103 protein-coding genes and 1 pseudogene (1 of these 104 running past the window's edge) are annotated in these 113,222 nt (G+C 68.7%); 46 read left to right on the top strand and 58 right to left on the bottom strand.

The features are described 5' to 3' along the window. On the bottom strand, positions 1–558 hold the 5' portion of the coding sequence (locus tag NR810_RS39075) for a HAMP domain-containing protein (protein ID WP_257460076.1). 4,722 nt of this gene lie to the left of the window's left edge; the window shows 558 of its 5,280 coding nt (coding positions 1–558); it begins with the start codon at positions 556–558; the stop codon falls past the left edge of the window. 232 nt (positions 559–790) lie between these two features. Here NR810_RS39075 and NR810_RS39070 point away from each other — a divergent pair, with 232 nt between their 5' ends. Then, positions 791–1,525: a polysaccharide lyase gene (locus NR810_RS39070; RefSeq protein WP_257460075.1), complete on the top strand. Its 735-nt coding sequence runs from the start codon at positions 791–793 to the stop codon at positions 1,523–1,525. 18 nt (positions 1,526–1,543) lie between these two features. Here NR810_RS39070 and NR810_RS39065 read toward each other — a convergent pair whose 3' ends face one another. Continuing rightward, positions 1,544–2,305: a zf-HC2 domain-containing protein gene (locus NR810_RS39065; protein WP_257460074.1), complete on the bottom strand. Its 762-nt coding sequence runs from the start codon at positions 2,303–2,305 to the stop codon at positions 1,544–1,546. After that, entirely contained in the window at positions 2,302–2,868 is a 567-nt protein-coding gene (locus tag NR810_RS39060; protein ID WP_257460072.1) for an RNA polymerase sigma factor, read from the bottom strand. The genes NR810_RS39065 and NR810_RS39060 overlap by 4 nt, the downstream gene beginning before the upstream one ends. A 264-nt stretch (positions 2,869–3,132) precedes the next feature. On the opposite strand from NR810_RS39060, the gene NR810_RS39055 reads away from it, so the two are divergent. The 6 genes from NR810_RS39055 to NR810_RS39030 all read left to right on the top strand — a co-directional run bounded on the left by NR810_RS39055 (position 3,133) and on the right by NR810_RS39030 (position 9,630). Continuing rightward, entirely contained in the window at positions 3,133–4,395 is a 1,263-nt protein-coding gene (locus NR810_RS39055) for a hypothetical protein (protein ID WP_257460069.1), read from the top strand. Continuing rightward, complete coding sequence (locus NR810_RS39050) at positions 4,392–5,144, top strand: hypothetical protein (protein WP_257460067.1); 753 nt, start codon at positions 4,392–4,394, stop codon at positions 5,142–5,144. Before NR810_RS39055 ends, NR810_RS39050 begins: the two co-directional genes overlap by 4 nt. Next, positions 5,141–6,220: an Ig domain-containing protein gene (locus NR810_RS39045; RefSeq protein ID WP_257460066.1), complete on the top strand. Its 1,080-nt coding sequence runs from the start codon at positions 5,141–5,143 to the stop codon at positions 6,218–6,220. The genes NR810_RS39050 and NR810_RS39045 overlap by 4 nt, the downstream gene beginning before the upstream one ends. A gap of 71 nt (positions 6,221–6,291) precedes the next feature. Continuing rightward, positions 6,292–6,837, top strand: a complete 546-nt coding sequence (locus NR810_RS39040) for a hypothetical protein (RefSeq protein ID WP_257460065.1) — start codon at positions 6,292–6,294, stop codon at positions 6,835–6,837. Between the two features lie 137 nt (positions 6,838–6,974). Continuing rightward, entirely contained in the window at positions 6,975–7,613 is a 639-nt protein-coding gene (locus tag NR810_RS39035) for a hypothetical protein (RefSeq protein WP_257460064.1), read from the top strand. Positions 7,614–7,716: 103 nt separating this feature from the next. Continuing rightward, on the top strand, positions 7,717–9,630 hold the full coding sequence (locus NR810_RS39030; protein ID WP_257460062.1) for a S8 family serine peptidase: 1,914 nt from the start codon (positions 7,717–7,719) through the stop codon (positions 9,628–9,630). A 75-nt stretch (positions 9,631–9,705) separates the two neighbouring features. Here NR810_RS39030 and NR810_RS39025 read toward each other — a convergent pair whose 3' ends face one another. Together NR810_RS39025 and NR810_RS39020 are read right to left on the bottom strand one after the other, a co-directional pair. After that, positions 9,706–9,984 carry a hypothetical protein gene (locus NR810_RS39025; RefSeq protein WP_257460061.1) on the bottom strand — a complete coding sequence of 93 codons (279 nt, stop codon included), beginning with the start codon at positions 9,982–9,984 and terminating at the stop codon, positions 9,706–9,708. A gap of 86 nt (positions 9,985–10,070) precedes the next feature. Then, positions 10,071–10,619, bottom strand: a complete 549-nt coding sequence (locus tag NR810_RS39020) for an SLOG cluster 4 domain-containing protein (protein WP_257460060.1) — start codon at positions 10,617–10,619, stop codon at positions 10,071–10,073. 112 nt (positions 10,620–10,731) lie between these two features. Here NR810_RS39020 and NR810_RS39015 point away from each other — a divergent pair, with 112 nt between their 5' ends. Next, positions 10,732–12,105: a cytochrome P450 gene (locus NR810_RS39015; RefSeq protein WP_257460059.1), complete on the top strand. Its 1,374-nt coding sequence runs from the start codon at positions 10,732–10,734 to the stop codon at positions 12,103–12,105. A gap of 9 nt (positions 12,106–12,114) precedes the next feature. Here the strand turns inward: NR810_RS39015 and NR810_RS39010 are convergent, their stop codons facing one another. The 3 genes from NR810_RS39010 to NR810_RS39000 form a co-directional block, all read right to left on the bottom strand. Further along, entirely contained in the window at positions 12,115–13,092 is a 978-nt protein-coding gene (locus tag NR810_RS39010) for a hypothetical protein (RefSeq protein WP_257460057.1), read from the bottom strand. 261 nt (positions 13,093–13,353) lie between these two features. After that, the gene (locus tag NR810_RS52345) at positions 13,354–15,003 is read right to left on the bottom strand and encodes a M55 family metallopeptidase (RefSeq protein ID WP_306818888.1); all 1,650 of its coding nucleotides are present in this window, start codon (positions 15,001–15,003) and stop codon (positions 13,354–13,356) included. A 12-nt stretch (positions 15,004–15,015) separates the two neighbouring features. Then, positions 15,016–15,465 carry a c-type cytochrome gene (locus tag NR810_RS39000; protein WP_257460056.1) on the bottom strand — a complete coding sequence of 150 codons (450 nt, stop codon included), beginning with the start codon at positions 15,463–15,465 and terminating at the stop codon, positions 15,016–15,018. A gap of 280 nt (positions 15,466–15,745) precedes the next feature. Here NR810_RS39000 and NR810_RS38995 point away from each other — a divergent pair, with 280 nt between their 5' ends. After that, positions 15,746–16,411 carry a sterol desaturase family protein gene (locus NR810_RS38995; protein ID WP_257460055.1) on the top strand — a complete coding sequence of 222 codons (666 nt, stop codon included), beginning with the start codon at positions 15,746–15,748 and terminating at the stop codon, positions 16,409–16,411. A gap of 31 nt (positions 16,412–16,442) precedes the next feature. Here NR810_RS38995 and srmL read toward each other — a convergent pair whose 3' ends face one another. The 7 genes and pseudogenes from srmL to mmsA all read right to left on the bottom strand — a co-directional run bounded on the left by srmL (position 16,443) and on the right by mmsA (position 23,848). After that, complete coding sequence (srmL, locus tag NR810_RS38990) at positions 16,443–17,585, bottom strand: PheS-related mystery ligase SrmL (RefSeq protein ID WP_257460054.1); 1,143 nt, start codon at positions 17,583–17,585, stop codon at positions 16,443–16,445. 286 nt (positions 17,586–17,871) lie between these two features. Further along, positions 17,872–18,435 carry an imm11 family protein gene (locus NR810_RS38985; RefSeq protein WP_257460053.1) on the bottom strand — a complete coding sequence of 188 codons (564 nt, stop codon included), beginning with the start codon at positions 18,433–18,435 and terminating at the stop codon, positions 17,872–17,874. A gap of 16 nt (positions 18,436–18,451) precedes the next feature. Next, positions 18,452–18,886: pseudogene (locus NR810_RS38980) on the bottom strand (AHH domain-containing protein); the annotation flags it as partial. Positions 18,887–19,160: 274 nt separating this feature from the next. After that, entirely contained in the window at positions 19,161–19,799 is a 639-nt protein-coding gene (gene upp / locus NR810_RS38975) for a uracil phosphoribosyltransferase (RefSeq protein ID WP_257460050.1), read from the bottom strand. Between the two features lie 73 nt (positions 19,800–19,872). Continuing rightward, complete coding sequence (locus NR810_RS38970) at positions 19,873–21,060, bottom strand: URC4/urg3 family protein (RefSeq protein ID WP_257460048.1); 1,188 nt, start codon at positions 21,058–21,060, stop codon at positions 19,873–19,875. After that, complete coding sequence (locus tag NR810_RS38965; RefSeq protein ID WP_257460047.1) at positions 21,053–22,306, bottom strand: GTP cyclohydrolase II; 1,254 nt, start codon at positions 22,304–22,306, stop codon at positions 21,053–21,055. The genes NR810_RS38970 and NR810_RS38965 overlap by 8 nt, the downstream gene beginning before the upstream one ends. 57 nt (positions 22,307–22,363) lie before the next feature. Then, positions 22,364–23,848 (bottom strand): CoA-acylating methylmalonate-semialdehyde dehydrogenase, encoded by a 1,485-nt coding sequence (gene mmsA, locus NR810_RS38960; RefSeq protein ID WP_257460046.1) that lies wholly within the window; start codon positions 23,846–23,848, stop codon positions 22,364–22,366. A gap of 297 nt (positions 23,849–24,145) precedes the next feature. On the opposite strand from mmsA, the gene NR810_RS38955 reads away from it, so the two are divergent. Then, positions 24,146–26,374: a hypothetical protein gene (locus tag NR810_RS38955; protein ID WP_257460045.1), complete on the top strand. Its 2,229-nt coding sequence runs from the start codon at positions 24,146–24,148 to the stop codon at positions 26,372–26,374. A 26-nt stretch (positions 26,375–26,400) separates the two neighbouring features. Continuing rightward, a complete protein-coding gene (locus NR810_RS38950; RefSeq protein ID WP_257460043.1) occupies positions 26,401–26,976 on the top strand; it encodes a hypothetical protein in 576 nt (191 codons plus the stop codon). A gap of 33 nt (positions 26,977–27,009) precedes the next feature. On the opposite strand, the gene NR810_RS38945 is transcribed toward NR810_RS38950, so the two are convergent. Beyond that, positions 27,010–27,261: a hypothetical protein gene (locus NR810_RS38945; RefSeq protein WP_257460041.1), complete on the bottom strand. Its 252-nt coding sequence runs from the start codon at positions 27,259–27,261 to the stop codon at positions 27,010–27,012. On the opposite strand from NR810_RS38945, the gene NR810_RS38940 reads away from it, so the two are divergent. Then, positions 27,260–27,592 carry a hypothetical protein gene (locus tag NR810_RS38940; RefSeq protein WP_257460040.1) on the top strand — a complete coding sequence of 111 codons (333 nt, stop codon included), beginning with the start codon at positions 27,260–27,262 and terminating at the stop codon, positions 27,590–27,592. The genes NR810_RS38945 and NR810_RS38940 overlap by 2 nt on opposite strands. A gap of 22 nt (positions 27,593–27,614) precedes the next feature. On the opposite strand, the gene NR810_RS38935 is transcribed toward NR810_RS38940, so the two are convergent. Continuing rightward, the gene (locus tag NR810_RS38935; protein ID WP_257460039.1) at positions 27,615–29,891 is read right to left on the bottom strand and encodes a CHASE domain-containing protein; all 2,277 of its coding nucleotides are present in this window, start codon (positions 29,889–29,891) and stop codon (positions 27,615–27,617) included. Between the two features lie 192 nt (positions 29,892–30,083). Here NR810_RS38935 and NR810_RS38930 point away from each other — a divergent pair, with 192 nt between their 5' ends. Beyond that, a complete protein-coding gene (locus NR810_RS38930) occupies positions 30,084–34,061 on the top strand; it encodes a protein kinase domain-containing protein (RefSeq protein ID WP_257460037.1) in 3,978 nt (1,325 codons plus the stop codon). On the opposite strand, the gene NR810_RS38925 is transcribed toward NR810_RS38930, so the two are convergent. From NR810_RS38925 to NR810_RS38910, 4 genes are all read right to left on the bottom strand, one after another. Beyond that, on the bottom strand, positions 34,058–34,897 hold the full coding sequence (locus NR810_RS38925) for a DUF5995 family protein (RefSeq protein ID WP_257460035.1): 840 nt from the start codon (positions 34,895–34,897) through the stop codon (positions 34,058–34,060). The genes NR810_RS38930 and NR810_RS38925 overlap by 4 nt on opposite strands. A 226-nt stretch (positions 34,898–35,123) precedes the next feature. Continuing rightward, positions 35,124–36,950, bottom strand: coding sequence for a DUF885 domain-containing protein (locus NR810_RS38920; protein WP_257460034.1), 1,827 nt, complete (start codon positions 36,948–36,950; stop codon positions 35,124–35,126). 84 nt (positions 36,951–37,034) lie between these two features. Next, positions 37,035–37,589, bottom strand: coding sequence for a DUF2062 domain-containing protein (locus NR810_RS38915; protein WP_257460033.1), 555 nt, complete (start codon positions 37,587–37,589; stop codon positions 37,035–37,037). 115 nt (positions 37,590–37,704) lie between these two features. Beyond that, positions 37,705–38,082, bottom strand: coding sequence for a hypothetical protein (locus NR810_RS38910; protein ID WP_257460031.1), 378 nt, complete (start codon positions 38,080–38,082; stop codon positions 37,705–37,707). A 307-nt stretch (positions 38,083–38,389) separates the two neighbouring features. Here NR810_RS38910 and NR810_RS38905 point away from each other — a divergent pair, with 307 nt between their 5' ends. Then, on the top strand, positions 38,390–38,941 hold the full coding sequence (locus NR810_RS38905) for a hypothetical protein (RefSeq protein WP_257460030.1): 552 nt from the start codon (positions 38,390–38,392) through the stop codon (positions 38,939–38,941). Here NR810_RS38905 and NR810_RS38900 read toward each other — a convergent pair. Further along, positions 38,938–39,558 carry a TetR/AcrR family transcriptional regulator gene (locus NR810_RS38900; RefSeq protein ID WP_257460028.1) on the bottom strand — a complete coding sequence of 207 codons (621 nt, stop codon included), beginning with the start codon at positions 39,556–39,558 and terminating at the stop codon, positions 38,938–38,940. The genes NR810_RS38905 and NR810_RS38900 overlap by 4 nt on opposite strands. A 138-nt stretch (positions 39,559–39,696) precedes the next feature. Between NR810_RS38900 and NR810_RS38895 the strand changes: the two genes are divergently transcribed. Further along, positions 39,697–40,701 carry an aromatic ring-hydroxylating oxygenase subunit alpha gene (locus tag NR810_RS38895; protein ID WP_257460027.1) on the top strand — a complete coding sequence of 335 codons (1,005 nt, stop codon included), beginning with the start codon at positions 39,697–39,699 and terminating at the stop codon, positions 40,699–40,701. A 48-nt stretch (positions 40,702–40,749) separates the two neighbouring features. On the opposite strand, the gene NR810_RS38890 is transcribed toward NR810_RS38895, so the two are convergent. Continuing rightward, positions 40,750–41,253, bottom strand: a complete 504-nt coding sequence (locus NR810_RS38890; protein WP_257460025.1) for a hypothetical protein — start codon at positions 41,251–41,253, stop codon at positions 40,750–40,752. Positions 41,254–41,501: 248 nt separating this feature from the next. Here NR810_RS38890 and NR810_RS38885 point away from each other — a divergent pair, with 248 nt between their 5' ends. Next, positions 41,502–42,815 (top strand): citrate/2-methylcitrate synthase, encoded by a 1,314-nt coding sequence (locus NR810_RS38885; RefSeq protein WP_257460022.1) that lies wholly within the window; start codon positions 41,502–41,504, stop codon positions 42,813–42,815. Positions 42,816–42,877: 62 nt separating this feature from the next. Here NR810_RS38885 and NR810_RS38880 read toward each other — a convergent pair whose 3' ends face one another. Next, complete coding sequence (locus NR810_RS38880) at positions 42,878–43,639, bottom strand: hypothetical protein (RefSeq protein WP_257460020.1); 762 nt, start codon at positions 43,637–43,639, stop codon at positions 42,878–42,880. An 83-nt stretch (positions 43,640–43,722) separates the two neighbouring features. Beyond that, positions 43,723–44,277 carry a hypothetical protein gene (locus tag NR810_RS38875; RefSeq protein ID WP_257460019.1) on the bottom strand — a complete coding sequence of 185 codons (555 nt, stop codon included), beginning with the start codon at positions 44,275–44,277 and terminating at the stop codon, positions 43,723–43,725. 290 nt (positions 44,278–44,567) lie between these two features. Between NR810_RS38875 and NR810_RS38870 the strand changes: the two genes are divergently transcribed. Then, entirely contained in the window at positions 44,568–44,846 is a 279-nt protein-coding gene (locus NR810_RS38870; RefSeq protein ID WP_257460017.1) for a hypothetical protein, read from the top strand. A gap of 165 nt (positions 44,847–45,011) precedes the next feature. Here NR810_RS38870 and ychF read toward each other — a convergent pair whose 3' ends face one another. The 8 genes from ychF to NR810_RS38830 form a co-directional block, all read right to left on the bottom strand. Beyond that, entirely contained in the window at positions 45,012–46,121 is a 1,110-nt protein-coding gene (ychF, locus tag NR810_RS38865; protein ID WP_257460015.1) for a redox-regulated ATPase YchF, read from the bottom strand. 45 nt (positions 46,122–46,166) lie between these two features. Beyond that, the gene (gene atpF, locus NR810_RS38860) at positions 46,167–46,703 is read right to left on the bottom strand and encodes a F0F1 ATP synthase subunit B (protein WP_257460014.1); all 537 of its coding nucleotides are present in this window, start codon (positions 46,701–46,703) and stop codon (positions 46,167–46,169) included. Between the two features lie 142 nt (positions 46,704–46,845). Next, positions 46,846–47,076, bottom strand: a complete 231-nt coding sequence (locus NR810_RS38855; RefSeq protein WP_047854685.1) for an ATP synthase F0 subunit C — start codon at positions 47,074–47,076, stop codon at positions 46,846–46,848. Between the two features lie 143 nt (positions 47,077–47,219). Beyond that, entirely contained in the window at positions 47,220–48,281 is a 1,062-nt protein-coding gene (gene atpB, locus NR810_RS38850; protein WP_257460013.1) for a F0F1 ATP synthase subunit A, read from the bottom strand. Further along, a complete protein-coding gene (locus tag NR810_RS38845; protein WP_257460145.1) occupies positions 48,281–48,622 on the bottom strand; it encodes a hypothetical protein in 342 nt (113 codons plus the stop codon). The genes atpB and NR810_RS38845 overlap by 1 nt, the downstream gene beginning before the upstream one ends. Positions 48,623–48,675: 53 nt before the next feature. Beyond that, positions 48,676–48,939, bottom strand: a complete 264-nt coding sequence (locus tag NR810_RS38840; RefSeq protein WP_257460012.1) for an AtpZ/AtpI family protein — start codon at positions 48,937–48,939, stop codon at positions 48,676–48,678. 144 nt (positions 48,940–49,083) lie between these two features. Continuing rightward, positions 49,084–50,511, bottom strand: a complete 1,428-nt coding sequence (locus NR810_RS38835; protein WP_257460010.1) for a putative metal-binding motif-containing protein — start codon at positions 50,509–50,511, stop codon at positions 49,084–49,086. Positions 50,512–50,516: 5 nt separating this feature from the next. Next, positions 50,517–51,470 carry a hypothetical protein gene (locus NR810_RS38830; protein ID WP_257460009.1) on the bottom strand — a complete coding sequence of 318 codons (954 nt, stop codon included), beginning with the start codon at positions 51,468–51,470 and terminating at the stop codon, positions 50,517–50,519. Positions 51,471–51,672: 202 nt separating this feature from the next. Between NR810_RS38830 and NR810_RS38825 the strand changes: the two genes are divergently transcribed. The 6 genes from NR810_RS38825 to NR810_RS38800 all read left to right on the top strand — a co-directional run bounded on the left by NR810_RS38825 (position 51,673) and on the right by NR810_RS38800 (position 58,538). Further along, on the top strand, positions 51,673–52,155 hold the full coding sequence (locus tag NR810_RS38825; RefSeq protein WP_257460007.1) for a YbhB/YbcL family Raf kinase inhibitor-like protein: 483 nt from the start codon (positions 51,673–51,675) through the stop codon (positions 52,153–52,155). Between the two features lie 87 nt (positions 52,156–52,242). Then, positions 52,243–54,375 (top strand): ATP-binding protein, encoded by a 2,133-nt coding sequence (locus tag NR810_RS38820; RefSeq protein WP_257460143.1) that lies wholly within the window; start codon positions 52,243–52,245, stop codon positions 54,373–54,375. A gap of 290 nt (positions 54,376–54,665) precedes the next feature. Then, positions 54,666–55,694: a hypothetical protein gene (locus tag NR810_RS38815; protein WP_257460006.1), complete on the top strand. Its 1,029-nt coding sequence runs from the start codon at positions 54,666–54,668 to the stop codon at positions 55,692–55,694. Between the two features lie 41 nt (positions 55,695–55,735). Then, a complete protein-coding gene (locus NR810_RS38810; RefSeq protein WP_257460005.1) occupies positions 55,736–57,163 on the top strand; it encodes a hypothetical protein in 1,428 nt (475 codons plus the stop codon). Between the two features lie 138 nt (positions 57,164–57,301). Continuing rightward, positions 57,302–57,775, top strand: coding sequence for an ankyrin repeat domain-containing protein (locus NR810_RS38805; protein ID WP_257460002.1), 474 nt, complete (start codon positions 57,302–57,304; stop codon positions 57,773–57,775). Positions 57,776–57,983: 208 nt separating this feature from the next. Beyond that, the gene (locus NR810_RS38800; protein ID WP_257460001.1) at positions 57,984–58,538 is read left to right on the top strand and encodes a DUF2378 family protein; all 555 of its coding nucleotides are present in this window, start codon (positions 57,984–57,986) and stop codon (positions 58,536–58,538) included. Positions 58,539–58,610: 72 nt separating this feature from the next. On the opposite strand, the gene NR810_RS38795 is transcribed toward NR810_RS38800, so the two are convergent. The 3 genes from NR810_RS38795 to NR810_RS38785 all read right to left on the bottom strand — a co-directional run bounded on the left by NR810_RS38795 (position 58,611) and on the right by NR810_RS38785 (position 60,885). Further along, the gene (locus tag NR810_RS38795) at positions 58,611–59,258 is read right to left on the bottom strand and encodes a cupin domain-containing protein (protein WP_257459999.1); all 648 of its coding nucleotides are present in this window, start codon (positions 59,256–59,258) and stop codon (positions 58,611–58,613) included. A 4-nt stretch (positions 59,259–59,262) separates the two neighbouring features. Then, positions 59,263–59,784 carry an RNA polymerase sigma factor gene (locus tag NR810_RS38790; RefSeq protein WP_257459998.1) on the bottom strand — a complete coding sequence of 174 codons (522 nt, stop codon included), beginning with the start codon at positions 59,782–59,784 and terminating at the stop codon, positions 59,263–59,265. 141 nt (positions 59,785–59,925) lie between these two features. Continuing rightward, the gene (locus NR810_RS38785) at positions 59,926–60,885 is read right to left on the bottom strand and encodes a hypothetical protein (protein ID WP_257459997.1); all 960 of its coding nucleotides are present in this window, start codon (positions 60,883–60,885) and stop codon (positions 59,926–59,928) included. 625 nt (positions 60,886–61,510) lie between these two features. Here NR810_RS38785 and NR810_RS38780 point away from each other — a divergent pair. The 4 genes from NR810_RS38780 (at position 61,511) to NR810_RS38765 (ending at position 65,469) form a co-directional block, all read left to right on the top strand. Continuing rightward, positions 61,511–63,118 (top strand): ATP-binding cassette domain-containing protein, encoded by a 1,608-nt coding sequence (locus NR810_RS38780; RefSeq protein ID WP_257459995.1) that lies wholly within the window; start codon positions 61,511–61,513, stop codon positions 63,116–63,118. Further along, positions 63,024–63,758 (top strand): ABC transporter permease, encoded by a 735-nt coding sequence (locus NR810_RS38775; protein ID WP_257460142.1) that lies wholly within the window; start codon positions 63,024–63,026, stop codon positions 63,756–63,758. Before NR810_RS38780 ends, NR810_RS38775 begins: the two co-directional genes overlap by 95 nt. 61 nt (positions 63,759–63,819) lie before the next feature. Next, on the top strand, positions 63,820–64,824 hold the full coding sequence (locus NR810_RS38770) for an ABC transporter substrate-binding protein (RefSeq protein ID WP_257459994.1): 1,005 nt from the start codon (positions 63,820–63,822) through the stop codon (positions 64,822–64,824). 177 nt (positions 64,825–65,001) lie between these two features. Continuing rightward, positions 65,002–65,469 carry a hypothetical protein gene (locus NR810_RS38765; RefSeq protein ID WP_257459992.1) on the top strand — a complete coding sequence of 156 codons (468 nt, stop codon included), beginning with the start codon at positions 65,002–65,004 and terminating at the stop codon, positions 65,467–65,469. Positions 65,470–65,493: 24 nt separating this feature from the next. On the opposite strand, the gene NR810_RS38760 is transcribed toward NR810_RS38765, so the two are convergent. Both NR810_RS38760 and NR810_RS38755 read right to left on the bottom strand, forming a co-directional pair. Further along, positions 65,494–65,802 carry a hypothetical protein gene (locus NR810_RS38760; protein ID WP_257459991.1) on the bottom strand — a complete coding sequence of 103 codons (309 nt, stop codon included), beginning with the start codon at positions 65,800–65,802 and terminating at the stop codon, positions 65,494–65,496. A 119-nt stretch (positions 65,803–65,921) separates the two neighbouring features. Then, positions 65,922–67,169, bottom strand: a complete 1,248-nt coding sequence (locus NR810_RS38755) for a cytochrome P450 (protein WP_257459990.1) — start codon at positions 67,167–67,169, stop codon at positions 65,922–65,924. 330 nt (positions 67,170–67,499) lie between these two features. Here NR810_RS38755 and NR810_RS38750 point away from each other — a divergent pair, with 330 nt between their 5' ends. The 3 genes from NR810_RS38750 (at position 67,500) to NR810_RS38740 (ending at position 72,165) form a co-directional block, all read left to right on the top strand. Further along, positions 67,500–67,652, top strand: a complete 153-nt coding sequence (locus NR810_RS38750; protein WP_257459989.1) for a hypothetical protein — start codon at positions 67,500–67,502, stop codon at positions 67,650–67,652. 85 nt (positions 67,653–67,737) lie between these two features. Then, positions 67,738–68,937, top strand: coding sequence for a lanthionine synthetase LanC family protein (locus NR810_RS38745; protein WP_257459988.1), 1,200 nt, complete (start codon positions 67,738–67,740; stop codon positions 68,935–68,937). A gap of 9 nt (positions 68,938–68,946) precedes the next feature. Next, complete coding sequence (locus tag NR810_RS38740) at positions 68,947–72,165, top strand: lantibiotic dehydratase (RefSeq protein WP_257459986.1); 3,219 nt, start codon at positions 68,947–68,949, stop codon at positions 72,163–72,165. A 68-nt stretch (positions 72,166–72,233) separates the two neighbouring features. Here the strand turns inward: NR810_RS38740 and NR810_RS38735 are convergent, their stop codons facing one another. Further along, positions 72,234–72,905: a hypothetical protein gene (locus tag NR810_RS38735; RefSeq protein ID WP_257459985.1), complete on the bottom strand. Its 672-nt coding sequence runs from the start codon at positions 72,903–72,905 to the stop codon at positions 72,234–72,236. Between the two features lie 377 nt (positions 72,906–73,282). Between NR810_RS38735 and NR810_RS38730 the strand changes: the two genes are divergently transcribed. The 3 genes from NR810_RS38730 to NR810_RS38720 all read left to right on the top strand — a co-directional run bounded on the left by NR810_RS38730 (position 73,283) and on the right by NR810_RS38720 (position 80,007). Further along, positions 73,283–78,562, top strand: a complete 5,280-nt coding sequence (locus NR810_RS38730) for a CARDB domain-containing protein (protein WP_257459984.1) — start codon at positions 73,283–73,285, stop codon at positions 78,560–78,562. A gap of 103 nt (positions 78,563–78,665) precedes the next feature. Then, positions 78,666–79,274 carry an HD domain-containing protein gene (locus NR810_RS38725; RefSeq protein WP_257459983.1) on the top strand — a complete coding sequence of 203 codons (609 nt, stop codon included), beginning with the start codon at positions 78,666–78,668 and terminating at the stop codon, positions 79,272–79,274. Positions 79,275–79,608: 334 nt separating this feature from the next. After that, complete coding sequence (locus NR810_RS38720) at positions 79,609–80,007, top strand: VOC family protein (protein ID WP_257459982.1); 399 nt, start codon at positions 79,609–79,611, stop codon at positions 80,005–80,007. Here NR810_RS38720 and NR810_RS52910 read toward each other — a convergent pair. The 5 genes from NR810_RS52910 to NR810_RS38695 all read right to left on the bottom strand — a co-directional run bounded on the left by NR810_RS52910 (position 79,934) and on the right by NR810_RS38695 (position 84,536). Then, positions 79,934–80,254, bottom strand: coding sequence for a GNAT family N-acetyltransferase (locus tag NR810_RS52910; RefSeq protein ID WP_257459981.1), 321 nt, complete (start codon positions 80,252–80,254; stop codon positions 79,934–79,936). The two genes, NR810_RS38720 and NR810_RS52910, sit on opposite strands and share 74 nt — an antisense overlap. 223 nt (positions 80,255–80,477) lie before the next feature. Then, positions 80,478–81,092, bottom strand: coding sequence for a hypothetical protein (locus NR810_RS38710; protein ID WP_257459980.1), 615 nt, complete (start codon positions 81,090–81,092; stop codon positions 80,478–80,480). 179 nt (positions 81,093–81,271) lie between these two features. Then, positions 81,272–83,341: a Calx-beta domain-containing protein gene (locus NR810_RS38705; RefSeq protein ID WP_257459979.1), complete on the bottom strand. Its 2,070-nt coding sequence runs from the start codon at positions 83,339–83,341 to the stop codon at positions 81,272–81,274. Between the two features lie 302 nt (positions 83,342–83,643). Then, on the bottom strand, positions 83,644–83,988 hold the full coding sequence (locus tag NR810_RS38700) for an antibiotic biosynthesis monooxygenase family protein (protein WP_257459978.1): 345 nt from the start codon (positions 83,986–83,988) through the stop codon (positions 83,644–83,646). Between the two features lie 38 nt (positions 83,989–84,026). Next, on the bottom strand, positions 84,027–84,536 hold the full coding sequence (locus tag NR810_RS38695; RefSeq protein WP_257459976.1) for a MarR family winged helix-turn-helix transcriptional regulator: 510 nt from the start codon (positions 84,534–84,536) through the stop codon (positions 84,027–84,029). A 115-nt stretch (positions 84,537–84,651) separates the two neighbouring features. On the opposite strand from NR810_RS38695, the gene NR810_RS38690 reads away from it, so the two are divergent. After that, complete coding sequence (locus NR810_RS38690) at positions 84,652–85,161, top strand: HD domain-containing protein (RefSeq protein WP_257459975.1); 510 nt, start codon at positions 84,652–84,654, stop codon at positions 85,159–85,161. A 101-nt stretch (positions 85,162–85,262) separates the two neighbouring features. After that, positions 85,263–85,661: a hypothetical protein gene (locus NR810_RS38685; protein ID WP_257459974.1), complete on the top strand. Its 399-nt coding sequence runs from the start codon at positions 85,263–85,265 to the stop codon at positions 85,659–85,661. 478 nt (positions 85,662–86,139) lie between these two features. On the opposite strand, the gene NR810_RS38680 is transcribed toward NR810_RS38685, so the two are convergent. Together NR810_RS38680 and NR810_RS38675 are read right to left on the bottom strand one after the other, a co-directional pair. Then, positions 86,140–87,081 (bottom strand): alpha/beta fold hydrolase, encoded by a 942-nt coding sequence (locus NR810_RS38680; protein WP_257459973.1) that lies wholly within the window; start codon positions 87,079–87,081, stop codon positions 86,140–86,142. Further along, positions 87,075–87,800 carry a MerR family transcriptional regulator gene (locus tag NR810_RS38675; RefSeq protein ID WP_257459972.1) on the bottom strand — a complete coding sequence of 242 codons (726 nt, stop codon included), beginning with the start codon at positions 87,798–87,800 and terminating at the stop codon, positions 87,075–87,077. Before NR810_RS38675 ends, NR810_RS38680 begins: the two co-directional genes overlap by 7 nt. 109 nt (positions 87,801–87,909) lie before the next feature. Here NR810_RS38675 and NR810_RS38670 point away from each other — a divergent pair, with 109 nt between their 5' ends. Together NR810_RS38670 and NR810_RS38665 are read left to right on the top strand one after the other, a co-directional pair. After that, complete coding sequence (locus NR810_RS38670; protein WP_257459971.1) at positions 87,910–88,368, top strand: GNAT family N-acetyltransferase; 459 nt, start codon at positions 87,910–87,912, stop codon at positions 88,366–88,368. A 56-nt stretch (positions 88,369–88,424) separates the two neighbouring features. Further along, on the top strand, positions 88,425–88,745 hold the full coding sequence (locus NR810_RS38665) for a P1 family peptidase (RefSeq protein WP_257459970.1): 321 nt from the start codon (positions 88,425–88,427) through the stop codon (positions 88,743–88,745). A gap of 61 nt (positions 88,746–88,806) precedes the next feature. Here NR810_RS38665 and NR810_RS38660 read toward each other — a convergent pair whose 3' ends face one another. Continuing rightward, positions 88,807–89,169 carry a hypothetical protein gene (locus NR810_RS38660; protein WP_257459968.1) on the bottom strand — a complete coding sequence of 121 codons (363 nt, stop codon included), beginning with the start codon at positions 89,167–89,169 and terminating at the stop codon, positions 88,807–88,809. Positions 89,170–90,046: 877 nt separating this feature from the next. Between NR810_RS38660 and NR810_RS38655 the strand changes: the two genes are divergently transcribed. Further along, a complete protein-coding gene (locus NR810_RS38655) occupies positions 90,047–91,363 on the top strand; it encodes a hypothetical protein (protein WP_257459967.1) in 1,317 nt (438 codons plus the stop codon). Positions 91,364–91,399: 36 nt separating this feature from the next. After that, on the top strand, positions 91,400–91,939 hold the full coding sequence (locus NR810_RS38650; RefSeq protein WP_257459966.1) for a hypothetical protein: 540 nt from the start codon (positions 91,400–91,402) through the stop codon (positions 91,937–91,939). Positions 91,940–91,972: 33 nt separating this feature from the next. Here NR810_RS38650 and NR810_RS38645 read toward each other — a convergent pair whose 3' ends face one another. Genes NR810_RS38645 through NR810_RS38635 form a run of 3 tightly spaced genes read right to left on the bottom strand, consistent with a single transcriptional unit; the run spans position 91,973 to position 94,326 of the window. Further along, positions 91,973–93,028, bottom strand: a complete 1,056-nt coding sequence (locus tag NR810_RS38645) for a hypothetical protein (protein ID WP_257459965.1) — start codon at positions 93,026–93,028, stop codon at positions 91,973–91,975. 24 nt (positions 93,029–93,052) lie between these two features. Beyond that, positions 93,053–93,547: a hypothetical protein gene (locus tag NR810_RS38640; RefSeq protein WP_257459964.1), complete on the bottom strand. Its 495-nt coding sequence runs from the start codon at positions 93,545–93,547 to the stop codon at positions 93,053–93,055. Between the two features lie 35 nt (positions 93,548–93,582). Next, entirely contained in the window at positions 93,583–94,326 is a 744-nt protein-coding gene (locus NR810_RS38635) for an AraC family transcriptional regulator (protein WP_257459963.1), read from the bottom strand. A gap of 210 nt (positions 94,327–94,536) precedes the next feature. On the opposite strand from NR810_RS38635, the gene NR810_RS38630 reads away from it, so the two are divergent. Then, positions 94,537–95,550 (top strand): pyridoxamine 5'-phosphate oxidase family protein, encoded by a 1,014-nt coding sequence (locus NR810_RS38630; protein ID WP_257459962.1) that lies wholly within the window; start codon positions 94,537–94,539, stop codon positions 95,548–95,550. Positions 95,551–95,566: 16 nt separating this feature from the next. Here NR810_RS38630 and hflX read toward each other — a convergent pair whose 3' ends face one another. Continuing rightward, positions 95,567–96,991, bottom strand: coding sequence for a GTPase HflX (hflX, locus tag NR810_RS38625; protein WP_257459961.1), 1,425 nt, complete (start codon positions 96,989–96,991; stop codon positions 95,567–95,569). Between the two features lie 660 nt (positions 96,992–97,651). Here hflX and NR810_RS38620 point away from each other — a divergent pair. Both NR810_RS38620 and NR810_RS38615 read left to right on the top strand, forming a co-directional pair. Next, the gene (locus NR810_RS38620; RefSeq protein ID WP_257459960.1) at positions 97,652–98,188 is read left to right on the top strand and encodes a hypothetical protein; all 537 of its coding nucleotides are present in this window, start codon (positions 97,652–97,654) and stop codon (positions 98,186–98,188) included. 156 nt (positions 98,189–98,344) lie between these two features. Then, positions 98,345–99,301 (top strand): class I SAM-dependent methyltransferase, encoded by a 957-nt coding sequence (locus NR810_RS38615; protein WP_257459959.1) that lies wholly within the window; start codon positions 98,345–98,347, stop codon positions 99,299–99,301. A gap of 28 nt (positions 99,302–99,329) precedes the next feature. Here NR810_RS38615 and NR810_RS38610 read toward each other — a convergent pair whose 3' ends face one another. From NR810_RS38610 to NR810_RS38600, 3 genes are read right to left on the bottom strand one after another with little or no spacing between them, the layout of a single operon-like run. Continuing rightward, positions 99,330–99,767 carry a hypothetical protein gene (locus NR810_RS38610; protein WP_257459957.1) on the bottom strand — a complete coding sequence of 146 codons (438 nt, stop codon included), beginning with the start codon at positions 99,765–99,767 and terminating at the stop codon, positions 99,330–99,332. A gap of 2 nt (positions 99,768–99,769) precedes the next feature. Beyond that, entirely contained in the window at positions 99,770–100,588 is an 819-nt protein-coding gene (locus NR810_RS38605) for a formylglycine-generating enzyme family protein (protein ID WP_257459956.1), read from the bottom strand. A gap of 20 nt (positions 100,589–100,608) precedes the next feature. Beyond that, on the bottom strand, positions 100,609–102,048 hold the full coding sequence (locus NR810_RS38600; RefSeq protein WP_257459955.1) for a hypothetical protein: 1,440 nt from the start codon (positions 102,046–102,048) through the stop codon (positions 100,609–100,611). 234 nt (positions 102,049–102,282) lie between these two features. Here NR810_RS38600 and NR810_RS38595 point away from each other — a divergent pair, with 234 nt between their 5' ends. Both NR810_RS38595 and NR810_RS38590 read left to right on the top strand, forming a co-directional pair. After that, positions 102,283–104,445 carry an apiosidase-like domain-containing protein gene (locus tag NR810_RS38595; RefSeq protein WP_257459954.1) on the top strand — a complete coding sequence of 721 codons (2,163 nt, stop codon included), beginning with the start codon at positions 102,283–102,285 and terminating at the stop codon, positions 104,443–104,445. A 95-nt stretch (positions 104,446–104,540) separates the two neighbouring features. After that, entirely contained in the window at positions 104,541–106,952 is a 2,412-nt protein-coding gene (locus tag NR810_RS38590) for a PQQ-dependent sugar dehydrogenase (RefSeq protein WP_257459953.1), read from the top strand. A gap of 33 nt (positions 106,953–106,985) precedes the next feature. Here the strand turns inward: NR810_RS38590 and NR810_RS38585 are convergent, their stop codons facing one another. Further along, complete coding sequence (locus tag NR810_RS38585; RefSeq protein WP_257459952.1) at positions 106,986–107,354, bottom strand: hypothetical protein; 369 nt, start codon at positions 107,352–107,354, stop codon at positions 106,986–106,988. Between the two features lie 215 nt (positions 107,355–107,569). Continuing rightward, positions 107,570–108,862, bottom strand: a complete 1,293-nt coding sequence (locus NR810_RS38580) for an ankyrin repeat domain-containing protein (protein WP_257459951.1) — start codon at positions 108,860–108,862, stop codon at positions 107,570–107,572. 365 nt (positions 108,863–109,227) lie between these two features. Between NR810_RS38580 and NR810_RS38575 the strand changes: the two genes are divergently transcribed. Then, complete coding sequence (locus tag NR810_RS38575; protein WP_257459950.1) at positions 109,228–109,467, top strand: hypothetical protein; 240 nt, start codon at positions 109,228–109,230, stop codon at positions 109,465–109,467. Positions 109,468–109,836: 369 nt separating this feature from the next. Continuing rightward, entirely contained in the window at positions 109,837–110,259 is a 423-nt protein-coding gene (locus tag NR810_RS38570) for a DUF6010 family protein (RefSeq protein ID WP_257459949.1), read from the top strand. Positions 110,260–110,337: 78 nt separating this feature from the next. On the opposite strand, the gene NR810_RS38565 is transcribed toward NR810_RS38570, so the two are convergent. After that, positions 110,338–111,081 carry a hypothetical protein gene (locus NR810_RS38565; RefSeq protein ID WP_257459948.1) on the bottom strand — a complete coding sequence of 248 codons (744 nt, stop codon included), beginning with the start codon at positions 111,079–111,081 and terminating at the stop codon, positions 110,338–110,340. A gap of 414 nt (positions 111,082–111,495) precedes the next feature. Then, a complete protein-coding gene (locus NR810_RS38560) occupies positions 111,496–113,085 on the bottom strand; it encodes an ATP-dependent nuclease (protein ID WP_257459947.1) in 1,590 nt (529 codons plus the stop codon). Positions 113,086–113,222 lie beyond the last annotated feature (137 nt).

The raw sequence follows: 113,222 nt of genomic DNA, 5'->3' as shown, positions 1-113,222 counted from the left end.
CACTTCGGCGGCGAAGGAGCTCAGCTGGTCCACCATCGCGTTCACCGTGGTGCCGATGCGGAGGAACTCGCCCTTCACCGGCTGCCCGGGCAGGTCCAACGCCATCTTCTGGGTGAGGTCACCTCGGGCCACCGCGCCCAGCACGCGCGCCACCTCGGTGGTGGGCTGCACCAGGTCCGCGATGAGCGAGTTGATGGAGCCGATGCTCGAGGCCCAGCCTCCGCTCACCGGGCCCAGCGAGGCGCGCTCCGCCATCTGTCCCTCGCGGCCCACCACGCGCTCCACGCGCACCAGCTCGTCCTGCATCCGCTGGTTCATCGCCACCATGGCGTTGAAGGTGAGGGCGATCTCCTCCATCGCCGCCGGCTGCGCTTCCGGTGGCAGCCGGACGGAGAAGTCTCCGTAGGTCACGGCACGCATCGACTCCAGCAGCGTCTCGAGTGCCGCCGCCGTCGCGCTCCTTCGTGGACGGGGGTGCGAATGGCGCGCCAGGGTGGTGGTCTTGCGGATCTTCTTCCCGGTCTGGGTACGGGTGGGGTGACGGTTGCGGCTCTTCACGCGTCTGCTCCAGTGCGGGTGGATGGGCGTAGACCCAACCGGAGGACTTCTTCCATTCGTTCCTGCTGGTGAAATGCCCCTCACGGGAGCAGGCGGCCGGACGAGCGCACACGCCCCCCGGAATGCCCCGCACCGGCGCCCGGGCATGCCAGGGAGGGGAATGAAGGGCTCGCGGTGGGTTGTCCCCTCCGTCCAGCCCGAACGAAAGGAATGCCGTTTGAAGAAGTCCTGGATGCTTTCCGGTCTCCTGCTGCTCCCCACCGTGGCGAGCGCGAGCGTTCTGTGGAAGGGCGATTTCGAGACTGGGAACATGTCCCAGTGGAACAAGGTGGAGATGGTCAACAGCAACCGTCTCCTCGTGGAGGCCGACCGGGTGCGCGAGGGCAGCTATGCCATGCGCGTGCAGGTGGATCAGGGCGACAAGCCCATCCAGGCCAGCGGCAACCGCAACGAGCTGGTCTACGTGGATGCCTCCCTCATGAATGGAGGGGGCGAAGGGGCGGAGCGGTACTACTCCTGGAGCACGCTCTTCGACGAGAGCTACCCCAGCGCGAGCACCTGGCAGGTCTTCACCCAGTGGCACCACACGGGCCTGACGGGCTCACCTCCCATGGAGTTCTACGTCTTCGGCGAGGAGCTGCGGATGCGCGTGGGCGGGGAACGGGCGCAGGACGTCTGGAAGGCGCCCCTGCAGCGCGGCGTCTGGAACGACTTCGTGGTGCACGTGAAGTGGAGCGCCGACCCGGGCGTGGGCTTCGTGGAGATGTTCCACAATGGACAGCAGGTCGTTCCGCTCACGCCCATGGCCACGCTGTACCCGGGCCAGGGCGTCTACGTGAAGCAGGGCCTCTACCGGAACGAGACCATCGCGCCCCAGGGCGTGGTGTTCCACGACGGCTTCACCGTGGCCACCGACCTGGCGGACGTGCTCTCGCCCGCCCAGCCCGCCGCCACCGCCGCGTACTGAACCGGACAGCCGAGGGCTCTACCTCGGGGAGAGGGTGAGGCGCGTCGTCGACAGCGGGCGGCCCTGGGCATCCGTGAAGCTCGCCTGGACCTCCAGCGGCCCGGCGAGCCAGCCGCCCTCCACCGGCGTGCTGTAGGGCAACAGCTGGTCCACCCCCGCCGGGATGGCCGCCGCCTCGCCCTCTCGCGGGAAGAACTGGAGCGGCTCCCCGCCGGGCGGCGTCCCCACCACCGAGAGCCGTGCCCCCTCCGGCGCCGTGTAGCTGAACTGCACCGCGCCTCCCTCCGCGCAGACCAGCGTCCCGCCCGGCCGCGCCTCACCTTTCACCGCTCCGTCCGCCCCCACGCAGAAGGCCCGCAGGCCCCAGGCCTTCGTGCCCGTCTCCGCTCCGCGAGACCGCCACTCCTCGGGCCCGGCCGGCTGCGTCTCCAGGCGCGGCACCACCACCAGCACCAGCACGGTGCAGACCGCCAGCCCCAGCGCCGCGGGCACGAAGAATCCCTCGAAGAAGCGCTTGCGCTCGGGAACGGGGGCCCGGGCCGGCTTCGCGGCCGCCGCCACGCGCGCCAGCAGCTCCTTCTCCAGCAGCGCCTCCCGGCCCGCCGGCAGCGCGCGCTTCTCCAGCGCCGACTCCACCCGGCCCAGCTTGTCGTAGGCCTCGCGGCACTCCTCGCACCCCGCCGCGTGCGCGCGCAGCCGCGTGTAGCCCTCTCCGTCCAGCTCCCCCTGGAAGAGCGCCGCCAGCGCCTGCTTCGCCTGTCTGTCCGCGCACCTCGTCATGACTGGCCTCGCCGCTTGAAGAAGCTCCACCCCTTCACTTCCATCCCTTCCAGGTAGCCGCGGGCTTGAAGGAACTCGAGCAGCCGCGTCTTCAACCCCAGCTCCCGGCGCCTCACCTGGATGCGTGTCAGCCCCAGCCGCTCCGCCGCTCCCTCCTGCGCCAGCTCCTCCTCGCCGAAGCGCAGCTCGAACAGCCGCCGCTCCTCCTCCGTCAGCCCCTCCTTGAAGCTCGCCAGCAGCGCCTCCACCTCCCGGTCCTCCAGCGTCTGCGCCAGCCCCGCGCCCTCTTCCGGCACCTCGCCCTTGCCCTCGAAGGGCTCCAACCCCACCGCCACCTCGCGCTGCCTGGACTGCTCCAGCAACACGTTGCGCGCGATGCCCACCAGGAAGTGCCCGTAAGGTCTCACCCCGTCGTACGCCGCCCGCGTCCTCGGCTCGAAGGCACGGGCGAACGTCTCCAGCACCGTGTTCTCCAGCTCCAGCGCGCCCCTGGCATGCCCGACCCTCCGCCACGCCATGGCCCTCAGCCCCCGTGCCAGCGCCTCGGCATGTGCCCGGTACACACGTCCCAGGGTCTCTGGTTCACCCTCCCGGAAGCGCTGCAATGTCCGCTCATCCCACTCCATCCCTCGGCGACTTACCGTGCCCCGCCGCCCGCGTCATCCACCTGTCAGGTTGAAATTGTCCGTTGTCGGTTGGGTTGGATCGTCCAGGCTCGAAAATCCTCCCGTCCAATGATCGACACAGTGCGTCCTCCCTCTGTGCCACCCTCGCGTACCCGTAGCACCTTGCGGCCCTCTCACCCTCCCGGAGACACTCTGCCGTGCATGCGACTCCTCCGATGCGCTCCGCTGGCCCTGTCGTGGGCCCTGCTCCTCGTCGGCGCCGCCGCGAGCGCCGCACCCGAGCAGGTGAGCTACGCCCTCATCGTCGCCAACAACACCGGGCTCGAGCCCAAGCAGGCGCCCCTGCGCTACGCCGACGATGACGGGGCGCGCTATTACGAGCTCTTCGCCCCCCGCACCCGGGAGGCGGTGCTCCTCTCGGTGATGGACTCGGAGACCCAGGCGCTCCACCCGGGGCTCGCCGCCCGGACGCGCCCGCCCACCCGCGCCGCGCTCAAGGAGGCCCTCGGCCGTCTGAATGCCCGCATGTCCGAGGACAGGGCACGCGGCGCCATCCCGGTGCTGTATTTCGTCTTCACCGGCCATGGAAAGCGCGGGGCCGCTGGCGAGGGCACGGTGAGCCTCCTGGATGGGCCCTTCACCCGCACGGAGCTGTTCTCGCAGGTCATCGCACCCAGCACCGCCAGCTTCATCCACCTCATCGTGGATGCGTGTGATTCGTACTTCTTCGTCAACTCGCGCGGCGCGCTGCCGGTGGCTCCCGCCCAGGTGCAGGCGGTGCAGGGCCTGCTGGCCACGCGCGAGCTGGCGCGCTACCCGCATGTGGGCGCCGTGCTGTCCACCTCCCGCGAGCAGGAGAGCCACGAGTGGAGCGCCATCCGCTCGGGCGTCTTCAGCCACCAGGTGCGCTCGGCGCTCGCCGGTGCCGCGGACGTCAACGCGGACGGGCGCATCGAGTACTCGGAGCTGAGCGCCTTCGTCGCCGCCGCCAACCAGGGCGTGGCGGACGTGCGCGGCCGGCTCGACGTGTCCATCCAACCGCCCGCGCTCGACCGCTCCGCGCCCCTGGTGAACCTGGGGGACAAGGCGCGCCTGGGCTTCCTCCTGCTCCCCGCGGGACTGGAGGGCCGGCTCTGGGTGGAGGATGCACGCGGCCTGCGCGTGGCGGAGTTCAACAAGGAGCGTGAGCGCTCACTCGTGCTGGGGCTGCCGCTCGCGTCCAGCTACTTCCTGCACGCGCCAGGACGCGAGGCCCCCTTCCCGCTCACCCGGGCGGGCGCGGTGGTGGACGCCGCGAGCCTCACCTGGCGCGAGAACACCTTCGCCTCGCGTGGCGCCGTGCAGGACGCCTTCGAGGAGAAGCTCTTCTCCGTGCCCTTCGGCCCCCGCTTCTACACCGGCTACATGGCCAGCCTCGGGCAGACGCCCGTGGCGCCCGAGCAACAGGCAGACCTGTCTCCATGAGTCTCCCCTCCTTCGCGCTGATGCTGTCGCTGGCGGGGGCACCTGCCCCGTGTGGAGGCGAGCGGGTGGTGCTCGTCCCCTTCCAACCCGTGGCGCTCCCGAGCGCCGAGGCGCGCCAGTTGGAGGACGCCGTGCGCCGAGCGGTGGAGAGCACCTCCGGCCTCTGTCTGGAGTCTCGCGCGAGCACAGTGGCCAAGGTGCGCGACCAGGGAGGCCGGCTCCCCGGCTGCGTGAACGCGGCGTGCCGGGGCTCGCAGACACAGGCGCTCGGCGCGGAGCGGCTGGTGCGCGGCGTGGCGCTCGGCGTGGGCGGAGGGCGCTCCGTGGCGCTCACGCTGGTGGACCGCGAGGGCCAGGAGTCCCATACCTTCGTCCAGCTCTCCGGAGAGGGACTTCCTCCCGGAATGGAGGAGGCTCGGGCTCGCGAGGCCTTCGGTGAGCTCTGGGCGGCGCGGCCCTCGCCCCGGAAGGAGAAGGGCGTGAGGAAGGCGTGGCCCACCGTGATGCTGGCGGCCGGAGGTGTCGCGCTCGCGGCCGGAGTGGGCTTCGGACTGGCCGCGCGCCGCTCGCAGGCGGGCCTCTCCACGGGCAACGCGGGCTGCACCGGCGAGGGCGAGGCCTTCCGCTCGTGCTTCGCCGGACGCCTGCGGCAGGGGCAACAACAGACCCGCACGGCCAACCTGCTGATGGGAGCCGGCGCGCTGCTGGGCGCGGGCGGGGCCGTCTTCTTCGTCTGGGAGACACCGTGAAGCACTGGCCGACGGTGTGGGGACTGGCCGCGCTGCTCGGGCTCGCGGCCTGCGTGTTCCAACCGGACCTCTCCCGCTTCCCCGTGTGCGATGCCCAGGGCGCGTGCGCCTCGGGCTGGACGTGTCTGGCCTCCGAGGGCGTCTGTCTCCCGGACTGCGGTGAACGAGGCCCCTGCCCCACCGGGTTGGACTCGGATGGGGGCACGCCGGAGCCGGGCGCGGACGCTGGCACCACGGACTCGGGCGTCCCGGACTCGGGGCCGGAGCCGCTCCTGCTCCTCCCGGATGGCCCCGGGCCGGGGTTGGAGTTGGCGAGCTTCCTCTACCGGTTCCAGGCGAGCGGCGGGACTCCGCCCTACACCTTCTCCTCCCCCGGGCAGCTTCCGCCGGGCCTGGAGCTCAACGCGAAGGGCGAGCTGTCCGGCAAGCCCACCGCGGCCGGAGACTTCCGCTTCACCCTTGAAGTGGTGGACCAGGACACGACGCCCCAGCGCGCCAGCCAGGAGTTCTCCCTGAGCATCCGGCCCCTACTGCGCATGGCCGGGCCGGGCTTCCTGGCGGATGTGCCGAGCGGCAAACCCTATACGGAACAGCTCTCGGCCACCGGGGGCAAGCTGCCCTACAAGTTCGAGCTCGTCGCGGGCAGCACCCTGCCCGGCAACATCATCCTGCTCCCCAATGGGAGGCTCGAGGGGAACCCGGACAATGGGGGCGTCACTCGCGCCTTCGAGGTGCGGGTGACGGACTCCGACGAGCCTCCGCAGGTCGTCACCCGGACGCTTCAAATCACCACCGGCTCCTGCCAGACCCTGTACATGTGCGTGCTGACCCGCGCCGTCCCCGATGGGCGCCAGGGCTCGGCCTACACCTATACCCTCCAGACTTCCGGCAGCACGGGCACCGTCACCTGGAAGGTGGCGGCTGGCAGCACCCTTCCCCCGGGTCTCATGCTGTCGAGTACGGGCATCCTCTCCGGCACGCCCACGCAGGCGGCGGTGGAACCGTACGGCTTCACCCTCACCGTATCGGACGCGTTCGACACGAAGCAGTTGAAGCTGTCGCTGAAGGTCGACTGAGTGCCTCGGCCGGCGCGGAGATCCACTCCCTCGCGCCTCCTTCAATACCCCTCGTGAGCCAGTCGCGAGGGATGCATCATCCGTCTGAGCAGCCGAGGGGGAGTCTCCATCGCTGGAGTTCCCTCCTCGCGGGTCTGGGATTGGCGGGGCTGGTCGTGGCGCCCCTGCGCTCGACCGAGCCCCCTTGCGCCTACGTGCTGCGCCGGGCCGATCCCACCCCCGTGGTGATGCCAGCCATTCCCCTCGTCCACCTCGACGAGCCCGGCCACGGCCGAGCCCTGTCACCGCGCACGTGCACCCGTGAGGGCGAGAGCACTCCCGCCCTCGTCGTCCCCGTCCACGCCTCGCTGTTCGAGAGCCCGGAAACACTCATGGAGGTGGGGTCCATCGTGCTCGACTTCGGGGCGCACCCGGTAACCCGGCCCGGGCACGTCCTCACCCTCGAGGGCGGCGACCTCCTCGTCCTCCCCTCGCCCGGCGACGCCACTCCCACCACCTCGTGGGACATGCCCGAGCCCTCCATCACCTTCCGGTTGGGCGGCATCCCGACGACGGCCCGCTACCTCCCACCCACCCGCGACCTGGCCGTGGAGAGCACCGCGAAAAGGGTGCCCTGAAACCGCCCGGAAAATAATTTTTAAATCCAGGCGATCCAATGACAGGGGCTTTTCCCAAGAAATGAAGGAAGGCGCGATGCAGGCGGGGCACGAGCTCCGACCGAAGAACCCTCCTCGCGCCTCTTGAGGAGCACCCCATGAGCACCCGTCACCTGAAGCGTTTCCTCGTTGGCGCCGCGTTCGCTGGCATGGCCGTGCCGGGCCTGGCCATGGCCGAGCCCACCTGCGTCTACGTCATCGGCCACGTCGACTCGTACACGGTGGCCACGCCGGCCGTCACCGTCGTCGTCCCGGACAGCGATGCCGCCATCCAGCCCATCCAGGTCCACCTGGATGAGACGGGGCAGACCATCCTCGGCTACTCGGTGAGCCTGCCCGGCCCGGTGCTGGGCACGGATGGCTCGCCGGTGTTCGTCCCGGGCCTCACCCAGAACATCCCCTCCCTCTCCGTCACCATCCCGGAGCTCAACCTCACGCCCAACCGCTGCATCAACCTCGATGGCGTGAGCACCCCGGCGGTCCCCGTCTACATCCCCGCCTCGGCCATCACCCTGCCGGGGGGCACCGCGGACGTGGGCGGCATCGTGCTCAACATCGTGGGACAGCCGCTGACGGCGCCCGGCAAGGTCATCACCTTCGACGGCAAGACGATCGTCATCCCCGAGCGCGACGCCGGCATCCCAAGCATCCCGGTGGGCACGCCCGACCAGAGCATCACCGTCGACATCAACGGCACCGTGCAGACCGCCCACTACCTGACGCCGCCGTCGAACTGACCGGACGGCGGATCCAAGGCGGAAAGCCCGCCGCAATGAAGACGGGGGGCGCCCGCGGTCACACACCGCGGGCCCTCCATCACAGCTCGGGGAAACACATCGCATGAACGCCATCAAGACGCTGGGCCTCACCCTCACCACCACCGCCCTCCTCTCCGGCTGCGGCGCCTCCAGCTCGGACGCGGAGACGGCCCGGATCCGCTCGACCAGCGCCGCGCTCAAGGGGAAGAAGCCCGTCGTGGAGCCGGAGCAGCCCTCCGCCACGCCCCCGAGCGCCTGCACCGCCCTCTACTCCAACCCCCAGGCGCAGGCGGCTCTCACCCAGGCAGTGGTGGAGCCGGGACTCGCCGCCGACGGAATGGTGAAGACGCTCATCCTCTCCTTCAACACGCAGGAGGCGGTGGCGCCCGCGGTGGACCTGCTGAAGAGCACGCTCGGCCTGTCGCTGGGTGACAAGCTCGGAGCCTTCCAGGCGCTGCCCATGGTGGCGATCAAGGTCCCCGTCACCCCGGTGCTGCTGGGCACGCTGCGCACGGTGCTGCAGCCGCTCGGCCTCATCTCCATCTACCAGGACCGGCCGCTGCACTACTTCCTGGACGAGAGCGTCCACTACATCGGCGCGGACACGGCGCGCACGGCCTACGGTGCCACCGGCGCGGGCGTGGGCGTGGGCGTCATCGACTCGGGCGTGGACGGCACGCACGGGGACTTCCCCAACCTGGTGAAGAACGTGAAGGTGGTGGCCCCCATCGTGGAAGTGGGCGTGGGCGGCGCGCTCTACGTGGACGTGCCCAACAGCGATCTCACTAGCGGCCACGGCACGCACGTGGCGAGCACCATCGGCGGCTCGGGGGCGCGCTCCGGCGGTAAGTACAAGGGCGTGGCCCCGGGCGCGAAGCTGCTCGCGGTGGGCGCGGGCGAGGCCATCAGCATCCTCTACTCGCTGCAGGGCTTCGACTACCTGATGAGCCCGGACATCCGAGAGACGTACAACGTCCGCGTCATCTCCAACTCGTGGGGCTCCAGCGGCAGCCACTTCGCGCCGTTCGATCCCATCAGCATCGCCTCCAAGCGCGCCTACGACGAGGGCGTGGTGGTGGCCTTCGCGGCGGGCAACGACGGCCCGGACGCGGACACGCTCAACCCGTACAGCGCCTCGCCGTGCGTCATCTCGGTGGCGGCGGGCGCGGCCAAGGACACCAGCGCGGCCACCAACCCGCTCGTCAGCAAGGGCGTGCCGGGCCAGCTCGCCAGCTTCTCCAGCCGCGGCATCCCGGGTGACGCCAACCACCACCCGGACATCACCCTGCCCGGCGTGGCCATCGTCGCGGCGCGCGCCATCACGGCCACCGTGGCGCAGCCCTACCTGGGCCTGGACGGCCTGCACCCGGAGCCCTTCTACGCGGCGCTGGATGGCACCTCCATGGCCACCCCGCACCTGAGCGGCGTCGTCGCGCTGATGCTGGAGGTCAACCCGGCGCTCAACATGGATGGCGTGCTGGCGGCGCTGACGTCCACCGCGAAGCCCATCTACGCGCAGGACGCCACCACGGGCGCCACGCGCAAGCTCGAGGAGTGGGAGGCGGGCGCGGGCTACGCGGATGCCTACGCCGCCGTGCGCGCGGCCTCCGAGTCCGCTGGCACCCGCACCACCACCGTCACCACGGCCCTGCCCGGCTGGAGCGGCAACGTGGGCCTGACGGTGAAGCTGCCGGTGGTGGACATCAGCCTCGTCGAGGCGAAGCACGAGCACACCCTCACGGTGCCCGCGGGCGCGAACGCCCTGCGCGTCACCACCAGCTGGGGCAACCCGGCGCTCGATCTGGATCTCTACGTGTATGACCCGAGCGGCAACCTGGTGGCCAACGGCGCCACTGGCACCTCCTCCGCGGAGTCGGTGTCCATTCCGCGCCCGGTGGCGGGGACCTGGCGCGTGGTGCTGAAGGGCTACCTCAACACGCCCACCAGCTACACGGGCACCGCCGAGGTGGACACGCTCGTCCCTGTCACGCCGTAGCGCGAACCTCCACTCGCGCGACACGCCCACGGCACCGGGTCATTCCCCCGTCCGGTGCCGTGGGCATTTTTCTTCTCAGTCGTCGATGACGGGGAGGCACTCGTCCCAGCAACGGCTGTTGGCCTCCGAGCAGGTCTTGTCCTCGACGCACTTCGCGCAGTCCTCCGCCCGGGTCGCGAAATTCTTGTCGTCCTCCGACCTCGAGTTGCACTGGTCCGTACACCGGTCCACGTTGAGGTTGGCCGAGACACACTCCTGGTACCGCTCGCAGGAGACACTGCAGTCGCTCTTGCAGCCGCTCAGGGTCATCGCGAGTCCCAGGGCCGCCACCAACGTCACGATTCGGTTCTTCATAGGAGCCTCCTTCTTGGCGCGGCGCATCATGCATGCGGGCAGGCGCCCAGCAACCGCGGAACGAGCGCGTCGGGTTCCCGCTGACCTCAACCCGATGACGGAGTGTTCTCACGCGGTGCGGAAATGAGAAAATCCAACACCCGCGTCAGGGACTCCGTGCGCTCCACCTCCGGGGGAAAGTCGCGGAAGGCCTCGCGCGGGCCGAAGAGGATGAGCGGCTTGCCGTAGCGCAGCGCGAGCACCACCTCGGACACCGTGCCCGCGCCGCCCGGCAGCACCACCAGCGCGTGCGCGGTGAGCACGTTGAGGTGGTTGCGGCTCATCGGCTCCGTCCCCCGCTCGCCGCTCAGCGGCAGGTGCGTGAGGATGGGCAGCTCCACCGCCGGGTTGGGGTAGCCCGGCTTCGGCCTCCAGGCGCCGTCCTCTACCGAGCCCGGGACGATGCCCAGGGAGAGACCCTCGCGCCCCTCCACCGCGACGAAGGCCTCCGCCGCCGCGCGCATCACCCCGCCTCCCGCTCCGGTCAGCAGGTGGAAGCCCCGCTCGGCGATCCACCGCGCCAGCGGCTCCACCCAGGCCCGGTGCTCCTCCGTCCCCGAACCCAGGACTCCGATGATTTCACGTCGCGTCACCATGGTTTCGCTCCGGGCATGCATGAACGTATGGCGTCAGTGGAATTCTGTAATCTGGCCCCGCGACGCGACGCGGCGTACACACAGCTCGCCTCTTTCGACCCGACCGAAGACCATGACGACCTCCGCACCGCTGCCTCCCATGCCCCCGGGCCATTGGCTCTGGGGTCACCTGCTCGAGCGCGCGAACAACCCCCTCGGCCTGTTCCTGAACACCCGCAACCGTCTCGGGGATGTGGTGCGCTACCGCATGGGCCACATGTTCGTGGAGCAGCTCACCCACCCGGACCACGTCAAGCACGTGCTCGCCGACGCGAGCGCCCGCTACACGAAGGGCACCGTCTTCGACAAGACGCGCCCCCTGGTGGGCAACGGCCTGCTCACCGCCGAGGGCGACTTCTGGAAGCGCCAGCGCCGGCTCTCCCAGCCCGCCTTCCACAAGGAGCGGCTGACAGCGCTCGGCGAGATGATGACGCGCACCACCGCCGAGATGCTCCAGACCTGGGAGCCCCCGGTGGACGCGGGCCAGCCGCTGCCCGTCTTCCAGGAGATGATGCGGCTCACCCTCACCGTGGTGGTGCGCGCCCTCTTCAGCACGGACGTGAGCGAGCAGACGCGCGAGGTGGGCGAGGCCTTCACCACGGCGCTCTCCGTCACCAACGAGCGCATCATCTCCCCCCTGCCCTACCTGCCCCAGCTCTACCGGCTGCCCACGCGCGCCAACCGCGCCTTCCGCCAGGCCGCGGACACGCTGGACCGCATCGTCAACGGCATCATCTCCCAGCGCCGCGCCGCGGGAGCCGCCGCGAACACGGAGGATCTGCTCGGCATGCTGATGGTGGCGTGCGACGCGGACACCGGCGACGCCTTCGACGACCTGCAACTGCGCGACGAGGTGATGACGCTGCTGCTGGCCGGGCACGAGACGACGGCCACCGCGCTCGCGTGGACCTTCCACCTGCTGGAGCAGCACCCCGAGGTGGAGGCCCGCCTGCACGAGGAGGTGGACACGGCGCTCGGCGGGCGCGTGCCCACGGTGGAGGACCTGCCGAAGTTGCGCTACGTGTGCTGCGTCTTCGAGGAGGCCATGCGCCTCTACCCGCCCATCTGGGCCATCCCCCGGGTGGCCCAGGAGGAGGACGTGGTGGACGGCTATCGGATTCCCAAGGGGGACATGGTCATCCTCGTCCCCTACGTCACCCACCGGCACCCGGACTTCTGGACAGAGCCGGAGCGCTTCGAGCCCACACGCTTCCTCCCGGAGAACGGCAAGGACCGGCCCCGCTGGGCCTACCTGCCCTTCGGCGGTGGGCAGCGCCAGTGCATCGGCAGCAACTTCGCGATGATGGAGGCGCAGCTCATCCTCGCCATGGTGGTGCAGCGCTTCCGCCTGCGCGGGGTGCCCGGGGTGGCCGTGGAGCCCGAGCCCCACGTCTCACTGCGTCCCCGCGGCCCCATGCCCATGCGCGTGGAGCGCCGCCAGCGGTGAGGCCCGCCCTCACTGGGCGCAGGTGCCACAGTCGAGCAGGCAGCTGTCGGCGGTGACGCCCCAGCCGCAGCTCTCGCCCTGCTGGCAGACGCCATCGCCGCAGCGGTGGACGTCCTGCGAGCGGATGCGGGTGGTGAGCGGCTTGTACTGCACGCCGTTGACGGAGCAGTGCGTGTAGAAGGTGCCGCTCGGGTCCAGCGTGCAGTACTGCTCGCACTGGCCGATCCGCTTCAGCTGCGCGCAGGCCGCGTTGCTCGTCGCCCCGTAACCCTTCAGTCCGCACGGGCGCGGGGTGCTCTCGTCCTCGGCCAGGGCGCTGCGGTCGTTGCCGGCGAAGAGCCCCTCGTTGTTGAAGACGTTGCCGAAGAAGCACGACTCGCGCCGGGAGAAGAGCGCCAGCTCGGCGGAGGTGTAGGGGATGTTCGCCCCGGACGAGTCGCGCCCCAGCACGGAGATGGAGACGTGCAGCCCGTAGTTGTTGGCGTGGGCCCCCAGGCACGCGGAGATGATCTGCTGCTCCGCCACGGTGGCCGGGGCTCCGCTCGACCAGGCCGGCGCCAGACCCAGCCCGCCCGACCACGTGTAGACGACGCCCGTGGAGGGGTTGGTGAAGCTGCGCGTCTGGTTCGCGGGCACCGCGCAGCGGACGATGTAGCGCATCAGCAGCTCATTGCCGGCCGGGTTGCCGTTGAACCAATTGGAGAAATCCGTGGTGGACAGGCCGTTGAGCGACAGGCCGTTGAGCGACAGGCCGTTGAGCGACAGGCCATTGAGCGACAGGCCATTGAGCGACAGGCCATTGTCCTCCTGGATGGCCCGCTCCTGCGTGTGCAGCTCCTGCTCCTCCTCGAAGGTCGACTCCTGCACCCCACAGCCAACGGCACCCACCAGGGACAGCACCGACGTGAGGACCCACGCCGCCACACTCCAACCCGCCCCACGCCCGGCCATCCCGCTCCGCAGACCCTTGATAGACGTGAAACCCATGGCGCACCTCCGACTCCCGGCCGCCTGGGATCACCAGGGGCCGAAAATCAGGGTGGGGATGCACGGCTCTCCCAGCATGGGCCGGAAGTCGCGAAAAGCCCTGGAGGTATGACTCTCGACAGCTGAGAAGTCCTTCGCTCGACGTTGTGCTCGACGGAGCGTGGAACGCTCAACGCTCCGCGGGCCACGCGCACATGTCCCTACAGGGTCATCCTGGAAAAGCTTTTCTCTGCCTTGGGAAGATGGTCGCCACCCGGGCTGTCACCGCGAGGACGGATGGCGCTCCTCGGCTCCAGCGAAAGCAAGGAGCGCGCCCGCGGTGGCATGCGCATCCTCCATCGCGCCGTCGGGCCGTTGGTGCTCGCGGAGCAGCGACAGGAGGAGCGCGTGGGCTCCGCCCCCAGACTCGCCCGCGCATTGCAGACAGAAGGCCACCTCCGCCGCCAGGTCCACGTGGCCCTGCTCCACCACCCAGGGCGTGGCCACCAGCAGCTCCTCCGTCCACGCCGCCGCGCCCGGGTCCTTCAGCGGCAAGCGCAGGTAGCGGGTGTCCAGCAGGTACAGGTGCGTGAGCCAGTAGAGGTCCGCCAGGCGCCACGTGGAGCGCAGGGCCCGTTCGGGAATCGACAGGCGCACGTCCATGCCGCACGTGGCGGCCATCTCGCCCAGCAGCCACGCGTGGAGACCCTCGTCCTGGCCATTGAGGTACTCCAGGTAGGCGCGGAGGGCCTCCGGCTCCAGCGGGGCATGGGGCAGGCCCCGCTCGCGGAGCACGTACCAGGCATCCACCCGGGACATGCCCACCTCGGCGGGCAACCCGAAGGGGAGCGCCAATGGAACCTCCGCCAGCGCGGCCACCGCCGCCGCCAGCGTGGCGCCCAACCCGAGCCGCGCGAAGGCCCCGGGCGCATGGCCCTCCAACATGTGGAGCGTCAACGCGCGCAGCGCCCGTGACTCGTCGTCCCCCTCCTCCGTCAGCGAGAGGAAGGCCCGCAGTGCCCGCTCCGTCGCCTCCGTCGCGGGTGGGGGCGGATGTACGGGAGGCCCCGGCAGGTGGAAGAGGGCCGAGGCATCACGGGTGAAGTCGGGACTGCCGGGCACGTCCGCCACCGCGTCCGCCAACACCGAGCTCGCGGCCGACGCGGCGCGCAGCGCCCGTGTGTAGCGCTCGCGGAAGGAGGGGCCCTCCACCTCCACGCGGTAGCGGTCCAACCGCCGGGCGCCAGTCTCCGCGGCGAGCGCCGCCTGGTGTCCGCTCTTGAAGGTGAGGACGAGCGGCGCGTCCGGGAGGGGCTCCACCGGCCGGGCCGGGAACGCGGCGGCGCGGGTCAGTTCCACCAGCACCTCCTCGGGAGGGCGCGAGGAGGCACGGGTGACGGAGAGGGCCACCTTGGTGCGCACGCAGCCCACGCGGCCAGCCAGCGAGGCCTGGAGCACGTCGTCGCCCGAGACGAACACCGCCGGCACGCCGGCCTCCGCCGCCAGCGCCAGCACGAGGTCCGCCTCCGACAGCGCCCGGCCCGCGCACGTCCATGCGCCGAGCAGATCCACCGTGTGTGCGCCGAAGCCCGCCGAGCCCGCCGCCGCGTGCATGCCCAGGCAGGCCACCGCCTGGACGTCGTCGAAGAAGGAAGCGGCGTACGCATCCTCCTCGAGGAAACACGGCTCGGCCGAGGGGTGCAGCGACTCGGACAGCAGGTTGGACTCGCCGGAGCCGCACAGGTGGCTGTCGCTCACCCGCACCTGATGGAAGCCCGCCGCGAGCAGGCCCTCGATCGCGGCGTTCACCTCCGCCGTGAGGAGGGCCCGGGAGCGCACGTACTCGGGAGTCCCGGAGATGAGCGCGGCGGGGGAGTCCACCCCGGCCACGCCCTCGAGGTCGACGACGAGCAGGGCCCGGCGCGCACGCATACCGCTCCTCCTCTACTTGCCGGGGCCACCCGAGCGGATCCACCGCGCCAGCATGAGCGCCGTGGGCTCGTCGATGAGCGAGGCGTACGTGGGCATGGAGGTGCCGGGGACGAACTGCTCGGGGTTGCGGATCCACTTCGCCAGTTCCTGTTCGGGCTTGCTGGCGGCCTTGACGATGCGGTCGTGGTAGCGCGCGCCCGGGGCGTGGCACAGGGTGCAGCCCAGGCGCGCGAAGAGGGCGGCGGGGTCCGCGTCCTTCTTGGGTGAGGCCTGCGCGAGCACGAGGTGCACGAGCGAGGCGGGCGCCGCGGTGCGCACGGGAGTGCCGGACTCCAGCGCGTCCGTGGACACATCCACCCGGATGGGGGGAGAGGCGGTGTTGGCGACGCTCACCCCCCCGGACAACAGGGCACTCCCTGTCAGCAGGGTGGCATACACGGCGCTCTGGATTCTTCGGCGCATCCGTTCAGGTCCTCCGGAGAAATCCAGGATGCCGCAACTTCCGCTCCAAGGGTAGGCGCCGCCCAGAAGCCTGGAGCCCAGGCGGGCAGGCGGCTTGGGACGGGGTGGGGAGGCCCACTTCATCCACCGGACACGGGCGGGGATTCGCCCCCTTTTTCGTGACGCACCCGGCCGGGGCTGTGGGTATATAAGGAGGCCGGCGGTGTCCGCCAGGCAACACCCCTGTTGCCCTTCCGGGGGCCGGCTCCTACCGACACCCCGCCACGAAGCTGGTACGGCCATGAAGACCGAGTACGAGCGCCACTCCTCCGCGCGGATGTTCGAGAACAACTTCCTCGAAGCCGCCTCGAAGATCCACCCCGTCACCCCGTTCATCTTCTACATCCCGATCATCACGGCCATGCTGGCCTGGGGCCTGTGGAGCGGGACGACCCGCCCGGGCATGGTCGCGCTGTTCGCGCCCCTGGGATACCTCACGTGGTGCTTCATGGAGTACACGCTGCACCGCAACCTCTTCCACTGGGAGGGGAACGGGCCGCTCACCCGGCGCTTCCACGCCATCATCCACGGCTACCACCACACGTACCCGGATGATCCGCAGCGGCTGGTGATGCCGCTGGGCGCGAGCATCCCGCTGGCCATCGTCATCGGCGGGCTGCTGTGGCTGGTGGGCCGGCCGGACGCCACGATTCCCTACTTCGTCGGCATCGTGGTGGGCTACCTCGCCTACGACTACCTGCACTGGGCGGTGCACTACAAGAAGCCGTGGACGAACTGGGGCAAGGCGCTGCGCGCGCACCACATGGCGCACCACTTCGCCTGCCCGGACAAGAACTTCGGCATCAGCCACCGGTGGATCGACCGGATGCTGGGCTCGATGCAGGTGCGCGGGCAGGCGGCTCGCGAGGCGGCGAAGCAGGGCGCCGACGCCAGCGCGGCGGAGTAGTCACCTCCGCCGCGAGCCACCGGGGCGCCCTTCAGGGGTGTGCGGGAGCAGCCGCCGCCCACTGCCAGGCGGTGCCCCGGTGCAGAGCGGCGTAGAGGGTGTCGCGCAGCTCGTTGCACTCGGCGTGGGTCAGCGAGCGGTCGAGCGCGCGCAGCACCACGCGCAGCAGCACGTTCTTCTGCCCGGGTGAGATGCCGAGCCGCTGGATGGCGGCGGGCGGCAGCGCCTCATAGGGCGTCTCCGAGAGCACCTCGACGGTCTCCACCACGTCGGCCCGGGGGCCGAGCACGGCACGTACGACGTCTCCGAGCTCCTCGGAGGTGGTGTCGCCCTCGAGCACCAGGGACAGGTCGCGGCGGACGGCGGGCATGGAGGACACCTCGCGGTAGGGCTCCAGGTCGAGCAACTGCGAGGCGATGCGCGGGTCCTCGGAGCGCAGCAGGCGGATGTCGTCGAGGCCCTTGCGCAGCATGAGGATGCGGTCCATGCCGAGCCCCATGGCGAGCCCGGTGGTGTGCGCCGTGTCGAGCCCGCTCTCGGCGAGCAGCGCCGGGTGGGCGAGGCCGCACTCGCCGATCTCCACCCACTCCGCCCCGTGCCGGACGTCGATCTGCAAGCCATCCGTGGTGTACGGGTGACGGGCGGGAGTGGTGCGCAGTTCGCGTCCGGGCAGCAGGGCGTGCACCACGGTTTCCACCATGAGAAGCAGCTCCTCCGTGCCGAGGGGTGCTCCGCGCCGGACGCGCCAGAGGTCCATCTGGTGGGGCTCGCCGGTGTGCAACCGGTCGATGCAGTCGCGCCGGTAGACGAGCCCGGGGCAGGCGAGCAGCACGTCCTCGGGAGGCTGGGGTGAGGCGGCGAGCTGACGGAGCAGCGGAGGAATCATCGCCGAGGTCTGGGTGCGCAGCAGGGCGGTGTCACAGACGTAGCGGGTGTAGCGGGCGTCGCGCGCGGCGCCCTCGGGTGGGTAGCGCAGCCGGTCGTAGTTGTCGGTGATGGAGACGATGGGGCTGCGCCGGTGCAGGCGGACGTCACACCGCCACGCTTCACGGAGGGCGGCGAGCGCGTCGTCGACGAGACGCTGCATGGCATGGGGGCCGGAGGAAGGGTCGGTCAGGTCACGGATGGACAGGGCACGGCGGACGTCATCGACGCTGAGGATGCAGACGGACATGGAAGGGCTCTCTCGGTGCTGGAGTGGAAGGAAACGGCTCCAGGCGACGCCCGGTCCTCGGAGGGAGGAGTTGGCGACGCCACGCTCGGAACCCCCCGAACCCCTGGTCCGGGCGAGCGTCACGCCGAGAGGCGATCCGCCGAGAGAGAGCGCGCTAGCGACGCAGCACGGCCTCCCCGTACCCGGTGGGGCTCGGGGGGCGGCTAAATCGACGCTGGCACGTCAGGAGAATCATCGCGGTCAGTAAGGTAACCGCGGTGCGAGCCGGATGCAATCCGGGGCCTCCTCACACCTCGACGAACCGCGTGCCGGTGAGGCCCTCCGCCTCCATGGCCTGTTTGAGGTCCTCGGAGACGATGAGGGCCAGCGACCAGCCCCAGGTGCGGAAGATACGGCTGTCCCCGGCCTTCGCCGGGTCGATGCGCATGCCTTTTACGTATTTGTACTCGCCCACCCTCTCCGGTTCGCCGTCCTCGGGTTTGAAGTACCGCACCTCCTCGCACCGAACGTCGTCAATGCACCGGAGAGTGCGAAGGGCATTGAGGATGAAGTAGGGCCCGACGTGGCCCTCTACCTGAACGGGAAGGAACTGCACTTCCTGGATGCCCAGGCGCTCGAAGAGTTGGACGACACGACCGTGGACCACGGGGGTCGAGAAAGCGTCCAGGGTGAAGTCCATCGTCACCCCATCGGGCTTCACGGGAAACCGGATGATGCCCTGAGGCTCGAACCGGCGGCCTTCGGTGAACTGCCAGGGATTGAGCTTCTGCCCATGCTCGTCAATGGGACGCCTCAAGTGCCAACGGTTCGGAATGCGCATGTCATCGTCCAATTCGTAGTACTTGGGCATGTCTTCCGTTCCGGCATCAGTCCTGGGATTTCGTTACCAGCAGGTGGAGGGATGAGCCAGGGGTGCAGACCTCCTCCGCGATTTCCCTGAGCGCATTCACCAGCTTGATTCCGCATCGAGAGACAGTTGCGCAGCCTTGAAGCGCCTGGCCGAGTCTCCTGTGCACCTCGCGGTGGTACTCCTCCGGATGCGGACCTTTATGGCCCTCGAGGTAGACGAGGTTCTCCGCTGCATCCAGGCTCATGTCCGCCAGTTCGAAGAATTCCTCGAACCTGGGCGTCCAGGGTCCACCCGATGCCGTCGAGAGGTCGTTCTTGTTCGTGGCGAGGTGATGCCAATGGTAGCCGTCCTTCTTCTCGGCGCCATCGGTGCAGGCACTACCTACCGCGGACGCCGCCGTGCCCGCGGCAACTCCCGTGACGATGACGGTACCGTCCGCCACCATCTGTACAGGAAAGCCGCAGTGCACCACCGGGAAGCACGCGCGTCCGCACCACTTTCGGCTCCGTCAAAGGCCGTTCGCCCAGAGGAGCGCTCTCCGGAGACGTGGCGCAGGAGATGGGCAGGACGAGCCACAGGGCCACGGCTACGTGCCGCCAGGACGGGGGGTTCATGCGCCGGCAGCATGCCTCGCCACCGGGTACCGCGCCACGCAAGCTCTCCGCTCACCGCAGGCGCTGGCCCAAGAGGAAGATCGCTCTCGGGCCAGGTGCGGCAACCCGCGACTACCGCGTCCCGAAGAGCCGGTCGCCCGCGTCCCCCAGACCCGGCAGGATGTAGCCGTGCTCGTCGAGCTTCTCGTCCACCGCCGCCGTGAAGACGTGCACGTCCGGGTGGTGCTCGCGCAGGTTCGCCAGGCCCTCGGGGCACGCCAGCAGGCAGACGAAACGCAGGCTCCCCGGCTTGCTCCGCTTGATGCGGTTGAGCGCCGCCACCGCCGAATTCCCCGTCGCCAGCATCGGATCGCACACGATGACGTCACGGTCCGCCAGCTGGTTCGGCACCTTGTAGTAGTACTCCACCGCCGCCAGCGTCTTCGGATCCCTGTACAGGCCGATGTGTCCCACCCGGGCGCTCGGCACCAGTTGCAGCATCCCGTCCAGGATGCCCTGCCCCGCCCGGAGGATGGCGATCAGCACCAGCTTCTTGCCCTCCAGCACCGGCGCCACCGTCTGCATCATCGGCGTCTCGATGGTCTCATCGCGCAGCTTCAGGTCCCTCATCGCCTCGTAGGCGAGCAGCAGGGAGATCTCCTGCAACAGCGCTCGGAACGAGGCCGTGCTCGTGTCCTTGCGCCGCATCAGCGTCAGCTTGTGCTTCACCAACGGGTGGTCCACCACGGTGCAATTGTCCGAGTACGTCACGGCTCCCTCCTCGCTGCTCGAGTAAAAAGAAGACCCTCACCCCAGCCCTCTCCCAGAGGGAGAGGGGGCATTCTCAGAACACCGTCCCGTCACTCTCGATACGGATGGGCGGCGTGCCCCCAGGACGCTTCTCCGCGGCGATCCGTCTCCCCGCGCTCCACGTCCCCCCCTGCAGCACCTTCGCCAACGGCAGTTGCTCCGCCGTCAGCCCCAGCCGCTCGCGCACCCGCTTCGCCACCTCGTCCAGCAGCGCCACCGTCAGCGCCCTCCACTCCACGATGGGCTCCGCTCCCGGCGCGTACGCATCCGAGAGCAGCCGCGCGTCCCTCGGCACCAGCGCGCCCAGGTCCACCAGCAGCCCACCGTTGCGGTACTCCGGCAGACCCGTCAGTGCGTCCAGGTCCGTCACCTGGATGCCGCCTTCCTCCAGCGGCTCCAGCAGCGAGTACGTCAGCCACTGCGACAGCTTGTGGAAGGGCACCAGCGACTCCGGGCTGCCCTCGGCCCCCAGCGCCGAGTGCGGCCACACATCCCCCAGGTTCACGCCCTCCAGGGTGATGCGCCCCGGCCAGATGGGCCCCAGCGACTCCAGCACCTGCCCCAGCACCTCCGCCGCGGGCACCTTCGCGCCCTTCGCCGCCAGCATGTCGTAGAGCGCTCCGGGTCTCGGCAGCGCCCGGCCCAGCCCCTGCAACAGCGCGAGCCGCCCCTCCAGCCCCGCGAGTGGATTGGCCTCCGTCACCTGGAAGCCTTTCGCCAGGGACTCCAGGCTCAACCGCTGCAACCCCTCCGCGTCCGCGCGCAACGGCTGGCGCGCATCCGAGGAGAACGCTCCCGCGAGGAACATGCGGAAGCTGGCCACGGCCAGGCCCTCGGAGCGCACATACGTGCCACCACCGGACTCCACGTACTTCCACGTGGGACCACTGCCCGCGTCCAACAGCACGCTGGTGATGACCAGGTCCAGCTTCGCCCGGGCCCGCTCGGCGGGCGGCAGCGAGGCCAGACGCGCATCCAGTTCCGCATTGCGCCGCACGCCGCCCACGTCGAAGTGTCCCCAGCGGCTGTGCACCGGAATCTCCAGCGTGGGGTACGCCGCGCGCGTCACCTCCAGCACGTAGTCCGCCACGGCGGGCACGCGCTCCATGTCCACGCGGAAGTGCTTCAGCTTCCCGGCGAGCCCCAGCTCCAACAGGGCCCGGCAGCGCTCACGGATGGCGCGAGGGCTCCTCAGATACGCGACGGTGGATGCCTCACGCATCGAGCGCCCTGCCCTTCACCTCCACGAGCTCCTCCTTCGAGGCCACCTTGCCCGTGGTGAAGTAGCCGGCGGCCTTCTTCGCCTCCATCTCCACCTTGGCGTCGGCGGGAACCAGCTCCTCCGGAATCGGCACGCGCTCGAGAATCTCGATTCCCGACCGGACGATGGCGTCGTGCTTCATGTCGCTCATGGACACGAAGCGGTGGATGCGGGTGATGCCCAGCCAGTGCAGCGCATCCGGCATCAGCTCCTGGAAGCGCATGTCCTGCACGCCGGCCACGCACTCGGTGCGGTGGAAGTAGGTCGCCGCCGAGTCCCCGCCCTCCTGACGCTTGCGCGCGTTGTAGACGAGGAACTTCGTCACCTCGCCCAGCGCGCGGCCCTCCTTGCGCGAGTAGACGATGACGCCCGCTCCGCCCTCCTGCGCCGTCTGGATGCACACCTCGATGCCGTGCGTGAGGTACGGCCGGCACGTGCAGATGTCGCTGCCGAACACGTCCGAGCCGTTGCACTCGTCGTGCACGCGCACCGCCAGCGGCACGTCGGGGTTGGAGATGGTGTCCATGTCCCCGAAGAAGTAGAGCGTCAGCCCTCCGATCGGCGGCAGGAACACCTCCAGGTCCGAGCGGGTGATGAGCTCGGGGAACATGCCGCCGGTCTGCTCGAAGAGGCCGCGGCGCAGCGCCGCCTCGCTGAGGCCGAAGCGCTTCGCGATGCCCGGCAGGTACCACACCGGCTCCACCGCGGCCTTCACCACGCTGACATCCCCGTTCGCACAGAGAATCCTGCCATCCGGCTTGAGGCGGCCGGCGGTGATGGCATCACGCAGCTCGGGCATGTTGATGTGCGCGCGAGTGATGGCGATGGTGGGCCGGATGTCCATGCCCTGGTCCAGGTAGCCCCGGAAGGCCTGCGGAGCCACCGCGCCCCACGGGTCCATCGAGACGATGCGCTCGGGGTCGAACCAGGCCTTGTGAGGGCCGATCTGCACCGCGGGCGCGGTGTTGGTGAGGTCCGCCCGATGGTCCGCCGTCAGCTGTCCAGCCGCCACGGCGACGGCCCGGTAGATGGCGTACGAGCCCGAGTGGGTCCCAATGACGTTGCGATGCGCGGGCTCCGTCAGCGTGGCGATGACGGGTCCCCGGCGCAGGGGCTCGGATTCTCCCCAGCGGATGGGAGTGACCTGGCCATCGCTGTCCGGGTGAGAGGTGAGACGGATGTGATTGACGGGCTTCTTGTCGGCCATGAGGCGCCCTCCTCGGAGTGCGCGCAGCGGTGAAGGGAAACAGCGGGGGAAGACGCGTCAGCTCATCCAGCTGCCGTCGGTACGAGAGGTCCACTTGCGGGTGACCTTCTTCAGGTCCGTCCAGAAACCCAGGCTGGACACACCGGTGATGTCACCGTGGCCGAACTTCGACTCACCGGTGCCACCGAAGGAGAAGGGCTCACGAGGCACGGGCACGCCCACGTTGACGCCCACCATGCCCACGCGCGCTCCCTCCACCACCGCCTGCGCCACCGCGCCATTGGTGGTGAAGATGGAGGCCGCGTTGCCATACGGCGAGGCGTTCTCCACCTCCAACGCCGCCGACAGCGTGGGCACTCGAACGATGGACAGCACCGGGCCGAACAGCTCCCGCTGCGCCGCCTCCATGTCCGGGCGCACGCCATCGAGAATCGTCGGCCCCAGCCAGTGGCCACCCGACCACGGCTCGCCCGCGGGCTTCTTCCCGCGCCCATCCAGCAACACCCGCGCACCCGCCCGCTCCGCCGTGGCGATGGCCGCCTCCAGCCGCGACAGGCTCGCCCGGTCGATGATGGCGCCCATGCCGCCCCCCACCTCCAGCCGGGAGGCGCGCTCCACCACTCGGCCGAGGATGCGCTCCACGTCCCCCACCGCGAGCAGCACGCTGGCCGCCATGCAGCGCTGGCCGGCGCATCCGGTGAAGGAGTCCACCACGGACTGCGCGGTGAGGGCCTCGTCCGCGTCGGGCACGACGATGAGGTGGTTCTTCGCCCCGCCGAGCGCCAGCACGCGCTTGCCCTGCGCGCTGCCCTCCGCGTACACGCGCCGCGCCACGGGCGAGGAGCCCACGAAGGCCAGCGCGCGCACGTCCGGGTGCGCCACCAGCGCCTCCACCGTCTCGCGCCCGCCGTGCACCACGGAGAAGACACCGCGGGGAATCCCCGCCTCCACCATGAGCTCGCCCAGCGCGCACGCCGTCAGGGGCACCTTCTCCGAGGGCTTGAGGATGAACGCGTTGCCCACCGTCACCGCGATGGGGAACATCCACAGCGGCACCATCGCCGGGAAGTTGAAGGGAGTAATCCCCGCCACCACTCCGAGCGGCTCGCGCCGGAACTCGCACGTGACGCCGCGGCTCACCTCCAGCGCGCCGCCCGTGTCGAGGTTCTGCAGCGACAGCGCGAAGTCACACACCTCCAGGCCCTTGAGGATTCCCGCGCGGGCCTCGGCCACCGTCTTGCCGGCCTCGCTGGCGGCGAGGTGGGCCAGGCGCTCCAGGTTGCTCTCGAGCAGCGTGCGGAAGCGGCCCATGAGCGTGGTGCGCTCGCGCAGGGGCGTGGCGCGCCAGGCGGGCGCCGCGGAGCGTGCGGCATCCACCGCCTGCGCCACCCCATCGGCGGGTGTCAGCGGCACCCGTCCGATGACTCCACCCGTATACGGGCTGTGCACGTCGAGCAGCGAGGCATCTCGCGGAACGAGCCACTCCCCTCCCACGAGATTGCGGCAGGTGGTAACGCTCTCGGGCAACTGGACGAAGGACACTCGCGCTCCCCCACTTTTGACGCTCGCGTCACGTGAACCGTAACGACCACGTCACGCGCGAGCATATCAGGGGGCTCCGATAACCCGGTAATCCGGGGGGGATACGAAGGAATGGAAACTCCGTTCGTCATCCGACACTCGCACCGACAACGCACTGCGCAGTGACAGAAACGGAACCACGGCCCTCGGTGAAGACGTCCCCCCGCCAGCCCGGCGAACGGGCCGGAACGTGGTGGATGAGGTGGGCCCCGGTTGGAGTCAGGGGAGCGGCTCCGCTACCCTCGGGGTCCAGCCCCTATGACCTCCGACCGACTCCTCGGCGAGCCCCGTGCCGCCCGCCTCGTGGCCTTCGTGTTGCTCAACAGCCTCCTCGCCGCGGGCTGCGGCCTGGTGGCCCAACCCGTGGGAGGCTCGGTGCAGGGCCTGCGCGGCTCCCTGGTCCTCCAGCTCAACGGCGGCGAGCAGCTGACGGTGAGCAACAACGGCCCCTTCCTCTTCCCCAAGCTGCTCGAGCCTGGCACGGCCTATCAGGTCGCGATCCTCACCCAGCCCCGCGGACAGACCTGTGAGGTGACGCAGGGCAGTGGCGACATCGGTGACGAGCCCGCCACCAACGTCAAGGTGGCCTGCCAGGACCTGCGCTACGGCATCGGCGTGACGGTGTCGCAGCTCACGGGAACGCTGGTGCTACAGAACAACGGCACCGACCCGATCACCATCACGGCCAACGGCGCCCATACCTTCCCCAGCCGCCTGAGCTCGGGCGAGGCCTACAAGGTCACCGTCCGCACCCATCCCGAGGGCAGCGCCTGCGTAGTGGAGGGTGGCAGGGGAACCCTGGACGCCGCCGACGTGACGAACATCCTCGTCATCTGCGGCCCGGGCCTCCGGCTGGGCGGCACCCTCACCTACGACCATGTGCCCACTCGCCATGGGCCGACCGGCTCGGGGCTCGACTACGCGAACAAGAAGTCCCGTCCGGTGCGCCGGGCGCTGGTGCAGGCCGTGGAGCAGCCCTCGGGCACCGTGCTCGCCAGCACCCTGACGCGCGATGACGGGACGTACTCCATGAGCCTGCCGGGCGCGCAGCCCTACGTGGTGCGCGTCTACGCCGGCTCGGCCGTGACGGACTACCAGCCGGACGGCATCGGCCAGGACGACTGCCGGGGCGCCTCGTGGGAGGTCCACCTCGTGGACAACACCCGGGAGCAGGCCCGCTACGCCATGCAGTCCGACACCTTCACGGGCTCCAACCTCGATGCGGACATGCACGCCGGAATCGCTCACGACACGTCCGGCTACACCGACCGTACCGGCGCGCCCTTCGCCCTCCTGGACACCCTGGTGAGCGCCATGGAGCGCGTGTGCACCGCGGACCCGAAGATGGCCCTCCCGCTGCTGCGGGCCAACTGGAGCCCCAACAACACCGACGAGTCGGGCAAGTGGCAGACCGGCGCCATCGGCACCTCGCACTACACGCGCGTGGACGACGTCTCCAACCTCTTCATCCTCGGCCAGGAGGGCGTGGACACCGACGAGTACGACGACCACGTCATCGCGCACGAGTTCGGCCACTTCCTGGAGGACCGGCTCTACCGCTCGGACAGCATCGGCGGCTCGCATTCGTCCGCGCAGTCCCTGGTGCCCACGGTCGCCTTCGGTGAAGGGTATGGCAACGCCTTCTCCGGCATGACCTTCAATGACCCGGTGTACGTGGACACCTCCGGCCGCAAGCAGGGCTCCGGCTTCACCATCCCGGTGGCCGTGACGCCCCAGGGGGATGACCGCGGTGTGTACAGCGAGACGAGCGTCCAGTACCTCCTCTGGAGCCTGTACGAGAACCGGGATGCCACGGCAAGCAGCGGCAACTACGACCGCATCCACGACGTGCTGCGCAACGCCCACCGGACGCAGCCGGCCTTCACCACCGTGCACACCTTCGCGGCCGCGTACAACCAGCGCTACGGCGCCTCGGCGGAAACCCTGCGCGACCTGTGGGAGCGGGTCCTCGACACGCCCTACGACGCGCTGTGCGCCGGCCGGTGCAAGGGCAGCGGGGACACGGCCGACCTCTTCGACGTCGACAACGACATCGGCGCGCACTACGCGCAGGGCGCCGTGGGAGCGCGCGGCTACCCCGCGGATACCTTCAACTACCAGCCGGCGGACTTCTGGCGCCTGTACCGGGTGCTGGCTTCTGGAGCCAACGAGCCCACCGCCCACGACCGGACGAACTCCGGTGGCTACAACTACGCCTACAACAAGTTCGGCTACAACCGCTGGTACCGCTTCACCGCCACGGGCACGCGTACCACGGTGAGCCTCTCCAACCTCCAGGGCGCCACGTGCGCACAGGACGTGCTCGACTTCTACGTCTACGGCGGCGGCGAGCTCGTCGCCCGTGCGGCGACCGAGAATGGCTGTGAGCAGACGACGTTCGACTCCGTGCCCGGCACCGAGTACGTGCTCGACATCGAGGGCTACGAGTCCGAGGTGACCGGCTGGACCGTGACCATCACCCCGTGAGCGACACCCGGAAGGAACTCCACGACATGCGAACCCCCGTGCTCATCGCGACATTGGCCCTCGGCTGTGCGGCCGCCACGCCCGCCGAGGCCCACAAGCCCCCCGCCCCGGAGGCACCCGCTCCCGTGGCGCGCCCCTCCACTCCCGCGCCCAAGACGGACCGGAAGGCGGAGCCCTGGAACGGCGGCAAGGCCCGGCCGCCCTTCACCCTGCGAGCCACGCCTCGGGGCAGTGTGAAGGCGGAGTCGCCGCTCACCCTCGTGGCCACTGTCGTCCCGGAGCAGACCTGCACCTCGCTGAGCACGCGCGTGCGCGGCACGGAGGGAGTCGTGGTGCAGGGTGCCGAGAAGCAGCACCCCACCTGCGAGCCGGGTCAGCCCGCCGTCCACGAGGTCACCGTGACGGTGCCCCCGGGCGTCTCCGGCCATGCCGTCGTGGACGTGCGGATGGAGGTGCAGGGCCGCATCTACGAGTCCTCGCAGTCCATTCCCCTGAGCGCCGAGGGCGCGACCCCGGCGAGCAAGCCGCAGCCGGGCACGGTGGAGCGGGACGAGAACGGAGGAAAGGTCATCATCCTGCGCCCCTCGAAGAAGGAGCAGTAGCGGCCCGTCGCTCCACGGCGAGGGAAAGGGCACTCACACCGGAGTGCCCATCACCTTCGCGGCCCAGCGGCGAGTCTCGTCTTCCACATACTTCATCAACGAGTCGAAGCTCCCCGCGCGCATCAACTCCACCAGCCGCTCGTCCCGTGCGATGAGCTCGATCGCATCGTAGGGAAAGCCGATATCCACATCACCCGACTCCTGGCAGCTCGGGTCCGCGGCCTTGAGCTCCAGGTAGCGCGAGAGGGTGTCGAAGAACCGGTCCACGTTGGAGGCCACGGGCATGACCCTCGAAATGCCTATCAATGATTTCGGCGGCGCGTCTCACTTCATCCGCTGTCGGGTTGGAACGAGCCTGTCGAAACCTCCCCCACAAGAAGTTGATCTCCCTGTGAACGTGCCTTTGCAACATCGCCAGGTTTTCTCCCGCGTTGATGTCTTCATCGGGGAAGAGGTGCGCGTGTTCGAGCTGGCGCCGATGGTGGATGGGAAGAGTACGCCCCTGATCGGACAGGACCTCCGCGAACCGCGGGTACAACTCCGCGTAGTGCTTGCGAGCCGCCGCGCGAAGCACATTTTTAGGAGAATGCGTCAAGCCGCTGACCAGCGGCGGTGAAAACACCCACCTCGGGTAGCGACTACCCGCGGAAGGAACCCTCGGAGCACCAGTCCGCGGCGCGCTCCGGTCGCGTCCTCGCGGGCCTCTCCGCGTCCGCCACCAGCTCGCGCAGCGTGTCGAGATCCACCGGCTTGACGAGGTGGGTATCGAAGCCCGCCTCGCGCGAGCGCTGACGGTCCGAGGCCTGCCCGTAGCCGGTGAGCGCCACCAGCCGCAGGTCCGCGCCACCCGGCCGCTGCCTCATCCGGCGCGCCACCTCGTACCCGTCCATTCCCGGCAGGCCGATGTCGAGGAAGACCACGTCGGGGTCCACTCGGTCCACGTGCTCCAGTGCCGTCAGGCCATCGTGCACCACCGTCACCTGGTGCCCATCCAGCTCCAGCACCTCGCCGAGCAGCTCCGCGGCATCCACGTTGTCGTCCACCACGAGCACGCGGCGGCCCACGGAGGGCGTCTCCCGCTCGGGCCGCGTGGCCTCGGACACCACCGGCACCCGCGCCTCGGGCAGCACCGGCAGCCGCACCGTGAAGACACTGCCCCGGCCGACTCCCTCGCTCGCCACCTCCACGCGCCCGCCGTGCATCTCCACCAGCCGCTTCACCAGCGTCAGCCCCAGGCCCAGTCCGCCCTGCGCCCGGTCCAGCGTGCGCGCCACCTGCATGAAGGGCTCGAAGAGGTGCGGCAGCGCCTCGGCGGGAATCCCCATCCCCGTGTCCGCTACCCGCATCACCGCCTCGCCCCCCTCTTGCTCCAGCGTCAGGGTGATGCGGCCACCGCGCTCCGAGTACTTGGCCGCGTTGTGCAGCAGGTTGGTGAGCACCTGCTCCATGCGCACCGGGTCCGCCTCCGTCCACACCGGCCCCACCGGCAGCTCCGCGCGCAGGGTGTGCCCCCGTGACTCGGAGAAGGGCCGCGCCGCATCCAGCGCACGCCCCACCGCGGCCACCAACTCCAACGGCCGCTTCTGGAGCTGGATCTTCCCCCGCGTCACCCGCGACACGTCGAGCAGGTCATCCACCAGCCGCCGCATGTGGTGCACCTGGCGCTCCACCACCTCACGTTCCCGGTCGAGGTGCTGCCCCTCCCGTTGCTTGCGCTCCATGAGTTGCACGGCGGTGAGCACCGGGGCCAGGGGATTGCGCAGCTCATGGGCGAGCATGGCGAGGAAGTCGTCCTTGCGCTGGTCCGCCTCGCGCAACTGCGCCTCCACGCGGGCCCGCTCCCTCAGGGCCACGCGCAACCCATCCGCGCTCCGCTCCGCCTCCGTGCGCGCCCGCACCTGGGCAAGCGTCATGAGGAAGAAGGCCAGGCTCACCAGCACTCCCGCCACCGAGAAGGGCAGCACCAGCCGCGCCGAGGCCAACTCGTCGAAGACGGGCAGCGAGGCGAAAGAGAGCGTCCACGGCCGCCCGGCCACGGTGATCGTCGCGGTGGTGGTGAACATGGGCGCACCCGGCATGGCCCCGGCGCCGTGCGAGCTGTGCAGCAGGTTCTCGGGGTCCACCACCGGGCCGTCGTAGAGCTCGAAGGCCACGCGCGGCTGCCGCTCGGTGCCGAAGATGCCGCGGAGCAGGTCGCCCGCGCGGAAGGGGCTGTAGACGAAGCCGACGAGCGCTTCACGCCGCCCCTCCACCGTGTCCGGCACGCGGCCTCCCCGGTAGACGGGCAGGTACAGCAGGAAGCCCGCCTGCTTCTCCTCGTGAATCTCCTGCTTGAGCGTCACCTTGGCGGTGAGGGCGGGCCGCCCCGTGTCCCGGGCCCGCGCCATGGCCTCCCGGCGGGTGGGCTCGGAGTACATGTTGTAGCCCATGGCCGCCTGGTTCCTCGCGTCGCGCGGCTCCAGGAAGACGACGGAGTGGAGCTCGCTCCCGGTGCTCTCCGGCCAGACGTGGAAGTCTGGCATCCCTCCCGCCGTGCGTGCCCAGTGCTCCAGGGCGGGACGTTCCCCGGGCGAGAAGCGCCGGGAGAAGCCAATTCCCTGGATGCCGGGGTACTGGAGCTGCACCCGCAGCAGCTGGACGAACTCGGAGAACTCGGTTGGCGTCACGTCGTGCTGGGTGGCGAACAGGCCCTCGGTCCCTTCCAGCAGCGCGATATAGGTATCCAGCCGGCGCTCGATGCGGTCGGAGGCGGCCTGCACCCGGTTCTCGAAGCGTGCCTCGTCGATTGCCCGGACGTTGGTCTTCAGCAGCAGGCTCACACAGCACGTGAGCAGCAGCGAGAGAGCGAGCACGCCCCAGGGAACGAGGTTGCGCGGGAGCCGGAGCAGAGAGGGAGGGCGAAGGAGTTTCGTCACGGGTGAGCCGTTGGAGCAGAGCCACAACGCACCAGCGGCGCCCTCTCCATCCACGCCCGGTGATGAACGCCCCACTGCCCTCGCGGGCGGCCTCGTTGCTCGCGCTCCAAGGGGTCCCTAGCTTGTTCGGGTCGGGTCGCTTGGGACGGCACACCGACGTGGGCTGCCCGGTGGGGAGGACTGGGGGATGTCATGCCAGACAACACCGGTCGGAGCGGAGGCGGAGACTCCTCGGACCCAGGATTCGAGGACTCGGACTTCGGCGACGAGCTGGCAAGGGCCGTCGCCGGAGGCCCCTCCCTGCTGCGCCTTCCGACCCAGGGCGAGCAGCTGGGAGGACGCGACGGCCACCGCTTCCAGATTCTCGAGCAGCTGGGCGGCGGCTCCATGGGCCGGGTGTTCCGGGCCTGGGACTCGCGGCTGAGGCGCGAGGTGGCGCTCAAGTTCCTGCTCCCTCGCTCCCCCCTGGCGGATGAGGAGCTCGTCTCGATGCTGCAGCAGGAGGCCCGGGCCATCGCGCAGCTGGCCCATGCCAACATCGTCCGCCTCTTCGACACGTCCGAGTGGTCCGGCGCGCCCTGGGAGCCGCGCATTCCCTTCCTCATCATGGAATGTCTGGAGGGAGAATCGCTCTCGTCGGTGCTGCGGCGGGAGCAGCGGTTGGAGCCCCAGCGCGCCCTGGAGATCATGTCCGGCATCGCCGCGGGGCTGGCCCACGCCCACGAGCACCACGTCATCCACCGGGACATGAAGCCGAGCAATGTCTTCCTCACCCGGCAGGGCGAGGTGAAGCTGCTCGACTTCGGCCTGGCGTGGCTGCTGGAGGAGGGGACGGCACCCGGTTTCCTCGACCTGCCCAGCGCCGGCACGCCAGCCTACATGGCGCCGGAACAGTGGACGGGCCGGCGGCAGGATGAGCGGACCGACATCTGGTCCGCGGGAGTCGTGCTGTACGAAATGCTCACCGGCACCCTCCCCTATCCGACCACCACCATTCCCGAGTTGCGCGCGCGGGTGCTCTCCGACGAGCCCATTCCGCCCGTGCGCGAGTACCACCCGGAGCTACCCCGGGAGGTGGAACCCCTGCTGGCCACGCTGCTGGCCAAGGCCCCCGAGCAGCGCTACCAGACGGCGCAGGAGCTCGTGGAGGAGCTGCGCGAGCTGACCGAGCGGCTCGGCTACCACGGGCGGAGCGTGCGCACCGTGGCCGCCGAGCGCCGGCAGGTGACGCTCGTGTCCTGCCAGTTGAGCGGACTGGCCGGGCTGGTGGAACCACTGGACACCGAGGAGCTGGGCGAGTTGGAGGATGCCTTCCAACAGCGCTGCGCGGAGCTCGTCCAGCTGCGGGGCGGCTCCATCGCCCTGTACCTCGGTGACGAGGTGCTGGCCTGCTTCGGCTACCCGGTGGCGCGGGAGGAGGATTCGGAACACGCCGTCCAGGTGGGGTTGGCCCTGGTGCGGGACCTCCCCGCGTTCCTCCAACGGAAGCTGCCGCATCTGCCTCCGGATGCCCTGGCCCTCCGGGTGGGCATCCACACGGACCTGATGACGCTGGGCGAGCACACCCGGGGCCAGGGAGGCCAGGCGCTGCTCCTCCAGGGCGAGGCCCCGAAGGTGGCCACCTGGCTGGCGGAGCAGGCCGAGCCCCACACCGTCGTCCTCAGCGAGTCCACCTGGGCGCTGGTGCGCGCGACGTTCGAGACCGAGGCGCTCGGGTCCCGCCCATACCGGGGCCTCTCGGGGCCGCGGCCCCTCGGCCTCCACCGGGTGCTGCACGAGCGGCCAGCGACGTTCCGCTTCGAGCGGGCACTCGCCGCCGCCGGGGGCCTCACCCCGCTGGTGGGACGCGAGGACGAGCTGCGGCGGCTCCTCGCATGCTGGAACGAGGCGCGGCAGGGCAAGGGGTCCTTCGTCCTCGTCAGTGGAGAGGCGGGCCTCGGCAAGTCCCGCCTCATCCAGGAGCTGCACCAGCGGATGGGCCAGGAGCCGTGTGAGCACTTCCAGGTCCAGTGCTGGCCGCAGTCGAGCACCAGCGCCTTCCAACCCGCCATCGAGGTACTGCGGCGCCTCTTCCCCTCGCGCGCGCTGTTACCGCGAGAGCCGGGCCTATCCCCCGAGCACACCTCGCTCCTCGTCCAGCTCCTCTCGCAGCCCCTGCCCGAGGGACTCCCCTTTCCCCAGCTCTCGCCGGAGTGGCGCAAGGAGCGCACCTTCGAGGCCGTGGCGGAGCTGCTGTCGCGCGTGGCCCGCGAGCGGCCGGTGCTCGGCGTGGTGGAGGATCTGCACTGGGCGGACCCCTCCACGCTGGAGCTGCTCGGCTACCTCCTGGAGCGGGTGGAGAAGGAGCGCGTCCTCTTCGTCCTCAGCGCCCGGCCCGACTTCCACCCCACCTGGCCTCGCCGTCCCTGGATGCACACGCTCACGCTGGAGCGACTGCCACCGGAGCTCACCGCCGCCCTGGTTCGCGAGTCCGCCCACGGCCATGCGCTGCCCCCGGGGCTGATCCAACAGCTCGTGGCCCGGACGGACGGCATCCCCCTCTTCGTGGAGGAGATGACGCACATGGTGCTGGAGCATGGGACACCCGGCTCCATCCCCATCACCCTCAACGAGCTGTTGCTGGCGCGGTTGGATCTACTGCCCGCCCGGCAGAAGGCGCTGGCCCAGTCCTGCGCGGCGCTCGGGCGAGGCTTCTCGCACGCGCTGCTGACGGCGCTGACGCGGCAGAGACCCGCTTCGCTGCGGCGCGACCTGGAGGGCCTGGTTGCCTCCGGGGTGCTGCAACCCCGCGCCGAGGGCACCGGGCCCCCCGGCTACCAGTTCCGCCATGCCCTCCTCCAGGACGCGGCGTGGCGCTCGCTGCCGCTCGGAGCGCGCCGGCGGCTCCACCAGCGCATCACCCAGGCCTTGCTGGAGCAATCCCCCGAGGTGGCGGAGGCACAGCCGGAGTTGCTCGCCCACCACTTCACCGAGGCCGGCGAGTACGCCCGGGCCCTGCCCTACTGGGAGCGGGCGGGACACAACGCGAGCCTGCGCTCGGCCAACCAGGAGGCGGTGAGCCACTTCCGGCAGGCCCTGCGGATGCTGCGCCTGCTGCCCGAGGAGCCGCGGCGGCTGCAGCGGGAGTTGCGGCTGCTCATCGCCCTGGGGACGCCGCTGGCCCAGGTGCAGGGCTACCGCTCGGAGGAGGTGGAGCGGACGTACACCCGGGCGCGCGAGCTCATCCACCAGGTGGGCGAGGCGCTGCCACGGCTGCGGCTGTCCTACTTCGGGCTCTTCGCCTACTTCTTCTCGCGGGCGGAGTACACCCTGGCGCACGAACTCGCCGAGCAGCTCGTGGCCCGGGGCGAGCGCCACCAGGATGGGGAGCTGCTCGCCCTGGGGCACCGGATGATGGCGGTGGACTGCTTCATCTGGGGACACATGCCCGCGGCCCTGAAGCACGTGGAGAAGACCCTGGAGTGCTCGGAGCTGCCGCTCGAGGAGCAGCGGGCCATGGCCGAGACGCAGTGGATCAACCCGCGCGCCACGGCGCTGGCCATCGGGGCGATGGTGCACTCGGTGCTCGGCCGGGAGGAGGAAGCGCTCCAGTACAGCCGGGAGGCGCTAGAGCTGGCGCGGAACATCGGCCACGCGCACACGTCCGCCAGCGTGCTGACATACCTGGCCGTGGCCTGCCAGCTGCGGGGCGAAGCGGAGTGCGCGCTGGAGTGGTCCGAGGAGGCCATCACGCTCTCGAACGAGCACGGGTTCCGCGCCTGGAGGGTCTGGGCCACGCTCATCCGCATCTGGGCCCTGTCGGAAGCGGGGGACCCGAAGGGAAGACTGGCGCTCATGCGCGAGACCATGCGGGGCTGGGAAGAGCCGGGCATCCGCGCCGGCCAGCGGCACCACGACCTCGGCCTGCTGGCGGGCCTGTACCTCAAGCTGGGGCAGCCCCGTGAGGCGCTGGAGCTCACCACCGAGGGGCTGGAGCGGGCCAAGACGTCGGGAGAGCACTTCTACGAGGCCGAGCTGCACCGGCTGCGCGGAGAGGCCCTGCGGGCGCTCGGCCACGAGCCGGAGGCGCGCGAGTGTTTCCAGCGGGCCGTGCGGTTGGCGCGGGAGCAGGGGGCCGCCACCTTCGAGCGGCGGGCCCTGCACGAGCTGGAGGCGCACGCGCTCCTCTAATGAGGCAGCTGAAGACGGTGGTCCATGCGCCCCATGGCGTGGATGGCTCCGGCCTCGTCCGGCTGGAACCTGCCCTGGAAGTTCCGCCGGCACAGGATGCTGTCCATTCCATACACCAGCTTGTTCATCCAGCTGCCGTCGATGATGAACTCGGCCACCTGCTGGGCTTCCCATTCGAGCCGCAGCCGCACCTTGGCGAGCTCCTCCGGGCCCTTCGCCGACAGCAACCCGAGCACGTTGCACCAGACGCGGTCCCGGTAGTACCGCAGCCCCGTGCTGGTGAGCAGCTCGTCGAACTTGCCCAGGACGCCGCTGAACAGCCGCATGCCTCCGCCGAACTCGCGCCCGAGGATGTCCTGGATCTTCGGGTTGCAACGCACGAGGACGTTGTTCATCTGGTCATGGTCGAACTTCCGCCGGGCCATGAGCTCCGCGTCCCGATGCTCTCCGGCTCGTCGAATGAATTCGTGGACGCCATTGGCCAGGTCGAAGTTGATGTGGGCGTTGATGCCGAGCACCATGTTCTGGAGAACGCTCGAGGCATGAGGGCTGGCGGCCCGCTCCATGGCGATCTTCCAGGCCTTGCAGGCCGGCTTCTGGAGGGACTGGAAGTAGAGCTGGGCGAACCGGCCCGCGAGCCGATCGACCCACTCGGGGTCGAAGAAGATGGGCTGATCGAAGTCCTCGTTGCCACCATGGACCGAGGCGTTCACCTGGGTCGTCATGACGTAGTAGGCGCGCAGGAAGATGGCCCGCTTGTCGCCGGAGGCGTAGAACTCCCGGAGTTTCTTGCGCATGCAGACGAGCGCCTCGTCCGTGTTCCGGGGCCTGTGCATGCGAGCGTCACATTCGGCGCCACACATAGGCGACGGGGTATGGATATCCGCCATATCGACTCTCCCTCTCAGTGCGTCACACCCAAGACGGTTGGAGAGGAAGAGAGCCGGATGTGACACAGGAGGGCCTGGCCCGTCCGCCCGCTCCCCCACGAGGACTGACGAGGAAGCGAGGGCAAGATGGCCCACCACCCCTCTCCCTCTGGGAGAGGGACGGGGTGAGGGTCTACCGGGTGACCGCGGCATCTCCGGAGGAGACCTGCGTCTGCCGTGCCACCCACGCCTTCACACGGGCCTCCAGGATGGAGAGCGGCAGCGCCCCCTGACCCAGCACCTCGTCATGAAAGGCACGCACGTCGAAGCGAGGACCCAGTTCCTTCGTGGCATGAGCGCGCAGCTCCTTCAGCTTCAGCTCGCCCAGCTTGTACGCGAGGGCCTGTCCGGGCCAGACGATGTAGCGGTCCACCTCCACGACGATGTCGTGCTCCGCCTTGCTGGCGTTGTCCTTGAAGAACTGGATGGCCTGCTCGCGCGACCACCCCTTGGCGTGCATGCCGGTGTCGACCACGAGCCGGATGGCGCGCCACATCTCGTAGGTGAGCTGGCCGAACTTCGCGTACGGGTCGCGATACATCCCGATCTCCGGCCCGAGCGACTCGGCATACAAGCCCCAGCCCTCGATGAAGGCGGTATAGCCCCCGAAGCGGCGGAACTTCGGCACGTCCGTCAGCTCCTGCGCGAGGGCGAGCTGGAGGTGATGACCGGGCACGGCCTCGTGGAGCGTGAGGGCCTCCATCTCCCACCTGGGGCGGGACTTCAGGTCATACGTGTTGGCGTAGAACCGTCCGGCGCGCCCGGCCTCGATTGAGCCGCGCATGTAGTACGCCGTCGTCTGCGTCCTCTCGGAGTACTCGGGGACGGGGAAGACACCGTACGGCAGCCGGGGCAGGCGGCCGAAGAGGCGCGGCAGCTCGGGGTCCACGCGCTTGGCGATGTCGCGGTAGGCGACGAGCAGCGCGTCCTTGCTGTCGAAGAAGAAGCGCGGATCCGTGCGCAGGAAGGTGAAGAACGCGGGGAGGTCTCCCTTGAAGCCCGCCTGGGCCTTCACCCGCTCCATCTCCGCGCGGATGCGCGCCACCTCCGAGAGCCCCAGTTGATGAATCTGCTCGGGCGACAACTCCGTGGTGGTCATCCGCCGCACGTTCCACGCGTACCAGGCCGCGCCATCGGGCAGGGCGGAGAGGGCGATGGACTCACGGGTGCGCGGCAGGTACTCGTCGACGAAGAAGCGGAGCAGCTCGCGGTAGGCGGGGAACACGGACTCGCGCAGGGCGATGACGGCCTGCTCGCGCAGCCGGGCCTGGGCCTCGGGAGGGATGGAGGCGGGGAAGGAGGAGAAGACGTTGGTGTAGATGGGGCTCTTCGTGGGGTCGTCGACGAGCTGGTTCCGGATGAGGCCGGCCACGTCGCGCAGGGTGACACGGGGCGGAGTGACACCGGTCTCCGCGCCCTTGCGCATCAGCGCGATGGACTGCGCCATGTACACGGGCAGGAGCTTCATGCGCTGGATGAAGTCCTCGTGGTTCTTCACCGTGCCCCGGGGCATGGAGACGGAGAGCTCGGGCAGGAGCGTGTGGGGCCCGTCGAGCTGGGAGAGCTGGATGTACTCGTCGGGGAAGCGCAGGCCCTCGATGGACTCGTCGAGCTCGCACAGGAAGAGCTGGTAGTCGAGCCGGGCGGACTCGGAGAGGCGGGCGGGGTCGATGCCCTCGAGCTGGCGCCGCACGTCGCGCAGGTGCTGCTTGCGCCGGTCGATGGCTTCGAAGGAGAGGTCGGACAACCGGTCGTCGTAGCGCGAGTCCCCGATGGCGGTGGCGAACAGGGGGAACTCGCGCAGGCGCCACTGCCAATCCTCCTCGAGGAGGGCGGCGAAGCGCGCGTCCTCGGTGGACGCGGGAGCGGAGGCCCCGGGGGCACGGGCCACGGTGCTCGCGGTGGGAGTGGCACACGACGAGACGGAGAGCAGGACGAACAGGAGCGAGGCTCGGTTCATGGGTGCCCGGGTTTTCGCACGGAGCGTTGCCCGGGAAAAAATGCTCGCGTGACCTTCGAGGCGCCCTGGGCGGGCGCGTGCCCCCTACACCTCGGGGACCGGACGCAGGAACCGGGCCTGGCGGCGAGCCCGGCGCTCCTCGCGACGCTGGTGCTGGCGGACCACCATGCCGTAGGTGATGCGATAGCCCACCCACGCGGTGGGCACGCCCAACAGCACGCCCCCGATGACGAGGCCGAGCATCACCTCGAGCGCACCGGGACCGGAGAAGGAGAACGCGCTCAGGTCGAAGGCCGCGGCCTCGACGCCGGCCTGCTGCTGCGATGCCGGAAGGAGGCGGTGCGCGATGGGCCGGCCGACGAGATAGCAGAGCCCATACACGGGGGCGGCGGTGACGGGATTGTTGAGCCACACGCCCGCGGCGGCGGCAACGCGCGAGAGCTGGAAGTGCGTCACCCGGCGAAACACCTCGGCGACGAAGAGGGCCAGGGGCAGTTGCAGGCCCATGATGGGCAGCAGGGCGATGAACAGCCCCAGCGCCATGCCGGCGGCGATCTCCTCCGGACCGCCCGCGCCGCGCAGGATGCGCACACGGGCACGCCGGTACTTGCTCTTCACGACCTTCCACCAGGACAACACGGGCCACCACTCTTCTTCTGGCCGAATTCCTTCGGAACCAGCGCCAGGATAATGCGAAGCCGGCGCGTCCGCAGGAGGACGTGGCGCGGCGCGGCCGCCCGCCCGCGCTCGAGAATCATATGGCCTGCAAGGAACTCGGGAAGGGGCGGAACCCGAGCGCGGCCTCCACGAAGACGCGCAGCTCGCCCGCGGCCCAGGGGGTGGCGAGGGCGAAGTGGATGATGCTGGACTGGCTGAGGGTGGAGGCCTCCGCGGGCCGGAACTTCCTGGACAAGAGGATGCGAGGGCCGGGGTAGTCCCGCTCCACGAGGGTGGAGAGGAAGTCCGCCGCCCCCTTCGCGTCGGCGAGCCCCAGGTCGACGATGATGGCGGTGGGAGCCGGCTCGAGGTCGAGCAGGGGCAGGGCCAGGGCGAAGGTGTTCGCGGGGAGCAGCTCGAAGCCCGGGGTGAGCTCCCGGCGGGCGGTCTCGCGCAGGCCGGCGTCGTCGGCCACGAAGAGGATCCGGATGATTCCGGAGGCCCCACGACCCTGGGGGCGTCCATCACCCTGCGTCTTTCGGGAAGGAGGCTCGGGAGGCACGAAACCAGCGTAACGCCGGGAAAGAACGCTGGGCAACGCATTGCGTCTCCCCGCGACGGATAGTGAACCTCGCGAGCACCCGCGCCCCGCGCTCACACCCGGCAACCGGGCAGCCGCCCGCCGCGCCATCCCGCCACGCCTCCCCTCCCCGGAGGCTCCCCCACGAGCGGACGGGCAGGGGCCCGCCACATGGGGGCCCCTCCGTCCTTATCCTCCGGGCATGAAGCACTCATACGCGAAGCGAATCGGTCCACTTCTCGGGATGGCCGCCCTGCTCGCTCTGGGGACGGCGGCCGCGCAGGGCGGCACCCAGTACCTCTATCTACGCACGCCCAACGCGGCCATCAGCGCACGGGTCACCGGGGACCGTGTCACCGGCCCCGACCTGCAGCTGGCCCGCGATGGGAAGACGCTGCGCGGGAGGGCCTTCGGCCGGACGGTGTTCCTCGGCCTCAACGGCCAGGAGCTGGGCGGCACCGTGGGCAGCGAGCTGACCCGGCTGAGCTTCGAGCACAAGGGCAACGAGATAGAGGCGACGGGCAGCTTCCATGGCGGCATCGCGCGGATGAACATCACGCCGGAGCGCTTCACCGCCACGGTGGGCCCGTGCAGCTACGACCTGAAGGCCACCCGGGAGGGAGGCTACATGGGCTCGCGCTCGTGTGGAGGCAGGCCGGAGCGGCCCGTGCTCCTCGCGATTCCTCCCGCGCTCGCGCAACAGGGCCCCGCGATGACGCTGGCCACGCTCGGCCTCATCCTGGGCGTCGACTAGGGAGCGTAGGCCCGGAGGAACGTCTCCAGGTGGTCCTCCAGGAAGCGCTCCACGTCCAGCGGCCGGCAGCGCGCGCCCGAGAGCTGCACCTGGTGCAGCAGGCCGAGCACCACCGGGCACACCAGCTCCAGCGCCGCGTGGCGCACATCGCAGCGCCGCAGCTCTCCGTCCGCGATGTGGCGGGACAGCCGCGCCTCCGCTGACTGGAGCGTGGGCTCCAGCAGCTCCTGCACGTACACCGGCCCCAGCGTCTCGTGTCCCACGCTCGCGGTGAGGCCGAAGGCGTGCACCGCGCCCACGCCCAGGCGCCAGCCCGTGAGGAGCGATTGGAGGAACCACTGGAGCGACTCGCGCACCGGGCCATGGGGCTCGGTGGCCGCGGCGAGCAGGTACGGCAGGCCGCGCCGGTGCATGTCCGCCATGACCTCCGACAGCAGCGCCTCGCGCGAGCCGAAGTAGTGACGCAGCGTGGCCACGCTCACCCCGGCCACCTCCGCGAGCTCCCGGAAGCTCGCCTGGGCACCGTCGGGAGCGAGCAGGCGCACGCGGACCGCCTCCAGCAGGCGCTCCCGCTCCTTCTCGTAGTCCGCGTTGCGGCTCCCCTTCACCCGGGCCATGCGCCTTGAATAGCCCGCATGGAGTAGGAAATCCACCCATGCGAGGGCCGTGCCCCTGCTCCCTTCACACTTCGACTTGAAATTAAATAAACCAACCTGAATATTCTATCCCGAGAGAGGTACAGGCGGGAGGAGCGCATGCTGGACGGTTTCGCCGACGAGGGCTTCGCGGACGTATGGACGCCGGTGGCCATGTCTCGCGAGGTGGGCAGGGAGCCCTACGGGCTGACGGTGGCGTCGGAGCGCGTCGTGCTGTTCCGGGACAACCAGGGCCGGGTGCAGGCGCTGCATGACCGCTGCCCGCACCGGGGAGTGAAGTTGTCGCTGGGGAAGGTGGGGAAGGACGGGTGCCTGGAGTGCCCCTTCCACGGGTGGCGCTTCGGTGCGGGCGGAGCGTGCACGCACATTCCGCTCAACCCCATGCCCGAGGAGAAGCGCCAGCGCTTCGCCGCCACGGTCTTCCCGGTGCGCGAGCGCGGAGGCCTCATCTGGCTCTACACGCGCCCGGGAGCCGAGGCCCCGGACGAGCCGGCGGTGCCCCCGGTGATGGAACAGGAGGGCATCCACGTGTGGCACTACGCGGAGACGTGGAACGCACACTGGACGCGGGCGATGGAGAACATGCTGGACTCGCCGCACCTGCCCTTCGTGCACCGGCGCACCATCGGCGGGCCGCTGTGGCGGAGGATGAAGCCGGACTCGAAGATGGAGATGGAGGTGCACCCCACGCCCACGGGCTTCCGCACCTCGTGGAGCCTGGACGGGGTGACCAGCGCAGCGGGCCTGGAGTGGCTGCGGCCCAATGGAATGGCGATGCACGTCCCCATCCCCAAGCGCATCATGCGGCTGCACATGTACTGCGTGCCGGTGGATGCGACGCACACGCGGATGATGCTGGTGAGCACGCGCGACTTCCTGAAGCTCCAGCCGCTGGCGGCCGTGCTCGACCGCTACAACAAGCGCATCCTGCGCGAGGACCAGGCGGTGGTGGAGTCGAGCGATCCCGTCGAGGCGCCGCCGGTCTCCGAGGAGCGCAGCGTGGCGACGGACCGGGCCACGCTGGCCTTCCGGCGCTGGTACCTGGAGCGCAAGAAGTGGGGCTCGAGAGAGAGCTCCGTCACCGAAGCCCCGCTCGCGAGTTGAGCATGCACCCTCTCCCCCTGGGAGAGGGCGGGGGGTGAGGGTCTTCGCTCAACGACTGTCATCCCCCCTGCGCTCCAGCGCATCCCGGTTGCGAGGCGCGAAGAAGCGCTCGCGCAGGAGCCGGGGCAGGGAGCGCTTGTCCACGCACAGGAGCTGAAGCGCGTCGTTCCACTCCCCGAGCACGGCGACGGCGCGCACATCGGGGGCCTCGCGGTAGAGGCTGTTGAGGTTGTGCACGAGGGCCCAGAGGTCCTCCACCTCCCAGCGTTCGGACACGTCACCGGCGAGGATGTGGAGCTCCAGGACGGGGCGCTCGCGCACGTCGACGACCTTGAAGCGCCGGGCGGCACCGCCCATGGCCAGCGTCAGGGGTCCGACGAGCTCATCGGGCCGGACCCCGAAGGAGACGGTGAGGCCGCCGGCGAGGAGACCCGCGTCACACAGACGCAGGAGGGACACATGGGGAGGCTCCTCGGGGTTGAGCACCTCGCGAGCCGCCTCCCGGTCCTTGAGGAGGCGCGAGCGTTCGAGCGAATCGAGGAGGGAGGCCATGGGGCCTCACTCTACCTCGCCATCCCAGTAGCCCACCTGTGGGGAGTTCCTGCGAGTTGACGACGTGGAGGGTGGGCCGATGCTCCCTCTCCCTCTGGGAGAGGGCTGGGGTGAGGGTCTTCGCGAGGCACCCGGGGCTCAAGAAGGCCGGGTGGCAATGAGGGACCTGCAGGGTGACCCGCTCCTCACGGCCTCATCTCGACGAACCATCGAGTCGAGTCGACAATGGGCCCGGGGAGACACGGCGAATGGTTAAAGCGCGGGAGCCGAAGGCTCAATCTCGATTCGACAGTCGGCATGAGGAGCTGGTGCCGGCGGCGGAGGCGGCGGCGCTGCTGGGCGTGAAGCGGGCGACGCTCTACACGTACGTGAGTCGGGGCCTGGTGCGCTGCGTGCCGGAGCCGGGGACGAAGGAGAACCGGTATGTCCGAGCGGACCTCGAGCGATTGAAGGCACGCCATGACGCGCGGGCGGGACACACGGCGGTGGCGGCGGGAGCGCTGCGTTGGGGCGAGCCCGTCATCGACTCGGCGGTGTCGCGGATAGGGGCGGAGGGGCTGGCCTACCGGGGTCAACCGGCGGTGCGGCTCGCGGTGGAGGGACGGAGCTTCGAGGACGTGGCGGAGCTGCTCTGGACGGGCGAGCTGCCCGCGCAGCCGGCGCGGTGGCCCTCGCCGGAGCTGCCCGTGCAGCCCTCGGCGGTGGCGGAGTTGCTGCCGAAGCGCTCGCCGCCGCTGACGGTGCTGTCGGCGGTGGTGCCACTGCTGGGAGCCTGGGACGAGGTGCGCTTCGCGGCCCCTGTGGAGCAGGAGAAGCTGCGAGGGCGGCGCCTGCTGCGGCACCTCGCGGCGTGGGTGTGCGCGGCGCACGCGCCCTCGCGGGTGACCCGGGCGCTGAAGGAGGAGACGGTGGCGGCCTCGCTGGCGGTGGCGTGGGGGGCGACGGCGAAGCGGGCGCCGGAGGTGCTGGACCGGGCGCTGGTGCTGTGCGCGGACCACGAGCTGAACGTGTCCACCTTCGCGGCGCGGGTGACGGCGTCCTCGGGAGCGGACCTGTACGCGTGCATGAGCGCGGCACTGGCGGCGCTCTCGGGGCCAAAGCACGGGGGCTCGTGTGACCGCATCGAGGCCCTGCTGCAGGAGGTGGGCAGGCCGGAGCGAGCTCGTACGGCGGTGCTCGAGCGGCTGCGGCGGGGCGAAACGGTACCGGGCTTCGGACACCAGCTGTACCCGGAGGGAGATCCGCGCACGCCGCCATTGCTCGAGGCGGCGTATGCGTTCCGCCCGGAGCCGGTGGGCGTGCGGGTGCTGCGCGCGGTGGAGGAGACGATGCGGGAGGCGGGACACCCGGCACCCGCGGTGGACTTCGGGCTGGTGGCGCTGACCTCTGCGCTGGAGTTACCAGCGGGAGCGGCGACGGCGCTGTTCGCGATGGGGCGCACCGCGGGATGGGTCGCGCATGTACTGGAACAACGCGAACAGGGCCACCTGCTGCGACCACGGGCCCGCTATGTGGGCGTTCCCGTCACGGCGTCCGCAACTTCATCACCCGGCCAGCAATAGGAAGCGTGTCCATGGACATCAAACCAGATGCCCCAATGACTCAACGCTCTGAGCAGGCGGGGTTACTCGCCTGTCCCTGAGCCCCCGTACTCCGCATCGAGTTCTCTCTGGCGTTCGGCGGACCTCTTCTTCTCTTCCTCCCATTCCTTCAACGTGGAAGCCACATGATGGAAGGTGTGCCGATTCAGTCTCTTGTGACGTACGGCGAGGTAGTGCTCCCCAGCAATCGAGACGAAGGCAAAGGGAGTGGCCGGGTGGTTCGTCAACCACTCCTCTGCCTGAGGGCGGGTATCGAACGATGGCATCGTTGGAGGCAACCCTCTTGCGGTGAGCGCTTCCAGGTATGGCTCCAGGATGTAGTCACGGGAGATGTCACGAGTGCCGTCTTCGCGAGAACACCAGACCTGGTGGTATTCGTCGCCAATCAGTATTCGGGCCGGGCTGGGGGGATCCTCGAGGCCATCCAGCCATGCCCGCGCCTCGTCACGCGACGTAAAGGAAGCAATGGCGAGTGGGGCGTATTCGAGTCTGTTTGTGAAGTAGTCCTCGAAGTCATCGGCCTGTTCCGTGTCAGCCATGAAATCGAGAAGGCCGATGAGAATGAGCGCGAGTTGCTTCTGTTCAGGTCCAGCCGTCTCGTCCAGGACCTCGAGGAGAAGCTCCATTGCCTTGGCCGAGATCGCGTTCCCGCGCGCACCGAGAGCGGCACTCACGTAGGGACTGGGCGAGTGAGCCATCCCCTCGAGGTAGTCCTCGAATTGGTAGGCCTGGCCCGTTCCGTTGATGAAGGAGATGTGCTCGTCCACGTAATGCCAGAGCCGCATTTCTTCTTCTCTGCCTTCATCCCTGGCTGTTCTCCAGCGAGGTGCAGTGAATTGTGACGCCCGTGCGAGGGCCTCATGGATTCTCACCGCGTGGCCTCCGCAATCCGGGATGCAGGGAACTTCCCAGAAGTGTTTTCCGCCAGGACCAGGAGAGGCACCAGGAAAAGGGCACCACCGCCCGAGGCCATCACGGCCACGAAAGCGACTCCAGCGATGACGACGATGCTGCCCACGAGAATCTCTTCACGATGATTCCTGACCCAATCGACGGCGGGCCCTATCTCCGTGAATTCCGCAACAGACTCCTCTGCCCAATCGCCCATTCCCCTCCTACACATGTCTTCGAGGATTCCGCAGGCCTCCGGACACCACCAGCTCTTGTTGATGCGCCAGGGGCCTCGATGCCTTGGATAGATCAGGTGACCGACTTGGATGGGTCTGCTGCTGGCGAAGCAGTCTTCCTCACATTGTTTACGCCGGCCTCGGCAATACTCCTCTGCGGGTCTCGAGACACGCACGATGCGCGGATCGGCTCCCATCCTGCTCATCTGGTATTGATGGTTTGCCAGATCGAAATCCTTGAGCGGCATCCATGAGTGCGTGACCTGCCCATCATGAGACTCCTCGAGCACGAGCACGTACCTGCTCAGATCCTGCGGCCCGAACGGGCCCGCAGCCACCGGCCGGGCAGCGCTACAGGAAGCAAGAAGAAGGCTGAGACTCACTGCCACGAGCTTCTGAGTAACTGTTCTGGTGTTCATCCAGAAGTACCTGAGGTTCTGTGGTGGGTCCCTCGTTCCCACGATACCCGCTGCTCGGGTTCCCACCGATGTCCATCGCTCGGTTTCCAACGCGCGCCGGTGTCACTTCACGCACGGTGACCGACGAGGCGCTGGACTCCGCCCTCTTCGTGCCTTACCGAAACCCCATGAGCCCCTTCGTCCGTCTCCAGTTGTTGCTCCTGCTCGGCAACGTTGCCTTCATCGCCGCCTGGGCCGTCGCCCTCACCCGGCCCGCCGGCTGGCAGTGGATCGGCGTGCTCCTGCTCGCGTTCTTCGTCGTCGTGCGCGTCGGCGGCATGTGGCTCCGCGCTCGGAAGTATCCGGACGAGGCGGGTCGCTCTCGCAAGGCCGCCATCCTCTCCACAGGCGTCGCCGTGCTCGCCGTCGCCCTGTGGGTCTACACGGCTCTGCGCGGGCCTGCTTGAGGTCCCTGTGGGGATTCCTGGATTCGGGGGTTCTTCCTGGGGAACCCGGGGGGATCCGTAGACCCTCACCCCAGCCCTCTCCCAGAGGGAGAGGGTGATCGGAACCCGTGGTCCTCGATACCCTCACCCCGTCCCTCTCCCGAAGGGAGAGGGGTTGTTGCTTCTCTACACGTTGAAGCGGAAGTGCATGCAGTCGCCGTCCTGCACAACGTACTCCTTGCCTTCCACTCTCAGCAGCCCCTTCTCCTTCACCGCCGACTCGCTGCCGTACTTGATGAGGTCTTCCCACCTCATCACCTCGGCCTTGATGAAGCCTCGCTCGAAGTCCGAGTGGATGACTCCCGCCGCCTGCGGCGCCTTGTCACCCTTGTGGATCGTCCACGCACGGCACTCCTGCTCGCCCACCGTGAAGTACGTCTGCAGGCCCAGCAGCTTGTACCCCTCACGCACCACCTTGTGCAGCCCTGGCTCGCTCAGCCCCGCGCTCTCCAGGAACCCCGGACGCTCCTCCTCCGGCAACTGCTGGATCTCCGCCTCCATCGCCGCCGCCAGCGCCACCACCCCCGCCCCCTCCTTCGCCGCCATCTCCCGCACCCGCTGCACCATCGGGTCCGAGTCTTCCTTGCCGATCTGCTTCTCGCTGATGTTCGCCACGTACAGCACCGGCTTGTCCGTCAGCAGGAACAGATCCTTCAGGACCGCCCGCTCCTCGGCCGTCAGCTTCTGCGCGCGCACCGTGATGGCCGAGTCCAACCCCGCCTTCACCTTGTCCAGCACCGCCAGCTCCGCCTTCGCCTCGTCGCCCGCCTTGCCGCCCATCTTGGCGTTCTTCTGGGTGCGCTCGCGGCGCTTCTCCACCGTCTCCAGGTCCTTCAGGCACAGCTCCGTGTCCACCACGTCCCGGTCCCGCACCGGGTCCACGCCACCCTCCACGTGGGTGACGTTGTCGTCCACGAAGCAGCGCAGCACGTGCAGCACCGCGTCCACCTGCCGGATGTTGCCCAGGAACTGGTTGCCCAGTCCCTCGCCCTTCGACGCGCCTCGCACCAGACCCGCGATGTCCACGAACTCCAGCGACGTGGGGATCTTCTTGAGCGGCTTCACCAGCGCCGTCAGCTTGTCCAGACGATCGTCCGGCACCGGCACCACGCCCACGTTCGGTTCGATGGTGCAGAACGGGTAGTTGGCCGCCTGGGCCCCCGCCGCCGAGAGTGCGTTGAACAGGGTGGACTTGCCCACGTTGGGCAGACCGACGATGCCGATGGAAAGCGCCATATTGGATTCCTGAACAGCGTTGCGCGGACCCGGAAATCCGGGTGATTACGCCCGGGTCGTCGGCGAGCCCTTGGGCAGGCCCTGCACGAACTGCTCGGCCAGCGCGCGGTGCTTGCTGTCGTCCAGGCGCTCGTTGATCAGCTTGCTCGCCACCTCCATCGCCAGGTCCACCGCCATCGCCTTCACCTCGGCGATCGCCTTGGACTTCTGCTCCTGGATCTCACGCTGCGCCGAGGCCTTGAACTCCTCGGCCTCCTTGCGGCTCTTGGCCATCAGCTCCTCGCGGAACTTCTCCACCTCCTGCTGGTTGCGGCGGAGCATCTCCTGCGCGTCACGGCGGGCCTCGGCGATGGCCGTCTTCTGCTCGGCCAGCAGCTTCTCGGCCTCGGCGCGCTCCCGCTTGGCCGCCTCGATGGAGCTGGCGATCTGCTTCTCGCGCTCCTCCACCAGCGACAGGATGGGACCCCAGGCCTTCCAGCGCAGGATGATCGCGACGATGATGAAGGTGACGAGGGTCCAGAAGATGAGGCCCGGGCGGACCTCGACGAAGCTGCTGGCGGCGAGAACGTTGGGCAGGAGCATGGCGGCCTTCGCGGGGGTACGGCGTCAGGAGTACTGCGGGTACGACGGAAACGACTCGACAACCTGGGTGCTACGAGGACCGGCGCCCCCCGCCTGAGCGAGCGAGCGCCGGACCCGGAGTCCTACTCGACCAGAACCTGAATCAGGTCTTGATGGCGAGCAGGATGCAGACGACCAGCGCGAACAGCGTGGCGCCTTCGATGAGCGCCGCGGCGATGATCATGGTGGTGCGGATGTCACCGCCGGCGGCCGGCTGACGGCCCGTGGCGTCCATGGCGGCGGCGGCCAGACGGCCGATGCCCAGGGCGGCGCCGATGATGGCGAGGCCGGCACCGATGCCGGCGGCGAGGAAGGCGAGAGCGACGTTGGTCATGGGAGTGCTTCTTCTTTCTTCGGAGGGGACCCACTTGTGGGGGGGTCGTTGCTGCCCTTTGGGACGACCTCCGGCGACCTTTCGAATCGCCGGGTACTCACCGGGGCCCCATACCTCGAGGCCCCGCTAACTCGATGTAGACCTCAGGAGCCCAGCATGTGGGCCTTGCCATGGTCGTGGCTGTGGCCCGTCTCCTTGTGGTCCGCGTGCTCGTGCTCGCCGTGGCCGTGGTGGCCCATGGCCACGCCCATGCCGATGAAGAGCGCCGAGAGCATCGTGAAGACGTACGCCTGCACGAAGGCCACGAACAGCTCCAGCAGGTAGATGCCCAGCGCGAAGGGCACGCTCACCAGCGCCACCGCCGGGTGGCCGAGCATGAAGATGAGGCCGAGCAGGAAGAAGATGACGATGTGGCCCGCCAGCATGTTGGCGAAGAGACGGATGGTGAGCGCGAAGGGCTTGGTGAACAGGCCCAGGATCTCCACCGGCACCATGATGGGCCACAGCCAGGGGGCCACGCCGCCCGTCAGGTGCGCCAGGTAGCCACCGAGGCCCGCGGCGCGGATGCCCGCCACCTGCGTCAGCACGAAGGTGCACAGCGCCAGGCCGCAGGTCACCGCGATGTTACCCGTGGCCGTCGCCATCCAGGGAAACAGACCCAGCAGGTTCATGAAGAGGATGAAGAAGAACGCCGTCAGCAGGTAGGGCGTGTAGCGCGGGCCCTCCTCCTTGCCGATGTTCTTGATGGCCAGCTCGTCACGCACGAACAGCACGAGCATCTCGAAGAGGTTGGCCCCGGTGCCCCGCGGCACCAGCTTCGTCTTGTCCCGGTTGCTGAAGAGCAGCAGCGAGCCGATGAGCAGCACCGCCGCCAGCCACATCATCACCGTGTGCTTGGTGATGGACAGGTCCAGGCAGCCCGCCCCCAGACCCGGAATCACCGTCCCGTGGTCCGTCTGCTGCGGCGTGCACGCCCCGTCCCGGAAGGGGATGAGGATCTGCGGCAGGTGGATGGCCTTGTGGTCGTGGCTGAGGGGAATCTCGATCTCGTACTCCGGCGAGTCCGAGACGTGGTGGAGGATGTAGCCCGCCACGTCCTCCCCCTCCTTCTCCTGGCCCGTCCCACCGTGCTCGTCCTGAGCGCCCGGCGAGGCGAACGCCACACCGGCCATCAACCCGACGAGAAGAACCATTGCCTTGCGCATCACTCGTCTCCGCCCGCCGCGTCCCGGGACGCGGCCATCACGTAGCTCACTTCAATCCACTGCAGCACGAAGTAGGTGCCGAAGAACCCCGCCACGAACGCCACCGCCCCCAATCCCCTCTGCACCACCCACAGCAGCCCCACCACCACGCCCACTGCCCGCATCCCGAACACCACCCCCACCACCTTCAGCGCGGCATTCAAATCCCTGCGCACCGCCCGCCGCTTGAGCACCAGGCTCACCACCCCCGTCACCGCCGCCAGCGCCACCCCGATGACCGCCGACTGCCGCGCCTCCGCCTCCCTCGGAAGGAAGGCCGCGAGCGCCAACCCCACCCCCATCACCCCCGCCGCCAGTCCGGCATGCGTCCGGAACGTCTCCGCGCCCTGGTGCCTCACCGCTTCCGCTTCCCCAACCGAGCCATCTCGTGGAGGAACCCGTAGAACCCCACGGAGATCCCCACCAGGCTCAACCCCAGCAAGAACCAGGGAGACGTCCCCAGCCACTTGTCCAGGAAGTACCCACCCAGCACCCCCACCACCGCCCCACCCGTCAGCTTCCACACCGCGGCGATGTACGGCTCCGCCGCCCTCATCTGCCGGGCCGTCTCGCCCAGCTCGCTTCCTTCCGTGTCCTTCCCGGGCTCCTTCTCCGCCATGCCTGACAACCCCCGGGAAAACCACGGGTTTCCTCGCCGCCCCACCCCACCCTTCCTACGCGCGGGCGCCGCTTAGCATTGAAAACGAGCGGGACGCAACCGCCTCGCTCCCGGAGTGCTCCGATCTAGAAGGGAGGGGAATGCCTAGGGCAAGCCGAAGTCCGGATGGAAGTCGGCCCTGAAGCCGACGGGCGTCCCCGTGGTGGAGGTGGCCGCCGGCTGGACCAGCACCTCCACCCGCTTCACCTGGCGGAGCACCCCCTGGACGTCCGAGGTGCTGTTGGCGCCGATGACCCAGGCGCCCCCGTCCGGAGGAGGCAGGGGGATGCCCTCGGTGATGTTGACCGTCCCAGCGGAGGTCAGCAGGGAGCCGGGGCGCACCAGCCGGAGGAAGCCCCCCGGCCCACACAGGAGCACGACCGGCTGGTTGTGGGAGGCCCAACGGTTCAGCCCGCCATCCGGGTTGCTGAAGGTGCCCCCGGAGCTGGTGAAGGTGACCCACAGCTTGAGCGTGGTCTGGGGACGCGACAGGTCCCACGTCCCCCCGTCCCGCTCCGCCCAGAAGACATGGCTGTACTGGTCCGACCCGGACCACACATCGCCCGACACGGTGTCCGCCGGGGAGGCGTTCGCGTAGGCGGTGTTGTCCTTCAGGCACCCGCCCACCACGCCATTGAGGGCCGAGTTCAGGTGCCGGGCGCCGACCACCACCGAGGGGTCCGCGAAGAATCTGGTGGGCCCGCCACAGTCGGGCCTTTCGTCCGTGGTGCCGTCGCAGTCGTCGTCCTTCGCATTGCACGTGTCCGACGGCGCGGGGTTGACGAGCTGGCGGCAGGTGTCCTTCCCGCTGACACACGCCCGGCGCCCCTCGGCGCACACTCCGAGGCGGCCGGGAACGGCGCACGGCTGGTTCAGCTCGGGGATGTCGTCCGTCTGCAGGTTGCAGTCGTCGTCCAGGCCGTTGCACACCTCGAGGGCCCCGGGATGGACGGCGCCGTTGTTCGCGAGGCAGTCCTGCGCGTTGTCCGCCCAGCCCACCGGCTTCTGGCAGAACGTTCCCTGCTGCTTGGGGTCGCCGAAGCCGTCGTTGTCCTGGTCGCGGTAGTAGAGGCCACCATCGAGCCCCTCGTCGATGACGCCGTCACAGCTGTTGTCCAGGCCGTCGCACTGCTCGGGGGCGTCCGGGAAGAAGAGCCGGCCTCCGGCAACCGGGTTGTCGTTGCAGTCGTCACTGTTGGTGACCGTCGGCACCGACAGGGGCGGCGAGCAGCGGTAGAGCGGCCGGGTGAGGTTGCCGAAGCCGTCCTCGTCCAGATCCTCGAAGAACGTCGTCGGCGTGCCGCCATCCAGGCAGGTGCCCCCGTCCAGCACCCGGCCAATGCACAGCGGGTCCTCCCGCTCGCGGCAACACACCCCGTCGTCGCAGACGAAGCCCCCATCCCCACACTCCGCGTCCTCCAGGCAGGAGTAGTAGCCGCGGACCTCGGGGACCTCGTAGCAGGCGATGGCCAGTGCGACGCACGCGCCGAGCGCGAGCAGGGAGAGACGGACGAGGCGATCGGTCGAGGGCATGGACACTACTCGGACGGGGTGGAGAGGAGGTCGAAGACGAAGAGGCCGGCGCCCACCGCCGCCAGGCCCGCGCCCGCGCCGAGCAGCACGTTGCCCGTGCGCGCGTAGCGCCCGGCCTGCTCATGCGCGGAGCCCGCCCGGGTGAAGGAGGTGCAGTCGCGCTCGCGGCCCTCGCAGGACTCCACCCCCCGCAGGGAGCCCCGCGACAGCCCGCCGGCCACCAGCGAGCCCGCCACCGCGAGCGCTCCCAGGCTGAAGGTGACATACGAGGCGGCTCGCAGCCCCTTGCCGCGCGGGGCTCGGGACTCCGTGGCGTCCGGCAGGAAGTCCGGCCTCGGCTCCAGGCGCAAGAGCACGCCCTCCTGTATCTGCTCGCGCATGAGGGTTGCCTCGCCCGAGGGCAGCAGCACGTCCACCTCGTGCGGCCCCGCCGTCAACGCCACCACCTCGTCCGGCCCGCCCATCATCCGTCCGTCCACGCGCAGCCGCGCCGCGCCCGGCACCACCACGCCCCCCCACCCCTTGCGCGCGAAGGCCGGCACCAGCGCCGCCACCACCGGCCTCAAGTCCCGCGCGAGCATCGCCGGCGCCATGCCCGTCACCGCGCGCTTCGCCACGTCCCCGCGCACCGTGTCCACCCAGGCCACGTCCACGTCCAGCGTGCCCTGGCGCCTCGGCACCACCCCCAGCACCAGCACGTGCTCCGTCCCCGCCTCGGCCGCCACCGCGCGCAGACACGCGTCCTCCGCGCCGCAGCGGCCCTCGAGCGTCCCCTCCCGCGCACGGGTGACGAGGAGTCCCGTCAAATCGCGCGCCACCCCCTCGGCGGCACCGAGCACGCGCTCCGCCTCGGCCGCGCCGAGCGTGCCCCCGTGCCACAGCCGCACCGTGAGCCGCTCCGCCGCCAAGGCGGGCAGGGACAGACACAGCAAGAGGAACAGGAACGGGAGTCGCTTCACGGCTGCGCACTGTAGCCCAGGAGCACGGCCCCGGTAGCCCGTGCATCCGCGCTCATTCCCGATGCACCCGGGGAAACGGCCAGCCCGGCGCCGGGGGGGATGATTGGCACCGCACCCGTCCGCCGGGCCCACCTCGCCGCGACGTTCCACCGTTCCCAGCTTCCTGAGTGGAACCTCTCTTCACATGCAGGAGGAGCACGCCATGCCACTGCAGATCCGCTCGCCCCGCTTCCAGGATGGAAACCCCATTCCCATCGCCTACACCTGCGAGGGAGATGATCTGCCCCCGCCACTGCACTGGGAGGGCGAGCCCGCGGGGACCAAGAGCTTCGCGCTCGTGGTGGAGGACCCCGACGCGCCAGACCCGCGCCACCCCCAGCGCACCTGGGTGCATTGGGTGCTCTACAACCTGCCCCCCAACCTCCACGACATCCCCGAGTCCCTCCTGCCCGGTGGGCTCCCCCAGGAAGTGCGCCAGGGCCTCAATGACTGGAAGCGGGCAGGCTACGGAGGGCCTTGTCCCCCCATCGGCCGCCATCGCTACTTCTACCGCGTGTTCGCCCTGGACACCGTCCTGCCCGACATGGGGACCATCACCCGCCAACAACTGGAGCGCGCCATGGAAGGCCACATCCTCGCCCAGGCGGAGCTCATCGGCACCTACGAGAAGGTGCACCACCACTGAAGGCTCCCACGTGAAGGCTCTCGAACCCGGAAAACGCCGCGTCCCGCTTCCCCCCGGCGGGCGCGGGTGCCATCCTCCACCGCCGTGATGACGCCTGATGGGCCCGGGGGGGCCCCGTACCAGCATCTCGAGACACTGCCTTTCGCGCTGGGCGTCTTCCGCGACGGTCACATCGTCCATGCCAACACGGCCCTGCTCGGCCTGCTCGGCCTGCCTCGCGAAGAGGTGCTCGGAAGGTCCTTCGAGCTGCTGTCCCCCTCCCAGAGACGGCTCGGCTCCGAGCTGTACGCGCGCGTACAGCGCGGCGAGGCGGGCTTGGCGGACACCTACGAGACGGTGCTCCGCACCGCCACGGGCGAGAGGCGCGTGGAGGTCTCCCTCTCCCAGTACGGGCCGGACACGCTGCTGCTGGTGCGAGATCTCACCCCCCGCCTGACCCACCGCCAGTTGCTCCAACGCGTCGCCTCGCTGGGTGCCGCGCTGCCCGGCATCCACTCCGAGGAGGAGGTGCTCCGCCGCGTCTTCGAGGGCCTCGCCGAGCTGGAGCTGTCCTACGGCTACCTCGTCCCGGATGGGAACCGGGTGTGGCTGGGACATGCCTTCGTGGCCCTCGGGGCCGCCGCGGGCGAACGGCGCCTCACCGGCCAGCACCTGGTGGACGTGCCGGGCTCCTGGACTCCCGTGCTGGAGCGCGCCTGGCACGAGGGGTCCGCCTACGGCGAGGACTTCGCCTGGGAGGCCGCCCGGTTCGTGGGCCCGGACTGGGCCGAGCCGGTGCGCACGCACCTGCTGCGCGTGGGGCCCCTGCGCTCCGTCTGCGTCCGCATCGACATGGAGGGCTCGCCCCGGGCCCTGCTGGTGGTGGCCGCGGACTGGCTGCGCGAGGAGGAATTGCCCTCGCTGCGCCTCTTCGCCGCCCAGGTGTCCGCCGCGCTGGAGGCCGCACGCACCATCTCCCGCCTGTCCACTCGCAACACCGCGCTCGCCGCCCTCAACCGGCTGGCCGAGGTGGCCGCCACCGCTCCGGAGCCCCGCGCCTTCTTCGAACCGGGCGCCGAGGAGATCATCGGGCTGCTGCGCTGCAACGCGGTGCTCCTCTTCCTGACCACCGAGGACGCCCAGTCGCTCGAGCTGGTCTGGCACCACGGCGTCAGCGAGGAGATGGCGCGCATCTACCGGCGGGTGCCCATGCGCGACAGCGCCTCCCAGCGGGTGATGGAGGAGGGCGTCCCCCGGGTGCTGTCCGCCGACGAGTTCCCCGAGTTCATCCGCGAGGGCCTCAAGCGCGCCAGCCGCACCACCCTGGCCGTGGTGCCACTCAAGGCGCGCTCGCGCATGGTGGGCACGCTCGTCGTCACCTTCCAGCAACACCGCATCCTGTCCTCCCTGGAGCTGGAGACCATCCAGGCCATGGGCTCCCACTTCGCCGCCGCCATCGAGTCCCACCGCCTCCTCCAGGAGGTGCGCGGACGCGCCGAGGAGCTCGCCCGCCTCCACACGGAGCTCAAGCACGCCCAGCAGCAACTGGTGGAGCACGAGCGCCTGGCCGCGCTCGGCGCGCTGTCCGCCGTGGTGGCCCACGAGGTGCGCAACCCCCTGGGCGCCATCTTCAACGCCCTGGCCACCCTGCGCCGCTTCGTCGAGCCGTCCGCCGCCGCCGACACCCTGGTGAGCATCCTCGAGGAGGAGGCCAACCGCCTCAACCGCCTGGTGGATGACCTGCTCGACTTCGCCCGCCCCACCTCGCCCCTTCCCCAGCCCGTCCCGCTGCCACACCTGTTGGAGGAGGCCGTGCGCACCGCCACCAGTGGCCAATCCCGCGTGCGCGTGGAGTGGGCCCTCGCGCCCGACGTGCCGCCCGTGCCCGTGGACGAGCGCATGATGCGGCAGGCCTTCCTCAACCTCGCCCTCAACGCCGTGCAGGCCATGCCGCAGGGCGGCACGCTGCGCGTCGCCGCGCGCCGCTCCACCGACCACCCCGGCGCCATCGTCGAGTTCACCGACACCGGCACCGGCATCCCCCAGGAGCTGCGCGCCCGCCTCTTCGAGCCCTTCTTCACCACCAAGGCCACCGGCACCGGCCTGGGCCTCGCCATCGTCAAGCGCACCCTGGATGCTCACGGGGGGCAGATCCGCATCGAATCGCCCCTCGGCGGCGGCACCACCGTCCGGCTGATACTTCCGCTCGCCCACGAGCCCTCCCCCGCGCAGCTGGGGTAGCAGAGGGGGAGGGGAAGAGAAGGCTCGGACTCCTGCTCGCCCACCGGAAGTTTGTCTTTCTTTGTCCGCTAGCGCACTTTTCGCCGCTCCGCTGAAATCACTTTCAATCCTTTATCAAGGAATCCTCTGGCCCCTCCCTGGCCTTCGGGAATCAAGAGGAGTAGAAAGAGCCCCCCCAGGCATCCGTTATGCCGCTCGGCGTGGCCGGCGCCCTGTCGCGGCCTGGGAGCAATTCATCTCCAAGGTGCCGGACCACCGAGACCCGATCCCGTACCCCGGGAGGTATCGTGATGCGTCGTCTGCTCGCAGGTAGTGTCGTGGTGTCTGCACTGGCGCTGGCGGGAACCGCCCAGGCCGAAGGAGAGTGTGGCTGGACGTCCGCGGGTTGGAACGCGCCCAATGGCGCGGTCGTCTTCGACCGGGGCCCCGGCCCCATCCGTGACGTGCTGGACGCGATCGGCGAGTACCGCACCCACTCGATGCTCTCGCATGGTCCGGGCGGCACCGTGTCTCACGCCACCATGCAGACCCCGACCCAGGCCAGCTGGCCCGGCGTGTGTACCAAGCCCATCACCCCCACCGACCTCCAATACGGCTACCCCGGCCTCGAGCAGGTCAACCAGGGCGGCATCTACATGTACATGTATGGGAACAGCTCCGCCAGCAGCCAGTGGACCGGCTGGCAGCAGGGCGACCCCAGCCACGCGGCCATCATCGCGGACTCCCTCTGGTACAACCACCCGTTCGTCAGCGACATCTCCCGCCACGACCCGGGCCAGTACATCGACCGGCCGGTACGCAACAGCTACCGCGTCAACTACTCGCTCTTCCAGTACCGCGACCTGCAGACCGCCCACGAGATTCCGGGCAACGCGGACAACAATGGCATGGTCTGCTCCACCTTCCTGGCCTACGCCCACAACTACGCGGGCCGGGGCCTGGTGACGCCGCACACCTACTCGCACGAGCAGATCGCCAACGCCGCCAACTCGCTCTACACGGGCGTCTACAACCAGTGCAAACAGTCGCTCGGCTGGTTCACCAACGCGCTCCTCACCGTGGCCTGCCCCTTCTACAACGTGTGCGGCAACGCCGGTAACCAGGTGGCCAACTGCATGTCCGCCAACCGCTGCGACACCTCCGACGCCAGGCACTGGAAGGCCGTGCGCGACGACGGCAACACCACCGCCACCTCCATCAGCCCGGATCGCATCGGCGGCTGGGGTGTTCACCCAATGAACAACACCATCTGGGGCCCCGACTACTCACACCAGCTCCAGTGGAACTCGGGCGGTAACGTCTACGGCTGCTGGCAGTAACCCCACCCTTCGTCGTCCCTCCCGGAGAGGAGCCCACCCCGATGACCTCCACCCCCGAGAACCGCTCCCAACGGCCCTGGCGCTGGATGCTGACCCTGGTCCTCCTCCTCGGAGTGGCCGCGGGCTGGCTCCTCTCCCGGCAACAACCCGCGCCGGAGGCCTCCTCGCCCCAGGCGAGGACGCGCCCCCAGGCTCCCGGCGAGGACGCTCCCCCAGCGCTGGCCGCCGCGCCCACGCCCCCGGCCGCCCAGCCCGCCGGGGGCTCCGAGCCCGCTCCGCCCATCATCGATGAGATCCTCGTGGAGAAGCCGGAGGTGTGCTCGGGCGAGGACAACCTCATCACCATCCGCGCCCATACGCCGGATGGCAACGACGCCCATCTGCACTACACCGTGGGCGATGGCACCGGACAGCGCATCCCCCTGCGAGTCTGGCGCAACGACGCGGACGGCTCGTACGAGCTTCCCAAGGTGACCGTGTTCACCAAGAACAACGTCTCCGTCACCGTGCCCGTCCCTCCGTACAAGGTGAAGGACTGCGAGCCCGAGCGCCTCGTCCACGTCCTGTCGCGCCGCATGCCCAACGCCGAGGACGACTTCGAGTTCTTCGCCAGGCTCCTCGACCGGCCCGTCAAACCCGGCCAGCCCGCCCCCAAGCCCTTCGTCCCCGTGCGCTACGTGTGGTCCTTCGACGACTCGGCCACCGAGACGACCACCAGTCCTGTCGTCGCCCATACCCTGCTGGGCAGCAACGGCGCCGATTCCATGTACACGCAGCACCTCATCCGCGTGGACGTCTTCGACGCCTCCGGCCACAAGGTGACCGGCCGCTCCTCCCTCCAGCTGCTCAACACCTCCTTCGAGAACTTCGACAAGAAGGGCATCGTCACCCTGCTCGCCGCCGGCACCCCGCGCTTCCCCGTGCTCGACCCGGACGGCGTCGTCCGCCAGACCTTCCGCCTCTACCACCGCTTCCGCGGCCCCGTCCGCCTCACCAAGGTCACCACCATCCGCGCCTTCCGCGGCACCGACGAGGGCCCCCCTCCCCCGGAACAGGTGGATGTCGCCTCCCTCCCCATCTCCGAGGTTCCCGAAGGCCAGGGCTCCGAGGTGAAGGTCTCCTTCGACACCAACGCCGAGCCCGAGGTCTTCGCCATCACCTACTCGCTGGAAGGTCTCAGCGCCGATGGCCACCCCGCTCGCGGCACCTTCTCCGTCATGCGGCCCCCTCCCAAGCCCACCAAGGAGAACAGCACCCGCATCTCCGACCCCGCCCTCCTCGCCAAGGTCAAACGCGCTCGCGAGCTCCTCAAGCAGGAGTACGTCACCGACGAGGACATCCTCCGCCTCGACCGCGAGGGGAAGTTCGCCGATTTGAAGATCGACTCTTCCCAGAACCCCTCCAGTACCGTCGCTCCCGCCAGTGGCACTTCCACCGGACGGCTGCGCGGCTCGGGCTCGGGACGGTAGCTCGCGGTACCCGCTCGGAGACGGAGACCCTCACCCCGACCCTCTCCCAGAGGGAGAGGGAGGAGTTGGGGAGGGTGGGGGTGGTGGCGCTCCTCGGGGGAAAACGACATGCTCTCCCTCATCCCTAGGAGGTAGAGCATGTCCCTCTTCGATGCCGTCCTGGCCGGTGACCTGGCCCGCGTACAGGTGCTCCTCGATGGTGGCGCCGACCCCAACCCCTTCGACCCCGAAGGCCGTACGCCCCTCATGCTCGCCGCGGAGCACGGCAGCGAGGACCTCGTCCGCACCCTCCTCGCCGGTGGCGCCGACCCCATCCTCACCGACCGCGTCGGCGAGACCGCTCTCGGCAAGGCCGCCGCTCACGGCCACGGCCGCGTCGCCGCCATCCTCTACCCCCTCGCCTCCGAGGACGAACAGCTCATGGCTCGCGCCCTCCTCAAGGTGGGCACCGACTTCTTCAACCTCCCCGCTCAACCCGCTCCGCCCCCCGACGAGTTCCGCCGGAAGCTCGCCTCCGCCAGCGCCTATATCGCCGGCAAGCTCGGCGACGACGCCCCCTCCCAACGCCTCGAGCGCCTGCACCGCGCCGAGAAGAACTCCAAGAAGTCTTGAGAACACCACCACCGGTTTTTCTTGAAATCGGCCCCGTGTGTCCGGTTTCCAGCGGCCCATCCGCTCACCGCTGAACATCTCCCCCCGCCGCTTTCCGGCGTGTCGCTCCACTCCGTGTCACCATCCCGCCACGTTGGTGCGGCCCTGTGGGCCGCATGGTGCCAGTCGCCCCTCCTGTGGGGGGACCTCGTTCACCAGGGGGACATGCATGCTGATGACGGATGAGCGCGTGGTGTTCGGCAACGCCTTCCATGGCGTCTTCCAGATTGCTCTCAACGGAAAGCTCTCCACTGCCGCCAGGAGCGCGCTCGGCCGCATGGGGCTGCACATCGACCGGCAGCCCCTCTCCTTCTACCCCCTGTCCGTCTGGCGCCCCTCGCTCGACATCATCGTCCGCGACCTCTTCCCCAACCTGCCTCTCGAGGAGGCCTACCGCCTGCTCGGCCAGAAGATGGTGCTCGACGTCAGCGAGACCGTGCTCGGCCGCGGTGCGCTCGCGCTCGGCCGCGCCCTCGGGCCCCGCCGCCTCCTGATGCGGATGAACCACAACTTCCGCAACATCGACAACTACGTGCAGATGCAGCTCACCGAGCTGGCTCCCACTCGGTACGAGGTGTTCATCAACGAGACGCTCGGCGTCCCCTCCTACTACCAGGGCCTCCTCGAGGCCGCCCTCGGCTCCTCCGGCGCCCGTGAGCCCCATGTCCAGCGCGTCCGCACCGACGGCACCAGTTGCACGTACCGCGTCGAGTGGCTCTCCTGAGCCACTGAGCCACGGTGTGGAGCCAGGTACCCTCACCCCGACCCTCTCCCGGAGGGAGAGGGAGGTATTGGCTCAGTGGCGCAGGAAGGACATGGCGCTCTGTAGCACCCCCCTCCAACCAGAGAGCCGCATGCCCTCGTGCTCCTGCCGCACCAGCGTCCAGCACCCCTCCTTCGGGTCCGCGATGACCTCGTGCCTCGAGCCCGCCGGCGCGCTGCCCCAGTCTCCTTCCTCCAGGAAGCGCCCCCGGTCCCACGCGCCTCCCGCCACCACCATCCCCTCCTCCTCCTTCTGGTGCTCGTGCCTCGGGAAACGCGCCCCCGGGTTCATGTGCACCAGGAAGAGCCCACTTCTTCCCGGCCCGTCCCTTCGCAGCAGCGCGATCCGGCAGCCACCACCCGGTACCCGGTGCCAATGCCAGCGCTCCGGCGGCGGTAGCTCCGCCAGCAGCACCGGTGGCAGCGGCAGCCCCTCCACGCGCCTCGGCTGCGCGTGTCGGCCCGCCTCCGCCCAGATGCGCTCGAAGAGGTCCGACGGCACGGGCTCCTCCGGCACGGCCCCCAGCAGCGCGCCTCCAGGCTCGCCCAGGCGCCCCACCTCCCGCGCGCACCGGGAGCAGAAGGACATGTGCGTCTCCACCAGCAGGCGCATGGGCACGTCCACGGCCCCCGTGGCGTAGGCCAGGAGCCGCTCGGATGGAGGATGGTTCGCGGGTTTCATCGCTTCACTCCGTCAGCAGGGCGCGCAGGTGCCGCAGGGCCATCCGGACGCGGGACTTGAATGTACCCAGCGGCACCGCGAGCGCCACCGCCGCCTCCTCGTGCGTGTAGCCGCCCAGGACCGCCAGCTCGACCGCCTGGCGCTGCTCCGGCCCGAGCCCCTCCAGCGCCTGCTCCAGGCTCATCGCCAGCACCGGGTCCACCTGCACGAGCGCCCGCAGTGGGTTCTCCGCCTCCAGCGGGATGGACGCCTCGCCCGGCGCACTCCGGCGCCACCGGTCCACCAGCTTGTTGCGCGCGATCATGTACATCCACGCCAGGGGCGTTCCCTGCTCGGACCGGTAGCTGGAGGCCTTCAGCCAGATGGCGGTGAAGACCTCCTGCACCACGTCCTCGGCCAGCGCCCGGTCCCTCGTCACGCGCAGCACGTAACCCAGCAACCGGCCCACGTGCCGCTCGTAATAGGACTGGAAGGCCGCCTTGCTGCCTCGGGCGATGGCACCGAGCAACGCCCCGTCCTCCTCCATGGCTCCCACTCCTCCGGACGCACGCGCGGCGCGCGCCATCCGGGTTCATCCAGAGGCCATACGGAGAACACGGTGGGGTTGGATGAGTCGGGCCCGCACGGGGAGGCCGCCTGCACGGGCCTCCCTCGGGGAGCGGACGGCCTAGTCGTTGAAGCGGCCGGCGCGCGCCTCCTCGAAGGGTACCCGGTGCTTCATGTACGTGCCCTGGAAGTTGTGGTTGGCCGCGAGGTTGAGGCCGCCGTCGCCGAAGCGGTGCACCACCGCGCCCTTGCCCGCGTCCTTCAGGAAGCCCACCGGATCGAAGCTGCCGCCCAGGCCCGTGAGCGTGGGCACCACGTCCCGGTTGTTCACGTAGTGCACGTAGTTGGGCCCGTCCGGGTACTTCGTCGAGGCCGCCCCGAACGTCTCCACGTTCAGCTTGCTCATCAGCTTCTGCGTGTCCGCCTTGGACAACCCATCTTCGATGCGCAGCCTGCGCTCCACGTCGAAGAGCGCCCGCGCCGTGATGAGGCCTCCCTGGCTGTAGCCCATCAGGTGCACGTCACGGCCCGCCTTCAGCTCCGAGTAGACGGCGTCCGCCAGCGTGTCCACCGCCGGGTTGCGGCCCTTGTCCAGCTTGTCCTTCACGCACTGGGCCAGGTCCGAGATGACCCCCTCGGTGGAGTTGTGGATGCCGATGGCCTTGGCGTTCGCCTTGTCGGCGATGGCCTGGAGGTCGCTGGACTGCGACTCCTTCGGCGTCAGGATGCCGTTGACGTAGATGATGCTCTTCGACGGGTTGGGGTTGTTGCGCGGCGTGACGCCCGGAATCTGGCTCAGCGGCGTGCCCGGCGGGAACGTCTGCCCGTTGGCCCCCACGAACTGGCCGTCATGCACCTTGTCCGACGGCTTGCTCCCACCGCCCAGCAGGTTCGCCGTCTGGCGCGCCGGAGCGGACTCGAAGGCATCCGCCCCCTGCTTCGCCACCTTGGCGTTCGGAACCACCGTGTTCTTCACGGTGTTGGCCGCCGTGCCAACGGGCTGCTGCGTCTTGTCGAGGCTCGGGCGCGTGCCCTGCGTCGCCTGGGGCAGGGTCTTGCGGTTGCGGTCGATGGTGCTCATGGGGGGCTCCTGCTTTTCAGAGAAAGTACCGTTGGTTCATTTTCTCATGGAGCAGTGCGGAAGTTGCGTACCCCCCCGCACTTTTTCGGGCACCCACTCGACCCGGTGCGTTCCCCACCGCCTCCAAAGGGATGCCGGAAGTCACCCAGGTCGACTCATGGACCCCATGGGTCCATTCACACACCCCAGGAAGGTATCCATGAGCGCCAAGCGTCTGCTGTCGTCGGCGGTGCGGCGCCACCGAGACCTGTACCGGCGTCAGCGGCAGCAACCAGAAGTCCTGCCACAGGAAGGAGAGACCCTCACCCCAGCCCTCTCCCAGGGGGAGAGGGAGCACCCCCGGGCTCGCGGATGTTGACCCGATACCATCACGCGAGAGGTTTCAGCGGCCGGGCGAGCAATCGCCCCTCCCCCAGGTAGGGGACGGCCCCTCCTCTGGCTGCCTGTCGCACCTTGGCTGTTGCGGGTGGCATCCCCACCTTCATCGAGCCTCACCCGTCCCTCGGTCCACTTCACGGACGGAAGGAGAGCGACAATGGAACGCAGCCCACCGACCAGCTTGCAGGCGATGGACGCTGCTCTCTCAGCCGAGCCAGACGCATCCGTCCCTCCTCGTTCCCTCTCCTTGAAACAGTTCATCCTCCGACTCAGGGAGGCCTCCCGCCGCGGTGGCCCCGAGGCCATCGAGCAGCTGCTCCGGGATGGAAGCCTGCACCGGCGCGCCGTCGAACCCTTCGCCCTGCTGCGCGACGGGAAGTACACGCGCACGCTCGTCTACCGGGATGAAGACCTCGAGGTGCTGGTGCTGGGTTGGGGCCGCAATGCGCGAGCACCCATCCACGGGCATGACGGCCAGGAGTGTTTCCTGATGACCGTTGCCGGAGAGCTGGAGGTGGCCGACTACCGGCTGGTGGCTGGCGGCCAGGAGCCCGGCTACGCGCTCGTCGAACGCATCGGCCCGCGCCGCACGCTGCTGCCCGGCGCCATGGACCACCGCAGTCCCGAGGAGGAGCTGCATTCCGTGCGCACGGGTGCTCGCAGCGGCTTCGCCATCTCCCTGCACATCTACTCGCGCCCCATCGACTCCTGCCTCATCTATGACCCGCGCCGTTCCAGTTGCGAGCTGCGCCAACTCCATTACGACCGTGTGATGCGCCTCGCCGACCCGCCCACCCCGCCCCCCTCTCCGCGCGCATCGTCCAGGCCCCGGCCCGGGCGCCTGGCGCGCGTCTGGCGTGCCCTCTTCCGTCGCGTGCAGGAAGTGAAGGAGACGGTCAGGGAGACCCTCGTCCCCGCCCGCGTGACCGAGCACTCGGCGAAGATCGCCATCAAGCGCGTGGAGCACCGCTACGCCAACAAGGTGGTGGCGCTCCGGGACGTCAACCTCAACATCCGCTCCGGTGAGTTCGTCTGTCTCCTGGGGCCCTCCGGCTGCGGCAAGTCCACCCTGCTCTACGCCCTGGCGGGCCACCTCGCCCCCACCGGCGGGCAGGTCCGCATCGACGGCAGGCCCATCAACGGCCCCGGGCCGGAGCGGCTCCTCATGTTCCAGGAGGCGGCCCTCTTCCCCTGGCTCACCGTGCGGCAGAACATCGAGTTCGTGCTCGCCGCCCGCGGCCTCTCCAAGAAGGAGCGCGCCGAGCGCGCCAACCGCTACATCCAGTACGTCCAGCTCTCCGGCTTCGAGAACTCGCTGCCCCATGAGCTGTCGGGTGGAATGAAGATGCGCACCGCGCTCGCCCGCGCGCTGGCGGTGGACTCGCCCGTGCTGCTCATGGACGAGCCCTTCGGCTCGCTGGACGCGCAGACGCGCCTGCACATGCACGAGCTGCTGCAGCGCGTGTGGATGGAGACGCACAAGACGATCGTCTTCGTCACCCATGACGTCACCGAGGCGCTGATGCTGGCCAACCGCGTGGTGGTGATGGCGCCCCGGCCCGGCCGCATCGTGAGGGACCTCGAGGTGCGGATGCCCATGCCGCGAGGCCCCGATGACGTGGAGCTGGTGGGAATGGCGCGGCAGATCCGCGCGATGCTCCACGAGAGCGAATCCATGGGCGAGGCCGGGCCGGGTGCCCGGAAGGAACGAGGGACGCACGATGAAGGCCGTGAAGGCGTGGCACCTGGGCCAGAAGCTGCTGTTCTTCGCCGGGCTCCTGGGAGTGTGGGAACTGCTGGCCCGGTTCGGCCCGTGGCCACACCACCTCTTCCCGGGCCCGAGGGCAGTCACTGAGAGCCTCGTCGCCATGGCGCTCGACGGCCGGTTGTGGGACGGCATCTCGCGCTCCATGGCCCGGCTCGCGCAGGGCTACGCCATCTCGGTGCTCATCGGCGTGCCGCTCGGCATCCTCCTGGGACGCGTGCGCACCCTGAGGCGGGCACTGCGGCCGCTGGTGGTGGGCCTTCAGGCACTGCCGTCCATCTGCTGGCTGCCCCTGGCCCTGCTGTGGTTCGGCCTCACCGAGACGTCCATCATCTTCGTGGTGGTGATGGGCTCGGTGCTGGCCATCGCCATCGCCGTGGAGGACGGCGTGATGAACGTGGACCCGCTGCTCCTGCGCGTGTCCTCCACGTACGGCGTCCGCGGGGCACGCTTCTATGGAGGCGTGCTGCTGCCCGCGGCGCTGCCGGGCATCGTCACCGGGCTCAAGCTGGGCTGGAGCTTCGCCTGGAGGGCCCTCATGGCCGGCGAGCTGCTGTATGTGTCCGGTGGCCTCGGCCAGCTGCTCACCATGGGCCGCGAGCTGATGGAGATTCCCCAGGTGATGGCGGTGATGGTATGCATCATCCTCGTGGGCACCCTCATCGACCGCGTCCTCTTCCAATCGGTGGAGACGCGCGTGCGGCGCCGTTGGGGACTGGCCGCCAGCTGACAGAGCACTCGTACCCAGGTCCATGTGCGGCGGGTCCCGACCCGCCCCACCCTCGGCACATATGCGTATTGGATTCCTCGTCGCGAGTCTCGCCGCTCTCTGTGTATCGGTCGCCGGCTGCAAGAAGGAGCTGTCGAAGGAAGAGGCGGCGAAGCGGGCCGCCGAGCAGCCGCTCCGGGTCGGCTTCTTCCCCAACATCACCCACGCCCAGGCGTTGGTGGGCAACGGCTCGGGCGCGTTCAAGCAGGCCGTGCCCAACATCGAGCTGAAGATGTTCAACGCGGGACCCGCCGCCATGGAGGCGCTCTCCTCCGGCTCGCTCGATGCCTCGTACGTGGGCACGGGGCCGGCCATCAACACCTTCCTCAAGGCAGGGCGCGAGCTGCGCATCATCGCGGTGGCCGTGGATGGCGGCGCGGTGCTGGTGACGAAGACGGCGCGCACTCCCGCGGAGCTCAAGGGCAAGACGCTGGCCAGCCCGCAGCTGGGCAACACCCAGGACATCGCCCTGCGGCACTGGCTGGGCCAGCAGGGACTCAAGGTGGGGCAGGACGTCACCGTCACCCCCCTGTCCAACCCGGACATCCTCGGCCTCTTCCTCAACGGTAAAATCGAAGGAGCCTGGGTGCCCGAGCCCTGGGGCGCGCGCATGGTGGCCGAGGGCGGTGGCCACATCCTCGTGAACGAGCGCGACCTGTGGCCCAACAAGCGCTTCCACACCACCGTGCTCGTCACCACGCGCAAGGTGCTGGAGGAGCGGCGCGAGCAGCTCAAACAACTGCTGCGCGCCCACGCGGCCCTCACCCAGCAGTGGCAGCAACAGCCCGAGGCCTTCGTCTCGCGCGTCAACGAGGCCTTCGGCAAGGTGACCGGACATCCCATCTCCGAGCCCATCCTGAAGGACTCCTTCAGCCGCCTGGAGCCCGCGCAGGACGCGATGCCCGAGCAGCTCGAGCAGGTAGCCAGGCACGCGCAACAGCTCGGCTTCATCCCCAGCTCGGACCTGTCGGGCCTGGTGGACACCTCCCTCCTGCGCGAGGTCATGCAGCAGGACGCGAAGCCCTAGTCAGCGACAAGGAAGGCACTTGCCCGACGGGTAGGTGGGCATCCGAGCGTCGCCCCGGGTGAGACGGCACCTCATGGCGTCCGATGACCCGGGAGCCGCACGGGCGGCGCCTCGGCATGGGTGTGATCGCGACATGGCCTCGGGCTTGCTCCTCGTCCACCCGAGGAGTCCCGATCCATGCCGCCTGGCACCTACATCCACTTCGATGACTCGCTGTGGCCCCTGCTCATCGTCCAGTACGCGGGCACCCCGACGAACGAGCAGTTCGCGGAGTCACTCGTGCGAAGGACGCGCTACCTGGACCGGGGGCCGCATGTCACCGTCCTCGACTTGAGCGGGTCGCCCAACCCCGGTCCGCCCGAGCAGCGCCACATGCAGGTGGAATGGTTGAGGTGCAACGAGGCACGGCTGAGGGAGCTGTCGCTGGGCGTGGCCTTCGTCACCGACTCCGCCGTGATGAAGCTGCTGCTGAGCGTCATCCAGCACCTCAAGCCCCTCCCCACGCCCTACGTCACCTTCAAGCACCTCGCCGAGGCGGTGACGTGGGGCGCGGAGCGCCTGGAGCGCTCCGGGCTCGCCACCGAGGCCCGGCACGCCCGCGAACATGCCGGCCCGCTCGCGCCCGCGGGCAGACGCTCCGCCTAGTTCGGCTCCTCGGAGGGTGGAGGCTCAGCGCAGCTTCGGCGGGACGCCGTAGATCTCCTCCACGTCCTCGTGGTTGAAGAGCCCCATCGCCTCACGCTGCACGATCAACGTCCACTTCCGATACTCGGCATCCCGCCGCTTCTCCTCGTACTCCGCGAGCCGCTTGTCTCGCACCTCGCCAGGCGCCAGCGCCATCACCTGCTCCCCCAGTTGTCTCAGCTCGGTGAGCTGGCGATCCAACCGGTGTCCCAGCGCCTTGAGGCTGTTCGCAGCCTCGGCCTTCAGTGCGACTTCAATGGCGAGCGCTCCACCTATGGGTGCTTTGCCCGGCATATGTCTCCACCTCGGTGCGTGACTTCCGCGGGGAAGATACGAGCCCTTCCCCCCGCAGGCTTGAACGGACGCGACACGCGATGCATCGCCCTGATGGGAACGAGGAGCGCGGGCCTCCGCTACGCCGTGGCGCGTACAGGCCCCGTGGACTCCACCCGCATCCGTAGCGACCTGGGGCCTCGGATGGAGAAGTGGTCCGTGAGCTCCACCTGCTCGCGCTGGCCCGGAGCGAAGGAGAACCGGCGCCCCGGTGTGAGCAGTTCCTCCAGCGCCACCTTCGCCTCCAGCCGCGCCAGCGGCGCTCCCAGGCAGAAGTGGATGCCGTGGCCGAAGGAGACCATCCCCTGCGCGTTGCGCGTCACGTCGAAGCGCTCCGGGTCCGTGTACCTCCGTGGATCGCGGTTGGCGGAACCGAGCAGCGCCATGACGTTCGAGCCCGCGGGGATGCGCGTGCCGGCGATCTCCACGTCCTGGGTGACGAACCGGGTGATGGACTGCACGGGCGAGTCGTACCGGAGCATCTCCTCCACCGCGTTCGGAATCAGCGCCGGCTCCGCCGCGAGCCGCTCCAGCTGCTCCGGGTGCGACAGCAGCGCGCGCATGCCGTTGCCGAGCAGGTTGGTGGTGGTCTCGTTCCCGGCCACCAGCAGCAGCCGGCAGAAGTCGATGGCGGTCTCCGCGGTGAGCATGCCCTCCTTCTCATCGTTCTCCAGCATCGCGCTGATGAGATCTTCCCGCGGCTCCTTACGGCGCGCTTCGATCGCCCCCGCCAGGTAGTCCCGCAGCTCCCGGACTCCCGGCTCGACGAGGGCCGGGTCTCCCCCCTTGAGCAACACGGTGGTGGAGGCGACGGTGTCGTCGGACCAGCGCTTGAAGTCATGCCGCCGCTCCGGCTCCACCCCGAGCATCTCCGCGATGACGATGATGGGCAGCGGCTCGGCCAGCGCCTTCATCAGGTCGAACTCGCCCGACTCCGGCAGATGGGAGATCAGCTCACGGGAGATCCGCCGGATGCGCGGCTCCATGTCCGCGATGCGCCGGGGTGTGAAGGCGCGGCTGATCAGATTCCGCAGCCGCGTGTGGATCGGCGGATCCGTGGTGAGCAGACTGCCCCTGCGCAGGGTGCCCACGAGGGTCGGCGCCACCGACTCGACCGCGGCGTATTGCTCCTCGCGCACCAGCGACCGCTTGGACGAGAAGGGCGTGGGGTTCTTCGTGACGAAGAGGACGTCCTCGTAGCGGCTGACGAGATGCACCCCGAGCGGCGCGTTCCAATGGACGGGCGCGGTCTCCCGGAGGACCTCGTAATAGGGATAGGGATTGGCCCGGACCACGGGCGACAACGGATTGAAGTCACTGGGTTGCACTGCTCGCTCCTCCTACGAACCGAACCTCGGGTGCGCCGCGTCATGAGGACGGGTTCACGGCGTGACCTCAACCTCACTCGCTGAATATAGATTCAGCACGAGGGCGGAACAACGCGAAGGAGCCTGCTCGAGGGTGAAGACCTTCAGGAATTACACAGGTTTGCCCGAGGAGCTCATCGCCGCTCTTGACCCGGGCCGGGACACACATTACCCACCCCGAACGCACATCCCATCAGCGCAATCCAAACTACACCGATTTAACACGAATTCTTTGACTGTACTGGCATTTCCTGTACTCTTCGTTTTCAGATACTTCCCTGGAGGTCCGCCATGAACCCGCTACAGACGCAGACCCAGAAGAAGCTCGTGCTGAACAAGGAGACCCTGCGCAACCTCCAGGGCTCCGAGACGAAGTCCAAGAAGGACGAGCGGGTAATGAACTCCGACCTGTACACCCGCACCTGCACGCGCGCCTGCGACTGAGGCCGCACCGGTCATCCTCATGAGAGGCCGGGGTAGAGCCCTTCCCTAGCGGCGCCCCCGACCTCACACGAACGGCGTAGCCCGGATGAAGCCCCCGCCGACGACACGCTGGCGCCCCCTGCTGGTGGGTGACACGGCCGCGCGGGCCTGGGCCGCCATCGACTCCATCGCCGAGCAACTGCGCGCGCTGCCCCTCGGGCAGGATGCGTCCCTGGCCAATGGCCACGCGGGACAAGCCGTCTTCTTCGCCCACCTCGACACGTCGCGCCCGGGACAGGGCCACGCGGCCCACGCGGCGGCGCTGCTCGACGCGGCCACCACCGCCGTCGCGGAGACGCCCATGGAGCCCTCGCTCTACGAGGGCTTCACCGGTGTGGCCTGGGCCCTCGAATCCTTGCGGCCACGAGGCGAGGACCCGAGCGGCGACCTCGACGCCGCGCTGCTGGAGCTGCTCGGCCAGGCTCCCTGGGACAGCGCGTACGACCTGGTGGAGGGACTGGTGGGGCTGGGCGTGTACGCGCTGGAGCGGCTGGCGCGGCCCTCGGGAGCCCCGCTGGTGGAGCGCGTGGTGGAGCGGCTGGGCGAGCTCGCGCGGCCCCTTGGCCCGGGGCTGACGTGGTGGACGTCGCCCGAGTGGATGCGGCCAGGACTGCGCGCCCACCACCCGGACGGCTGGTTCAATCTGGGCGTGGCGCACGGCGTGCCCGGCGTGGTGGGCGTGCTGGGAGCGGCCTGCGCGCACGGCGTCGCGGTGGAGAGAGCCCGGCCCCTGCTGGAGGGCGCGGTGCGCTGGCTGCTCGCGCAGGAGGACACCCGCGACGAGGGCGGCTTCCCTTCCTGGATGGAGCCGGGCGGCGGACGGGGGCCGGTGGCGCGCACGGCGTGGTGCTATGGAGACCCGGGAGTGGCCGCGGTGCTGCTGGCGGTGGCGAGGGCCCTGGGCGTACCGGAGTGGGAGGCGCGCGCGCTGGCCATCGCGAGGCGGGCGGCGGCGCGCCGGCCGGAGAGGACACGGGTGGCGGACGCGGGCCTGTGCCACGGAGCGGCGGGCCTGGGACACCTGCTCCACCGGGTGGCCCACACCACGGGTGACGAGGCCCTGGCCGGAGCGGCGCGGGCGTGGTTCGAGCGCGCGCTGGAGCTGCGACGGCCCGTGCACGAGGACGGCCCGGGGCTCCTGACGGGCGTGACGGGGACGGGGCTCGCCCTGCTCGCGGCGGTGGGCGAAGAGGAGCCCGGGTGGGACAAGGTGCTGCTCGCCTCGCTGCCCGGCCCTCCGGCGTAGCATGGAGACATGGGAGAACGACCAGGCGTGCGGCCCGCGGGATTCTTCGTGCTGCGCACGCCGCTGCTGCCTCATGACGCGCTGAGGGAGTGGAGCGCGGAAGCCGGAGGCTCCGGAGCGCCCGCGGGGGATGACGCGGCGCTGGAGGCGGCACTCGCGGCGGATCGGCGGCGCACGCGCGAGCGGCTGCGCGAGGTGGTGACGCGGCCCGAGGTGCGCGAGGCCCTCTTCCTGGCCTCGCCCTCGCTGGAGGAGAGCCTCGGCGTCTGGTGGGAGGAGCCCGAGAGCGAGCGCGGACAGAAGGTGGAGCGGACGCTGGTACGCTACCTGTCTCGCATGGCGGGGAGGGCCACGCCCTTCGGGCTCTTCGCGGGCTGCGCGCTGGGCGAGCTGGGCGCCCGGACACGCCTGGTGCTGGGGCCGCTGGCGGGAGCGCGGCGGCACACCCGGCTGGACATGGACTACCTCTTCTCCCTCACGGAGACGCTGGCCGCGCGGCCGGAGTGGCGCGGGGGGCTGCGCTTCCGGCCCAACTCCAGCCTGTACCGGGTGGCGGGGAGGCTGCGGTACGCGGAGGCGCGGCGGGAGGGCGGCACGCGCGGCTACCACCTGGTGGCGGTGGAGCCAACGCCCTACCTGGAGGCCACGCTGGCTCGCGCCGCGCGGGGCGCGCGCCTGGAGGAGCTGGCGGCGGCGCTGTGTGAAGCGGACGCCGAGGTGCCACGCGAGGAGGCGCGGGCCTTCGTGGAGGCGCTGGCGGACGCGCAGCTCCTGGTGTCGGAGCTGTCGCCGCCCGTCACCGGGCCGGAGCCCATCCACGAGGTGCTGTCGCAGCTGCGCCAGCTTCCCGGAGGCGGGCCGCTGGTGGAGCGGCTGGAGGAGGCACGCGCGACGCTGGAGTCCCTGGACGGACAGGGCCTGGGCGTGCACCCGAGGCGCTACCGCGAGGTGGCGGAGCGGCTGGAGGCGATGCCGGCCCGGCCCGCGCTGCCGCGTCTCTTCCAGGTGGACCTGATGAGGCCGGCGTCGGAGGCGGTGCTGGGCGAGGCGGTGGTGAAGGAGGTGGTGCGCGGGGTGGAGCTGCTGCGGCGGCTGGTGCCGGCCCGAGGCGGCGGAGAGGCCCTGCGTCGCTTCCGGGACGCCTTCCTGGCGCGCTACGAGGGCCGGGAAGTGCCGCTGGTGGAGGCACTGGACGAGGAGTCGGGCCTTGGCTTCGGGGGCGTGGCGGAGGAAGCCGAGCCGCTGTTGCGTGGACTCGCTTTCCCCGGGCGGGCGGAGGAGAAGCGCTGGAGCGAGCGGCACGCGCACCTGCTGCGGCGCTGGGAGGAGACGCTCTGGACGGGAAGGGGCGAGCTGGCGCTGACGGAGGAGGACGAGCGGGCGCTCGCGGTGGAGTCACCGTTGCCCCTGCCGGATGCCTTCGAGGTGCTGGCCGCGGTGGCGGCGCCCTCGGAGGAGGCGCTCGCCGAGGGCCACTTCCGCCTGCACCTCGCGAGCGTGGGAGGCCCTCCGGGTGCGCGGCTGCTGGGGCGCTTCTGCCACGCGGACGCACGCTTGGAGGAAGCGGTGCGCGAGCACCTGCGGGCGGAGGAAGCCCTGCGCCCGGAAGCGTGCTTCGCGGAGGTGGTGCACCTGCCGGAGGGACGGGTGGGCAACGTGCTACTGCGCCCGGTGCTGCGCGGCCACGAGATTCCGTACCTGGGACGCTCGGGGGCTCCGGAGGAGCGGCAGGTACCGGTGACGGATCTGCGGGTGTCGGTGATGGGAAGCCGGGTGGTGCTGCGCTCGGAGCGGCTGGGGTGCGAGGTGTTGCCAAGGCTGACGACGGCACACCACCACGGAGGAAGGAACCTGGGGCTGTACCGCTTCCTGTGCTCGCTGCAGGGGCAGGGCGTGGCGGGGAGCCTGGGCTGGGAGTGGGGCCCCTTGGAAGACGCGGCCTTCCTGCCCCGGGTGACGGCGGGCCGGCTGGTGTTGTCGCTGGCACGTTGGCGGGTGGAGCCTGCGGAGGTGGAGCGGCTGGCCGGGCTGCGCGGAGCGGCGCGGCACCGCGAGGTGCGAAGCTGGCGCGAGCGGCGAGGGATTCCGCGGCACGTGGGGCTGTCGGAGGGAGACAACGTGCTCCCGCTGGACCTGGAGGGGGAGCTCTGGGTGGACACCTTCCTACAGCTCGCGAAGGGGCAGGAGACGGTGACGCTGGTGGAGCCCTTCCCTGGTGGACACGAGCTGTGCGTGAGCGGTCCCGAGGGCCGGTACGTGCACGAGCTGGTGCTGCCCTTTACGCGGGCGCGCCCGGAGACGCCGCGAGCACGAGAGCCCCAGGACTCCCGTCCCACGGAGCCGGCCCGGGTGCGTCGGCGCTTCGCGCCTGGCTCCGAGTGGCTGTACGCGAAGCTGTACGGAGGGAGCGCCACGGCGGACCGGGTGTTGCGCGAGGCGGTGGGACCGCTCGTGCGGGAGGCGATGGGCGCGGGGGCGGCTGACGGGTGGTTCTTCATCCGTTACGACGATCCGGAGCCGCACCTGCGGGTGCGACTGCACGGAGACGCGGGGCGGCTGACGGGAGAGGTGCTGCCAGCGATGGAAGCGCGGATGGAACCGTTGATGGAAGAGGGGCTGCTGTGGCGGGTGCAGCTCGACACGTACGAGCGGGAGGTGGAGCGCTACGGCGGAGATGAAGGTGTACGGCTGGCCGAGCGGCTCTTCCACGCGGACAGCGAGGCGGTGTTGTCCATCCTGGAGGGACTGAACGGGGACGAGGGAGCCGAGACCCGCTGGCTGCTGGCGCTCGAGGGTGTGGCGCGGCTGCTGGAGGACCTGGGCCTGGAGGAGCAGACGAGGCACGGCGTTCTGTCGCGAGCCCGTGAGGAATTGGGACGCGAGATGAGGGTGGAGGCGGACTTCACGCACCAGCTTGGAGCGAGGTACCGCCAGGAGCGGGCGCGCATCGAAGCGGTGCTGCGAGGAAGCGGGACGGAGGACGGACCGTTGTCGGCGGGGCTGGCGGCATTGGGGAAGCGCTCACGGGTGCTCGAGCCCATCACGGCGGAGCTGCGAGGGCGCGCCATGGAAGGCCGTCTGGGAGTGCCGCTGGAGGAGCTGGCCTGGAGCTTCCTGCACATGCACGCGAACCGGCTGCTGCGCTCCTCGGCCCGGAGACAGGAGTTGGTGCTCTATGACTTCCTGCTGCGCCACCACGAATCCCAGAAGGCCCGGCGGCGAATCTGAGGGGCAACGGCACGCGGACTTGAGCAGAACGGCTTCATCTGCGTGGACTGGGAGGCCCCATCCTCTTGTCAGGACTCTTCTCCCGGTGACTTGCCTTGCAACTGCTGATCATCCACCCGCTCCAGTTCATCCAAACTGGGGCGATACAGCAGCGCCCGGTGGTTGAGCTCGCGGAAGTACGCGACGGTGTAGTCCTTGCCGGCAATCGACACGGAGGCGCCATGCGGCGGCTCCGGATGGTTCTTCAACCAGGCGTCCGCCTCTTCACGCGTATCGAAGGAGTAGAGCGGGGGTGGCTGCCCGCCAGAGGCGATGCTCGCCAGATAGTGCTCGAAGGCGTGCAGCTTGCCGATCGAAGCGATGAAATGGATCGCATTGGCGGCGACATCGAGGATCTCCTGGTCTTCTGGCGACGGTGAGTCCTCTCGGGTCCGGTAGATGCAATCCAAGGCCTTTCGAGTCAACTTGTCGATGCTCATGGCGACACTCCAGCGCTCCGGGAGAAGGATGCGCCCGGCCTTGCCTTCGGTATTCGACAGCCGTTCGTACCGTGACAGCTCGACCTCAGCGGCACGCAGCCAGGAATGACGGACCTGACCATCTGGCATCTCCTCGATGACGAGCACGAGGCCTGTCAGTTCCTCGGAAGAACGTGGTGCCAGAGTGGACCGGGTACCGCCACAAGAAGACAGCAAGAAGAGGCTCAGCGCGAAGCAGCCCCACACGACGTACATCTTCATCCGGACCAACGTACTTGGGAGCTCGGCTCGCTTCCAGATTCGCCTGTACCCCCAGCCACTCCACAGGTGCCCGGAAGAGGCACGTCATAGCCTACCGCGTCACGCACGCGGAGAGCGCGCTGAATGGTGGCCCTCCATGTGTCAGGGTCTCTGGCGTTTCCACGTCGGAGCGCCGTATCCATCCCCACGTTTCAGCGCTACCGCGCCTTTCCGCTATACGTGGGAGCCGGGTGCTATAGCCCGAATCCTTACCTCCTCTTGGAGCACACATGACAACCACACGAGGTTCATCCAGGTGCCGTCGCGGCATGTGGATGACGGTCCTGCTGGCAGCGACTGGCTGCGGGGGACAGGCCCCCGGCACGGAACCCGGGCTCATGGGGAAGCTACGAAGCGCGTTGAGCGGCGGCACGCCGGACCTGCGGGTATCCGAGGTCCGCGGACCGAGCAGCGCCGCGCCCGGCAGGCCTTTCTCCGTCACCGTCACCGTGTGCAACGGAGGCACCGAGACGGCCGACATCAACACCGACGTGTTCCTCTCCGAGGACGCGCTCATCCAGACCTCCGACGTGCAGCTCGCGTCCCGTACGGTGAACCTCAAGCCCGATCAGTGCTCCACGCTCGACATGAACGTGGACATGGGCGTGAGCCAGGCGGGGAGCTACCACCTCGGTGCCATCATCGACCCCTTCGGCTACGTGCCCGAGTCCGACGAGACCAACAACACGCTCCTGGGGAACACCCTCGCCATCGACGCGAAGCCGGACCTCGTCCTCACCGCGGTCACCGGGCCCTCCCGGCGCTCTCCCTACACTCCCGACTCCCCCGTCTTCTTCACCGTCTGCAACCAGGGTCAGCCCAGCCCCAGCACGAACGTGGACCTCTTCCTGTCCACGGATACGACCATCAGCCGGGACGATGACCTCTTCTTCGCCAACGTCTGGTTGGACGCGCTCGCCGCGGGCGAGTGCAGGACGCAGAGCGTGCCCACCCACACGCCCCCCGAGGGCATCTTCTACCTGGGTGGCATCGTCGATCCCTTCGACTCCGTGCAGGAGATCCTCGAGAACAACAACGTCCTCGCCGGCCACCGCATGGCCATCGGCTACGGGCCCGATCTCGTCATCACCTCGGTGCAGGCGCCCGCCAGCGCGCGGCCCGGTGAGCCCCTCGGCTTCAGTGCCACCATCTGCAACCAGGGCTTCCAGCCCAGCTTCTTCTCCGAGCTCGCGGTGCGTCTGTCCGACGACGCCACCGTCACCCCGGATGACCTCCTGCTCGGCTCCGTCCCCGTGGGCGACCTCGACTCCGGCATGTGCGCCACCGTCTCCGTGACGGGCCCGGCCACGCCACCCTCCGGCACCTGGTACGTGGGCGCCTTCGCCGATGCCTCCCAGTTCGTCCTGGAGCTGGACGAGGCCAACAACACCTCCGCCCCTCGCGCCATCACCTTCGGCTCCGACGCGGATCTGACCGTGTCCCTGAAGGCCCCCGCCCTCGCGCGCCCCGGTGATTTCTTCCGCTACACCGCCACCGTCTGCAACCAGGGCACCTCGCTCGGCGAGCCGACCACCCTCGACATCCTCCTCTCCTCGGATGCCACCTTCTCCGACGAGGACCTGATCCTCGGCAACGCCCCGGTGCCGCAGCTCGCCGCGGGGGAATGCACGGAGATCTCCCAGGAGACTCCCTCGTACGCCCCGCCGTCCAGCTACTTCCTCGGCGCCCGCGTCGATGGCTCCCACGACGTGCCCGAGCTGCGCGAGGACAACAACACCTCCTCCCCCTCGCCCTTCGTCATTGGCCAGGGCATCGATCTCACCATCACCTCGGTGCGCGCTCCCGCCAGTGCCCTGCCCGGCAGCCACTTCGACGCCACCGTCACCGTGTGCAACCAGGGCTCCGACTTCAGCCCCGGTGCCATGCTCGCCCTGAGGCTGGCGCCTCTCGATGTGGCCACTCCCGTGGAGCTCCCCGCCGGCACCGCCTTCGTGAACGGCCTGGCTCCGGGGGCCTGCGAAAACGTCACCGCGAGCGTCTTCCCTGAGATGCCCATGCCCCTGAGCGGTGCCTGGAAGCTGCTGGCCCTCGCCGACTCGGAGCACCTCGTCCCCGAGCTCATCGAGTCCAACAACTCCGCCTCCAGCAACCGCATCGGCCTCGGCTACTCCGCTGACTTCGTCATCACCTCCGTCAGCGGCCCTACCCGCCTGTCGCCCTACAGCAATCCAGAGACCTTCGCCTTCGTCACCGTGTGCAACCAGGGTGCGAGCAGCGAGGGGACTCACGCCGAGCTGTACCTCTCGCAGGACCCCTCCATCACCCGCGATGACATGATGGCGGGCAACGAGCCCGTGGGTTACCTCGACCCAGGCCAGTGCCGCACCACCAGCGTGCGCATCCACTCGCCTTCCGAGGGCACCTTCTTCCTGGGCGCTCGCGTCGTCCCCTCTCCCCAGGAGCTGTTCACGGATGACAACGTCGCCACGGGCAACCTCGTGGCCATCGGCAACAAGGCCGATCTCGTCGTCACCTCGGTACAGGCGCCCACCAGCATGCGCCCCGGCGAGCAGGTCAGCACCACCGCCACCGTCTGCAACCTGGGCTTCGCTCCCAGCTACTTCTCCCAGGCCGCGGTGTACCTCTCCCAGGACACCACGGTGGACCCCATGCAGGACTTCCTCATTGGCCTGGCGCCCGTGGGTGACCTCGACATGGGCCAGTGCGCCTCCGCCACCGTGACGGGCAGCGCCTACGTCCCGGCCGGCACCTACTTCCTCATCGCCGCCGCGGACGACTCCAACCAGGTGCCCGAGCTGTACGAGGACAACAACCGCTCCGCTCCGCGCGCCCTGTCCATCGGCTCCGGCTCCGACCTGACCGTGTCCCTGCAGGCGCCCGCCGTCGCTCGGCCCGGCGAGCCCCTCACCCTCACCGCCACCGTCTGCAACCAGGGCAACGAGCCCAGCACCCACGCGCCTCTCGACTTCCTCTTCTCCCAGGATGCCACGCTCTCCATCCAGGACCCCCACCTCACCGGGGCTCCCGTGGAGCCGCTCGCTCCCGGTGCCTGCTCGACTCACTCCCAGCAGGTCCACGTCCCGCCCGAGAACGGGTTCCTCGGCGCCATCATCGACGGGCCCGGCTACGTCAACGAGCTGCGCGAGGACAACAACACCTCCGCGGCCTCCGCTCTCGTCACCGGCTTCGGTCCCGACCTCACCATCACCTCGGTGCAGGCGCCCCACAGCGCCCTGCCCGGCAGCCACTTCGACGCCACCATCACCGTGTGCAACCAGGGCTCCGACTTCAGCCCTGGTGCCATGCTCGCCCTGAGGCTGGCGCCTCTCGATGTGGCCACTCCCGTGGAGCTCCCCGCCGGCACCGCCTTCGTGAACAGCCTGGCCCCGGGTGCCTGCGAAAACGTCACCGCGAGTGTCTTCCCTGAGATGCCCATGCCCCTGAGTGGTGCCTGGAAGCTGCTGGCCCTCGTGGACTCGGAGCACCTCGTCCCCGAGCTCATCGAGTCCAACAACTCCGCTTCCAGCAACCGCATCGGCCTCGGCTACTCCGCTGACTTCGTCATCACCTCCGTCAGTGGCCCCACCCGCCTGTCGCCCTACAGCTCTCCGGACACCGTTGCCTTCGTCACCGTCTGCAACCAGGGTGCGAGCAGCGCGGGCGCCGACGCCGAGCTGTTCTTCTCACAGGATGCCTCCATCACCCACGATGACATGCCGGCGGGCAACGAGCCCGTGGGCTACCTCGACCCTGGCCAGTGCCGCACCACCAGCGTGCGCATCCACGCGCCGTCCGAGGGCACCTTCTTCCTGGGCGCCCACGTCCGTCCCGCTCCCCAGGAGATCTTCGTGGATGACAACTCCGTCATCGGCCACCGCGTGACCATCGGCTCCAGGGCCGACCTCGTCGTCACCTCGGTGCAGGCTCCCGCCAGCATCCAGCCCAACGCACCGCTCGACGCCTCGGCCACCGTGTGCAACCAGGGCACCACGCCCAGCTACGGCTCCGACCTCCATGTGCTCCTGTCCCAGGATGCCAACGTGAGCCAGCACGAGGACTTCCGCGCCGGCGTCGTCCACGTCGGAATGCTCGAGGCGAGCCAGTGCACCACGGTCAGCCTGACCGACTCGGTCCCGATTCCCTCGGGCACCTGGTACCTGGCCGCGCTCGCCGATGCCTCCGGCTACGAGCCGGAGCTGGACGAGGACAACAACCTCTCCGCCTCGCGCATCCTGGTCGTGGGCCTGGGTGCGGACCTGACCGTGTCCGTCAGCACGCCCACCAGCGCCCGGCCCGGCATGGGCTTCGACGTCCTCGCCACCGTGTGCAACCAGGGCACCGCCCCCTCCCAGCACTCACACGTTGACGTCTTGCTGTCCTCGGATGACGCCCTCACCCACTCGGACTTCTTCCTCGGTGGGGCTCCGGTGGAGCCGCTCGCCCCGGGGGCGTGCACCTCGCTCTCCGTGACGGCCTCGGCCTCGCAGCCCGAGGGCACCTGGTTCCTCGGCGCCATCGTCGATGGACCCGGCACCCAGCCCGAGCTGCGCGAGGACAACAACGCCTCCACGACCTCCGTCCTCGGCCTCGGCCAGGGACCCGACCTCGTCGTCACCTCGGTGCAGGCGCCCACCGCGAGCCACCCGGACACCACCTTCCCGGCCACGCTCGAGGTGTGCAACAAGGGCACGGAGCCCAGCCCCACCACCCAGGTGGAGCTGAAGCTGGCCGCGCAGGGCCTGGGCTCTCCAGTGGAGCTGCCCGCGGGCATCGCCCCCGTGGGGCCCCTGGCCCCGGGTGCGTGTGAGAGCGTCGCCACGAACGTCTCGTCCGCCGTGCCCGTGGGGACCTGGAAGCTCCTCGCGCGCGTGGACGCCCAACACTTCGTCCCCGAGCTCGTCGAGTCCAACAACTCGGCGTCCAGCCAGCGCATCGGCATCGGATACGCGCCCGACTTCGTCATCACCTCCATCGACGCCCCCGCGCTCATGTCGCCGTCGGAAGGCGCCACCGTCCACGTCACGGTCTGCAACCAGGGCTCCGACTTCGGCGCGGGTGCTCCCGACGTCGGGGTGATGCTCTCGCAGGATGCCTCCATCAGCCGCAACGACATGCACCTCATGAGCGTTCCCGTGAATGACCTGGCGCCCGGCGAGTGCCGGACGGTGGACGCGGCCATCAGCTCGATGCCCGAGGGCACCTTCCACGTGGGCGCCATCCTCACCGTCTGGATGCCCGAACTCTTCCGGGACAACAACACCGCCGTCGGTCCCCGCGTGGCCATCGGTGACAGGGCGGAGCTCGCCGTCACCTCGGTGCAGGCGCCCACCAGTGTCCAGGAGGGCGGCGCGTTCACGAGCGCCGTCAATGTCTGCAACCAGGGCTTCGACATCAGCAACCCCACGAACGTGGAGGTGCGGCTGGCGGGCCAGGGTCCCGAGAGCCTGCTCGTGGGCAACGCGATGGTGCCCGAGCTCGAGCCGGGCCACTGCCAGACGGTCTCCGTGGAGTCCTACGCCAACGTCCCCCTGGGGGCGTACACCCTGGAGGCCGTGGTCGACCCGCACAACCAGGTGTGGGAGCTGCTGGAAGACAACAACCGGAAGACGGGTCACACCATCACGGTGACGAACTAGTCCGGTATCACGCTCCCCGGCGCCCACTTCGCCGGGGAGCGGTGGGTTCTTCACCTCGTTCGAGGGCCCGCCGGTATCGTCCGGCCCTCCGAGGTGAAGAACCATGCAGACGAAGGCCGCTCCCCCCATCACGCATCTTCAGGGCCGGCGTACCCTCCCGCTCATCGAGGCGTACTTCGAGCTCAACCACCTCAAGCAGCTCTACCGGCAGGGGTGGCTGCGCGTCGGCCTCTCCCGGGAGAAGTGCGAGAGCGTCGCCGAACATTCGTTCGGAGTGGCGCTGCTGTGCCTGTTCCTCGCGGACAGCTACTTCCCCGAGGCGGATGCGTCGAAGGTGGTGCGCATCGCGCTGCTGCACGATCTGGGTGAGGCGTACGCCGGAGACATCACGCCGCACGACCCGGTGAGCCGTGAGGAGAAGCTCCAGCGCGAGCGGCAGGCCGTGGAGCGAATCCTGGTCAAGCTGCCGCGAGGAGCCGAGTACCTCGCGCTCTGGGAGGAGTACGAGAACGGCACGTCCTTCGAGGCCCGGCTGGTGCGGCAGGTGGACCGGTTGGAGATGGGGTTGCAAGCCACCATCTACGAGCACCAGGGCGCGGGGGACCTGTCACAGTTCTTCGCCTCGGTGCACAAGGCGCTGGAGACACCCGAGCTGAAGACAGTGCTCGCGGAGTTGGAGAAGCTGCGGCCCGGCGCGCCGGGACAGGGCTGAGACAGCGAGCCCAGGCTGAAACCTGAGAGCGAGCGCTCTCGCCGGTAGGTTCCGGCGGCGGGTTCGATTCCCGCCGCCTCCGCTAGAAGTTGCCCGCTGCCTTCGCCCGAGGCGCAAGCGGGGCCAGACCGTCTACCCGCTCGACCCGGACTACCCGCATCTGCTGGCGTGGTTCGACCGTGTGCGAGAACTGCCGGCGTGGCGCAACAGCGAAGCGGTCTGGTGAGCGCCATCGCGGCGAAAATTCTTCGCGTGCTTGTCGATCTCATCCGTCATCATTCGTCGTCCGGATGCAGGACCCGTTATTCAACTCACCTTTCGACATGGGGACGTCATGAACAAGCAGATCATCTTCAACCTGCCGGTCAAGGACCTGGACAAATCCAAGGCCTTCTTTTCCGCTCTCGGCTTCAGCTTCAATCCACAATTCAGCAACGAGAGCGCGGCGTTCATGGTCATCGCGGATGGCAGCATTCATGCCATGCTGACGACCGAAGCGTTCTTCAAGACCCTCATCGACAAGCCCGTCGTGCAGGCGAAGGAGGCCAACGAGGTCGTCATCTGCCTGAGCTGCGAGAGCCGGGAAGAAGTGGACAGTCTGATCGCCAAGGCCGTCGCCGCTGGCGGCCGTACTCCGCATCCGCCCGAGGACCACGGCTTCATGTATGACCAGGGCTTCGAGGACCTCGACGGCCACCTGTGGAACCTGGTCTGGACGGCGCCGCAGGCCTGATGCGGCCGGCCTTTTCCAGCACCCGCGCCGAGCCGATGTTGCGCGGGTCGATGTCGGCCTCGAGGCGGTTCAGGTTCAGGGCGTCGAAGCCATGGCGGATCGCCGCGCGCAGCGCTTCGGTCGCATAACCTTCACCCCTGTGGCGGCTGGCGAGCGCGTAGCCGATCTCGCAGCGGCGGTTCTGCTCGAAGAAAGTCAGCCCCGGCAGCTGCGCCAGGTGGAGCCCGGCGAGGTGCTGGTGATGCACTCAGGGGCTGAATTCCTCCCGCCTGGCCCTCGCTGGCGGGTGCACCTGTTCGTCGAGGTCTTCACCCGCTTGGACGAATGCGTTCCGGAGGAGGCTGGCTGCCTGGGACAGGCAGTTAGCGCTCCGCTGAATAGCGCCCCGCCCAAACGCATCCACTCCCGGGTCTCAATTGCCTGCGCGGGCCCAGCCCCGCTCGCGTGGGAGGGCTCCCCTCATTTCAGCTCTACCACAGCAGGCCGACGGCCATCCCCATGCCGACGATGGCGCCCGCCGTACCGAGCGCCATGACCACCTTCGTCCTCCACGGGATGGAGTGGGTGTCCTCGTCCGCTCCCTCTTTCGCGCCCGGCTCCCACTCGCCGAGCACCATCATGGCGAGCCCGGACGGTATGGCCGCGGCGGCGGCCATGATGCCCACGGGCCTGTAGCTCCCATCCTTCTCGAGGGTGTACGACACCAGGCCCGCCATCACCGCTCCCGCCACCACGAGACCGAGGCCCAGCAGACGGGCGCGGAGGCGATCCTCGGCGGCCCCGGCCTCGTTGACCCTGCGCTCCGATTCGGCGATCTCCTTCGCCGAGGCGGGCGCGCCGCGCCCGCCATTCTGGCCGGCCAGCACCAGCTCATACTCCTGGGAGACGCTGTCCGGGGGGATGTGGAGGAGGGCGGGCTGGCCCGCCACGGTGAGCTCGTACCGGGGCGCCGGGACGAGGGGTTTCTCGTCCACCACCGGCTGCTCATCCACGAGGACGCGCACCCGCTCCGTCCCCGTCCGCTCCCACTCCACCGTGTGCTTCTGTCCTGCCAGCTCGAATCGCCAGGTCCTGTGCGTCGCCATGTGTCCGTTGCTCCGAAGGGAGCGGACTGTAGCGCGGCGCCGCCCCCGTGGGCAGTGGGCCCCTGGCTGACCGACGGAGGTGCCCCCGGGCCCTCCATGCCGAGTGACTGGATACAGGATCTGCAGTCGTTACAAACGCAGCCATTGGCACAGATGAGAGAACAACTGGGAGCGTTGTCTCACTGTCCCGGGATGAGGATCTCCAGCGGCTGCGGAGGGGCGAGGTCGAGCAGGCCGGGCGCGGGGTAGACGCTCGTCGCCACGTAGAGGCGCAGTCGGGACGGATTGCCGATGGCGGCCAGCGGAAGGGTCACGGTGAAGCTGCCCGGTTGGGCCAGGCTGAACGTTGGTTGGGGGAGGATGAGCGCGTCGTTGCGCGTCCGGGTTCCATCGGCGAAGAGCAGCTGCGCGTAGTAGACCGGGGCGGTGCCCGTGGTGTCCGAGACGAGCCGGAGCTCGTAGTCCACGCCGATGGGTGCACCCGGGCCGTTGGACACCACGCCGTGCGGGGCCGTGCCGGTATCGTGGTCCGTGTCCATGAAGACCTGGAAGAGGTTGCCGATGTCTGTATTCGACCAGGCGCTGAGGATGCCCTGGATGACCAGGTTGCCCTCGATGAGCTGCGTCCGGATTCCCGTCAGGTCCTGGCCGGAGATGGGTTGAGGGAACTCCACGGGGTCGGGCACGGGGGCGTTGTTGGGGTCCCAGGAAAACGGCCGCAGGACCCGGGCACTCACGGTGTCGGCCATGTTCTTTCCGTCCGGGAGCGTATCGGCGATGTCCCTCCCGATGTTGCTCCCGAGCGTGAATGTATGGACGTGCATGCGTCCGTCCCCGGGGATGCGGATCGTCCGGAGGCCCCCCGCGCTGTCGTAGAGCTTGAGCAGGGGATCGAAGATGCTGAGCGAGCCGCCCAGGAAGAAGACTCCTCCCTGGACCAACCAGCGCCCGTCATTCTTGTCCTGTCCGAAAGCCAGGGTGTTGCCGAGGTTGTCGGGCTGGACGAGGACCATGGGCGCCTGGAAGCTGCCCATCTCGTAGAACAGCCGCACGTCGCCACCCCAGGTGGGGATGTCATCTCCCAGGAAGAGCCCACCGGTGAGGAGGCGGCGGTCGCTGTCGAGCAGCACTGTGCCCGAGGGCCCCGGGAACTGGGTCGGCCTGGACGGGTCGAAGGGTCGCGAGAAGCCCAGGGTGATGAAGAACTGGTCGGCGACGGTGGAGAAGTCGGCGAAGAGCAGGTCGAACCCGTTCACGTTGTCGCCCGGTGGGTCGGACAGTCGCACGTATTGCGTCACACCCGGCCTGCGCACGACGACCTGCTGGCTGCGCGTATCGAGAGCGCCGTAGTCCGGGGCCCGGTCACCGACTCCCTGCCCGGTGAGCGCGGCGCTCCCGATGTGCGAGATGGCGAAGACGTCCACCGCGGCCGGGTTCCCGATGTCGGAGAGCGGGACGACCAGCGTGAGGATGCCATTGTTCGTGCTGGCACCCTGGATCCGGATGACGGGGTCCCGTTCCGCCTCGCTGGGATCCACGGGCGGTACCGTGCGGAGTCTGGAGAGCCGGTAGTCGGAGATGAGTCCGGCGGCGGCGTCGAGACGGTACTCCTGTCCTGCGACGTGCCCCGCCCGGTAGTCCCCGGTGGCCGGGTTCTGGTCCGTGTCGAGATAGATGACGACGTTGTTGAAGAACATGGTCACGTCCACGCCGACCTGGATGACGAGGGAGCCGGAGCCCGGATCCACCCTCGCATCCAGGTAGCGCAGATCCGGGGAGACCCGCGTCAGGCCCGTCCGTGGGTCGAGCTCCGGGCTGTCGATGACCCCCGGGAAGTTCTGGAAGAAGGCATCCGCCACCGGGATGGACGCGCTGTCCGCCGTGCCCACGGTGAAATCCGGGCCCTGGACCAGGGTGAGGACGATGCTCTCGTTGCCTTCCTGGAGGGCATCGTTGCGCGGCAGGACGGTCACGAGGCTCGTCGTGGCCCCGGGCTCGAACGTGGCGCGGGTCTCCCAGACGAGGTAGTCGCTGCCTCGCGTGGCCGTGCCACCGAGGGTGTAGTTCACGGTCAAGGGCTGGGAGAGGTCCCCCTCCCGGGTGAACACGAAGAAGCCGGGCGTGGGGCCGATCTCGGAGGCCACGCTCCCCTCTGGCGCGGAGACCGTCACCGTCGACGCGGCCCAGGCGGTCGAGCTCCCCATTGTCAGGAGGAGGGCCAGACTCATCCAGGCAGCGGCGGTGCTCATGATCGTCTCCCTCGAGTTGGAGTCGCCAGGACTCCATCAAGAAAAAAGACGGCACCGCGGTTCGATGTGACAAAGTCCGCCAACCTTCCCGCGGAGCCAGGCCTGGTGACGCACTGGTGGGCGGGGCCGTGCTCGCCTGACTGGCACTGTCCTGCTTCGAAGCCAAGCGCTGGGCTCGCCGCTTACGGCTCGTGGCGCCGCGCCTATGCTCGGGGCCCATGACCTCTCCCGTGCAGGTACCCATCCGGGCCCGCGAGCACGGCATCGCTCCGGTCGTCTCGCCGGCCCGGTGATTCGCTTTCTCACGCCTCCTCGCGCTGGTGCGTGGAGGCCACTTCGTAGAGGTGCGGCTCGAACTTCTGCGCCATCGCCGCCGCGGCCCGCATGTGCTCCTGCGCCCGGGGGTTGCGCAGCATGGCCTCGAAGTACTCCCGGCTCGCCCATTGCGCGTAATTGGCCACGTGGGTGCCGTCCAGGCCCCGGTGGAGGTTCGCCGAGACGAACCCCGGCAGGTGCCGCATCACCTGCTCCGTCGCCTCCTCCAACAGCTTCACCAACGCCTCCTGCCGCTCCGGCTCCACGGTGAAGACGTTGATGAGGGTGCACAGACCGCTGCGCGGATCGATCGTCGTGGTGACTGCGTTCATATGATTAGGCTCCTAACCATCTGGGTAAAAAAAGAGGCTCAGGGGTCGCGCACGCGGGGGATGCCGACGGCGACCCGGGTGAGCAGGGATTGGAGCTGCTGGCGCTCCTCGGCGGACAGGCCACTCATCAGGGCGCTGGTGCGGCGGTAGTGGTCCGGCAGGAGCCCCTCCAGCCTCTGGCGCCCCTTGGCCGACAAGCGCACCACCGACATGCGCCCGTCCTCGGCGTGCGCCCTGCGCAGGATGAGGCCCTCCCGCTCCAGCCCGTCCAGCAGCCCCGTCATCGTCGCCCGGGTGACGCCCGTCCGCTCGGCCAGCTCCGCCGGCCGCAGGCCCTCCTCCTCCCGCTGCAACTGCATGAGGACGATGAAGCGCGCCTGGGACAGGCCATGCCTCGCCAGGTGCGCTCCGTAGGCCGCCTCCACCTCCCCCGCGATGTGCAGCAGGTGCAGGCACGTCTCCACCGCCGACGCGTCCGCCTCCGCGTACCGCTCCACATCCTTCTGGATGGTCTCGTGTCCCGGGAGTCGTTGTAGCTCGAGCGCCATATCGTTAGGAGCCTAACCACCCTCCTCCCTGCCTGCAACGGGAAAATGAGGGGTCCCGGAGGACCGGCCTGCGACAAGAATTCGCAACCTGCGTCCTCCCCGGGAAGGAACTCTTTTGACCCGCGGGGGGCTCGCCGCGCTTCGCCTGGACGACCAACGCCGGCCCCCTTGGAGGCGAGGGGACTGCGCAGCCCTCTTTCCTCTCTTCTCCTTCCCGCCACGTGTCGTTCCGGGTCGTGTCGCTCGAATTTTTCGACACCCTCTCTGGCACGACCTGGGGGAGGCGTACGCCGGAGACATCACGCCGCACGACCCGGTGAGCCGGGAGGAGAAGCTCCAGCGCGAGCGGCAGGCCGTGGAGCGCATCCTCGCCAAGCTGCCGCGAGGCGCCGAGTACCTCGCGCTCTGGGAGGAGTTCGAGAACGGCACGTCCTTCGAGGCCCGGCTGGTGCGACAGGTGGACCGGCTGGAGATGGGGCTGCAAGCCACCATCTACGAGCACCAGGGCGCGGGGGACCTGTCACAGTTCTTCGCCTCGGTGCACAAGGCGCTGGAGACACCCGAGCTGACAGCATTGCTCGCGGAGTTGGAGAAGCTGCGGCCCGGCGCGCCGGGACAGGGCTGAGACAGCGAGCCCGGGCTGAAACATGTGATGGCACCCGGTGGGGGGCCATCGCGTGGGCAGTCCATTTGCTTCGTCCGGGCACCCGGGCCATGGTCGCCTCGATGGACAAACCGACCCTGCTTCGTGACGTCACCCTCCTGCTCGAGCTCGCGGCGCCGCTCATGCTCGGCGCGCTCGCCGCAACGATGAACAAGAGGTTCGTGTTTCCGCGGCTGCGCTCGCGGCTGGGGCCATGGCTCAACGAGCTGGTGAGTTCCCCGGCCAACCGCCTGGTGAGCTTCTTCTACGTCGCCGTGTTGCTGGGGCTGGCGGTGTTCTGCCATCCCTCGAACGCCACGGAGGCGCTCGCCTGGCTCCATGCGCATCCCGAGCTGTTGCCCGTCCAGCCCACGCCGTTCCTGCTCCAGGCCACCTTCCACGGAGCCACCTTCTTCTGCGCGTACCAGCTCACCGTCCTCCCCATGGCTCCGTCTACGCGCGAGGACCGTGAGGCGGGGTGAAGCACGCTCGAGCCACTTCCGGTGGACCGCATGCGCGAGCTCCTGACCCGGTACCACGCCGGGCGGCGATGGCTTCGTCTCGCTGATGAGGGCGCACAGCCCGCTGCGCTGATCGATCTTCCGCTTCGCCGCCGGCTTCATGCGTGGCGAGGGCCTGTCGGCGCGCAGCAGTTCCCCACCCTCCAGCCGGAACTGGCACCGGCACAACGGCGCCCGGACCTCGCCGCCGGCCTGGGCGTGATCGTCTTCGACGGCCCGCAGGGCCGCGGCTTCTTCAAGGGCGGCCATGACGACACCACCGGCAACACCTGGGTCTGCGTCGAGCGCCGCCGCGCCTGCGTCGTGCTGCTGGCCAACGATGTGAAGGCCGAGGCGCTGTTTCCAGGGCTGGTGAGGCAGTTGCTCGGCGAGACCGGCGTGCCGTGGTCCTGGGAGTACGGTGAGATGTCGATGCGCTGCGCCGAGCCAGCAGCGGGTGCTACGGCTGCGCCAGCGCAGTCGTCGCGCCGCCCGCGAGTCGTGCCCGTGCCTCGCCGCGCCGCACGACCTCGGCGATGTGGTCGGCGATTCGCTCCCATAGACCACGAGGGAGATCGTGCCCCATCCCCTCGATGAGCACGAGCTCGGCACCGGGAATGGCAGCCGCCGTGGCGCGCCCGCCGCTGGGGTCACACAGCGTGTCGGCGAGCCCGTGCAGCACGAGCGTCGGTACGTCGAGCGTGCGCAGCAGCCGGGTGCGGTCGCCGGACGCGACCGACGCCACGGCCTGCCGCGCGACCGCGGCCTCGTCGTGGTCGCGGTCGTACGCGAGCCCGGCCCGCTCGGCCACAGCGGCCTGGTCGCTCGGGAATGCGGGCGAGCCGATGATTCCGAACGCACGCACGGCACGTGCGACGACCTCCTCGCGTGTGTGTGCCGGGGGGCCCCCGAACACCGACTTCATCGTCGCGGGATGGGCTTGTCCGACAGTCATGTCGCCGGTCGTCGACATCATGGACGTGAGCGAGCACACCCGCTTCGGGTGCTCGATCGCCAGGGTCTGTGCGATCGCGCCGCCCATCGAGGCCCCCACGACGTGAGCGGCGTCGACCTTCAGCACGTCGAGCAGGCCGACCGCGTCAGCGGCCATGTCGGAGAGGGTGTACGAGACCGATGACAGATCACCCCCGAGCGCCGCGGGCAGGTTGGCGGGTGGGGCATCCCGCAGGTGCGTGGAGCGTCCCGAGTCGCGGTTGTCGAAGCGCACGACATGCAGGTCGCGTTGGACGAGCGCCTGGAGGAAGCCGAGCGGCCAGTGCACGAGCTGGGCGGCGAGGCCCATCACCAGCAAGACCGTCGGGTGTGCCGGATTGCCGAGCCGCTCGTAGGCGATGTCGAGGTGTGACGGACCGACGTCGGTCGCGATGAGTTCGTTCAGCATGGTTCGTGCTCCGTCTCGTGAAGGCAGGCAAGGGCCTGGTTGAGGTACCGCATCAACTCGGGGTCCCACCCGGCGAGGTGCTGGGGGGGATCCACCTGGCGCAGGCGCGCGAGCGCGTCCAACGTCGCACGATCGCCACCAGCGAAGTCACGCAGCCACGCCAGCGCCACGCGGGCCACGGCACGGACGCGCGGTGTCGACGGGGCGGCTCCCGCCTCCATGCAGGCACGAAGCTCGTTGGCGAGCGCTCGCCAGCGGGACTCGGCGTCGTCGGGTGTACGGCCGTTCGTGCCGCGGGCGTCGATGCGGCGAGCGACCAGGGACATCGCCTCGATCGTGGCGAGCAGGTCGTCGGGTTCGACGGCGCGGTCCGCCTGCGCGCACGCGCGGTCGAGGAGCGCGCGAAGCCGCCCGAGCCGCTGAAGCTCGGCGTCGACGCGGGCCAGGTGGGCACGCAAGACGTCGCCGAGTGCGGCGCTGTCGTCCTCGAGCATGCGGCCGATCTCCGCGAGCGACAGGCCCAGATCGCGCAGCGCGCGGATGCGGTAGAGGCGGCGCACGTCGTGCTCGTCGTAGAGCCGTTGGTGACCCTCCGTCCGCGCCGCTGGCGCGAGCAGCCCGATGTGCTCGTAGTGGTGAAGGGTGCGCACCGTCAATCCGGTGGCAGCCGCCAGGTCGCCGATCCGCCAGCGTCGTCGACTCGTCGTTCGTTCCTTCATGGCCGGCGTACGGTACAACCTGACGTTGCGTCAGGTGCAAGGTCACCGGAAGGACTTGCGCAGCGCCTGACGTCTAGAGAGTGAGACTGCCCCAGTTCCGCACCAGACCATGCTCATCCGCCCCATCACCGCCTCGGACCACACGTTCATCATCGGACTTGCCAACCGCTTTACTGACTTCCCGCTGCCGCCGGGTCGACCAAGGGAGGTCGTCGAGGCCGGCATCCGCCGAGACCTCGAGCGCCATGTGGAGGAGCGGCCGGCAAACTCCTTCTTCTTCATTCTGGAGGAAGACGATGGCACCCGTGCCGGCTTCATTCACCTTCTGGTGATGGAGGACTTCTTCAGTGGCGGTCGCAATTGCCATGTCTCGGATCTGGCGGTAGCGCAGGGACATGAGGGGCGCGGCCACGCACGCCGACTGCTGGCGTTCGCCGAGGAGTTCGGGAGGGAGCAGCGCTGCGAACGGCTGACGCTGGCCGTCTTCCCGGGAAACGAGCGCGCGCGGAAGCTCTACGAGACAGCAGGCTGGAACTACGAGCTGTTGCGAATGAGCAGGCCGCTCTGACCTGGAGCGCGCTCCCACTCCGGAGCCCAGTCCCGGAGCATCTATGCTCGGGGCCCATGACCTCTCCCGTCCAGGAACCCGTCCGGGCCCGCGAGCTCGGCATCGCTCCGGGCATCTTCCACCCGGGCGCGAACAACGCGCTCACCGACGTGGCGGGCGTGCTCGTGGGCCACACCACCGTCATCGAGGGCGGCTCCGTGCGCACCGGCGTCACCGCGATCCGACCGCATGCGGGCAACCTCTTCCACGAGCGCGTACCAGCGGCGATCGTCGTCGGCAACGGCTTTGGCAAACTGCTCGGAGTGACGCAGGTGAACGAGCTGGGAGAGCTGGAGACGCCACTTCTGCTCACCAGCACGATGCCGCCTCCACAATAGGCAAGGTGGCGTTTCCATGAAGCTTGCCGCTTCGAGAGCGCAGAACAGAGTCTGTATCGCCTCACTCAGGCAACGTTTCGGGAAGCGTTTCCCCGATAAAGGCCTCGAGCGCCTGCCGAGCATATGCCTTGAGACTGGTCATGCTCGCTGCATCATCGAAATCAATGGACTTCACCAGGTCTCGATAGCGAGAAAGCGCGACCTTGCATTCCGCGGAGCGGCGAGTCGCCGGTGATTTGCGCGTCGCCTCATTTTCAATCAAATCAAGAACGATGGTTGCATCCTCATGAAGCTGCTCCCTTAGTTTTGCATCACCCTTGGAGCTGCGGGCCGGCTCGAGCGGGTGCCCCATTGCAATGTAGCCCAAGCCATTGAGGGCACCGGCAATGCGAGCGGCTTTCTCTGCGGGGGGCGTTGAAGACATTTGCGACCTTTGGTTGTGCATCCTTGCTGTCCGCGAAGGCCTATTCACTGATGCAATATGGACCGATGAACAATCCCTTCCCGATGCTCGGAACAAAGCCAAGTGCCGCCCCGACTCGGACGGAGCCCCGCAGGCAATCAAATTGGCACCACTGTTTGAAGACGAGATTTTTCAAGGCTTCTGGAAATGGCTCCGGACAGAAGGAGCAGTTTTTTCGCCGCAGTGGGTGACGTGGCAATAGGCGTCGACCTCTTCGCAAAACACACTATCGGGGCATCCGTGCTCCATGCACTCGTACACGGGATATATCCCGTCCTTCCCGGACGCTTGAATAGCGCCTGAGCCTGCCTTCCGTTGCCTGGCCAGGAATTTCAAGAGCTTCTCCGCTGCATTCTTGTAAACACTTTCGTCTGGCAGTTGCTCTGCCAACTCTCTGTCTCCGGGGACGCTTTCACGACGGCTTGAACCAGAAGACGCGCAGCCGCCACCCGACAGGGCGCCGACGAAGCACAAGAGCCAGCAGCAGAGGAGCGGTCCCTTCTGGGTGTCCATGGCATTCCTTGGAGGTCACTTGTCAAGTGACTGTGCTTCGTGCGTCCCTCGCCCGTCAAACTCCATAGGTCGGAAATGTCGGCTCAGAGGCTGCTGCCTGGGCTTGCCCCGGTTACGTGGACAGTAGGGTATGCTGCCAACTTTTGCGGTAAGGCAGCAGCCTCAAAATATACCGGCCTGCTCCTGCATCCACACCGAGGGCAAGCGAACACATCCAGCGCTTTCGCTCCTGCGCAGTAGCCCGGCCCCATCCACTCGTGACGAGCGAGGAGCGCTCGAAGGGCTTGCGCGGCGCGGCGGAGCGCAGGAACCTGCTCCTGCCCCGATGCGAAATCGAAACCTCGTCGCGGTCCTGCTCACGCTGGGGTTGCCCGCCTGGGCCCGGCCCGGCGACGCACGTCCCTCCCCCACCGTCGCGCCGAACATCCCGATCGACATCAAGGCGGATGCCCCTACCCCCGAGGAGGATCTGCCGCGTTTCGACGACTTCTCCTGGCGCGAGTTCATCGCGTTGACCTGGTCCGCGAAGGTCGACCCGGACGGGCTCCCCCGAGGGCTCCCCGACGTGAGCAAGGAGTACGGCGAGGTCTCCTCCCCCCGCGTCTGGGAGACGTGGAAGGCGGATGACGAGCTGTTCCTCCCCCAGGGCGGGGCTCCGGCCGGCTGGAAGAGCTTCGACACGCCCTCGCCTTGTGAGCCCGGTCTCCGGCGGATCCCCTACGACAAATACCTGGCCTCGTTCGACAGGTACCACGGCCTCAACCAGGCGGGCCCGGGCACCGCCATTGGTCCGCTCGTGAGCCAGGATCGCGAGTACATCCGCTACGAGACGCGGGTGAACAGGACCGGCTTCGAGTTCATCACCCGGCCCCCCGCGCCCTACCGGGGGCCGTTGTACCTGCGCGAGAACCTGCCCGGCGAAAAGGACCCGCCGTTGCGCTTCCCCACCGGCTCCATCCAGGTCAAGGCCGCCTGGCGCGTGATGACGAACGTGCCGCCGGAGCAACGGCGCCGCTTCTACATCACCCGGGCCCACCTGCTCGACCCCCTCACCGGCCGCTGCGGCCCGGCCGAGGTGGGCCTGATCGGCCTCCACATCGTGAACAAGGTCCGGAACTTTCCGGACTGGGTCTGGTCCAGCTTCGAGCACGTCGACAACGTTCCCGCGCTGGAAGGTGAGCGGAGCCGGGCAAGGCCGCCGTACTCGCTCCATGACGGAGATCCGCGCACGCCCCCCTCGCGGATGGACAGGCCGCTCGGTCCGTGCAATCCACCACGGCCGCACCCGGCCCCCACACAGGTGGTGCGCGTGAGGCCCATCGCCGCCTCGACCTGGCGGACGAACCAGGACTACCACGAGGCCCCGGGCGTGAAGGGGACCGTCTGGGAGAACTACCAACTGGTGCTGACCCAGTGGCCGCTCGCGGACGAAAAGGGCCAGGGCGAACGGACCTTCCCCAGCACGCGCGCGCCGCGCCCCCAGACGAACACGGCCAACGTGGCGCTCGAGACCTGGTTCCAGCACTCGACGGACACCTCGTGCATGGCCTGCCACGACACGGCCAGGCAACGGGGCCACGACTCCGTCTGGTTCCTCCCGCTCGGCGCCTTCCCCCAGCCCTCCACTGCCTGCAAGGGCTAGCCCGCGCTCGCGGTGCGCGGCAAGCTGGGCTCCGACATGGACACCCATACCCACGAGACCCTCGCGGACGAGGCCGGCCCGTCCCCCTCCCGCCGCGACATCCTGCGCGGGGCCACCGCGCTGTTGGCGACCGCCTCCGTGCCAGCGCTCGCCGCCACTCCCGCGAAGACCGCGCCCGCCCAGGCCGCGCCCCCGCCCAGCTACTCCAACCTCGACACCGTGGCCGAGTCCGACTGGGTGGTGACCTACGCGGGCGGCCGGCTGTCCATCTCCTGCACGGTGAAGCCGAAGGCGCCCTCGGACGCGGTCACCTACCTCCTCGTCGCCGCGGTCGATCCCCGGGATCCCCACCTGCAGTACTGCTCCGGCTCGACCAGCCTCAACGCGATGGACTCCGCGCCCGGCACCAGCCTCAATGGCTTCGCCAGCACCCAGCTCTTCAATCCCGCGCTCCACGGCTCCAAGGTCAAGGGGCTCGTCTCGGGCTTCGTGAAGACCGAGCTGGGCTCGCGCTCGTTCATCCTCACGCGCGACTTCGACCTGCCGGTGGCCCCTCCGGCGTCCGTCACCGGCTGAGGCCCGGCCAAAGAGCCCCGGCAGACACGGGGCTCAGTCATCCCGGCGCAGGGAGAAGCGGCACTCGAAGTAGGGATACGCCTTCGCCGTGAGCGGCCCCTCGGGCTGGCACACCAGCTTCACGCCCATCGTCCGGCACAGCTTGCTCGGCCACTGATGACCGTCGAGGACGGCCCGCTCCGAGCCCGGCCATGCCAGCACCGCGTCGCGCCTGGCGGGCGCGCACAGCCCGGCCTCCACCAGCCGCTGGAGCAGCGCCTGCGCCCACGTCCCGTGCGGCGCGTTGGGCAGCGCCGTACCGAACCCGACGGTGGGGCCAATGTCCTCTCCGATGTCCAGGCTCAAATCCACCGAGTGCACGGGGGACAGCCAGCGCTCGGCGATCTCCTCGATCCGTGCGCGAGGACCTGGCCACCCGAGCCGCTCGAGGTACGCTCCCAGCTCGGTCCTCGGTGCGCAGATGGCGAGCCGCACCCGCTCGGAGCCTCGAGCCGCGAGCGACGCGACATGGCCCATCTCGCCCATGTCGGGCAGGAGCTCGAAGCAGCGGGAGATCATCCTCGCGATGGCGGGCGACACCGGCCTGCCCTGGAGCACTTCCAGGGCCCGCCAGGTGAGTTGCAGTGGCTCCTCATGGGTGGCGCCCGAGAGCCGCCGGGAGGTGGGCGGCTGCTGATCGAAGCGAGGCTGGACACAGACGAAGGGAATGGGCCTGGGCGGACCGGACAGCGGCTCCTCCAGGTCGTACTCGAGCCAGAAGATGGGAGCCCGTGACAGGACCGAGCCCGGCTCCACCCATTCCCGGGCAAAGGCGCGGACGCCGTCCCAGAGCGGCCCGGGCAAGCGCTCGTGCGACGCGGCGAGTGCCTCCGCCAGGGCCTGGGGCCCCCCATCGCCGGGCATGCAGCAGACCATGAAGTCCACCCGGGAGGCGCCCTCCTCCAGTCGGAGCTCGAGGCAGATTCCCCCAGACACCTCCGGAAGCAGGTTGGCCGCGAGCCGGACGCGGCCCAGGGCCGCCTCGGAGACCAGGACCTCGGACAATACCGGCCGCAAGCGGCGCAGGAGCTCCTCACTGTGGACGATCATCGGGAAGCACTCACCCTGGCGCGCTCAGGCGACCGTGAAGGCGTTCTCCTTGAGCCCGTAGTACCCGTCCGGGTTCACCACCACCACCGAGTACACACCGACCGGTGCGTTCGAGGGGATCTGCACCGTGCCGGTCAGGCTCGAGCCCCGGTTGCCCGCGTTGTGGATGGTGGCCGTCGCCGCGGGGAGATCCATGTTGTCCATCTTGAGCACCGCCACCGCGCCCTGGGAGAAGAAGTCCCCCTTGACCGTGAGCTGGATCTTCTCGCCCGGCGAGGCCTGGATCGGTCCCACCGAGGCGATCTCCACCACGGCCTTCACCCAGACCGCCGCGAACAGCTCCACGCTGGAGAGCTCCGTCCGGATCAGCTCGGTGACCGTGTTGAGATCACCCTTGTGCAGCGCTTCCTGCTGTTGCTCGGACAGGCCGGCCTTCGCCATCGTGGCCTTCGGAGCCTTGGAGAACTCCCGCTGGAGACCCGGGTTGCGGAGCAGATCGGAAATGAAGTGCAGAAGCATGATGCCCTCCCGGGTATCATGGATATCACATGCAGTCAGTCGCCAGCGTCAGATCTGGCAAGGTCGAGCCGCCGCGTGATGTATCGCGCCGGCGACGTGCCGAGCGCCTTTCGAAACATTGTCACGAAGCTGCTCGCGCTTTCGTAACCCAGGTCGATCGCCACGCTCTGCACGGAGGCTCCCCGCGTGAGCCATTGCAACGCCAGGATGATGTGAAGTTGCTGGCGCCATCGGCCAAAGCTCATGCCGGTCTCGTGAACGAGCAGGCGGCTCAGCGTCCGCTCGCCAACGCCAATCCGCCTCGCCCATTCCTTCATGGTCGAGCCGTCCGCCGGATGGGCGGTGATCATCTCGACGAGCCGCCGAAGCCGCGCGTCCGTGGGCATGGGAAGCCGCAGATTCTCCACCTGAGCCGCCGCCAGTTCATCGAGCAGCACGGCGACGAGCCGGGCCTCGGGCCCGTCGAGTGGATACAGCGCGGGCAGCGTCGCGGCGCGGAACAGCAGCTCCCGGAGCAGAGGGCTGACGGAAACCGCACAGCATTCCCTGGGCAATGTGGCGATCGCCTCGGGCTCCACGAACAGCGCGAGCCCTTCGAGAGGTGCCCGGCCCTTGATGCTGTGGTTCGTATCGCCTGGAATCCACAGCGCCGACTGGGGTGGGACGAGCCACAGGGCGTTTGACGCCTCACAAGTCACCTCGCCCCGGAGCATGAAGAACAACTGTGCCTTGCGGTGGGTGTGAAAGTTCAGCTCGAGCCCTCCAGTCACCAGCCCCATCCCGACCACCAGGACGGGTCGGGGGACATCATCCGGATCGACCTCGAGAAGGTGGGGGGAAAGTTCCGGGAGGCGCATTCGGGGTCGATTCAGCGCCGTGGCTGAATCTCGAAACAAGTTGACCGGGTTTCGTAATGCGGTCAAACGAAAATCCGGTCAGTTTGAAGGGACAGAGACCACACCTTCCATCCTCATCAGAAGGAGCGAACGATGAGCGACTCCATCAGCACGATTGCCGCGCTGGAAGCCTGCATCGGCAAGACGCCGGCGCCGGTGAACCTCAAGGTCATCGATCATCTGGACGAAGGCGCGCTGCGCTGGCTCGCCGCGTCGCCCCTGATGTTCGCCGGGTTCGGGGATCCCCCCCGCATCGGCATCACCCTCGGCGGCGGCCACCCCGGTTTCGCTGGGGGCGACGCTCGCGAGCTGCGACTGCCCACCGCGCTGCTCGACGACCCGACGCTGGCCCGGCCGGGCATGGGGTTCGGCGCGTTGTTCCTGCTCCCCGGCATCGGAGAAACCCTGCGCGTCAACGGCAGGGTGGCGAAGGCGAGCGATGGCGAGCTCCGCATCACGGTCGAGGAATGCTATGGCCATTGCGCCAAGGCGCTGATCCGCTCGGACTTCTGGGCTGCTTCGCCTGGCGCGGCCACGCCGCGGGATGCTGCGGCCTTCCTTTCCGCCAGCCGCTTCATGGCGCTGGCGACGATCGACGCGCAGGGACGCGCCGACCTCAGCCCCAAGGGGGATCCGGCTGGCACGATGGCGAGCCTCACGAACGGCAGCGCCTGGTTCGCCGATCGCCCGGGAAACCGCCGTGTGGACAGCTTCCGCAACATCATCGCCCAGCCGCGCATCGCCGCCGCGCTCCTGATTCCCGGTTCGACGCACGTCGCTCATCTATCGGGGGTCGCGCGGATCACGACCGATGAGGCGGTGCGCGCGCAATTCGTCGTCCAGGGCAAGACGCCGACGCTGGTCACCGGAATCGATGACCCAACCATCGACCTGCGCGAGAGCCCCGCGCTCGTCCGCGCCAATCTCTGGCCAGTCAAAGCGCGTACCGAGGACATCGACCCGGCGAAGGTGTTCGTCGCGCACATCAAGCTGAATAGCGATAAGGGCCTCGGTGCCAGGCTGGCGGGCGCGGTCCTGTCCGTTCCCGGCGTTACCGGCCTTCTGCAGAAGGGCTTGGAGAAGGACTACAAGACCAACCTCTACTGACGTATGCGGCGGGCGCTCACGTCTCGAAGGCTCGGGTCAACCGGGCCATTGCCGCTGGGAGCGCCCGGACCTTCAGCCGCCGGCCGGTCTCGTCGTAGGCCTCGGAGAGGACCCGGGCATGCTCGTACACCTCTCCAATGCGCGCCTGGCGGGCGTAGGGAATCACCAGCTCCTCCTCGACCATCGAGCGCTCGAAGAACTCGATGATCGTCTGGCGGAGCGCCTCGACGTCGTCCGGTGCGTGCGCCGAGAGGACGATGGCCTCGGGATGTTGTTGGAGCAGGGCCTCCCGGGCCTCGGGCGTGAGCCGGTCCGCCTTGTTGAACAACAGCCGGCTCGGGACGCTCTGCGCTCCAATCTCCCGGAGCACCGAGCGGGTGACCTCGAGCTGGGCCTCCCAGGTGGGGTCGGAGCCATCCACCACGTAGAGCAGCAGGGATGCCTCCAGCGCCTCATCCAGCGTGGAGCGGAACGAGGCCACGAGGTCATGCGGCAGCTTCTGGATGAAGCCCACCGTGTCCGAGACCAGTACTCGCGGGCGGGTCTCCGGTTGCAGCGCCCGCACCGTGGTGTCGAGCGTGGCGAAGAGCTGATCCGCCACCAGCACCTCGCTGCCCGTCAGGGCACGCATGAGCGAGGACTTGCCCGCGTTGGTGTACCCGACCAGCGCCACCCGCAGCTGGTCCCTCCGGGCGTAGCGCCGGTGCTCCTGGTCCTGCTGGATGGCCGCGAGCCCCTCGCGCAGCTCGGCGATCCGGTCGCGAATCTTGCGGCGATCCAGCTCCACCGCCGAATCACCCGAGCCCCGGCCCTGTTGTCGCTCGCTGCTCCCCGTCGACTCGCGCAGGCGCGGGGCGAGGTAGTTGAGCCGTGCGATCTCCACCTGCATCTTCGCCTCTCGGCTCCGCGCGTGACGGTGGAAGATGTCCACGATGACGCCCGTGCGGTCGAACACCTGCGCGCCAGTGGCCCGCTCCAGGTTGCGCAGCTGGCTGGGCGACAGCTCATGGTCGACCACCACCACCGTGGGCCTCCCCGCGGGTTGCTCCTCGCTGGCCTCGGCCGCCAGTTCCTCCATGGGGCCCTCGTCGTCCTCCGCGACTTCCTCGTCCGCTTCGGCCTCGGCCTCCTGCTCCCCGGCCTCTTCCGCTTCGGCCTCCCAGCGCTCACGCGCCTTCGACTTCCGTCCCTGCGCCCCCGAGGGCACGGTGCCGCGGCCTCCAGTGAGCTGGGCCAGCTCCGCGAGCTTTCCGGTCCCGAGGACCGTTCCCGCCGCGAGGCGTTCACGGCGCTGGCTCACGGTCGCGGAGACCTCGTAGCCGAGCGTGTGCACCAGCCGCCCCAGCTCAGCGAGGTCGGCGGCGTGTTCGGTGTCCGAGACGCCAGGGAGCTGCACGCCCACCAGCACGGCGAGCGGGCGCGGGGAAGAGGATTTCGACATGACTCCCTCGTACCACGCCGGGCCCCCTATCTGGAGTCGCACTGGAAGCGCCACGGGTGGAGGGGGTGGAAGCCAGGCTCGAGCACGGGGTACACCCGCGCTGGGGACACGGACTGTGCGGGCCCAGCACCCGCCTACCCGGTCCGAGCACCTCGAGCGCAGCCCGCGGCCACTGGGGCATGCCTCCACACGCCAGGCGTTGAAGGAGTTGCGCGAGCAGTACCGGGCTTTCGTCGCGGCCTTCCGAGAGGCGGCGGCTCGGTGGAGGCGGGGGGACTTCTCAGCCCGCGTTCCTCTCTTCTCCTTCCCGCCACGTGTCGTTCCGGGTCGTGTCGCTCGAATTCCTTGACACCCTTTCAGGGTGCCTGCCGTCTCACTCCTTGGACGCCATCCGCAACCCTGGACTTCTCTCACCACAGAGCCCGCTGACGCAAATTGCGAGACGGTTTTTCATGAGTTGTCACCGAGATCGTCATTTCAGGCGCGAACCATAACGATGGAGATCCAAAAGATGCGGTATACTCAACAGCAAGGCTCTTGCTGTGAGACATGTCCTTCGTCTGCAAGCCGATCGAATGACGTGCCCTGTACTTCGACACCACCATTGTCGAACAACTGCGATGTAAAGCTACCGATGTGCCAATGAAAATTCGCGCTTTGATGTCTTCCATCCTGGCTTTCGTCTTCACGGGATGTATCACATTCGGAAAGCAGGGGCCGGTACAGCAGATGGGTTGGAGAGCCCATGCCACTACGGAGATGCTGCGGTTGTATGACGAGTACAACTCGCCCATACAGCGCGGCGTGCTGGTGCGGAAGGCGGAGACCTGGGCGGAGTACGTCCTGTCCGATGGTTGTCGGCGCCTTCTGATGGATCAAGATGGGGACGGGCATCCGGAGGGGCTCGCGGATACCCTCTCAAACGAGGTGCTCATTACGGCCATTGATTCCAACCAGGATGGTCGGCCAGAGCTGCTCGCCCAGGAGGATGGTAACGGTCGGTTCTTCGAAGATACGGATCGTAACGGCATCTTCGACCATCTGCGGACCGTCTTCGCCGAAGGAGACAAGTTCCGTGTTCGTATCTGGCTCGATACGGACGAGGATGGGACCTTCGAACAGACCGAGACGTGGATGGAGCCATTGGCGATGCCCGGTTTGAAGCATCCACTAGAGCGTGTTCAGCCTCGGCCTTGAGCGATCCAGGCATTGACCCGGTGGGGCGCCTGGTGAGGAAGTGGCGAGCCCCCCGGACACGGGGCGTGCGGAGTACAGCGTCCTTCGCTACAACCCAGCGGGCGCAGGTCGACCTCGTTGTCACGACTGGAACCGAAAAGGGAGGAGTGCACACTCATGCTGGACACACTCTGGAGCCAGTACCGCGCTGGGGGCCTCGATGCGGCCGCCAGCGTTGCCGGGCCCTCGCCGGAGGAGCTCCTCTATCTAGCGCTGCTCGCCTTCGCGGATGAGCGCCACGCAGAGGCCGCCACTTTCGCCGCCCGCGCCGCACAGGCCGCTCCGGAGGATCCGCTCTTCCCCGCGGCCGCGGCCTACCTCGCGCGGGTGGCCCGGGAGGGCAAGCGCAATGTCTACGTCTCGGCGGAAGGCTTTGGCGCCTTCATCCGCGGCGGCGGCAACGTCCCCCTCTACCGGGAGACGAGCCGGGCGTTGGCCGCGCATTACCCGGGTGAGCCATTCGAGCTCCTCGATGTTGGCCCCGGCGATGGACTGGCGCTGCTACCCGCACTGACGCCAGCGGTGCGGAAGGTGACCCTGGTGGAGCCGGCGGCACCGCTGCTCGAACGTACTTCCAGGGAGCTCGCCGCACGCGGTGTGAGCCATGAGTCCTTCTCCGGGCGCTTGCAGGAGTTCATCGCCAGGCCCGGCGGGGAGGCGCGGCGCTGGGCCGTGGCGCAGGCCACCTTCAGCCTCCACTCCCTTCCAACGGCCGAGCGGCTGGCGCCGTTGGCCTGGCTGCGCGCCCACTGCGACACGCTGTTGGTGGCCGAGTTCGACGCGCCTCTCATGGACGAGCCGCTCACGCCGGACATCATCCGGCATGTGCTCGGCCGCTACCGCGAGGGACTGTCCGAGTACTCAGGCGCTGGTTTCGAGACGGTCGCCCAGGGTTTCCTGATGCCGGTGCTCTTCGGGTACGTGGACCGAGGAGCCACGCGCACCACCTTCGAGCAACCGATGACCGCCTGGGAGGCCCAGTTGCGAGAGGCGGGCTTCGCGCGTGTGGACCGCCAGCTGCTCTACCCCTACTGGTGGGCTCCGGCCTGGCTGCTCGTGGCACACGCGCGGTGACCGCATGTGCCTCTCTGCTGGGGGGCGGTCAGTGCGCCTGGGACTCGCGCAGGGCCGACTCCAGCTGGGCCAGCTCACCGCTGCCCAGGATCTGGAAGCCGTAGACGTGCGGTGAGGACAGCCCGTAGCGGCCGCCCTCACCTCGTACGAGGAAGAAGGTGAACTGGCCCGTGCGGGGCTCCCCGCTGAGCCCGCCACTCGTCCCCGCGGAATCGACGTGGATCTCCACTTCCACCTCGGTGCCGAGCGCGCTGCCCTTGAAAACGCGCTCGACGCGGACCGTGCCCACGTACGTCTTCTCCGACTGCCAGAACCACGAGGTGCGCTTCCACCGCTTCACCTCGCCCAGGACGATGACGTCCGCCTCCGCCACCCGCTGCGGCATGGGCGGAGGAGGCGGCATGGCCTGGGCGGAGAGCGAGGCTCCCAACAGCCCCGCCAGCAGTCCTCGTCGGAGCCCGGCCATGCTCAGTAGTTCCTCATGCCCGTGAGGGTGAAGTCACTGGCGCAGCGGAAGCCCAGCCCGGCGAAACGCTCCTCCGGACTGTGCGGGGTGCGCACGGTGGCGCGCAGCGAATCCGCGTTGCCCCGGTAGAAGTCACCCCGCACCACCCGGTCCAGTGCCCCGGTGCGCCCAGGGTGCGGCCCCGAGCCGGGATGGGGCTGGTAGCGATCCTCCACCCACTCGGCCACGTTGCCGCTCATGTGCAGCACGCCGAAGGGGCTCTTGCCCTCGGGCATCGACTCCACCGGCACCGTGTCGGGCGCCGGCAGCCCCTCGTGCGTGCAGCGCGAGGAATCGAAGTCATTGCCCCACGGGTAGAGCCGGCCGTCCGTGCCGCGCGCGGCGAACTCCCACTCATCCTCCGTGGGCAGCCGCAGCTTCATGTAGGCGCAGAAGGCCTGGGCCTCGAACCAGCTCACACCACTGACGGGGTGCTGCTCCTTGCCCTCTGGAGGCCGCCCGTCCCGCCACGTCAGCGGCCCCGGACGGCCCGTGCCATCCACGAAGCTCCGCCGCACCGAGGCCCCGTCCAGCTCCTGCTCCTCCAGCAGGGCCGTCCAGTAAGCGTCGTGTTGATAGCCGCCCGCCTCGACGAACGCGGCGTACTTCGCGTTCGTCACGGGCGTCCGCCAGATGCGGAACGGCCGGACGGTGACCTCGTGTGCCGGTTTCTCCGTGTGGAACGGGAAGGGACTGAGGCCACCGGAGCGCCGACGAAGCCGCTCCTCCTGCTCAACTTCGAGGCCCATCCGGAAGCGGCCCCCGGGAATGTCGATCAGCACGTGTCAGACCTCCGGTGTCGTCAGTTCGGAAGATAGACCTGACGGATGTGCTTCTTGAAATCCTCCACGCTCATGGACTCCAGCCGGGTGGCGCCATCCTCCAGCTTGCGCGGCGGATCCGAGTAGGTGGTGCCGTTGGCGTCACTCGTGGGGCCCCACGGGTTGCGGAAGTAGACGCGGCCGTTCTCGACCTTCTCGAAGACGACGGCATGGCCGCCGTTGCCCCAGCTCAGGTCCATCAGCGTGCGCTGGTTGTTGCGCGCGGTCAGCGTGTCGACGATGTCCTGCTTGTCGTCCTGGAAGTTGAAGCTCCCCTTGTACTGATTGAAGTCGCGGCCGAAGAGCGCCTCCAGGGCGCGCTCCTCCTGGTCCGCGTACAGGCCGCCGTAGTCCTTCTTGTTGTCGATGAGGCCGAGGATCTTGTCGTTGCCGGTGTTGCGGTCGGTGGCGTTGTCGTACTCGTGCTCGCCGTTGGCATACTCCATCATCGACGCCTGGAAGAGGCGCTCGGTGTCGCTGCGGGCGGTGGCCGTATCACGGGGCACGCTTCCCGGATCGCGGCTGATGGTGGCGCCGCCGCGCAGCTGCGCCTGGCCGGAGGGCGAGGTTAGGCCCTGCATGATGCGCACGTACTCGGCGGGGTTGCTCTGGTTGAGCATGTACTGCATCGACGTGACGGTGCAGGTGCCCTTGCTGCTCTGGTTGATCTCCCCAGGGCGTCCGGCCTCCTGCATCACGGAAGCCAGCAGGTCCTTGCGGCTGATGCCGTTCTTGCTGAACTCGTCGGAGAGCGTGCCTGTGGCCATCGAATGGAGGCTGCTGAGCAGCGTGTGACCATCCTTGTCCGTGTCCAGCAGCGCGCTCTTGCCGTTGACCTGACGGTTGGTCAGGTCCACCAGGCGCTCGCGCCCGTCGAGGCTGGTGTTGTTGAAGACCTCCAGCGTCTTGGCCTGGTCCGCGGTGGAGAGGCCACGGAAGCTGGGGCTGTTCACCAGCGAGGTCAGGTGCTTGTTGGAGGTGGCGGAAGTGGGCGGGCCGGCCAGGAAGGACTGGAGCACCTCGGCCTGGCTCTCCGGCTTGAGCGCCTTGAAGCCGTCCGAGTCCGTCAGCGCACGCAGGTTGTTCTGGGCCGCGGGGGTCTGCTTGCCCTGGGCGATCTCCTCCACCTTGGCCTTGTCCGCTGGGGGCAGCTTGTCCAGGGCGGCCTGGGGGACGGTGGGAGGCGGGGGGGGCTTGGCCGCCGAGGGGCCCGCGGCGCTGGCGGACGCGGAGGCGCTGGTGGTGTTCCGCGCGGTGGAAGTGGAGGCCGCGGTGGTGGTGCTCGCGTCGAAGCCGTCACGCACCGTGTTGTTCGCCGTGGACGCCTTCGTGGTGTTCGTCTGTTGCGGCTTGGACTCTTCCCGCACCGGCTCCTGCTTTGGAGTGGAGACGTGCGTCGTACTGCCCGAACCGATCTTCATGGGCTCCCCCTTTGGAATTCGCGAAGAAAAACCTTCCACCCATTGTCGCAGAAACGCCCCCCGCGGTTGCAAGGTGGGCTGAAAAGCGGACGCACACTGTGAGACCTTGACGTCGTCATCCGCGCGCGCGGAGGAACATGAGTGAATACCCCCGCTGGGTGCAACACGACCCCGCGGCGCCGCAACCCCCCTTGCGGCGTCCAGACACCTCGAACCACATCATGGGAGAACTGCGTGCGTAGAAAGCTGATGACCCTGCTGTGCCTCTCGGTCCTGACGGCCTGCGGGCCCGAGACCCCCTCCCCCGTCGAGCCCACGCCGGAAGCAGCCCCCCAGGCGCCGGAGACGCGCACCACCACCCTGGCGACGACGCTGCCGAAGCTGCGCGTGAGCAGCAACGGCCGCTTCCTCGAGACGGTGAACGGCGCCCCGTTCTTCTACATGGGTGACACCGCCTGGCAGCTCGTCACCTACGTCAACCGCACCGACACGCTGAAGTACCTCGACAGCCGCGCGACCCTCGGCTTCAACGTCGTGCAGACGGTCGTCGTGGCGTCCATGCACGGCATGGGTCCCAACATGCATGGGGACGCGCCGTTCCAGAACAGCAACTTCGCCACCCCCCTCGTCACCACGGGCAGCGACCCGGCCAACAGCACCCAGTACGACTTCTGGGACCACCTCGACTTCATCGTCAACGAGGCCGAGGCACGCGGCATCTACATCGCGCTGCTGCCCGCGTGGGGCCAGTACGTGAAGGCCGGCGGTCTCAACACGTCCAATGCCCAGACCTACGGCCGGTTCCTCGGCGCCCGGTATGCGAGCAAGCCCATCATCTGGGTGCTCGGCGGCGACTTCCCCGCCACCGGGTACGAGGCCGTCTACCACGAGCTGGCCAAGGGCATCGCCATCGGCGTGTCCGGCACCGAGGACTACAGCAAGGTCCTGATGACCTACCACCCCGCGGGCCGGCAGAAGTCCTCCACGTGGTTCCACACCGCCCCGTGGCTGGACTTCAACATGCAGCAGAACGGCCACTGCGACTACACGACCATGTACGTGGACATCGGCCAGGACTACGCCCGCACCAACCCGGTGAAGCCCACCCTGGACGGCGAGCCCGCGTACGAGCAGATCTCCCTCTGCCTCAACAACTCCCTGCCCCACGTCTCCGACTACCACGTCCGGCGGTACGCCTGGCTGAGCGTGTTCGCCGGTGCGTTCGGCCATACCTACGGGCACAACTCGGTGTGGCAGATGTACGCCCCGGGCCGCACGCCGCAGTTCAACGCGGTGACCTACTGGTACGACGCCCTCAACCACCCGGGCGCGACGCAGATGCGGTACCTCCGCCGCCTCATCGAGTCGCGGCCGTTCCTGTCGCGCATCCCCGACCAGGGCGTGCTCGCCCATGACGGCGGCGACTGGTCGGTCCGCGTCCAGGCCACGCGCGACGCCAACGGCACCTATGCCTTCGTCTACAGCTCGGGCGGGCAGCCCTTCACGGTGAACATGAGCCGCATCACCGGCGGCACGGTGCGCGCCACCTGGTACAACCCGCGCACCGGCGGCACGCAGGTCCTTGGCAACTTCCCGAACACGGGCACCCGGCAGTTCACGCCGAGCAGCAGCGGCTCGGGCAATGACTGGGTGCTGCTCCTGGACGACGCCACGAAGAACTACCCGCTGCCGGACGGCGGCACGACGCCCCCGCCCGCCGAGGCGTATACGACGCAGGCCGCCTCGGCCACGCCCAGCACCGTGGCTCCGGGGCAGGCGGTCAACGTGTCCGTGTCCATCCGCGCCGCCGCCGCGGTGTCCGGCCGCCACGTGAAGCTCACGGTGCGCAACGCCGCGAATTCCTCCGTGTACGACCTCAACTTCGTGAACCAGTCCTTCGGGCAGGGGGAGACGCGGGCGTATCAGCTCACCACGCCCACGACCCTGGCCACCGGCACGTACTGCGTGACATCGGGCGTCGCGAGCGCCGACTGGGTCACCTGGCACTACTGGGACGGCTGCGCGACCTCGTTCACGGTGTCCACCGAGCCCACGCCGACCGTGGGCTTCACGCTGGTGTCCGCGACGACGTCGCCCGCGACGGTGAGCCGCGGCGGCACGGTGCGGCTGTCCAGCACCTTCCAGGCGAGCGCGGCCGTCAGCGGCGTGAACGTGAAGGTCGACGTGCGCAACGGCACGGGCGCGACCACCGTCGTCGACAACCCGACCGGGAACCAGAGCTTCTCGCAGGGGCAGAGCCGGACGTACTCGCTCGACTACACCGTCCCCTCGACGCTGAGCCCGGGCACCTACTGCCTGGCGACCGGCGTGGCCACGGGAAGCTGGAGCAGCTGGTACGTGTGGAATAGCTGCGCGGCGAAGTTCACGGTCCAGTAACAGCGAAGCGGATGTGCATCAGGGGGCCGCCTGTCCCTTCCGGGGTGGGCGGCCCGCGATGGACAAGTCCAGGGACCTCCTGGAGTCTCCATCCCATGCGAACATCCATCCTCTTGCTCCTCGGCCTCCTGGCCCTGGCGCCCCGAGCCGAGTCAGCGACCGTGCTCGAACGCGGCTTCACCGACAACGTCTTCGTCCCCCCCGGCCTGAGCCAACTCTCGGGCATGGCCTGGGCCACGGATGGCTCCAACCGGCTCTACGTGACGCGCAAGCCGGGAGAGATCCATCTGGTGAAGGACGGCGTGCTCCAGCCCACGCCCTTCGCGACGGTGAGCCCCATCCAGACGCATGACGCCTGCGAGTGCGGCCTGGTCGGCATCGCCATCGATCCGGCCTTCGCCAGCAACCGGTACCTCTACGTCTTCGTCACCGTCTCCAAGAGCGAGCAGCAGATCATCCGGTACACCGACGTCGACGGGAGCGGCACTGACAAGACCGTCATTCTCGGAGGGTTGCCCACCCGGGGCGCCAATCATAATGGCGGAGGTCTCGCGTTCGGTCCCGATGGAACGCTCTATTTCGGCGTCGGCGATACGGGGCTCGGCCTGGGAGTCGACGACGACCTGATGACTCTCGGCTCCAAGATCGGGCGGGTCAACCGCGACGGCACCGCCCCCAAGGACAATCCGTTCTTCGACGGCCCTGAACCCAACAACGACTACATCTGGGCACGAGGCTTCCGCAATCCCTTTGGTCTCACCTTCGAGCCCGGCACCGGAAGGTTGTGGGTCAACGTCGCTGGAGACGGCTACGAGCAGGTCTTCATCCCGCGGGCCGGTGATCACGCGGGCTGGAACAACTACGAGAACTACCAGCCCGAGGGATTCCTCACTCCCGCCATCAACTACAACACCCATGGCCATGACACCCGCCAGCTCACCCCATGGGGCGCGGAGCGCCGGAGCAACGTCGTCACCTTCACGACCTCGCAGCCCCACGGCTTCCACCCGGGAGAGAAGATCTCCGTGTCCGGCGTAGGCGACAGGGCATTCCACGGAGACTTCTACATCGCCTCCGTCACCCGCTCCACGTCGTTCACCGTCGTCCAGAAGGGTCCGGATGTCAGGAGTGACAATGGCTCGGTCTCCTCCCATTACCTGGGAGGCTCCATCACGGGTGGAGCCTTCTACACGGGCACCGCATTCCCGCCGGCGTACCGCGGCAACTTCTTCTTCGCGGACTTCGTGTCCGGACAGATCATCCGCGCGACGATCGGAGCGGACAGTACCGTGACCCGCGTGGAGCCCTTCGCCACCGATGTCCCGGAAGCGGTGGCCGTGGCCTCGGGGCCCGATGGGGCGCTCTACTACGCGGAGTTCTCCAGCGGCACCATCCACCGGGTGACCTGGTCGACCCCGCCCCTGCGTCTAGGTCTCTCCAGGACGCGACTCTCCGTTGACGAGGGGCGGACCACGTCCTTCTCCGTCCACCTGGAAGATGCGCCCACCGAGCCCGTCACCCTCATGACCACCCTCTCGGAGGGCAAGGACCTGGGCCTGTCCATCGTCGAGGGAGGGTGGCTGACATTCACGCCGGCCAACTACGCTACGCCCCAGACCATCACCCTGCGAGCGGACTCGGATGAGAATGCGCGACACGAAACCGTCACGGTGGTCGTCGCGGGCGTCGGCGTGGAGCCTCGGTGGGTGGACGTCCAGGTCCTCGATGACGACGGAGTCGACCTGGACCTCGAGACCACGGCCATGGTCATGTCCGAAAACTCACGGGCCGTGCTGTACGTGTCGCTCGCCAGCGCGCCCCCGGAAGACGTCGTGGTCAAGGCCACCCGTTGGGAGGGAGAGGGTTTCGACATCCTCGCTGAAGGCACCTTGACGTTCACACCGGCCGACTACGCCGTGAAGCAGCCCCTGTTCATCCAGGGCATTCCCTCTCCGGATACGAGGGATACCACCGGGGTGCTCCTGCTCCAGGGAACCGGAGTGCGCCCCCAGAGGGTCACGCTCACGCTCCTGAACAGCAATACAGCCCCTCCCCTCATCGTGTCCGAGCCCGTGACGACCGCCGTCGTCGGAATACCCTATCGCCATGAGGTGAAGACACTCGGCAGTCCTCCGCCGACCTACTCCCTGAGCGAGGAGATCTCCGGAATGAGCATCGACTCGGAGACCGGGGTCATCTCCTGGACTCCGAGCGCCCCCGGCACCTATGAGATCCCCGTGGTCGCCACCAACGCTCTGGGCAATGCCACCCAGAGATTCACTCTCACCGTGACCGTGGCTCCAGACCCCGTCGATGCCGGCACCGCGGATGGCGGTACCGGACCGGACGCGGGCACCGGACCGGATGCGGGCATCGGACCGGACGCGGGCTCGGACTCGGGAAGACCAGACGGAGGGTGCGGGTGCACCTCGGGCCTTCAGGCCGGCAATGTCCTGCTGTGGGCGATGCTGCTGGGAGCACACCTCACCATGAGACGGCGCCGGTAGGGAGCCCACAGCGGGCAGCGTGAGGGAAACGGGCTAATGGAGGGGGCCGCTGGAAACGGAGTCATCACAGTGGTCCCCCTCACACCTGCCCGAGCACGTCACCTGGCCGGGATAGGACATCAAGATGACGCAGGTGGTTCCCCCCGAGCACGAGACGAGCTCGGTGCAGACGTTCGCCTCATCCAGGCAGCGCACCTGGTTCACGCCCTCCAGGGTGAGCGAGAGACAGCTCTTGTTGTCGGGACAGGCGGGAAGGCCCACGCCGCATTCAGGCGCATCGGTCAACGACCTGCCCGTTCGCAACGCCAGACGGCCCTGACGGCCCGCTCCGTCCTCTCCGGAACCACAGGCACTCACCAGACCCAACGCCAACAGACACACGACCATTCTCGACACGTTCATGCCTCCCTCTCCTTCGTGCACGCGAGGGACAGCAAGGCGTGGGCCATACCGGGCCTCGTCTGATTTCGAGCCGTTGGACGGCGGATGAGGCGGTCACGCTCTCAAAAAGTTGAGGGTGCACGGCCTGGAGCACCCAACGATTCGAGGCTTCACCACGAGACAGGAGCTGGAGGGCACGCCCCAGGCCAGATGCAGCGGGGACCCGGGGCCTTCGCCTATTGAGTAGCCCCTGCCTCCTCGAGCAGCCGCACGCTGCCGGTGAGGCGCTTGTCCCTCGCCCTCTTCAGCGGCGTGACACCTTCCGGGTCGCGTGCATGGGGATTGGCGCCCGCCCGGAGCAGCTGTTCGAGCACCGCCGGGTGCTCGAGGGCGTAATCCACCGGCCGCCATCCGAAGTCATTGGCCTGGTTGGGATCGGCGCCAGCCTCGAGCAGCGCGACGACACAGGCGAGGTGCCCACTACGCGCCGCCACCGTCAGTGGAGTGTTGCCATGCTGGTCCGACTGGCGTGCCTGGGCGCCGCGAGCCAGGAGCGCCTTCACCACGGCGCAGTGCCCGATCATCGCGGGACGTAGCAGCACGGGCGTATGAGGCCAGGCGAGGAGATTGGGATTGGCACCGTGGGCGAGCAGCAACTCGACGGCCTCGACCTTCCCCTCATCAGCGGCCAGACCCAGCGCCGTCCGCAACAACCCCTCGGGATCCTTCGTCCCCACCAGGGCACCCGCTTCCAACAGGGCCCGAATCACTTCCACCTCGCCCAGGCGCGCCGCCACATGCAGCGCGGGAGTTGACCCGGTGTGAGCCGCGGGCCGTACCCCCTCTCGCAGCAGCGAGCGCACACGGACGACATCCTTCTCCGCCACCGCCGCCAACAACTCGTCATCGCGCACGGCGGCCCGCGCTTCGGCCCGGCGGGCTGCGACCGCTTCCTTGTATTGAAGTGTCCACTCCCGTTGTTCCTGCTTCACCTGGGCGAGCAGCGCCCGATGACGCTCGGGGGTAAAGGGCAGGCGCAGCTCGGGCACGGTCATGAACCAGCGCCGGCTGCGGTTGAAGCCTCCAGCCACGAGGAAGCGCGCTCCCACCTCGGGTCCCCGCTGGCTCGTGGCCTTCCAGCGCGCGATTCGTTCCTCTTCCCCCACCTCGCACATCAGGTGCAGGTGTTCGCTCCATACAGCCTGGACGACGCCGGGGGTGATGTCCCCCGTGAGCACCTCCTCCACCTGGAGGAGCACCGAGGAGGGCACGGCGTTCGTCGCGCCCTCGTCATGCACCGCCACGACCCTCGCCACCACCAGCTCGCATTCGCCCACCGCTGGGAAGGTCTCGTTCCTCTCCTTCCTGATGATGTTCAGGAAGCCACCCGGGTCGCAGTGCGCGGCATCCGAGTGCCGCGCATCCGCGTCCAAGCGAGGCGCCGGCAGTGTGCCAATGGGACCGCCAGGAAGCTGTGCGTGCGCCAGCCCGCCCGAGCCCAGCAGCACGAGCCCGAGTACCTGACACAAGGAGGACGACCTCGGGAATGCGCGCATGGCGCCATTATCGCCAGGGAGGATTGCCAGAGGGAACAGTCTTGGGTGGCCCTGTCAGCTTCCCTTGCACCTGCAGCCTGCCCAGGCCGCCCTCCCATCAGGAATCCGGCAGGGGGTCCGGCGAAGGTGAGTTGGTAGGGGCCCTGTCCCAGTCTGCCTGGGGCAGGCCTCCCCGGATCTTTGCGTACAAAGTAATCGGGGAATCACCCTCAAGACTTCCCAGGCAGGACCAGTAGAACACAAAAGCCTGCCCTTATGGTCGGCTGGCCGGTGTGCGAACCAAGCACGAGATTCCGCTACGAACTGGACGGCAACCCCACCACTCCTACGTGTGGACGGTGCCTGAAACGGGATCCTACAGCTTCAGCACCAGCGGCTCGAACTTCGACACCGTCCTCCAGATCCGCCACCTCAGCAACACTTCGTCGGTCATGGGCTGCAACGACGATTACGGAAGCAACCTCTATTCGAAGATCACCCTCACGGGCCTCGTCAAGGGCGTGAAGTTGTTGATCATCATCGAGGGCTACGCTGGCGAATACGGCAATTACGCCCGTTTGAACATCGTCAAGAATTAGGCCCTCGCGCACGGTGAAGCGCCAGCGGCCCAGCGCGTCACCTCATACCTCAACCAGAGCATGTCGCCCTCGCGTCTCGCCTTGAAGACCAACTCGATGTGACGAGCGGGGCCGCTGCCCTCCTTCGCATCCCAGGAAGGAGCCGTTGAGCCAGACGTCCTCCGCTCCACGTCTTCTTTCCATCGCGGCGCCTTCCTCGCACCAAGGTGCGCGCCTTCCTGGACTTCGTCGTCGCATCCGCGACCGACCCGGTCCGGTGAGCGCACCCGAGGCGTGAGCGGCGTGGCGCGAATCTTGCGAACAATGTCTTTTCAGCCACTGGTCGAATCCGCTCCAACTCGTAGCGTGGGGCCAACTGAAAGGACACTCATGCACGACACACCTCTGCACGTGATGGATTCCGTCGGCCCCGCCATCGGAGCCGTCATCTTCGTACTGCTCATGTCGCTGGTGCGAGAGCCCGCTCGCCAGCGCATCAACGCCTTCCTCGCCGCTGGCGCGACGGGCGTCTATCTGAGCGGCGGGTTCGGCCCCTGGGAGCTGCTCTTCCCCGTGCTCGCCCTTCCGGTGGCCTATCTCGGGCTGCGCTCGTACCGCTTCATCGGGATCGCCTGGCTCCTGCATTCCTGCTGGGATGTGGCGCACCACCTGTGGGGCAATCCGATCTGGCCCTTCATGCCGACGTCGTCGTACGGCTGCCTCATCTTCGACGCGCTCATCGCCAGCTGGTTCCTGGCGGGGGCTCCCTCCCTCCTTGCGCTGACACGCGGAGTCCCAGATCCTGCGCGATGAAGAGACGCTCGCATTCTTGAAGGATCGAGGCAGTCGTGCGGGCTACGTTGTAGGTGTAGAGAGCCCGAGCTTTGGTGCTCACCTTTTCGGGCCGTAGTAGAACGTGAGCCCCTCGTTTGGAGCTGGGAGGCCCTGGCTCCTGCACCAGGCCGGGAAGTCTCCACTTCTCCCTTCGGAAGACCATCTCCGCCACGCACGCACGAGTGACTCGGCCTGCTCGATCTCCGCGAGCAGCTCACCGTTCTCTGCCTTCTTGCCATCGAGAAGCTCCCGGGCCTCTCTCAGGAGCTCGAGATCCTCGGCCGGGTTCCCGAGGTAGGCGGACTCATCGAGATGATGCGTGGCGTGCTCGACGTATCCCAGGAGGCGATCGGCCAACGCACGTCGGAGTCGCCCATCTCCCGGGAAGCGTTGGATGCCCTCCCGGAGGAGCCGGTCCGGAGACTCGTCCGCGACGGCCAGGTCTTCCCGATGATGCTGAACCAGCCAGAGGTACGCCTCGGGGCAGGCTTTGCTCTCGTCCTGGAGCCCTTCCTTCAGCGTGGGAAAGAGGACCCGCTGCCTGAGCGAATGCGGAGCCAGCATATCCATGATGACACGGGGGCGAAGGGCTTCCGTGTAGAGCCACCACGCGAACTCCCAACGTCTGGACCACTCCTGGCCCGCCAGGTCTTCCGCGAAGGCGGGCATCATCGCGAGCGCCTTCTTCCGCAGCCCCAGCGATTGGAGACGCGCAAACTCGGCGTACATCGGCCAACGTCCCACGGCACTGGATGCAGCATGCCCGAGCGCTTCGAAGGTCTCTTGTCTCCAGTAGGTCATGCGCGTGCATCCTCCGCGCTGGCGTGACGGCAGCGCGCCAGGTCCCCTGACACGGAAAGCGCGGCCTCCCGGACACCTCGCCGACCAGACAGGGGGACATCCTGCTGGGCTCCGTCTACCACACGCGGCTCGGGCAGTACCCGCTGCTGTGGTTCATCAAGGAGCCGCGCGTCCACGAGCCACTGCGCGAGTTCCAGACCCAGCTCAAGCGCATCAGCACCACCGCCCAGGAGCGCAACAAGGGCCGCTACGCGCCCTATCCCTACCTGGCTCCCACGAAGATCCCCTTCTTCGCACCAACCTGTGTGACTCCACTCCACCGCCTCAACTGCAAGCCGCATGAATTGCGGCTCTCGTCGGGCCTGAAAATGGCGAAAGTCGAATCTGACACCTCACGTGCCGCGAGACTTCATGTCAGAACAAGGTGTTGACAGCGCGGAACAGCGCCTCGAACCGGGCGAGCGTGTCAGGATCAACGCTCTCAGGAGGGTCGCTCACGAACTTAGAGGCAACGGCATAGTGGTTGAATCCGCCACTTGGACGAAGAGGTGTGCCTGCACCGGCGAGGTAGCTCTCAATGCGATGAAGAATGCGGTCTCCGGGCGGCAAGTCCGTCTCGGTGACCTTCTTACCGCCGAGTTGCTTCTCGAAGGTCCTGCTGAAGTAGTCCAGATAGAGACCAGGCGACAGCAGATCCTCGGTATCCGAGGGCCGCCCGCTCTTGCCCAAGCTTGTGAGGTCTCGGAACTGAGATGCGTCGAGGACAGCCTTCGGTGAGATCAACTTCTGCTTCACGAGGTCTTCAAGCTTCTGCTCCGGTCGGCCTTTGTAATCATGAAGAATAGCCAACTTGAGCCCACTGGCACCGAGAAGCGCGATGAAGGTCACCACCTTGTCGAGTCCACCTGCCGGAACGATGGTAATTTCCTCGCGGAGGCCAACTCGACCCATGGTCTCCAAAATCGATGACAGTGCCTTGAGATACAGGAGGTCAGAAGGCCCTTCGACGAGCAGGTTTCGCTCCGAGATGAACAAGTTCTGGGCCAGGGTCCATCCGAGCGCTGCCTGAAGCGGGAAAATTGTTCGAGGATCAGAGCTGCTCACAGTATCTGAGACGACCGTGCCGACCTTCACGCGATCCTCGACCACCCGAACCTGATGAAGACGGTCGGTGTGTACCATGAAGGGCGAGTGCGTAGTGTAGAGGACTTGGTGCTTGGTCGATAGGTCGTCGATGTACCGAAGGAAGTCAGCCTGAGCGAGCGCGTGGAGGTTGAGTCCTGGCTCATCGAGCAGCAGGATCAAGTCACGTCCTCGTAGCTCGCGATTCCCCTCAAGCTGATGCTGCACGCTGTCGAACCATACTAAAAAGCTGAAGAACCACGTGAAGCCCCGGCTTCGCTGCCGGAAGGGCGTACTGACGCCCCGGTGGCGTCGGTTCTTGATCCGGAGATACAGGTTTGGCCCATTGTTGAAGGGGGCCACATCACTAGGGTCCGTCTTGATGTCTACCTCGACTTCAAGGTCCTCGTTCTGCTTCCAGAACTCAAGAATTTGATCGGTAAGCTGAATCGACACCGACTCAAGTCGGGCCTTGAGCGGCTCGTACCCACTTGGTCTCGTGAAATCCTCCACGGAGATGTCCGCCATCCGGAGTAGGGCCAACACGCCACGGTGCTGAGACTCAAAAACCTTCGGTGCATTCCGCGCAGGCTGGTCGGGGTTCTGTGCCTTCCAGGTCTGGGCTTGGGTAACCCGATTGGCGAGATCCGTGAGGTTTATCTTGCTCGGGAGCAGCTCGTACTCCCCGAAGAACGCAAACTTCGGCATGTGAGGCTTAAGCCACTCCCAGACTTCCCATCCGACGATGGAGTCCCACTTGGTCTTGTCAATCCGTTGCTGGATCCTGGCAAGCCAGGACTTGTCCTTCTCAGTGAGCCCAAGCGCTGCAATGGCCCCTGGGATATCGCGGATCCTGGTAACAGACGCCAACGCAGCCTTCACATCTGAGCTAAGAGGCTGTTGAACTGGGCGGCCTTATCGCTCCAGGCATGCCGATGAGGACGTCTAATTCTTCGTAGATGCGATGGGGCGCAAATCCAAGACACACGTCCCCCCTATGCGTTCGCGCCTACCAAGCA

The organism is Archangium lipolyticum, from assembly GCF_024623785.1.
GTDB lineage: Bacteria > Myxococcota > Myxococcia > Myxococcales > Myxococcaceae > Archangium > Archangium lipolyticum.
The sequence above is the reverse complement of the archived record's forward strand: the minus strand, read 5'-3'. Positions and strand labels throughout refer to the sequence as shown.

What these genes read in the sequence shown, in the direction of transcription:
- NR810_RS38740 (WP_257459986.1), top strand. Translation starts at nt 68,947, where the DNA reads ATGGGAGAACGACCAGGCGTGCGGCCCGCGGGATTCTTCGTGCTGCGC.
- NR810_RS38840 (WP_257460012.1), bottom strand. Translation starts at nt 48,939, where the DNA reads ATGGCGGAGAAGGAGCCCGGGAAGGACACGGAAGGAAGCGAGCTGGGC.
- srmL (WP_257460054.1), bottom strand. Translation starts at nt 17,585, where the DNA reads ATGTCCGTCTGCATCCTCAGCGTCGATGACGTCCGCCGTGCCCTGTCC.
- NR810_RS38925 (WP_257460035.1), bottom strand. Translation starts at nt 34,897, where the DNA reads ATGCACAGGCCCCGGAACACGGACGAGGCGCTCGTCTGCATGCGCAAG.
- NR810_RS38930 (WP_257460037.1), top strand. Translation starts at nt 30,084, where the DNA reads ATGCCAGACAACACCGGTCGGAGCGGAGGCGGAGACTCCTCGGACCCA.
- NR810_RS38795 (WP_257459999.1), bottom strand. Translation starts at nt 59,258, where the DNA reads ATGAAACCCGCGAACCATCCTCCATCCGAGCGGCTCCTGGCCTACGCC.
- NR810_RS39070 (WP_257460075.1), top strand. Translation starts at nt 791, where the DNA reads ATGCTTTCCGGTCTCCTGCTGCTCCCCACCGTGGCGAGCGCGAGCGTT.
- NR810_RS38820 (WP_257460143.1), top strand. Translation starts at nt 52,243, where the DNA reads ATGACGCCTGATGGGCCCGGGGGGGCCCCGTACCAGCATCTCGAGACA.
- NR810_RS38890 (WP_257460025.1), bottom strand. Translation starts at nt 41,253, where the DNA reads ATGGCCTCCCTCCTCGATTCGCTCGAACGCTCGCGCCTCCTCAAGGAC.
- NR810_RS38585 (WP_257459952.1), bottom strand. Translation starts at nt 107,354, where the DNA reads ATGAACGTGTCGAGAATGGTCGTGTGTCTGTTGGCGTTGGGTCTGGTG.
- NR810_RS38660 (WP_257459968.1), bottom strand. Translation starts at nt 89,169, where the DNA reads ATGTCTTCAACGCCCCCCGCAGAGAAAGCCGCTCGCATTGCCGGTGCC.
- NR810_RS38565 (WP_257459948.1), bottom strand. Translation starts at nt 111,081, where the DNA reads ATGACCTACTGGAGACAAGAGACCTTCGAAGCGCTCGGGCATGCTGCA.
- NR810_RS38635 (WP_257459963.1), bottom strand. Translation starts at nt 94,326, where the DNA reads ATGGGGCTGGTGACTGGAGGGCTCGAGCTGAACTTTCACACCCACCGC.
- NR810_RS38845 (WP_257460145.1), bottom strand. Translation starts at nt 48,622, where the DNA reads ATGGGGGTGGGGTTGGCGCTCGCGGCCTTCCTTCCGAGGGAGGCGGAG.
- NR810_RS38940 (WP_257460040.1), top strand. Translation starts at nt 27,260, where the DNA reads ATGACCCTCGAAATGCCTATCAATGATTTCGGCGGCGCGTCTCACTTC.
- NR810_RS38825 (WP_257460007.1), top strand. Translation starts at nt 51,673, where the DNA reads ATGCCACTGCAGATCCGCTCGCCCCGCTTCCAGGATGGAAACCCCATT.
- NR810_RS39055 (WP_257460069.1), top strand. Translation starts at nt 3,133, where the DNA reads ATGCGACTCCTCCGATGCGCTCCGCTGGCCCTGTCGTGGGCCCTGCTC.
- atpB (WP_257460013.1), bottom strand. Translation starts at nt 48,281, where the DNA reads ATGCGCAAGGCAATGGTTCTTCTCGTCGGGTTGATGGCCGGTGTGGCG.
- NR810_RS39020 (WP_257460060.1), bottom strand. Translation starts at nt 10,619, where the DNA reads ATGGTGACGCGACGTGAAATCATCGGAGTCCTGGGTTCGGGGACGGAG.
- NR810_RS39010 (WP_257460057.1), bottom strand. Translation starts at nt 13,092, where the DNA reads ATGGGTTTCACGTCTATCAAGGGTCTGCGGAGCGGGATGGCCGGGCGT.
- NR810_RS38950 (WP_257460043.1), top strand. Translation starts at nt 26,401, where the DNA reads ATGCGAACCCCCGTGCTCATCGCGACATTGGCCCTCGGCTGTGCGGCC.
- NR810_RS38675 (WP_257459972.1), bottom strand. Translation starts at nt 87,800, where the DNA reads ATGAAGGAACGAACGACGAGTCGACGACGCTGGCGGATCGGCGACCTG.
- NR810_RS38630 (WP_257459962.1), top strand. Translation starts at nt 94,537, where the DNA reads ATGAGCGACTCCATCAGCACGATTGCCGCGCTGGAAGCCTGCATCGGC.
- NR810_RS38785 (WP_257459997.1), bottom strand. Translation starts at nt 60,885, where the DNA reads ATGAGCACCATCGACCGCAACCGCAAGACCCTGCCCCAGGCGACGCAG.
- NR810_RS38905 (WP_257460030.1), top strand. Translation starts at nt 38,390, where the DNA reads ATGAAGCACTCATACGCGAAGCGAATCGGTCCACTTCTCGGGATGGCC.
- NR810_RS38945 (WP_257460041.1), bottom strand. Translation starts at nt 27,261, where the DNA reads ATGCCCGTGGCCTCCAACGTGGACCGGTTCTTCGACACCCTCTCGCGC.
- NR810_RS38670 (WP_257459971.1), top strand. Translation starts at nt 87,910, where the DNA reads ATGCTCATCCGCCCCATCACCGCCTCGGACCACACGTTCATCATCGGA.
- NR810_RS38765 (WP_257459992.1), top strand. Translation starts at nt 65,002, where the DNA reads ATGCCGCCTGGCACCTACATCCACTTCGATGACTCGCTGTGGCCCCTG.
- NR810_RS39040 (WP_257460065.1), top strand. Translation starts at nt 6,292, where the DNA reads ATGCATCATCCGTCTGAGCAGCCGAGGGGGAGTCTCCATCGCTGGAGT.
- NR810_RS38610 (WP_257459957.1), bottom strand. Translation starts at nt 99,767, where the DNA reads ATGGCCGGGCTCCGACGAGGACTGCTGGCGGGGCTGTTGGGAGCCTCG.
- NR810_RS38965 (WP_257460047.1), bottom strand. Translation starts at nt 22,306, where the DNA reads ATGGCCGACAAGAAGCCCGTCAATCACATCCGTCTCACCTCTCACCCG.
- NR810_RS38600 (WP_257459955.1), bottom strand. Translation starts at nt 102,048, where the DNA reads ATGAAGATCGGTTCGGGCAGTACGACGCACGTCTCCACTCCAAAGCAG.
- NR810_RS38790 (WP_257459998.1), bottom strand. Translation starts at nt 59,784, where the DNA reads ATGGAGGAGGACGGGGCGTTGCTCGGTGCCATCGCCCGAGGCAGCAAG.
- NR810_RS38665 (WP_257459970.1), top strand. Translation starts at nt 88,425, where the DNA reads ATGACCTCTCCCGTCCAGGAACCCGTCCGGGCCCGCGAGCTCGGCATC.
- NR810_RS38570 (WP_257459949.1), top strand. Translation starts at nt 109,837, where the DNA reads ATGCACGACACACCTCTGCACGTGATGGATTCCGTCGGCCCCGCCATC.
- NR810_RS39000 (WP_257460056.1), bottom strand. Translation starts at nt 15,465, where the DNA reads ATGCGCCGAAGAATCCAGAGCGCCGTGTATGCCACCCTGCTGACAGGG.
- NR810_RS38955 (WP_257460045.1), top strand. Translation starts at nt 24,146, where the DNA reads ATGACCTCCGACCGACTCCTCGGCGAGCCCCGTGCCGCCCGCCTCGTG.
- NR810_RS38680 (WP_257459973.1), bottom strand. Translation starts at nt 87,081, where the DNA reads ATGCTGAACGAACTCATCGCGACCGACGTCGGTCCGTCACACCTCGAC.
- NR810_RS52345 (WP_306818888.1), bottom strand. Translation starts at nt 15,003, where the DNA reads ATGCGTGCGCGCCGGGCCCTGCTCGTCGTCGACCTCGAGGGCGTGGCC.
- NR810_RS38735 (WP_257459985.1), bottom strand. Translation starts at nt 72,905, where the DNA reads ATGAAGATGTACGTCGTGTGGGGCTGCTTCGCGCTGAGCCTCTTCTTG.
- NR810_RS38920 (WP_257460034.1), bottom strand. Translation starts at nt 36,950, where the DNA reads ATGAACCGAGCCTCGCTCCTGTTCGTCCTGCTCTCCGTCTCGTCGTGT.
- NR810_RS38590 (WP_257459953.1), top strand. Translation starts at nt 104,541, where the DNA reads ATGCGAACATCCATCCTCTTGCTCCTCGGCCTCCTGGCCCTGGCGCCC.
- NR810_RS39035 (WP_257460064.1), top strand. Translation starts at nt 6,975, where the DNA reads ATGAGCACCCGTCACCTGAAGCGTTTCCTCGTTGGCGCCGCGTTCGCT.
- NR810_RS38835 (WP_257460010.1), bottom strand. Translation starts at nt 50,511, where the DNA reads ATGCCCTCGACCGATCGCCTCGTCCGTCTCTCCCTGCTCGCGCTCGGC.
- NR810_RS39030 (WP_257460062.1), top strand. Translation starts at nt 7,717, where the DNA reads ATGAACGCCATCAAGACGCTGGGCCTCACCCTCACCACCACCGCCCTC.
- NR810_RS38855 (WP_047854685.1), bottom strand. Translation starts at nt 47,076, where the DNA reads ATGACCAACGTCGCTCTCGCCTTCCTCGCCGCCGGCATCGGTGCCGGC.
- NR810_RS38620 (WP_257459960.1), top strand. Translation starts at nt 97,652, where the DNA reads ATGTCTTCCATCCTGGCTTTCGTCTTCACGGGATGTATCACATTCGGA.
- NR810_RS38800 (WP_257460001.1), top strand. Translation starts at nt 57,984, where the DNA reads ATGCTGATGACGGATGAGCGCGTGGTGTTCGGCAACGCCTTCCATGGC.
- NR810_RS39065 (WP_257460074.1), bottom strand. Translation starts at nt 2,305, where the DNA reads ATGACGAGGTGCGCGGACAGACAGGCGAAGCAGGCGCTGGCGGCGCTC.
- NR810_RS38745 (WP_257459988.1), top strand. Translation starts at nt 67,738, where the DNA reads ATGAAGCCCCCGCCGACGACACGCTGGCGCCCCCTGCTGGTGGGTGAC.
- NR810_RS38705 (WP_257459979.1), bottom strand. Translation starts at nt 83,341, where the DNA reads ATGAGCACCGCCGCTGCCTGGATGAGTCTGGCCCTCCTCCTGACAATG.
- NR810_RS38880 (WP_257460020.1), bottom strand. Translation starts at nt 43,639, where the DNA reads ATGCGGCTCTGGCATTACGTGGACGAGCACATCTCCTTCATCAACGGA.
- NR810_RS38650 (WP_257459966.1), top strand. Translation starts at nt 91,400, where the DNA reads ATGGACACCCATACCCACGAGACCCTCGCGGACGAGGCCGGCCCGTCC.
- NR810_RS38655 (WP_257459967.1), top strand. Translation starts at nt 90,047, where the DNA reads ATGCGAAATCGAAACCTCGTCGCGGTCCTGCTCACGCTGGGGTTGCCC.
- hflX (WP_257459961.1), bottom strand. Translation starts at nt 96,991, where the DNA reads ATGTCGAAATCCTCTTCCCCGCGCCCGCTCGCCGTGCTGGTGGGCGTG.
- NR810_RS38895 (WP_257460027.1), top strand. Translation starts at nt 39,697, where the DNA reads ATGCTGGACGGTTTCGCCGACGAGGGCTTCGCGGACGTATGGACGCCG.
- NR810_RS38725 (WP_257459983.1), top strand. Translation starts at nt 78,666, where the DNA reads ATGCAGACGAAGGCCGCTCCCCCCATCACGCATCTTCAGGGCCGGCGT.
- NR810_RS38750 (WP_257459989.1), top strand. Translation starts at nt 67,500, where the DNA reads ATGAACCCGCTACAGACGCAGACCCAGAAGAAGCTCGTGCTGAACAAG.
- NR810_RS38695 (WP_257459976.1), bottom strand. Translation starts at nt 84,536, where the DNA reads ATGGCGCTCGAGCTACAACGACTCCCGGGACACGAGACCATCCAGAAG.
- NR810_RS38805 (WP_257460002.1), top strand. Translation starts at nt 57,302, where the DNA reads ATGTCCCTCTTCGATGCCGTCCTGGCCGGTGACCTGGCCCGCGTACAG.
- NR810_RS39015 (WP_257460059.1), top strand. Translation starts at nt 10,732, where the DNA reads ATGACGACCTCCGCACCGCTGCCTCCCATGCCCCCGGGCCATTGGCTC.
- NR810_RS38810 (WP_257460005.1), top strand. Translation starts at nt 55,736, where the DNA reads ATGACCTCCACCCCCGAGAACCGCTCCCAACGGCCCTGGCGCTGGATG.
- NR810_RS38700 (WP_257459978.1), bottom strand. Translation starts at nt 83,988, where the DNA reads ATGAACGCAGTCACCACGACGATCGATCCGCGCAGCGGTCTGTGCACC.
- NR810_RS38730 (WP_257459984.1), top strand. Translation starts at nt 73,283, where the DNA reads ATGGGGAAGCTACGAAGCGCGTTGAGCGGCGGCACGCCGGACCTGCGG.
- NR810_RS38985 (WP_257460053.1), bottom strand. Translation starts at nt 18,435, where the DNA reads ATGCCCAAGTACTACGAATTGGACGATGACATGCGCATTCCGAACCGT.
- NR810_RS38870 (WP_257460017.1), top strand. Translation starts at nt 44,568, where the DNA reads ATGAGCCCCTTCGTCCGTCTCCAGTTGTTGCTCCTGCTCGGCAACGTT.
- NR810_RS38970 (WP_257460048.1), bottom strand. Translation starts at nt 21,060, where the DNA reads ATGCGTGAGGCATCCACCGTCGCGTATCTGAGGAGCCCTCGCGCCATC.
- atpF (WP_257460014.1), bottom strand. Translation starts at nt 46,703, where the DNA reads ATGCTCCTGCCCAACGTTCTCGCCGCCAGCAGCTTCGTCGAGGTCCGC.
- NR810_RS38900 (WP_257460028.1), bottom strand. Translation starts at nt 39,558, where the DNA reads ATGGCCCGGGTGAAGGGGAGCCGCAACGCGGACTACGAGAAGGAGCGG.
- NR810_RS38815 (WP_257460006.1), top strand. Translation starts at nt 54,666, where the DNA reads ATGCGTCGTCTGCTCGCAGGTAGTGTCGTGGTGTCTGCACTGGCGCTG.
- NR810_RS38760 (WP_257459991.1), bottom strand. Translation starts at nt 65,802, where the DNA reads ATGCCGGGCAAAGCACCCATAGGTGGAGCGCTCGCCATTGAAGTCGCA.
- NR810_RS38645 (WP_257459965.1), bottom strand. Translation starts at nt 93,028, where the DNA reads ATGATCGTCCACAGTGAGGAGCTCCTGCGCCGCTTGCGGCCGGTATTG.
- NR810_RS38995 (WP_257460055.1), top strand. Translation starts at nt 15,746, where the DNA reads ATGAAGACCGAGTACGAGCGCCACTCCTCCGCGCGGATGTTCGAGAAC.
- NR810_RS39025 (WP_257460061.1), bottom strand. Translation starts at nt 9,984, where the DNA reads ATGAAGAACCGAATCGTGACGTTGGTGGCGGCCCTGGGACTCGCGATG.
- ychF (WP_257460015.1), bottom strand. Translation starts at nt 46,121, where the DNA reads ATGGCGCTTTCCATCGGCATCGTCGGTCTGCCCAACGTGGGCAAGTCC.
- NR810_RS38615 (WP_257459959.1), top strand. Translation starts at nt 98,345, where the DNA reads ATGCTGGACACACTCTGGAGCCAGTACCGCGCTGGGGGCCTCGATGCG.
- NR810_RS38710 (WP_257459980.1), bottom strand. Translation starts at nt 81,092, where the DNA reads ATGGCGACGCACAGGACCTGGCGATTCGAGCTGGCAGGACAGAAGCAC.
- NR810_RS38720 (WP_257459982.1), top strand. Translation starts at nt 79,609, where the DNA reads ATGAACAAGCAGATCATCTTCAACCTGCCGGTCAAGGACCTGGACAAA.
- NR810_RS38640 (WP_257459964.1), bottom strand. Translation starts at nt 93,547, where the DNA reads ATGCTTCTGCACTTCATTTCCGATCTGCTCCGCAACCCGGGTCTCCAG.
- NR810_RS39050 (WP_257460067.1), top strand. Translation starts at nt 4,392, where the DNA reads ATGAGTCTCCCCTCCTTCGCGCTGATGCTGTCGCTGGCGGGGGCACCT.
- NR810_RS38685 (WP_257459974.1), top strand. Translation starts at nt 85,263, where the DNA reads ATGGACAAACCGACCCTGCTTCGTGACGTCACCCTCCTGCTCGAGCTC.
- NR810_RS38885 (WP_257460022.1), top strand. Translation starts at nt 41,502, where the DNA reads ATGGTTAAAGCGCGGGAGCCGAAGGCTCAATCTCGATTCGACAGTCGG.
- NR810_RS38770 (WP_257459994.1), top strand. Translation starts at nt 63,820, where the DNA reads ATGCGTATTGGATTCCTCGTCGCGAGTCTCGCCGCTCTCTGTGTATCG.